This is a genomic window from Pseudomonas sp. Root401 (assembly GCF_001425105.1).
GTDB classification, from domain to species: domain Bacteria; phylum Pseudomonadota; class Gammaproteobacteria; order Pseudomonadales; family Pseudomonadaceae; genus Aquipseudomonas; species Aquipseudomonas brassicacearum.
The window spans coordinates 73,020-177,164 of sequence record NZ_LMDO01000002.1; the positions used below are offsets into that span (position 1 = coordinate 73,020).

85 protein-coding genes and 3 pseudogenes are annotated in these 104,145 nt (G+C 62.1%); 31 read left to right on the forward strand and 57 right to left on the reverse strand.

Going from position 1 to position 104,145, the window contains the following annotated elements; translation table 11 throughout:
• Window positions 1–183: 183 nt before the first annotated feature.
• The 12 genes and pseudogenes from ASC85_RS03450 to ASC85_RS03495 form a co-directional block, all read right to left on the reverse strand.
• The gene (locus tag ASC85_RS03450; protein WP_057448283.1) at window positions 184–1,317 is read right to left on the reverse strand and encodes an AGE family epimerase/isomerase; all 1,134 of its coding nucleotides are present in this window, start codon (window positions 1,315–1,317) and stop codon (window positions 184–186) included.
• A gap of 225 nt (window positions 1,318–1,542) precedes the next feature.
• Window positions 1,543–2,115, reverse strand: a complete 573-nt coding sequence (locus tag ASC85_RS03455) for a HupE/UreJ family protein (protein ID WP_057448284.1) — start codon at window positions 2,113–2,115, stop codon at window positions 1,543–1,545.
• Between the two features lie 31 nt (window positions 2,116–2,146).
• Window positions 2,147–2,761, reverse strand: coding sequence for an urease accessory protein UreG (gene ureG, locus ASC85_RS03460; protein WP_003197309.1), 615 nt, complete (start codon window positions 2,759–2,761; stop codon window positions 2,147–2,149).
• Between the two features lie 9 nt (window positions 2,762–2,770).
• The gene (locus tag ASC85_RS03465; protein ID WP_057448285.1) at window positions 2,771–3,445 is read right to left on the reverse strand and encodes an urease accessory protein UreF; all 675 of its coding nucleotides are present in this window, start codon (window positions 3,443–3,445) and stop codon (window positions 2,771–2,773) included.
• Window positions 3,442–3,942, reverse strand: a complete 501-nt coding sequence (gene ureE / locus ASC85_RS03470) for an urease accessory protein UreE (RefSeq protein WP_057448286.1) — start codon at window positions 3,940–3,942, stop codon at window positions 3,442–3,444. Before ureE ends, ASC85_RS03465 begins: the two co-directional genes overlap by 4 nt.
• 356 nt (window positions 3,943–4,298) lie before the next feature.
• Window positions 4,299–4,495 (reverse strand): DUF6124 family protein (locus tag ASC85_RS32045; protein ID WP_236712319.1); only part of this gene is annotated, 197 nt, incomplete at its 5' end.
• Between the two features lies 1 nt (window position 4,496).
• Window positions 4,497–4,817: pseudogene (locus tag ASC85_RS30790) on the reverse strand (DUF6124 family protein); the annotation flags it as partial.
• Window positions 4,818–5,444: 627 nt separating this feature from the next.
• Window positions 5,445–5,664 (reverse strand): DUF6124 family protein (locus ASC85_RS32905; RefSeq protein ID WP_236712320.1); only part of this gene is annotated, 220 nt, incomplete at its 5' end.
• Between the two features lies 1 nt (window position 5,665).
• Window positions 5,666–5,928 (reverse strand): annotated as a pseudogene (locus ASC85_RS32910) (DUF6124 family protein); the annotation flags it as partial.
• A gap of 622 nt (window positions 5,929–6,550) precedes the next feature.
• Window positions 6,551–7,054, reverse strand: a complete 504-nt coding sequence (locus ASC85_RS03485; RefSeq protein ID WP_057448288.1) for a DUF6124 family protein — start codon at window positions 7,052–7,054, stop codon at window positions 6,551–6,553.
• 472 nt (window positions 7,055–7,526) lie between these two features.
• Window positions 7,527–8,159: a TetR family transcriptional regulator gene (locus ASC85_RS03490; RefSeq protein ID WP_057448289.1), complete on the reverse strand. Its 633-nt coding sequence runs from the start codon at window positions 8,157–8,159 to the stop codon at window positions 7,527–7,529.
• Between the two features lie 157 nt (window positions 8,160–8,316).
• Window positions 8,317–8,850 (reverse strand): hypothetical protein, encoded by a 534-nt coding sequence (locus tag ASC85_RS03495; RefSeq protein WP_057448290.1) that lies wholly within the window; start codon window positions 8,848–8,850, stop codon window positions 8,317–8,319.
• Between the two features lie 377 nt (window positions 8,851–9,227).
• Between ASC85_RS03495 and ASC85_RS03500 the strand changes: the two genes are divergently transcribed.
• Window positions 9,228–11,303, forward strand: coding sequence for an AsmA family protein (locus tag ASC85_RS03500; RefSeq protein ID WP_057448291.1), 2,076 nt, complete (start codon window positions 9,228–9,230; stop codon window positions 11,301–11,303).
• A 119-nt stretch (window positions 11,304–11,422) separates the two neighbouring features.
• On the opposite strand, the gene ASC85_RS03505 is transcribed toward ASC85_RS03500, so the two are convergent.
• On the reverse strand, window positions 11,423–11,953 hold the full coding sequence (locus ASC85_RS03505; protein ID WP_003197320.1) for a ferritin-like domain-containing protein: 531 nt from the start codon (window positions 11,951–11,953) through the stop codon (window positions 11,423–11,425).
• Between the two features lie 57 nt (window positions 11,954–12,010).
• Window positions 12,011–12,952 carry a LysR substrate-binding domain-containing protein gene (locus ASC85_RS03510; RefSeq protein WP_057448292.1) on the reverse strand — a complete coding sequence of 314 codons (942 nt, stop codon included), beginning with the start codon at window positions 12,950–12,952 and terminating at the stop codon, window positions 12,011–12,013.
• Between the two features lie 136 nt (window positions 12,953–13,088).
• Here ASC85_RS03510 and ASC85_RS03515 point away from each other — a divergent pair, with 136 nt between their 5' ends.
• From ASC85_RS03515 to ASC85_RS03530, 4 genes are all read left to right on the forward strand, one after another.
• Window positions 13,089–13,727, forward strand: coding sequence for an FMN-dependent NADH-azoreductase (locus ASC85_RS03515; protein ID WP_057448293.1), 639 nt, complete (start codon window positions 13,089–13,091; stop codon window positions 13,725–13,727).
• A gap of 118 nt (window positions 13,728–13,845) precedes the next feature.
• Window positions 13,846–14,736: an esterase/lipase family protein gene (locus tag ASC85_RS03520; RefSeq protein WP_057448294.1), complete on the forward strand. Its 891-nt coding sequence runs from the start codon at window positions 13,846–13,848 to the stop codon at window positions 14,734–14,736.
• A gap of 199 nt (window positions 14,737–14,935) precedes the next feature.
• Entirely contained in the window at window positions 14,936–15,208 is a 273-nt protein-coding gene (locus ASC85_RS03525) for a PsiF family protein (protein WP_046064363.1), read from the forward strand.
• A 219-nt stretch (window positions 15,209–15,427) separates the two neighbouring features.
• Window positions 15,428–16,441: an AI-2E family transporter gene (locus ASC85_RS03530; protein ID WP_057448295.1), complete on the forward strand. Its 1,014-nt coding sequence runs from the start codon at window positions 15,428–15,430 to the stop codon at window positions 16,439–16,441.
• 146 nt (window positions 16,442–16,587) lie between these two features.
• Here the strand turns inward: ASC85_RS03530 and ASC85_RS03535 are convergent, their stop codons facing one another.
• Window positions 16,588–17,853, reverse strand: coding sequence for an Hsp70 family protein (locus ASC85_RS03535; RefSeq protein WP_057448296.1), 1,266 nt, complete (start codon window positions 17,851–17,853; stop codon window positions 16,588–16,590).
• 295 nt (window positions 17,854–18,148) lie between these two features.
• On the opposite strand from ASC85_RS03535, the gene ASC85_RS03540 reads away from it, so the two are divergent.
• From ASC85_RS03540 to ASC85_RS03550, 3 genes are all read left to right on the forward strand, one after another.
• Window positions 18,149–19,087, forward strand: coding sequence for a DnaJ C-terminal domain-containing protein (locus ASC85_RS03540; RefSeq protein WP_057448297.1), 939 nt, complete (start codon window positions 18,149–18,151; stop codon window positions 19,085–19,087).
• A 210-nt stretch (window positions 19,088–19,297) separates the two neighbouring features.
• The gene (locus ASC85_RS03545; protein WP_057448298.1) at window positions 19,298–19,597 is read left to right on the forward strand and encodes a chaperone modulator CbpM; all 300 of its coding nucleotides are present in this window, start codon (window positions 19,298–19,300) and stop codon (window positions 19,595–19,597) included.
• Between the two features lie 113 nt (window positions 19,598–19,710).
• A complete protein-coding gene (locus tag ASC85_RS03550) occupies window positions 19,711–24,753 on the forward strand; it encodes an NEL-type E3 ubiquitin ligase domain-containing protein (RefSeq protein ID WP_057448299.1) in 5,043 nt (1,680 codons plus the stop codon).
• 209 nt (window positions 24,754–24,962) lie between these two features.
• On the opposite strand, the gene ureC is transcribed toward ASC85_RS03550, so the two are convergent.
• The 11 genes from ureC to urtA form a co-directional block, all read right to left on the reverse strand.
• Window positions 24,963–26,663, reverse strand: coding sequence for an urease subunit alpha (gene ureC, locus ASC85_RS03555; RefSeq protein ID WP_057448300.1), 1,701 nt, complete (start codon window positions 26,661–26,663; stop codon window positions 24,963–24,965).
• Window positions 26,664–26,788: 125 nt separating this feature from the next.
• Entirely contained in the window at window positions 26,789–27,097 is a 309-nt protein-coding gene (locus ASC85_RS03560; protein WP_057448301.1) for an urease subunit beta, read from the reverse strand.
• The gene (locus ASC85_RS03565) at window positions 27,094–27,627 is read right to left on the reverse strand and encodes a GNAT family N-acetyltransferase (RefSeq protein ID WP_003197345.1); all 534 of its coding nucleotides are present in this window, start codon (window positions 27,625–27,627) and stop codon (window positions 27,094–27,096) included. Before ASC85_RS03565 ends, ASC85_RS03560 begins: the two co-directional genes overlap by 4 nt.
• Before the next feature lie 5 nt (window positions 27,628–27,632).
• A complete protein-coding gene (locus tag ASC85_RS03570) occupies window positions 27,633–28,166 on the reverse strand; it encodes a GNAT family N-acetyltransferase (RefSeq protein ID WP_057448302.1) in 534 nt (177 codons plus the stop codon).
• A 9-nt stretch (window positions 28,167–28,175) separates the two neighbouring features.
• Entirely contained in the window at window positions 28,176–28,478 is a 303-nt protein-coding gene (gene ureA, locus ASC85_RS03575) for an urease subunit gamma (protein WP_003197350.1), read from the reverse strand.
• 276 nt (window positions 28,479–28,754) lie between these two features.
• Window positions 28,755–29,597: an urease accessory protein UreD gene (locus tag ASC85_RS03580; protein WP_057448303.1), complete on the reverse strand. Its 843-nt coding sequence runs from the start codon at window positions 29,595–29,597 to the stop codon at window positions 28,755–28,757.
• Between the two features lie 30 nt (window positions 29,598–29,627).
• Window positions 29,628–30,326 carry an urea ABC transporter ATP-binding subunit UrtE gene (gene urtE / locus ASC85_RS03585; RefSeq protein ID WP_057448304.1) on the reverse strand — a complete coding sequence of 233 codons (699 nt, stop codon included), beginning with the start codon at window positions 30,324–30,326 and terminating at the stop codon, window positions 29,628–29,630.
• Between the two features lie 185 nt (window positions 30,327–30,511).
• The gene (gene urtD / locus ASC85_RS03590) at window positions 30,512–31,381 is read right to left on the reverse strand and encodes an urea ABC transporter ATP-binding protein UrtD (protein WP_057448305.1); all 870 of its coding nucleotides are present in this window, start codon (window positions 31,379–31,381) and stop codon (window positions 30,512–30,514) included.
• A complete protein-coding gene (urtC, locus tag ASC85_RS03595) occupies window positions 31,378–32,457 on the reverse strand; it encodes an urea ABC transporter permease subunit UrtC (RefSeq protein ID WP_057448306.1) in 1,080 nt (359 codons plus the stop codon). Before urtC ends, urtD begins: the two co-directional genes overlap by 4 nt.
• A complete protein-coding gene (urtB, locus tag ASC85_RS03600) occupies window positions 32,457–33,953 on the reverse strand; it encodes an urea ABC transporter permease subunit UrtB (protein WP_057448307.1) in 1,497 nt (498 codons plus the stop codon). The genes urtC and urtB overlap by 1 nt, the downstream gene beginning before the upstream one ends.
• A 126-nt stretch (window positions 33,954–34,079) precedes the next feature.
• The gene (urtA, locus tag ASC85_RS03605) at window positions 34,080–35,345 is read right to left on the reverse strand and encodes an urea ABC transporter substrate-binding protein (RefSeq protein ID WP_014336360.1); all 1,266 of its coding nucleotides are present in this window, start codon (window positions 35,343–35,345) and stop codon (window positions 34,080–34,082) included.
• A 272-nt stretch (window positions 35,346–35,617) separates the two neighbouring features.
• Here urtA and ASC85_RS03610 point away from each other — a divergent pair, with 272 nt between their 5' ends.
• Window positions 35,618–37,156, forward strand: a complete 1,539-nt coding sequence (locus tag ASC85_RS03610) for a class I SAM-dependent methyltransferase (protein WP_082534309.1) — start codon at window positions 35,618–35,620, stop codon at window positions 37,154–37,156.
• Here the strand turns inward: ASC85_RS03610 and ASC85_RS03615 are convergent.
• From ASC85_RS03615 to ASC85_RS03665, 11 genes are all read right to left on the reverse strand, one after another.
• Window positions 37,128–38,141: a FecCD family ABC transporter permease gene (locus tag ASC85_RS03615; protein ID WP_057448309.1), complete on the reverse strand. Its 1,014-nt coding sequence runs from the start codon at window positions 38,139–38,141 to the stop codon at window positions 37,128–37,130. The genes ASC85_RS03610 and ASC85_RS03615 overlap by 29 nt on opposite strands.
• Entirely contained in the window at window positions 38,138–39,085 is a 948-nt protein-coding gene (locus ASC85_RS03620; RefSeq protein ID WP_038856202.1) for an ABC transporter substrate-binding protein, read from the reverse strand. The genes ASC85_RS03615 and ASC85_RS03620 overlap by 4 nt, the downstream gene beginning before the upstream one ends.
• Entirely contained in the window at window positions 39,082–39,870 is a 789-nt protein-coding gene (locus tag ASC85_RS03625; protein WP_003197369.1) for an ABC transporter ATP-binding protein, read from the reverse strand. Before ASC85_RS03625 ends, ASC85_RS03620 begins: the two co-directional genes overlap by 4 nt.
• A 188-nt stretch (window positions 39,871–40,058) precedes the next feature.
• On the reverse strand, window positions 40,059–41,438 hold the full coding sequence (locus ASC85_RS03630) for a PepSY-associated TM helix domain-containing protein (RefSeq protein ID WP_057448310.1): 1,380 nt from the start codon (window positions 41,436–41,438) through the stop codon (window positions 40,059–40,061).
• A 166-nt stretch (window positions 41,439–41,604) separates the two neighbouring features.
• Window positions 41,605–43,731, reverse strand: coding sequence for a TonB-dependent copper receptor (locus tag ASC85_RS03635; RefSeq protein WP_057448311.1), 2,127 nt, complete (start codon window positions 43,729–43,731; stop codon window positions 41,605–41,607).
• 83 nt (window positions 43,732–43,814) lie between these two features.
• The gene (locus ASC85_RS03640) at window positions 43,815–44,204 is read right to left on the reverse strand and encodes a DUF2946 domain-containing protein (RefSeq protein WP_057448312.1); all 390 of its coding nucleotides are present in this window, start codon (window positions 44,202–44,204) and stop codon (window positions 43,815–43,817) included.
• Window positions 44,205–44,261: 57 nt separating this feature from the next.
• On the reverse strand, window positions 44,262–44,741 hold the full coding sequence (locus ASC85_RS03645; RefSeq protein WP_057448313.1) for a copper chaperone PCu(A)C: 480 nt from the start codon (window positions 44,739–44,741) through the stop codon (window positions 44,262–44,264).
• 46 nt (window positions 44,742–44,787) lie between these two features.
• Window positions 44,788–45,186 (reverse strand): DUF2946 domain-containing protein, encoded by a 399-nt coding sequence (locus ASC85_RS03650; protein ID WP_057448314.1) that lies wholly within the window; start codon window positions 45,184–45,186, stop codon window positions 44,788–44,790.
• A 946-nt stretch (window positions 45,187–46,132) separates the two neighbouring features.
• Complete coding sequence (locus tag ASC85_RS03655) at window positions 46,133–46,855, reverse strand: cobalt-precorrin-6A reductase (RefSeq protein ID WP_057448315.1); 723 nt, start codon at window positions 46,853–46,855, stop codon at window positions 46,133–46,135.
• Complete coding sequence (locus ASC85_RS03660; protein ID WP_057448316.1) at window positions 46,852–47,949, reverse strand: cobalt-precorrin-5B (C(1))-methyltransferase; 1,098 nt, start codon at window positions 47,947–47,949, stop codon at window positions 46,852–46,854. Before ASC85_RS03660 ends, ASC85_RS03655 begins: the two co-directional genes overlap by 4 nt.
• Entirely contained in the window at window positions 47,942–49,153 is a 1,212-nt protein-coding gene (locus ASC85_RS03665; RefSeq protein ID WP_057448317.1) for a bifunctional cobalt-precorrin-7 (C(5))-methyltransferase/cobalt-precorrin-6B (C(15))-methyltransferase, read from the reverse strand. Before ASC85_RS03665 ends, ASC85_RS03660 begins: the two co-directional genes overlap by 8 nt.
• Before the next feature lie 251 nt (window positions 49,154–49,404).
• Here ASC85_RS03665 and cobG point away from each other — a divergent pair, with 251 nt between their 5' ends.
• From cobG to ASC85_RS03690, 5 genes are all read left to right on the forward strand, one after another.
• Window positions 49,405–50,754, forward strand: coding sequence for a precorrin-3B synthase (cobG, locus tag ASC85_RS03670; protein WP_057448318.1), 1,350 nt, complete (start codon window positions 49,405–49,407; stop codon window positions 50,752–50,754).
• The gene (locus ASC85_RS03675) at window positions 50,747–51,373 is read left to right on the forward strand and encodes a precorrin-8X methylmutase (protein ID WP_057448319.1); all 627 of its coding nucleotides are present in this window, start codon (window positions 50,747–50,749) and stop codon (window positions 51,371–51,373) included. The genes cobG and ASC85_RS03675 overlap by 8 nt, the downstream gene beginning before the upstream one ends.
• Entirely contained in the window at window positions 51,373–52,104 is a 732-nt protein-coding gene (locus ASC85_RS03680; protein WP_057448320.1) for a precorrin-2 C(20)-methyltransferase, read from the forward strand. The genes ASC85_RS03675 and ASC85_RS03680 overlap by 1 nt, the downstream gene beginning before the upstream one ends.
• A complete protein-coding gene (cobJ, locus tag ASC85_RS03685) occupies window positions 52,104–53,804 on the forward strand; it encodes a precorrin-3B C(17)-methyltransferase (RefSeq protein WP_057448321.1) in 1,701 nt (566 codons plus the stop codon). The genes ASC85_RS03680 and cobJ overlap by 1 nt, the downstream gene beginning before the upstream one ends.
• A gap of 470 nt (window positions 53,805–54,274) precedes the next feature.
• Window positions 54,275–61,357, forward strand: coding sequence for a TcdA/TcdB catalytic glycosyltransferase domain-containing protein (locus ASC85_RS03690; RefSeq protein WP_057448322.1), 7,083 nt, complete (start codon window positions 54,275–54,277; stop codon window positions 61,355–61,357).
• On the opposite strand, the gene ASC85_RS03695 is transcribed toward ASC85_RS03690, so the two are convergent.
• Window positions 61,342–61,938, reverse strand: coding sequence for a MarC family protein (locus ASC85_RS03695; protein WP_057448323.1), 597 nt, complete (start codon window positions 61,936–61,938; stop codon window positions 61,342–61,344). The genes ASC85_RS03690 and ASC85_RS03695 overlap by 16 nt on opposite strands.
• Before the next feature lie 246 nt (window positions 61,939–62,184).
• Here ASC85_RS03695 and ASC85_RS03700 point away from each other — a divergent pair, with 246 nt between their 5' ends.
• From ASC85_RS03700 to ASC85_RS03710, 3 genes are all read left to right on the forward strand, one after another.
• Window positions 62,185–62,961: a hypothetical protein gene (locus ASC85_RS03700; protein ID WP_057448324.1), complete on the forward strand. Its 777-nt coding sequence runs from the start codon at window positions 62,185–62,187 to the stop codon at window positions 62,959–62,961.
• 57 nt (window positions 62,962–63,018) lie between these two features.
• Window positions 63,019–63,744, forward strand: coding sequence for a hypothetical protein (locus tag ASC85_RS03705; RefSeq protein WP_057448325.1), 726 nt, complete (start codon window positions 63,019–63,021; stop codon window positions 63,742–63,744).
• Window positions 63,745–63,842: 98 nt separating this feature from the next.
• Window positions 63,843–64,376: a hypothetical protein gene (locus tag ASC85_RS03710; protein ID WP_082534310.1), complete on the forward strand. Its 534-nt coding sequence runs from the start codon at window positions 63,843–63,845 to the stop codon at window positions 64,374–64,376.
• 29 nt (window positions 64,377–64,405) lie between these two features.
• Here the strand turns inward: ASC85_RS03710 and ASC85_RS03715 are convergent, their stop codons facing one another.
• From ASC85_RS03715 to prmA, 7 genes are all read right to left on the reverse strand, one after another.
• Entirely contained in the window at window positions 64,406–67,180 is a 2,775-nt protein-coding gene (locus ASC85_RS03715) for a hybrid sensor histidine kinase/response regulator (protein WP_057448327.1), read from the reverse strand.
• Window positions 67,181–67,279: 99 nt separating this feature from the next.
• Window positions 67,280–68,575 (reverse strand): phosphoribosylamine--glycine ligase, encoded by a 1,296-nt coding sequence (purD, locus tag ASC85_RS03720; protein WP_057448328.1) that lies wholly within the window; start codon window positions 68,573–68,575, stop codon window positions 67,280–67,282.
• Between the two features lie 172 nt (window positions 68,576–68,747).
• A complete protein-coding gene (gene purH / locus ASC85_RS03725) occupies window positions 68,748–70,355 on the reverse strand; it encodes a bifunctional phosphoribosylaminoimidazolecarboxamide formyltransferase/IMP cyclohydrolase (RefSeq protein WP_014336383.1) in 1,608 nt (535 codons plus the stop codon).
• A gap of 83 nt (window positions 70,356–70,438) precedes the next feature.
• Window positions 70,439–70,759, reverse strand: a complete 321-nt coding sequence (gene fis / locus ASC85_RS03730; protein WP_003186237.1) for a DNA-binding transcriptional regulator Fis — start codon at window positions 70,757–70,759, stop codon at window positions 70,439–70,441.
• The gene (dusB, locus tag ASC85_RS03735; RefSeq protein WP_057448329.1) at window positions 70,756–71,763 is read right to left on the reverse strand and encodes a tRNA dihydrouridine synthase DusB; all 1,008 of its coding nucleotides are present in this window, start codon (window positions 71,761–71,763) and stop codon (window positions 70,756–70,758) included. The genes fis and dusB overlap by 4 nt, the downstream gene beginning before the upstream one ends.
• Before the next feature lie 185 nt (window positions 71,764–71,948).
• Window positions 71,949–73,175, reverse strand: coding sequence for a DUF3426 domain-containing protein (locus ASC85_RS03740; RefSeq protein WP_057448330.1), 1,227 nt, complete (start codon window positions 73,173–73,175; stop codon window positions 71,949–71,951).
• 30 nt (window positions 73,176–73,205) lie between these two features.
• The gene (prmA, locus tag ASC85_RS03745; RefSeq protein ID WP_013692161.1) at window positions 73,206–74,084 is read right to left on the reverse strand and encodes a 50S ribosomal protein L11 methyltransferase; all 879 of its coding nucleotides are present in this window, start codon (window positions 74,082–74,084) and stop codon (window positions 73,206–73,208) included.
• Window positions 74,085–74,277: 193 nt separating this feature from the next.
• On the opposite strand from prmA, the gene ASC85_RS03750 reads away from it, so the two are divergent.
• On the forward strand, window positions 74,278–78,249 hold the full coding sequence (locus ASC85_RS03750) for a hypothetical protein (RefSeq protein ID WP_057448331.1): 3,972 nt from the start codon (window positions 74,278–74,280) through the stop codon (window positions 78,247–78,249).
• Window positions 78,250–78,329: 80 nt separating this feature from the next.
• Here ASC85_RS03750 and accC read toward each other — a convergent pair whose 3' ends face one another.
• From accC to ASC85_RS03780, 7 genes and pseudogenes are all read right to left on the reverse strand, one after another.
• Window positions 78,330–79,685: an acetyl-CoA carboxylase biotin carboxylase subunit gene (gene accC, locus ASC85_RS03755; RefSeq protein ID WP_003197421.1), complete on the reverse strand. Its 1,356-nt coding sequence runs from the start codon at window positions 79,683–79,685 to the stop codon at window positions 78,330–78,332.
• A 17-nt stretch (window positions 79,686–79,702) separates the two neighbouring features.
• On the reverse strand, window positions 79,703–80,167 hold the full coding sequence (gene accB / locus ASC85_RS03760; protein ID WP_003197423.1) for an acetyl-CoA carboxylase biotin carboxyl carrier protein: 465 nt from the start codon (window positions 80,165–80,167) through the stop codon (window positions 79,703–79,705).
• A 48-nt stretch (window positions 80,168–80,215) separates the two neighbouring features.
• Entirely contained in the window at window positions 80,216–80,668 is a 453-nt protein-coding gene (aroQ, locus tag ASC85_RS03765; protein ID WP_018605716.1) for a type II 3-dehydroquinate dehydratase, read from the reverse strand.
• Between the two features lie 254 nt (window positions 80,669–80,922).
• The gene (locus ASC85_RS03770) at window positions 80,923–81,375 is read right to left on the reverse strand and encodes a hypothetical protein (RefSeq protein WP_057448332.1); all 453 of its coding nucleotides are present in this window, start codon (window positions 81,373–81,375) and stop codon (window positions 80,923–80,925) included.
• Window positions 81,353–81,736, reverse strand: a complete 384-nt coding sequence (locus ASC85_RS30800; protein WP_430458889.1) for a polymorphic toxin type 44 domain-containing protein — start codon at window positions 81,734–81,736, stop codon at window positions 81,353–81,355. Before ASC85_RS30800 ends, ASC85_RS03770 begins: the two co-directional genes overlap by 23 nt.
• A gap of 245 nt (window positions 81,737–81,981) precedes the next feature.
• Window positions 81,982–82,488: pseudogene (locus ASC85_RS33725) on the reverse strand (methyl-accepting chemotaxis protein); the annotation flags it as partial.
• Between the two features lie 1,492 nt (window positions 82,489–83,980).
• Window positions 83,981–85,651 carry a GGDEF domain-containing response regulator gene (locus ASC85_RS03780; RefSeq protein ID WP_057448334.1) on the reverse strand — a complete coding sequence of 557 codons (1,671 nt, stop codon included), beginning with the start codon at window positions 85,649–85,651 and terminating at the stop codon, window positions 83,981–83,983.
• Between the two features lie 284 nt (window positions 85,652–85,935).
• On the opposite strand from ASC85_RS03780, the gene ASC85_RS03785 reads away from it, so the two are divergent.
• The 6 genes from ASC85_RS03785 to ASC85_RS03810 all read left to right on the forward strand — a co-directional run bounded on the left by ASC85_RS03785 (window position 85,936) and on the right by ASC85_RS03810 (window position 92,743).
• Window positions 85,936–87,003 (forward strand): DUF2333 family protein, encoded by a 1,068-nt coding sequence (locus ASC85_RS03785; RefSeq protein WP_003197431.1) that lies wholly within the window; start codon window positions 85,936–85,938, stop codon window positions 87,001–87,003.
• Window positions 87,004–87,006: 3 nt separating this feature from the next.
• Window positions 87,007–87,564: an NUDIX hydrolase gene (locus ASC85_RS03790; RefSeq protein ID WP_057448335.1), complete on the forward strand. Its 558-nt coding sequence runs from the start codon at window positions 87,007–87,009 to the stop codon at window positions 87,562–87,564.
• Window positions 87,565–87,732: 168 nt separating this feature from the next.
• On the forward strand, window positions 87,733–88,104 hold the full coding sequence (locus tag ASC85_RS03795) for a translation initiation factor Sui1 (RefSeq protein WP_003197435.1): 372 nt from the start codon (window positions 87,733–87,735) through the stop codon (window positions 88,102–88,104).
• A 211-nt stretch (window positions 88,105–88,315) separates the two neighbouring features.
• The gene (gene speA, locus ASC85_RS03800) at window positions 88,316–90,229 is read left to right on the forward strand and encodes an arginine decarboxylase (RefSeq protein ID WP_014336393.1); all 1,914 of its coding nucleotides are present in this window, start codon (window positions 88,316–88,318) and stop codon (window positions 90,227–90,229) included.
• Between the two features lie 412 nt (window positions 90,230–90,641).
• Complete coding sequence (locus ASC85_RS03805; protein ID WP_057448336.1) at window positions 90,642–91,949, forward strand: type VI secretion system Vgr family protein; 1,308 nt, start codon at window positions 90,642–90,644, stop codon at window positions 91,947–91,949.
• Window positions 91,946–92,743, forward strand: a complete 798-nt coding sequence (locus tag ASC85_RS03810; protein ID WP_057448337.1) for a DUF4123 domain-containing protein — start codon at window positions 91,946–91,948, stop codon at window positions 92,741–92,743. Before ASC85_RS03805 ends, ASC85_RS03810 begins: the two co-directional genes overlap by 4 nt.
• A 3-nt stretch (window positions 92,744–92,746) precedes the next feature.
• Here ASC85_RS03810 and ASC85_RS03815 read toward each other — a convergent pair whose 3' ends face one another.
• Together ASC85_RS03815 and ASC85_RS03820 are read right to left on the reverse strand one after the other, a co-directional pair.
• Entirely contained in the window at window positions 92,747–94,096 is a 1,350-nt protein-coding gene (locus ASC85_RS03815) for an MATE family efflux transporter (RefSeq protein WP_057448338.1), read from the reverse strand.
• A 210-nt stretch (window positions 94,097–94,306) separates the two neighbouring features.
• Entirely contained in the window at window positions 94,307–94,600 is a 294-nt protein-coding gene (locus ASC85_RS03820; RefSeq protein WP_003197447.1) for a hypothetical protein, read from the reverse strand.
• 164 nt (window positions 94,601–94,764) lie between these two features.
• On the opposite strand from ASC85_RS03820, the gene ASC85_RS03825 reads away from it, so the two are divergent.
• Genes ASC85_RS03825 through ASC85_RS03840 form a run of 4 tightly spaced genes read left to right on the forward strand, consistent with a single transcriptional unit; the run spans window position 94,765 to window position 97,024 of the window.
• The gene (locus tag ASC85_RS03825; protein WP_003186192.1) at window positions 94,765–95,070 is read left to right on the forward strand and encodes a MazG-like family protein; all 306 of its coding nucleotides are present in this window, start codon (window positions 94,765–94,767) and stop codon (window positions 95,068–95,070) included.
• Window positions 95,067–95,816, forward strand: a complete 750-nt coding sequence (locus ASC85_RS03830) for a methyltransferase (RefSeq protein ID WP_057448339.1) — start codon at window positions 95,067–95,069, stop codon at window positions 95,814–95,816. Before ASC85_RS03825 ends, ASC85_RS03830 begins: the two co-directional genes overlap by 4 nt.
• A 12-nt stretch (window positions 95,817–95,828) precedes the next feature.
• A complete protein-coding gene (locus ASC85_RS03835; protein WP_014336399.1) occupies window positions 95,829–96,446 on the forward strand; it encodes a DUF4136 domain-containing protein in 618 nt (205 codons plus the stop codon).
• 20 nt (window positions 96,447–96,466) lie between these two features.
• Window positions 96,467–97,024 (forward strand): DUF4136 domain-containing protein, encoded by a 558-nt coding sequence (locus tag ASC85_RS03840; RefSeq protein WP_057448340.1) that lies wholly within the window; start codon window positions 96,467–96,469, stop codon window positions 97,022–97,024.
• A gap of 220 nt (window positions 97,025–97,244) precedes the next feature.
• On the opposite strand, the gene ASC85_RS03845 is transcribed toward ASC85_RS03840, so the two are convergent.
• Window positions 97,245–98,099: a MaoC family dehydratase gene (locus tag ASC85_RS03845; protein ID WP_057448341.1), complete on the reverse strand. Its 855-nt coding sequence runs from the start codon at window positions 98,097–98,099 to the stop codon at window positions 97,245–97,247.
• A gap of 2 nt (window positions 98,100–98,101) precedes the next feature.
• Window positions 98,102–99,454, reverse strand: coding sequence for a 3-oxoacyl-ACP reductase (locus ASC85_RS03850; protein ID WP_057448342.1), 1,353 nt, complete (start codon window positions 99,452–99,454; stop codon window positions 98,102–98,104).
• Between the two features lie 258 nt (window positions 99,455–99,712).
• On the opposite strand from ASC85_RS03850, the gene ASC85_RS03855 reads away from it, so the two are divergent.
• Window positions 99,713–100,990, forward strand: a complete 1,278-nt coding sequence (locus ASC85_RS03855) for an acetyl-CoA C-acetyltransferase (RefSeq protein WP_057448343.1) — start codon at window positions 99,713–99,715, stop codon at window positions 100,988–100,990.
• Here ASC85_RS03855 and ASC85_RS03860 read toward each other — a convergent pair.
• The gene (locus ASC85_RS03860; RefSeq protein WP_057448344.1) at window positions 100,977–102,005 is read right to left on the reverse strand and encodes a bile acid:sodium symporter family protein; all 1,029 of its coding nucleotides are present in this window, start codon (window positions 102,003–102,005) and stop codon (window positions 100,977–100,979) included. The two genes, ASC85_RS03855 and ASC85_RS03860, sit on opposite strands and share 14 nt — an antisense overlap.
• 79 nt (window positions 102,006–102,084) lie before the next feature.
• On the opposite strand from ASC85_RS03860, the gene ASC85_RS03865 reads away from it, so the two are divergent.
• Window positions 102,085–102,876, forward strand: a complete 792-nt coding sequence (locus ASC85_RS03865; protein WP_018607635.1) for an AraC family transcriptional regulator — start codon at window positions 102,085–102,087, stop codon at window positions 102,874–102,876.
• A 239-nt stretch (window positions 102,877–103,115) separates the two neighbouring features.
• Entirely contained in the window at window positions 103,116–104,009 is an 894-nt protein-coding gene (locus ASC85_RS03870) for a PA4780 family RIO1-like protein kinase (RefSeq protein WP_046064411.1), read from the forward strand.
• The last annotated feature ends 136 nt before the right edge of the window (window positions 104,010–104,145 follow it).

A 104,145-nucleotide genomic window follows, 5' to 3' on the forward strand; every position in this document is an offset into this window, starting at 1 on the left:
AGTTTGACTCAGCTCTGGAGAGCAGGACTTCCACAAGTTTGACTCAGCTCTGGAGAGCAGGACTTCCACARGTTTGACTCAGCTCTGGAGAGCAGGACTTCCACARGTTTGATTCATGTCTAGGGAGCAGGGCTGCTCAAATCCCTGTGGGAGCAAGGCTTGCCCGCGATAGCGGTTTGCCAATCAGCCTAGATAATCGGCCAGCCCGCGATAGCAGGTCAGCAGGTGATACGGCGTGGTGGAGGGCATGTCCCGGCGGCTGACGATGCCGTCGGCGTCCAGGCATTCGTTCCAGCCCTTGGCATGCAGGAAATGCTGCTGCAGCGCCTGCAATTGACGCAGCAGCACCCCCTGGTTGCCCGGGCGCAAGGTGAGTGCCCGCAAGTATTCCGCCTGGGCCCAGATGCGTTGGGTGGCATCGCGGGGGCCTGCCTGGGATCCCAAGGCCAGCATTGCACACACAGCGCCGGAGTCCGGGGCGACGCCGCGTTGTTCGGTATGGCCGAAGCTGCGCTCCAGGGCCGTGTGCAACTTGCCGTTGCGCAACAGCGGCGATGAAGCCAGCAAGTAATACCATTCGAACTGGTGTCCCGGTTCGAACCAGTTATCCACAGCCTTGAGCGGCTTCTCCATCATCACGCGTTGCTGCGGCTCGATGAACTGCTTGGACATCCCGTCGCAAAGGCTCAGCAACGCCTGGCGGACGTTGACGTCCTCGCGGACCGACAGCGTGGCGAGGAACGCTTCGGCCAGGTGCATCAAGGGGTTTTGCAACGGGCCGGATCCGGTCGTCGACCAATCGCGCTTGAGGCTGGCCTCGTAGAGACCGTCTGCGCTGGCAAAACGCTTGGCAATGACCTCCAGGCTCGCGTTGAGCACCGATTCCACCAGCGGTTCGCGGACCTTGCCCCAGTAATGGGCGCAGGCGAACAGAATAAAGGCGTGGGTGTAGAGATCTTTGCCGGTGTCCAGCGGCGCGCCTTGCGGGTCGATGCTGTAGAACCAACCGCCGTGTTCGGCATCGTGGAAATGACGCTGCAGCGAGCGGAACAGTGCACTGGCTCGCTCCTCGGCCTGGGGCACTTCGCCGATCAGGCTGGCGAACACATACAACTGCCGCGCACAGGCCATGGCGCGGTAGCGCTGGGGTGGCAGCGGCACATGCTCGGCATCCAGGGATTCATAGGGCAACGCCAGTTCGGCATTCCAGCCCGGGCCTTGCCACATCGGCACGATCACGTCGTGAAAATGCTGACGCACCGTTGCGAACAGGGCGGTCAATTCAGGCTGGGGAGCGGGGCGGGAAGCATCAGGCATTGGCGGACGTCGTCACGGCTGGGGGCGATTGCGCGACATGGTAGCAGAGTGACCGACTCCAGAGAGATGGCACCTGCAAGTCCGTCATCGCGAGCAAGCTCCCACAGGGGGCGGTGTACACCGATCAAAGTGTGGAAGCAGACTGGCCCCCACAAGGACTTGTGTACCCGATCAAACTGTGGGAGCGAGCTTGCTCGCGATAGCGGCCTGGCAGGCGCTAAAGAATCAACCGGCCAGCAACCAGACCCCAGCCCCCGCCGAAGCTGCCCCGGCCAATCGAACCAATGGCGCCGCCGCTCGCGGCAACACCCGCACCAGGGCAAACCCGGCGCCATGCAACGCCGCCGTGGCCGCGACGAACCCTGCCGCATAGGTCCACGGGCTCGACATGTCCGGCAGTTCCAAGCCATGGGCTACGCCATGGAACAGCGCGAACAGTGCGGTTGCACCGACCGCCAAGCTCAACGGCGGACGCACCGCCAGTGCCACCGCCAGGCCCAGGGCGAGTACCGAGGCGGCGATCCCGCTTTCCAGTGCCGGCAGGTCCATGCCTTCAAAGCCCAGCAGGCCGCCGAGCAGCATCGTGCCGACGAAGGTGCAGGGCAGCGCCCAACGCGCGGCTCCTTGTTGCTGTGCAGCCCACAAACCGACCGCCAACATCGCCAGCAAGTGGTCGAGCCCGCCGATGGGGTGGCCGAGGCCGGCGATCAGGCCATTGTCGCCATGGCCGGGATGGGCGAAGGCCAGGGCTGGGGTCAGCAGCAGGGCGAGGGCGCCGAGAATGCGTTTGAAGGTCATGGATAAGCTTCCTTGTGGTCAGTCGGAAAGATCAGGCGGCGGTCAGCAAACCCTGGCGCTCGATGAAGGCGATGATGTCGTCCAGGCCCTGGCCGGTCTTCTGGTTGCTGAACACGAAGGGCTTGCCGTTGCGCATCCGCCGGGTGTCGCTGTCCATCATTTCCAGGGATGCACCCACCAGCGGTGCCAGGTCGATTTTATTGATCACCAGCAAGTCGGATTTGCAGATGCCAGGCCCGCCCTTGCGCGGCAGCTTGTCACCGGCCGAGACGTCGATCACATAGATGGTCAGGTCCGACAGCTCCGGGCTGAAGGTCGCCGACAGGTTGTCGCCGCCCGACTCCACCAGAATCAGGTCCAGGCCTGGGAAGCGCCGGTTCAACTGGTCCACCGCCTCAAGGTTGATCGATGCGTCTTCGCGAATCGCCGTGTGCGGGCAGCCGCCGGTTTCCACGCCGATGATCCGCTCCGGCGCCAGGGCCTCGTTGCGCACCAGGAAGTCGGCGTCTTCGCGGGTATAGATGTCGTTGGTGACCACTGCCAGGTTGTAGCGTTCACGTAGAGCCAGGCACAGGGCCAGGGTCAGGGCGGTCTTGCCGGAACCTACCGGGCCGCCGATACCGACGCGCAGAGGTTGTGTATTCATGAGTGTCTCCTAGGAACGGAACAGACGGCTGTACTGGCGCTCATGGGCCATGCACGCCAGGGACAGGCCAAATGCGGCGCTGCCGTAATGATCGGGGTCGATGTTCGAGGCGTCGTGCTGGGCCTGTTGCAGCAGCGGCAGCAGCTCACTGGTCAGGCGTTGGGCGGCTTGCTGGCCCAGGGGCAGGGTTTTCATCAGCACCGCCAGTTGGTTTTCCAGCCAGCTCCACAGCCAGGCGGCGAGGGCGTCCTGGGGAGCGATGTGCCAGGCGCGCGCCGCCAGGGCCCAGCACAAGGCCAGGTGTGGCTCGCTGCGCTGTTGGAGAAAGTCCCGGGCGGCACCGTCGAGCTCCGGAAGGCCGGCGAGCAGTTGCTGCAACGAGTAGCCCATCTGCCGGCTCTCTTGATACAGCTCACGGGTTTCCCGGCTGGCGCGGTGTTCTTCGCAATGCAGCAGCAGGGCGTCCCAATCGTCAGCGGCGGCTGCGCTGCAGTGCGCCAGCAACAAGGGCGCTTCGAAACGCGCCAGGTTCAGCAGCAGTTGATCGCTGATCCAGCGACGGGCGTCGTCGGGGTTCTTCACCTGGCCATTGTCCACCGCCATCTCCAGCCCCTGGGAATAGCTGTAGCCGCCAATCGGCAATTGCGGGCTGGCCAGACGCAGCAGCGCCCAGGCCGGGTTCATGTGCGCACGCCAAACTGATGCAGGCGCGGCGCGTAGTTGAAATCTTCGTCGCCGTGCCGGGAGTGATGGTGACCGCCGCCATAGGCGCCGTGTTCCGGCTGGAACGGGGCTTCGATGGCTTCGGCGCGGGCGCCCAGTTGTTCGAGCATCGCCTTGAGCACGTAATCGTCCAGCAGGCGCAACCAGCCATCGCCCACTTGCAAGGCGACATGGCGATTGCCCAGGTGATAGGCGGCGCGGGTCAGCTCGAAGGCGTTGGCGCAGGTGACATGCAGCAGTTGTTCGGCGCGGGCGCAAACGCGCACGATGCGTCCATCTTCAGCTTGCAGGCATTCGCCGTCGTACAGCGGCGGTTGGCCTCGTTCCAGGAACAACCCCACGTCTTCACCCTCGGCACTGAAACAGCGCAGACGGCTTTTGCTGCGGGCGTCAAAGGTCAGGTGCAGCTCGGCGTCCCAGCGCGGTTGAGTGTCGATTCTGCGATGAATCACCAGCATCGGAGTGCTTCCAGCAATGAACAGTGCTGTGTTTAGAGCAAGGGGCTTGCCAACCGAATGATATGTAGGAAATAGCTGGGATCGCGTTTCAGGATGGGGCGGATTGCGTGCCATGTTGGTGCGAAGTGGAATGTCGCGCACCATTTTGCGACGGGCGCAAAAAGAACCTGTGGGAGCGAGCTTGCTCGCGATGGCGGTTTTTCAGCGGCATTGATGGTGGCTGACCCACCGCTATCGCGAGCAGGCTCGCTCCCACAGTGGAATGGTGTTGAGCTTGATATTCGGTTCGACACAAAACTCTGTGGGAGCGAGCCTGCTCGCGATGGCGCCGGTTCAGCCTGCATCAATGCAAAGCTCTACACCCTGGCGCCAGGCGCCGTCATCTCCTTGGTTTCCAGATGATCCAATGCCCGCTCGACCAACAACTGCACTCCATCGGCCATCCGGCTGATTGCCAGGGCGACGCAGCGGCGTGAATCGTCCACGTCGTCAGCCAGGTCGGCGGCGATGGTGCTGATGGAGAGCAGGTCTTCGGAGGCGTTGGCGAGCAGGGNCAACAACTGCACTCCATCGGCCATCCGGCTGATCGCCAGGGCGACGCAGCGGCGTGAATCGTCCACGTCGTCAGCCAGGTCGGCGGCGATGGTGCTGATGGAGAGCAGGTCTTCGGAGGCGTTGGCGAGCAGGGTTTCGGTGTCGATGTGTGGGGAAACGATGAAGAGTTGGTTTTTGTCAGGTTCGGGCGGTGAGGCGGGCTTGGGCTTGAGGTAGTAGTCGAGGCCGCGGGTGGCGGCGTCTTCGAGCTTTTTTTCTTCCTGCGCTTCGACGCGGGATTTGTGGCCGCTGTGCGGGGGATTCGGAGTTGCTTTGAACATAGTGAAAATTCCTGGAAGTGGAGCCGGCACCCTCCGATTGCACGTCGAAAAATGGGTGGCAGCTGTACGTAGGTGTGCAAGACCGGTCCAGGAACCCGGCAGACCCGAAGGTCTCCCTCGCGCAGCCGCCATAACAGTCGGCGAGCATAGAAAAATGCTCGGCGAATAGCCATAACGAATGCGTTCCTAGATCGGACTTGCACGTCCGTGTCACCGTTTTTGCGATGACGAACAGAGGTTAGCGGCGCTCGAAAGCGCTGCCTAGTTCATGAACAGCCCGGCGTGTTGAAGGAAATGTCCGAGGGTTTGGCGGAGAAAAGCACCAAAAGATCGCAGCCGTCGGCAGCTCCTACAGAAATTGCCTAGCGGCTGCCGAAAGCTGCGATTTTTTGATTTGAATGTTCGATGGAGAGATGCACCTTTTCTTACATCACAGAGCATCTGTCGCGTGGCTTTTCGGGAGGCGGTGTGTCAGGTGGGCAATCAGGGGGCTGAGACTCCGCTATCGCGAGCAGGCTCGCTCCCACAGTGGAATGGTGTTGAGCTTGATATTCGGTTCTACACAAAACCCTGTGGGAGCGAGCCTGCTCGCGATGGCGTCGGCTCAGCTTGCATCAAAACAAAGCGCTATCCCTTGGCGCCAGGCGCCGCCATCTCCTTGGTTTCCAGATGATCCAATGCCCGCTCGACCAACAACTGCACTCCATCGGCCATCCGGCTGATCGCCAGTGCGACGCAGCGGCGTGAATCGTCCACGTCGTCAGCCAGGTCGGCGGCGATGGTGCTGATGGAGAGCAGGTCTTCGGAGGCGTTGGCGAGCAGGGTTTCGGTGTCGATGTGTGGGGACNTCGTCCACGTCGTCAGCCAGGTCGGCGGCGATGGTGCTGATGGAGAGCAGGTCTTCGGAGGCGTTGGCGAGCAGGGTTTCGGTGTCGATGTGTGGGGACACGATGAAGAGTTGGTTTTTGTCAGGTTCGGGCGGTGAGGGGGGCTTGGGCTTGAGGTAGTAGTCGAGGGCGCGGGTGGCGGCGTCTTCGAGCTTTTTTTCTTCCTGCGCTTCGACGCGGGACTTGTGGCCGCTTTTTGGCGGATTTGGAGTGACCTTGAACATATCTATGTACCAGAGTTGGGGTCGACATCCTTTCGCTTGCATTCGAAGAGGTGGCAACTGTGCGTAGGTGTGCAAGACCGGCTGGTACCCCCGGCAGACCCGAAGGTCTCCCACGCACAATCGCCATAACGGACGCGAGCATAAAAAAATGCTCGGTCAATAGCCATGACCAATTGCGTACCAATCCGGACTTGCACGTCCGTGTCACCGTTTTTTGCGATGACGAACAAAGGTTAGCGGCGCTCGAAATTGCTGCCTAGTTCATGAACAGCCCGGCGTGTTGAAGGACATGTCCGAGGGTTTTGCGGGGAAAAGCTCCGAAAGATCACAGCGGTCGGCAGCTCCTACAGAAATTGCCTAGCGGCTGCCGAAAGCTGCGATTTTTTGATTTGAATGTTCGATGGAGAGATGCACCTTTTCTTACATCCCAGAGCATCTGTCGCGTGGCTTTTCGGGAGGCGGTGTGTCAGGTGAGCAATCAGGGGGCTGAGACTCCGCTATCGCGAGCAGGCTCGCTCCCACAGTGGAATGGTGTTGAGCTTGAGATTTGGTTCGACACAAAACCCTGTGGGAGCGAGCCTGCTCGCGATGGCGTCGGTTCAGACTGCATCAATGCAAGGCGCTATCCCTTGGCGCCAGGCGCCGCCATCTCCTTGGTTTCCAGATGATCCAATGCCCGCTCGACCAACAATTGCACTCCATCGGCCATCCGGCTGATTGCCAGGGCGACGCAGCGGCGTGAATCGTCCACGTCGTCAGCCAGGTCGGCGGCGATGGTGCTGATGGAGAGCAGGTCTTCGGAGGCGTTGGCGAGCAGGGGTTCGGTGTCGATGTGTGGGGACACGGCGACGCAGCGGCGTGAATCGTCCACGTCGTCAGCCAGGTCGGCGGCGATGGTGCTGATGGAGAGCAGGTCTTCGGAGGCGTTGGCGAGCAGGGTTTCGGTGTCGATGTGGGGGGAAACGATGAAGAGTTGGTTTTTATCGGGTTCGGGCGGAGAAGAAGGTTGAGGTTTGAGGTAGTAATCGAGGGCGCGGGTGGCGGCGTCATCGAGCTTTTTTTCTTCCTGCGCTTGGACGCGGGATTTGTGGCCGCTTTGCGGCGGATTTGGTGAGGGCTTGAACATAGTTGTACTCCGAAGTTTTTAGGAGCCAACACCGCCTCGCTTGCACAGTCGAGAGAGGTGGCAGCTATGCATAGGTGTGCAAGACCGGTCGGAGTACCCGGCAGACCCGAAGGTCTCCCATACACAGCTGCCATAACGGTCCGCGAGCATAAAAAAATGCTCGATGAATAGCCATCGACAATTGTGTCCTCCGCCGGACTTGCACGTCCGTATCACCGTTTTTGCGATGACGAACCAAGGTTAGCGGCGCAAAACCAGGGTGCCTAGTTCATGAACAGCCCGGCGTGTTGAAGGAAATGTCCGAGGGTTTGGCGGGGAAAAGCACCGAAAGATCACAGCGGTCGGCAGCTCCTGCAGAGATGGCCCTATCTCCCAGGCGGTTCTTCGGGAGGCGGTGTGTCAGGTGAGCAATCAGGGGGGCTGAGACTCCGCTATCGCGAGCAAGCTCGCTCCCACAGTGGGTACATCGGGGTTATTCGGTACTGCCCAACCCTTGCCAATGCTTGAGGCCAATGAAGATGAACCGCAGTTGCTGGGTAATCTTCGCTTGGGGCGTGAGGTGTTCGGGGAGGGCTTGGGCGGGTGGGTCGATGATGTCCGGCAGGGTGGCGAATACGCTCTTGACGATGAGGTCGGCCATCACGCCCAGGGCGGCCAGGTCCAGGTGCTGCAACTTGGGCATCAAGGCCAGGTCGGCGGCCAGGTCCGAGCTGATGTCCTCGCGCAGTTGGGCGATGGCCTGGCGCACCGGCAGGGAGCCGCCGTATTGCTCGCGGGCCAGGAACAGGAACTGCGATCGGTTGGCCTGCACCACATCGAGAAAGATCCGCACCGACGCATCGATAATGCCGCCCATGACGAATTCGTTGTGGCGTACCAGGCGGATGGTTTCGCGGAAGGTCTGGCCGACTTCGCTGACCAGTGCCAGGCCCAGTTGGTCCATGTCGTCGAAGTGGCGGTAGAACCCGGTGGGCACGATGCCGGCTGTCCGGGCGACTTCCCGCAGGCTCAGGCTGCCGAATCCCCGGCCGCACTCCATCAAATGGCGGGCTGCGTCCATCAGGGCATTTCGGGTCTGTTGTTTCTGTTCGGCGCGGGGCAGCATCGCAAGGCTGGCTTCTGATTCACGGGAGCGACGCACTCTAGCAAATCGGCTTTGCCGACGTCGAACGGTAGAGAGGGATCAGGCGGGGAAAACGAAGGGCTTGAAAAGTCAAAAGCCCGATTGCAGGAATCGGGCTTTTTTCAGGGCCACCATGGGCTCAGCTCACTGCGTCGTTGCGTTCAATCACGCGATCACCACCGCCTTCGGCCACGGTTTCGCCCAGTTTGGTGCGGGAAGAACCGTCTTCGGCCAGGGTCTGGCCAGGGGTGCGGTCGGAACCGTCTGCGGCCAGGGTCTGGCCAGGAGTGCGGTCGGAACCGTCTGCGGCGAGGGTCTGGCCAGGGGTGCGGTCGGAACCGTCTGCGGCGAGGGTCTGGCCAGGGGTGCGGTCAGAACCGTCGGCGGCGAGGGTCTGGCCGGGGGTGCGGTCGGAACCGTCTGCGGCAATGGTCTGGCCAGGAGTGCGGTCAGAACCGTCTTCGGCCAGGGCATCACTCTGTTTGGTACGGTCATAACCGTCCTCAACCAGGCCTTTTTCTTCCAGTTTGTCACGGCCACCTTCGGCAACAGTCTGGCTGTAGACAGAATGGCTGTCCTTGACCTGTGGCGTGGCTTGTTCGGAAGCTGGCAATGCAAAGGCGGTCGAGGCCAGCAGTGAAAGGGACAGGCTCATCAGTAATTGGCGTTTCATGATCGTTGCTCCTTGGGAGGGCGATAAAGTGGGTACGAGGGCAATGCTACTCTCGATAAGTCGATATAAAAGTTCATAAACGCAATGGTAATAATCAACGGAATTGATTGTTCGGGGCGAAGGCTCTAGAACGGGCGTTTCCGAGGTGTGGTTTTGCACCGAGGTGGGTATTTTGTACCCATCGCTGCCTCGTAAATGTGCGGGTGCGGTAACAGTTTGTTGGCTGATCGGTCAGGAATATTGCATTTTTTTGTGCCGTTCATCGGCACCAGCGGACCGCTTTACCAGTCCAACCCTTCATAACGAACCGACTGCAGGGTCGTGTTTCCAGCGGCGTCGCGGTTGCGGACGCTGACTCGTCATCAGGAGCCTTGTGCATGACGCGCACCTCGAAAATCCTCGCCTGGAGCTTTGCCAGCCTTGTTGTCCTGCTGGCCGTGCTGGTCCTGGTCATCGCCTTCTTCGACTGGAACCGCATCAAACCCACGCTCAATGCCAAGGTTTCCGAGGAGTTGCATCGCCCCTTTGCCATCAACGGCAACCTGGCGGTGGCCTGGCAGCGTGAGCCGGAGGAAGGGGGCTGGCGAGCCTGGTTGCCGTGGCCCCATGTGGTGGCCGAGGACTTGAGCCTGGGCAATCCGGATTGGTCGAAAACCCCGCAAATGGTCACGCTAAAACGTGTTGAATTACGCGTGTCGCCCTTGGCCTTGCTGGCCCGGCGGGTGGCGATTCCGCGTATCGACCTGACGGAGCCCAACGCCAACCTGCAACGCCTGGCTGATGGGCGCGCCAACTGGACCTTCCAATTCGATCCGAAAGACCCGGACGCCGAGCCGTCCAGCTGGGTTGTGGACATCGGCGCCATCGGCTTCGACAAGGGCCGCGTCACCCTTGACGACCAGACGCTCAAGACCCGGCTCGACCTGTTGATCGACCCATTGGGCAAACCCATCCCGTTCAGCGATATCGTCGGTGACAAGGCCGCCAAAAAAGCCCAGGACCAGGGCGCGACACCGCAGGACTACGCGTTCGCCTTCAAGGTCGACGGGCAGTATCACGGGCAGAACCTGGCTGGCTCCGGCAAGGTCGGTGGTTTGCTGGCCTTGCAGGATGCGTCACGACCCTTTCCGCTCCAGGCCCAGGCGAAGATCGCCGATACCCGCGTCGAACTGGCCGGCACCCTCACTGACCCGATGAACCTCGGTGCCCTGGACTTGCGCCTGAAACTGGCCGGCAACAGCCTTGCCCATCTCTACCCACTGACCGGCGTGACCCTGCCGGATTCGCCGCCTTATGCCACCGATGGCCGCTTGATTGCCAAGCTGCATGAGCCGGGTGGGGCGCTGTTTCGCTATGAGGCGTTCAACGGCAAGATCGGCGACAGCGATATCCATGGCGACCTGGCCTATGTCGCCAGCCAGCCCCGGCCAAAACTCAGTGGCGCGCTGGTCTCCAATCAACTGCTGTTCAGTGACCTGGCGCCGCTGATCGGTGCCGACTCCAATACCGAACAAAAAGCCCGGGGCGGCGCCAGCAAACAGCCGACCGGCAAGGTCTTGCCCGTGGAAGAGTTTCGCACCGAGCGTTGGAGTGTGATGGACGCCGATGTGGAGTTCACCGGCAAGCGCATCGTCCATAGCGAGCAGTTGCCGTTCACCGACCTTTACACCCACCTGGTGCTCAACGATGGGCAGTTGAGCCTCGAGCCCCTGCGCTTCGGCGTGGCCGGTGGCCGCCTCGATGCGCAGATCCGCCTCAACGGCCATACCCAGCCCCTTGAGGGCCAAGCCAAACTGACGGCGCGAGGTTTCAAGCTCAAGCAGCTGTTCCCCGGTTTTGAGCCGATGAAAACCAGCTTCGGCGAATTGAACGGCGATGCCGATATCACCGGGCGCGGCAATTCGGTGGCGGCGTTGCTGGGCACTTCCAATGGCACGTTGAAAATGCTCATCAACGATGGCGCCATCAGTCGTGAGCTGATGGAGCTGGCGGGGCTGAACGTCGGCAACTACGTGGTGGGAAAAATCTTTGGCGACAAGGAAGTGAAGATCAACTGCGCGGCGGCGGACTTCGACATCAAGACGGGCCTGGCGACCACGCGCCTGTTCGTGTTCGACACCGAGAACGCGATCATCTACATCGACGGCACGGCGAACATGGCAAATGAACAACTGGACCTGACCATCACCCCCGAGTCCAAGGGCTGGCGCCTGATTTCCCTGCGCTCGCCGTTGTACGTCCGCGGCCCGTTCGCCAAGCCCGCCGCCGGGGTCAAGGCAGTGCCGCTGATGCTGCGCGGCGCCGGTATGGTGGCATTGGGTGTGATCGCTGCACCTGCCGCCGGCCTGCTCGCGCTGGTAGCGCCCAGCGGCGGTGAGCCGAACCAGTGCGCGCCGCTGCTGGAACAGATGAAGGCGGGCAAGGCGCCGGTGACGGTCAAGCCGACCCGATAAGCCAGGCTTGCGGTGAGGCGACTGGCCTCATCGCGAGCAAGCTCGCTCCCACATTCGACCGAGTTTTTTCAGGAAGAATGCGGTCCCCTGTGGGAGCGAGCCTGCTCGCGATAGCGGTATCAGAGGTCGGCCAGGATATCGGCCATGTCATCGGCATGCTCTTCTTCCTGGGCCAGGATGTCTTCGAAGATGCGCCGGGTGGTCGGGTCTTTTTCGCCGATGTACTGGATGATTTCCCGATAGCTGTCGATGGCGATCCGTTCGGCCACCAAGTCCTCGTACACCATTTCCTTGAGGGTGTTGCCCGCCACGTACTGGGCGTGGGAATTGCGGGTCAACAGGTCGGGGTTGAACTCCGGCTCGCCGCCCAGCTGCACGATGCGTTCGGCGAGTTTGTCGGCGTGTTCGGCTTCCTGGTTCGCGTGCTCGAGGAATTCACTGGCCGCCACGCTGGCCTTGAGGCCGGTGGCCATGAAGTAGTGGCGCTTGTAGCGCAGCACGCAGACCAGTTCGGTGGCCAGCGCTTCGTTGAGCAGGCGGACAACTTCCTGCCGATCGGCGCCGTAGCCTTCGGTCACTGCGCCGTTCTGCACGTTCTGCCGTGCACGTTCGCGCAGGGTGGTTACATCGGATAAGTGCATGTCGCTCATCTCGTTCTCCTGGAGGCTGATCCGGTGGGAGCGTCACGCTCTGATGGCGCGATCACTCTAAGTCTGAGTGACACGGTCCTGGAAAAGTTTTACCGAGTTTTTCAGCGCATAGCCGGACAGCCGTGCTTCCTCCCCTAGCCACTGGAAGAACGCCCGCACCGGCGGATGGCGTTCGCGGCCCGGGACGCACAGGGCGCTGTAGCCGGCGCCATTGACCTGGACGTCCGGGCGATAGCCCACCAGCAAGCCGCTGGCGATGCTTTCAGAGGCCAGGATATTGCTCGCCAGCACCAGGCCCTGCCCGGCAATCGCCGCTTGCAAGGCGTAATGCTCCTCGTCGTACTCGCGCATGCACGGCTGCCGGGTGAGCCAGTTCTCCCCGGCCTGGGCGCACCAGGCATCCCAGCCGTGGGCGTACAGCTTGGAGTTGTGCCAATGCACGCTGATCAGCGTCGGCACCTGCCGGGCCGCCAGGGCCACCTGTTCAGGCGAGCCATAGACCCCGAAGCTTTCATCGAACAGGCACATGCCGTAGAGGTTCGGGTAGGCGTCCAGGCTGTAGCGCACCACCAGGTCGACGCTGGCGTCCTGATGCAGGTCGATCACCTCGCAGTGGGTGTCCAGGCGCACGTTGATGTTCGGGTGACGCGCATAAAAACGCCCCAGGCGAGGCACCAGCCACAGGGCGGCAAACGCTGCGGTGGTGGACAGTGTCAGGTGGCTGGTGCTGCGTTGCGGACGCAGGGTGTCGACGCTTTGCGCCACCTCCAGCAATGCCCCGTGCAGGCTGTGGAACAAGCGTTGCCCGCCGTCGGTGAGGCGTACCTGGCGTGGCAGGCGTTCGAACAGCGCCAGCCCCAGCCAGGTCTCCAGGGATCGAATCTGATGGGAGACTGCCGTAGGCGTCACCGACAGCTCCGCCGCAGCCGCCTTGAAACTGAGCAGCCGCGCGGCTGCCTCGAAGGCGCGCAGGGCGTTGAGCGGCAGGTTGGCGAACATGCTGATTCTCCTGAAATGCGATGGATGAAATTAACTCATCCAGATGAACTAACGCTCATTTGTCCGCCAGCGGCAACGAGCTTCAAGCTGTAAGGCACAAGCAGTGTTGATTGTAGCCGCATAAAAGGAGATTCAGATGAGTAAGATTCTTGTGGTGCATGGCAGTCCCCGTGGCGAGCGCTCTCATTCCCGGCGCTTGGCCGAGGCCTTCGTTTCGGCGTGGCAGGCTGACCATCCGCAATCCCAATTGACCCGCCGCGAAGTCGGGCGGGCGGTGATTGCGCCGGTCAACGAAGCGTTCATCGCCGCGGCGTTCTACCCCGAGCCCCAGGCTCGGCCGTTGATCATGCAAGCGGACCTGGCCCTGAGCGATGCCTTGGTCGAGGAGTTGCAAGCCCATGACCGACTGGTGATCTCCGCGCCCATGCATAACTTCAGCGTGCCCAGCGGTGTGAAGGCCTGGATCGACCAGATCGTGCGCATCGGGCTGACGTTCAACCACAGCCTGGATAACGGCGTGTCGCACTACGAGCCGCTGGTGCTGGGCAAGAAGGCGCTGATCGTGACCAGTCGCGGCGATTTCGGTTTCGGCCCCGGCGGCCAGTTGGAAAGCATGAACCACGCCGACACACTGTTACGCACTGTCCTGGGGTTTATCGGCATTACCGATGTGACGGTGGTGGCGGCCGAAGGCGAAGAATCGGCCGAGCGCAGCTTTGCGTTGTCCTGCGCCGAGGCCGAGGAGCGTTTGCTGGCCTTGGCGCGGTCCTTCTGAGAGGGGCTGCTGCGCAGCCTAACGGGAGTAAGCGCCCTCGCCACGGATTCATCTGGGTGTCATAGACTGGTCATCATCGGTACCGATGCTGACCCCTCTTGATCACAAGGATGTCGCCATGTCGCAGCGCTGCGCCACTCGTTATCCGCTGGTACTGGTCCCGGGCATGCTCGGGTTCATACGCCTGGTGTTGTATCCGTACTGGTATGGGATCGTCTCGGCGTTGCGTCGCGGTGGGGCCGTGGTCGTGGCGGTGAAGGTTTCGCCGCTGCATTCTTCCGAGGTGCGCGGCGAGCAATTGCTGGCGCGGATCGAGGAGGTCCTGCGGCAAACCGGTGCGCAGAAAGTCAACCTGATCGGCCACAGCCAGGGCAGCCTCACCGCCCGCTATGCGGCCGCCAAACGCCCGGACCTGGTGGCGTCGGTCACGTCGGTGGCCGGCACCAACCACGGCTCCGAACTGGCGGATTATCTGCAAGTCCATTACCCCGCCGACAGTGCCAAGGGGCGCGTGCTTAGTGCCGTGCTGCGCTTGATCAACGCCCTGATGAGCCTGCTGGAAAGCGGTTATCGCGGGCCGAAGCTGCCGGTGGACATCCACGCGTCCCACGCCTCGCTGACCACCGCCGGGGTGGGGCTGTTCAACCAACGTTATCCACAGGGCCTGCCGCAAACCTGGGGTGGGAATGGACCGGAAGAGGTTAATGGCGTGCGTTATTACTCGTGGTCCGGCACTTTGCAGCCGGGCAAGACCGACAAGGGGCGCAACCTGTTCGACGGCACCAACCGCAGCTGCCGTTTATTTGCCCGCACGTTTGTAAGGGAAGCGGGGCAGTGCGACGGCATGGTCGGACGCTACAGTTCGCACCTGGGCACGGTGATCCGCGATGACTATCCGCTGGACCACTTCGATATCGTCAACCAATCGCTGGGGCTGGTGGGCAAGGGGGCCGAGCCGGTCCGGTTGTTTGTCGAGCATGCCGAGCGGTTGAGGGCGGCCGGGGTGTAGCCCGTTGGACCGCGTTATCGTTCATCGCGAGCAAGCTCGCTCCCACAATGGACCTAACAACACCAATCTACTGTGGGAGCGAGCCTGCTCGCGATGGCGGTAGCTCAGGCACAGAGGGCCAACCTGGTGAAGGTGTAACAGGCTTTGTCTACACTGCACCTCATCGCCACACCCTCGTGTGGCAGCCAGGAGAAACACCATGAAGATGCTGCGTGTGCCTTTGTTGATGATCGGTTTATTGCTGTGTTCCCAGAGCTTCGCCGAGACGGCGCAGCAGAACAAGATGACCACCTGCAACGCTGACGCCACCGCCAAGGCGCTCAAGGGCGATGAGCGCAAGGCGTTCATGAGCAATTGCCTCAAGGCTACCCCGCAGGAGCGCATGAAGAGCTGCAACGCCACCGCCACGGAACAGGCGCTGAAGGGCGATGCCCGCAAGGCGTTCATGAGTGAGTGCCTGAAGAAGAAATAAGCGTTGAACCCATGGGCCCTATCGCGAGCAGGCTCGCTCCCACAATGGACCGAGCACGACAAATCCACTGTGGGAGTGAGCCTGCTCGCGATGGGGCCGGCACAGCCACTGCAAAAAAACCCTGAACTGCGACCAAGGTCGGCCGATACAATCCCTAGTGCTGCTAGTGGAAGGCTGGCAGACTGCCGATCCTTTCACGCCGTTTTGTCCTGAGGCTGTATGCCAACGTTTTCTCAGCGTCATGTATTGTTGGTGATCAGTTGGGTGATCATTTTTGGTGGGCTGTTGCTGGTGCTGCCGCTGCGCCTGTTGCCGAGCCTGCTGGCCGGGCTGCTGGTGTTCGAACTGGTCAACATGCTCACCCCGCAGTTGCAGCGACTGATCGAAGGCCGCCGCGCTCGTTGGCTGGCGGTGGCGTTGCTGGGCACGCTGGTGGTCAGTGTGTTGACGTTGATCTTCGCCGGCGCCTTCAGTTTCCTGCTGCATGAAGCGGAAAACCCGGGCGCGTCCCTGGACAAGTTCATGACCGTGGTCGACCGTGCCCGTGGGCAATTGCCGCCGTTCATCGATGCTTACCTGCCGGCCAGCGCCGCCGAGTTCCGGGTGGCGATTGGTGACTGGGTGAGCAAGCACGTGAGCGACCTGCAACTGGTGGGCAAGGACGCGGCCCACATGTTCGTGACGTTGCTGATCGGCATGGTGCTGGGGGCCATCGTTGCCCTGCAGCGCATCCCCGACCTGACCAAGCGCAAGCCTCTGGCCGCGGCGCTGTTCGATCGCCTGAACCTGCTGGTCAAGGCGTTTCGCAACATCGTCTTCGCCCAGATCAAGATTTCCCTGCTCAACACTTTCTTCACCGGGATTTTCCTGGCGGTGGTGCTGCCGCTGTTCGGCATCAAGCTACCGCTGACCAAGACCCTGATCGTGATGACCTTCCTGCTGGGGCTGCTGCCGGTCATCGGCAACCTGATGTCCAACACACTGATCACTATTGTCGGCCTGTCGCTGTCGATCTGGGTGGCGGTGGCTGCGCTGGGTTACCTGATCGTGATCCACAAGCTCGAATACTTCCTCAACGCCCGCATCGTCGGCGGGCAGATCAGCGCCAAGTCGTGGGAGTTGCTCATGGCGATGCTGGTGTTCGAAGCCGCATTCGGCCTGCCGGGGGTGGTGGCGGGGCCGATTTATTATGCGTATCTCAAGAGTGAGTTGAAGCAGGTGGGGATGGTGTAGGGGGAGCAGCTTCAAGCTTCAAGCTTCAAGCTTCAAGTAAAAGCTAATCCGTGTCGCTTGGCTAAGCTGCAAGCTTCAAGTGAAGCCAGCCACACCGCCTAACCGCTCTTACTTGAAGCTTGCAGCTCAAAGCTCAAAGCTGCCCCTCACCCATACCGCTTCATCGCCTCGATCGCCAACCCGCTGCCGATACTGCCGAAGATATTGCCTTCCACATGCCGCGCCTGGGGCAGCATCGCCGAGACGCTGTTGCGCAGCGCCGGGATGCCGCTGGAACCGCCGGTGAAGAACACCGTATCCACCTGATCGACCCGCACGTTGGCATCGCTGAGCAACTGCGTGACGCTGCCGCGTACCCGCTCCAGCAAGCCGTCGATGGCCGACTCGAACAGTGCCCGGCTCAGGTCCACGCTCAGGCCCGGCTCGATCCGGTCCAGGAGCAAATGGCGCTGGTCGGCGTGGGTCAGCTCGATCTTGGTTTCTTCCACTTCCATCGCCAGCCAGTGCCCGGCGCGCTGTTCGATCAGTTTGAACAGCCGGTCGATGCCGCCAGTGTCTTCGATGTCGTAGCGCATGCTGCCCAGAGCGAGGGTGGATTTTTGCGAGTACACCGCGTTGATGGTGTGCCAGGTCGCCAGGTTCATGTGGTGACTGGTAGGCATGTAGGCGCCGCTCTTCATGCGGCTGCCGTAGCCGAACAGCGGCATCAGGCCGGCCAGCGAGAGTTGCTTGTCGAAATCGGTCCCGCCGATGTGCACACCGCCGGTGGCGAGGATGTCGTCGTGGCGATTGTCGCGGGTGCGGCGCTCGGGGGACAGGCGCACCAGGGAGAAGTCCGAGGTACCGCCGCCGATGTCGACGATCAGCACCAGCTCTTCTTTCTCGATGGTCGATTCATAGTCGAATGCCGCCGCGATGGGCTCGTACTGGAAGGAAACTTCCTTGAAACCGATGGCGCGGGCGACGTCCACCAAGGTGTTTTCCGCTTCCTGGTCGGCCATTTCATCGTCGTCGACGAAAAACACCGGGCGCCCCAGCACCACTTCTTCGAATTCCCGACCGGCGGTGGCTTCGGCGCGTTTCTTCAGTTGGCCGATGAACAGCCCCAGCAGATCCTTGAAGGGCATCGCAGTGCCCAACACGCTGGTGTCGTGCTTGATCAGCTTGGAGCCCAGCAGGCTCTTGAGCGAGCGCATCAGCCGGCCTTCGTAGCCTTCCAGGTATTCGTGCAGGGCCAGGCGGCCATACACCGGGCGACGTTCCTCGAGATTGAAAAAGACCACCGAAGGCAGGGTGATCTTGTCGTCCTCCAGCGCGATCAACGTTTCCATGCCGGGGCGCAGCCAGCCGACAGTGGAGTTGGACGTGCCAAAGTCGATGCCGCAGGCACGGGCCGGGGATGCGTTTTTCATGTCTTTCGGGTTCCAGTTGAAAAAACGGCCGCGCAGTGTATGTCAGTGTGGCGCGGATTCGAAGGCCGGTTATCTGCTAATTCGCAATCGTTGGCCTTGAAAGACGGCATCACACCCCCAAACTTGCTGGCATGAGCCTGGCAGCACAGGGCGGTACAAGAACCGCCACCGGCTGCCGATAAACTTCTGACGCGCCGTCCGGTCACAAACCTTGAGATTGGTCAAACTCCGGGGCTTGTACCACGAGCATGCTGTGCATGGCGGTGCTATATCGATAACGGATGGTGATCCTTCAATGGACTTCAAAGACTATTACAAGATCCTGGGTGTCGAGCCGACGGCCGACGACGCCACGATCAAGGCCGCCTATCGCAAACTGGCGCGCAAGTACCACCCGGATGTGAGCAAGGAAAAGGACGCCGAGACCAAATTCAAGGACGTCTCCGAAGCCTATGAAGCGCTGAAAAGCGCCGACAAACGCGCCGAATACGACGAACTGCGCCGCTACGGCCAGCACGGCCAGCCGTTCCAGGGCCCGCCGGGTTGGCAGAGCCGTGGTGGTTTTGGCGGCCAGGACACCGGGGACTTCTCGGACTTCTTCAGTTCGATCTTCGGCAATCGCGGGCCGGGCTTCGGTGGTGGGCAGTCAGGTCGCAGCGCCGGCCGTCGAGGGCAAGACGTGGAAATGGAATTACCGATCTTCCTGGAAGAGACCTTGTCGAGCGAGTCGAAAAAGGTCAGTTTCCAGGTGCCGCAGTACAACGCGGCCGGCCAGCACGTGAGCAACACCAGCAAAAGCCTGAATGTGAAGATTCCGCTGGGGGTGACCGACGGCGAACGCATCCGCCTCAAGGGGCAGGGTGCGCCAGGTATCGGTGGCGGCGCCAATGGCGATTTGTACCTGACCATTCGTTTCGCGCCGCACCCCAAGTTCGACGTCGAAGGCCAGGACCTGATCATCACCTTGCCCCTGGCGCCGTGGGAACTGGCGCTGGGCACCGAAGTGGCGGTGCCGACCCTCACCGGCAAGATCAACCTCAAGGTCCCGGCCGGCAGCCAGAACGGCCAGCGCATGCGCGCCAAGGGCCACGGCCTGCGCAACAAGGCCGGCGAGCGCGGCTATCTGTTCGTGCAGCTCAAGGCCGTGATGCCCAAGGCTGGCGACGAGGCGGTCAAGGCGTTGTGGGCGGAACTGGCGAAGAAAGCCGCGTTCGATCCGCGGGAGAACTTCTGAATACGGCCGGTCTTTGAACATCGTCCGTAGGAGCAGGTAGGAGCAGGTAGGAGCATGTAGGAGCTGACGAGTGAAACGAGGCTGCGATCTTTTGATCTTGATTTTTCGCTCTAGACTCAATAGATAGTGGAAAGATCGCAGCCTCGTTCCACTCGTCAGCTCCTACGCTCCTACGCTCCTACACGGATACAGTATTGGGAGAAGCAGACCATGAGCAACCCGATCATTGAACTGAACCTGAGGGAGTTCTGCGAGGCCGCCGCGTTGGCGGACATCCATGTCATCGAAATCGTCGAGCATGGGATCCTCGAGCCCGAAGGCACGGAGCCGACAGACTGGCGTTTCACCGATTACGAACTGCTCCTGGCCAAGCGTGCCGCCAAGCTGCATCACGACCTGGACCTGGAGTGGGAAGGCGTCGCCCTGGCCCTGGATTTGCTGGAAGAGGTCCAACAGTTGCGCACCGAAAATCGCCGGCTGCGGCAGCAGTTGAAACGCTGGGTGGGATAACGGCGGCGGGGCATACCCCGTCGAAAGATCGATCGATAACGATAAATAGTTACCACATCCAGCGCTGTGGCACTGAGTAGGCTCGGGTTTTCCAACAACAAGGATGACCCGATATGCCAGAACCGATTCTTGGCCCTGTGCGCCCGGAAAGCCGCGGCCTGCACTTGGACCTGCTCAAGACCCGCATTCCCGGCTGGTACAGCGGCGCTATCGTGCAGCGCCAGCAGGAACTGAGCGACCACACGCTGGAGCTTCCAGACTGGTACGTGAAGGCTTCCCACGAAACCCGAGCCCGCCTCAAGCACAGCCACGCCCGCTACCGCGAAACCCTGAACCAGATCGACCATGTGCTGGGCAATGTCCAGGACATTCGCGCCTTTGCCGAGCCGCTGCTCAATCAGGCGATCCAGGATGAGTTCAAGCGCACGCTGAACGTCAACCAGGTTTATTTCGTCCGCAAGTATGGGCGCCAGGCGCGCGGTGATTTTTTTGGCGCGTTGGTGCTCGACAGCGAGGGCAGCCATTTCGATCGCTACGAATACCACGGCACTTCGTTGCTGGAGGCCGCGCTGGCCAATTTCGACGCCGACGAAGAACACAAGCCCGGCTGTGACGACTGCAACCTCATCACTACGGTACGTCCGTTTTATGGTGGCGAGGTTGTTCCGGCCATCAACGCCTTTCGCGCCGGGGCGTTGCCGATCACGCCTGAGGCTTTTGCCAGGCTGTGCCGCAAGCTGGACTTGGGGCGCCGCTATCAGGAACACATCAACGCCATCGTACGGCCGATCGACCATGAGGCGCGTGGCCAGTTGGATCGTCAACTGCGCACGCATCAGCAAGAGGGATTGGCGCTCTGTGTCGAGGTCGCCTGGGCCAAGGGCGACATCAGCCTGGCCGCTTATCGAATGTTGCAGCAGGTGGTCAGCGACCCGCGCGAGGTCATGCTCGATGGGCGGGCGGTGACGTTCACCTCATTGAGCATTTTCGGCATCGGCTTGGTTGGCCCGGTACTGATCGGGCCCGACCGGGAGAGCAGTCGGCGGGTGGAACGGGTGGTGGCCTACCTGCCGGGCGACCCTGAGCATCCTCTCAAGGAATATGCGTCCAGCGGCGAATTCATGGTCGATCTGCGTCGGCGTTTGCATCGCGTCGCCTACCGGCGCTTCTTCAGTCGCTTTGTGCCGTTGCGCCAACTGGGCGGATTTTTCCAGCGGTTCAACCGCCTCTATCAGCCTGGCGCGCCAGCGGATGATCAGGCCGATTACCCGCTCAAGTCGAAATTGCCGGCACTGCCCATGGAGACGTCCTCCCTGCCTGATCCCTTGTGGGAATCGCTGCGTCTCAGGCAGATCCAGAAGATCCAGGCCGATGCCCGGGCGGTGGCGGTGCCCACCGGCGATGAAGACAAAAAAGCCCGTCTGGCGCGGCTGGACAGTTACCTGGATGCCGTGATCGATGTCTTCAACCTGGCTGCGTTCGTGGTGCCAGGGCTTGGGCCGCTGATGCTGACGGTGGGCGCTGTGCAGATGTTCAACGAAGCGTTCGAGGGCATCGAAGCGTTCGAGCGCGGCGAGACCAGGGAAATGTGGGCGCATTTCTCCAGCGTGGCCCTCAACACCGCGTTCGTCGCCACCGGTGCGGCGGTGCTGCCGCACATTCAGTGGTCGAGCACGGTGGAGCAGTTGGAACCGGTCCAACTGGCCAATGGCGATTCACGCCTCTGGCGCCCCGACATGGTGCCTTACCGGAGTACGCTGGAGCCGCCGGCGACCTTGGTCCCGGATGCTCAAGGGCTGTACCTTGTCGACGGTCGAGAAGTCGTGCCGCTGGACGGCCAGAATTACCAGGTGCAACAGGACCCGACGACCCGGCGCTATCGCATTCGTCATCCTTCCCGGGGGCCGGACGCCTATCAGCCGGCGCTGACGGACAACGGCAGCGGTGCCTGGAGCCATGAACTGGAACGGCCGCGCAGCTGGGAAGGGGCCACGCTGATGCGCCGGTTCGGCCATTGCGTCAAGGGCTTCAGCGACGCTGAGCTGGAGCAGATCCGTACGGCCAGTGGCACCAGCGATCAGGTGCTGCGGCGGCTGCATGTCGAGGGCGAACCGATGCCGGCCTTGCTGGCCGACACGATCAAGCGCTTCGACCTGTGCCGGCAAGTCGACGATTTCATCGGGCAACTGCAAAGCGAAGATCCGCTGCAGTATGAACACGCCGATCCGATGACCCAGTTGCATCTACTCACGGGCTACGGTCCGTGGCCAAAAGGGCTCAAGCTCAAAGTGGTCGACGGCGGGGGCAAGACGCTTTGGGAATACGTTCGCCCATCGGAAGAGGGGGATCGGGTTCGCGACGTCATCATCCCCGAGAGGAAAGTCCGCACACCCTGGGTGTTGAAGAATCTGATCGAGACGGTGGACGCTGCGGGGGGCGATCTGTTGGCGGGCACGAGCCCGGCGATTGCGAAAACCAATATGGACGCTCGGATCCGGCAGCTGCGCAAAACACTCGCCGCCGTGGTGGTGCGGGAAAAAATGTATGTGTTCAACGATTACTACGCCAAGGAAGACGTGTCGAGCGAGCCGCGTGCAGCACTGATCAAGTCGCGGTTTCCCTCGGTTCCAGCGGCGGCCATCGAACAGGTGGTAGCGTTTGCCAACCCGGCCGAGCAACAGCAAATGGCCGCTTGGAACTTCGCGGATACGACCCAGACCAAACCCATCCCGCTGCGTATCGCCGAAGAGCTGCGGGACTACCAGCGGGCGCTGCGCTTGAACCGGGCCTACGAAGGGCTCTATCGCGAGGCACTGGCCACGGCCGACACCCCCCGACTGGTGTTGGCGACCTTGAAGAGCTTGCCCGGCTGGAACGACGCGGTACGCATCGAGCTGCGCGAGGAGGAATTTTCAGGCGCCTTGATCGACAGCGTTGGTGCCGAGGACGCAATGCAGACCAAGGTCGTGGTCAAGGACGGTGAGCGCTACAAGGCCTTCGACGACAACGGCAATGAACTGAGCCACTGGGATAGCCTTTACGATGCCGTGCAGCATGCGCTCCCGGATGCCGAGCGGAGGGCCATGGGCCGCCCTTCGGTTCATCACGGCGCCCTCCTGCAGAAGGCTGTCGGTGCAACACCATTGAGTCGAGCTTCGCTGGCGAAACACTTGAAGATGCAACCGCGCAAGTCATCCTTCAAATCACCGATGCGCCTGGCCTCGGGCAAGGTTGGCTACCCCATGAGTGGCGTGCGGGAGTGGCTGGGCCTGGGCCGGTCACCCGAGCGTCGGGTGCTGGATTTGTACCCGGACTATACGAACGAGCAAGTCCAGGCCCTGTTGCGGTCCCTGGGGGATCAAGCCGTTCCCGAGCTCAAGCGGCGCAAAGTCGAGCTGGATACGCTGATCCGCGATCTGGACCGCTGGGCCACCACCCCCGTATGGCTCGATGCGGGTAATGATCGTGTCGAGCAACTGCTGCCCGCGATCAAGCGGGGTGTGGCTAATCGAATTCAATGGTGCTGGCGGCGCCAAGGCCCGATCGTCGCGGCGGTGGATGGCAGCAGAGTCGGCTATGAGCTTAATCTGAGCGGAGTGGCGTTAGGGACGCTGCCAGGTCTGTCGGCCGACTTCAGCCATGTGGTCTCGCTGAAGCTGCGTAGCATGCGCTTGGCCGAACCCTCCTGCGACACGTTCCTCAAGAGCTTCTCCGCGCTCCGTTGGTTGGACATGTCGTTCAACCACCTGAACGATCTTCCCCCCTCGGTGGAATTGATGGAGGGGTTGACCCGGCTGCACTTGGCGATGAATGAAATCACCCTGTCCGCGCGTAGCATTCAGATCCTTGAAGGGCGTACCCAGCTGAAAATCCTCGACCTGAAATGGAACCCCCTGGGCCAATTACCGGATTTCAGCCGGTTGCCCGACCTGCGTGGGCTGAATCTGAACGGTACCGATATCGGCACTTGGCCGGCTGGCCTGCGCGACCTGCCGCTGGAAGAGCTCGATTTGCGCAACAACGAGCTGACCGAAGTGCCGACCGAGCTGACGGATCCGCCGGCCGAGCGTGCTCACGCCACGGCACGGGTCAATGGGGTGACCTTCGTGCAGAACAATCCACTGAGCGAGGCGACCCAGCAGCGCTTGCGTGATTATTGGGCGAACCTCTCAACGTCGAATCCCGAATGGGTGACCTTTCGTTCGCCCGGCGCGTTTGAACATGTCCCAGGGGGAAGGCTATCGGATGTGGAGCGATGGCTGCTAGGCCTGCCCAGGGAGCAACTGCAGGACAAAAATACGCTGTGGCGGAGCCTGGAGGCTGAAACGCAATCCAGGGAGTTTTTTCAGCTGTTGAACCGATTGGCCGGCTCCTACCAGGACGTGGAAAATTATCCGGACCTCCAGGCGCGTGTCTGGCAGATGCTTGAAGCGATCAGGGATTCCACCGACTTGCGCCGTGAACTGTTCGATCTGGCTGGCGCGCCGGCGTGTGAGGATCGTGCCGCGTTGTCCTTCAGCTATCTGGAGATCAAATTGATGATCCACAACGCCAAGGCCCTGACGGTGGGAGAACAGGAGGCTGTGGCGCTGATCCGGCTGGCCAAGGGGCTGTTTCGCCTCGATGAGGTGGAGCGCATTGCCCTGCAGGATATTCAGCAGCGGCGTGACACGATCAATGCCCGTGAGGATCTCACCACCGCGCAAAAGAACCGGCTCATCAGGCAGATCGAAGAGGTGGAGGTGCGCCTGGCCTACCGTGTCGGTCTCAAGAATCGACTGGAACTGCCGGGACAGCCCAAGGGTGGGCGCTTTATCCAGCTGGCCGGTGTTACGGCAGAGATGCTCAATGCGGCGGCAGCCGAGATTCTGGCGCTGGATGATTCACCAAAGCAATTGCAGTCGCTGGTTGGCCGGGACTTCTGGATCGATTACGTGAAGCAAAAACGCGCGAGCCTTTTCCAGGCGATGAATGATGCCCTCATCGCCAATCAGCTTGCGCTGGATGAGGCGAAAGCGGCCGGAACCCTGGAGGAGCCTGATTATGTCAGCCAATCCGAGACACTGGGCTTGCAACACAAGGTCAAGGAAGCGGAGCTGATCCAGTTATTGACCGAAGAGGAGCTGGACGCCCTGGTGGAAAGCACGGACCTGTAAGACGACCCTGTGGCGAGGGCGCTTGCCTCTGCGGGGCGTTGTAGGAGCTGGCGAAGCCTGCGATCTTTTGATCTTGATCTTCCACTCCGGGCTCAATGGGCCGTGGAAAGATCGCAGCCTCGCTTCGCTCGACAGCTCCTACAGAGCCCAGCGGGAGCTTGCTCCCTCGCCACGGGGTATGGGGTTGACTGGCTGGCCTTCCTCTCAACTCAAAACAGGAAATAACGCTGCGCCATCGGCAGCACTTCAGCCGGTTCGCACCACAGCAACACGCCGTCGGCCTTGACCTGGTAGGTCTGTGGGTCAACGTCGATGCTCGGCAGGTAGTCGTTGTGGATCAGGTCGGTCTTCTGCACGTCGCGGCAGCCTTTGACCACGGCGATTTTCTTCTTCAGCCCAAGCTGTTCCGGCAACCCTGCCTCGGCGGCGGCCTGGCTGATGAAGGTCAGGCTGGTGGCATGCCGCGATCCGCCAAAGCTTGCGAACATCGGCCGGTAGTGCACCGGTTGTGGCGTCGGGATCGAGGCGTTGGCGTCACCCATCAGGCTGGCGGCAATCGCCCCGCCCTTGAGTATCAACGTCGGCTTGACGCCGAAGAACGCCGGGCGCCACAGCACCAGGTCGGCCCACTTGCCCACTTCGATGGAGCCCACCTCATGGCTGATGCCGTGGGTGATCGCCGGGTTGATGGTGTACTTGGCGATGTAGCGCTTGATGCGGAAGTTGTCGTTGCCTTCGCCGTCGCCGAGCAGGGCGCCGCGTTGCTTCTTCATCTTGTCGGCGGTCTGCCAGGTGCGCGTGATGACTTCGCCGACACGGCCCATGGCCTGGCTGTCGGAGCTGATCATCGAGAACGCGCCGAGGTCGTGGAGAATGTCTTCGGCGGCGATGGTCTCGCGACGGATGCGGCTTTCGGCGAAGGCCACGTCTTCGGCAATGCTCGGGTCCAGGTGATGGCAGACCATCAGCATGTCCAGGTGTTCGTCGATGGTGTTGCGGGTGAACGGCCGGGTCGGGTTGGTGGAACTGGGCAGCACGTTGGCGAAGCCACAGGCCTTGATGATGTCCGGCGCGTGACCACCACCGGCGCCTTCGGTGTGGTAGGTGTGGATGGTGCGGCCCTTGAAGGCGGCGAGGGTGGTTTCGACGAAGCCCGATTCGTTGAGGGTGTCGGTGTGGATCGCCACCTGCACGTCGTACTGGTCGGCCACGCTCAAGCAGTTGTCGATGGCGGCCGGGGTGGTGCCCCAGTCTTCGTGCAGCTTCAGGCCGATGGCGCCGGCCTTGACCTGTTCGATCAACGGCTCCGGCAGGCTGGCGTTGCCCTTGCCGGTGAAACCGATGTTCATCGGGAAGGCATCGGCAGCCTGGAGCATGCGCGCCAGGTGCCATGGGCCGGAGGTGCAGGTGGTGGCGTTGGTCCCGGTGGCGGGACCGGTGCCGCCGCCGATCATGGTGGTGACGCCGCTCATCAGCGCTTCTTCGATCTGCTGCGGGCAGATGAAATGGATGTGGGTGTCGATGCCGCCGGCGGTGAGGATCATGCCTTCGCCAGCGATCACCTCGGTGCTGGCGCCGATGGCGATGGTCACGTCGGGTTGGATGTCCGGGTTGCCGGCCTTGCCGATGGCCGCGATGCGTCCGTTCTTGAGGCCGACATCGGCCTTGACGATGCCCCAGTGGTCGATGATCAGCGCGTTGGTGATCAGGGTGTCGACGACCTCGGCGGCCAGCAGCTGGCTCTGGCCCATGCCGTCGCGAATCACCTTGCCGCCGCCGAATTTCACTTCTTCGCCGTAGGTGGTGAAGTCTTTTTCCACTTCGATCCACAACTCGGTGTCGGCCAGGCGGACCTTGTCACCGACGGTGGGGCCGAACATGTCGGCGTAGGCTTGGCGGGAGATTTTCATGTGCTTGCCTTGGGATTCAATTGAATGTTGGACCGCTCGCATTACTCGCTATCGCAGCCTTCGGCAGCTCCTACAGGGGGCGCGTACATCTGTAGGAGCTGCCGAAGGCTGCGATCTTTTGATCTTCAATCCAGGTTGCCCATGACCCGCCCGGCGAACCCGAACACCCGGCGATGCCCGGCCAGGTCCACCAGTTCCACCTCGCGGCTCTGGCCCGGTTCGAAGCGCACCGCGGTGCCGGCCGGGATGTTCAGGCGCATGCCACGGCTGGCGGCGCGGTCGAAGGTCAGGGCGTCGTTGGTTTCGAAAAAGTGATAGTGCGAACCGACCTGGATCGGCCGGTCGCCGCTGTTGGCGACGTTCAGCGTGAGCGTGCGGCGGCCGACGTTGAGTTCGATGTCGCCAGGCTGGACCTGGTATTGCCCTGGAATCATTGCGGTTGCCCCAAAGTCTTGTAGTAAATGGCGGTCGGTGTGTAGGTCCCGTCCGGGCTCTGGCAGTAGTCGGGCAGTTCGCCGACGCGGGTGTAGCCCATGGCCCGGTAGAACGCCTCGGCCTCGGAGCCGGCCTCGGTGTCGAGGTACAGCAGGCCGCGCTTGTGCTGACGGGCGCCGAGTTCCAGGGCACTCATCAATTGCTGGCCCAGGCCACGACGGCGGGCCTCGCCGCGGACCAGCAGCTTCTGCACTTCGGCGCGATTGAGGCCGTTGGGCTTCTGGCACAGGGCCAGCTGGACGCTGGCCTGCACCTGCTCATCCTTGACCACCACCCACAGCAGCAGGTGGCCCTGGTTGAGACTGGCCTGGACCTCGTCGAAATAAGCGCGGGCCTGCACGGCATCGAGATCGGCCATGAACCCCACGCTGGCGCCGTACCCGACGGCGTCGAGCAACAGATCGATCAGGCCCTGGCGATAATGCGCAAAGCTCTCAGCGTGGACTCGACGTAACTGGGCGGGGTTCATAGGCATCACTCCTTGTCGAAGACGGGCGGTTGCGCCCCGGGATTGAGGACCAACTGCATGAAAGTCAGATCCAGCCAGCGGCCGAACTTGGTACCCACCTGGGGCATCTGCCCGGTGGTGACGAAACCGGCGCGCTCGTGCAAGCGAATCGAGGCGGCATTGCCGCTCTCGATGGCGGCGACCATCACGTGTTTGCCGCAGGCCCTGGCGCGCTCGATCAATGCGCTCATCAACAACGGGCCGAGACCATTGCCGCGCTGGTCGCTACGCACGTAGACCGAATGCTCCACGGTATGCCGGTAACCATCGAAGGGGCGCCAGTCGCCGAACGAGGCATAGCCGAGCACGTTTTCATCGGCATCGACGATCACCAGCACCGGGTAGCCCTGGGATTGCCGGGCGCTGAACCAGGCTTGGCGATTGCCCAGGTCCACGGCCTGTTCGTTCCAGATCGCCGTGGTATTCAGGGCTGCTTCATTGTAGATGTCACGGATCGCTGGCAGGTCCGGGTATTGGGCGTCACGAACGTGATGCGTCATTGCGTGGCCTCAGGCGATGGGCTGGTGGACGGTGACCAGTTTGGTGCCGTCGGGAAACGTCGCCTCGACCTGAATCTCGGGGATCATTTCCGGAATGCCTTCCATCACCTGCTCGCGGCTCAGCAGCGTGGTGCCGTAGTGCATCAGCTCGGCGACGGTCTGGCCGTCACGGGCGCCTTCGAGCAGCGCTGCGGAAATATAGGCCATGGCCTCCGGGTAGTTGAGCTTCAGGCCACGGGCCAACCGTCGTTCGGCGACGAGGCCGGCGGTGAAGATCAGCAGCTTGTCTTTTTCGCGTGGGGTCAGGTCCATGTGCAATCCATAAGGGCAGATAAAAAATTTTCGCTGTAAACCCATTCCACTGTGGGGGCGGGCCTGTGGGAGCAAAACCTGTGAAAGCAAAACCTGTGAAAGCAAAACCTGTGGGAGCAAAGCTTGCTCGCGATAGCAGCGCCTCGGTCGATCAGAAGGACCGCGTCATCGTTCATCGCGAGCAAGCTTTGCTCCCACAGAAATTCATTGCTTGCACTCCATTGCTCCCACAAAAATTCATTGTTTGCATGCCATTGCTCCCACAGAAAAGCAAATTCAGGTACTCCAGATTCTCGGAGGCACGGCCTCTCGTCCAAGCAATGCAGGCCTGAGCAAGCGCCACAATTCAATCAACCACCCCCGCGCCAGCAACGCCTCGCTCGCCAGGCAGCGGGCCACGACCAGGCCGGGCAATTGGGTCAGGTCGCCACGTACGTCATGGCCCAGGGATCGGCACTGCTCCAGCAGCTCGCTGTCGATCTCGCCGGTCACCAATAACGTGGCAAATACTGGATCGCCGCCCAACCCGATGGGTGAGTCGAGCAACCCATCACCGCCCACAATGCGCTGGCGCTCGTGCCACAGCAACTGGCCGTCTCGGCGAATGTCCAGCCGTGACTGGAAATGCCCCAGGTCGAACCGTTCGCCGCTGGCTGGTCGGCCGAGGGCAACCATGTCCCAGTAGAACAGGTGACCGTCGCCCTGCAGGTCGATGCTCGTGCTGAGTTCGGCCTGGGCCGCGCTGAAGACGATGGTTTCCTGGGGCAGCCATTCCAGGGTCGCACCGGGGGCGACGCTCAGGCTCAACTGTTGATACGCCGGGCCTGCCGCGCGATACCACTTGGCTGCGCCGGGGCTGGTCAACTGCGCCCAGGCGTCCGGGCCGACGTGGGCCGAGATGTCCAGGCGGTCACCGCCGGCAATCCCGCCGGGTGGGTGGACGATGATGTGCTGGCACACCTCGGGGCCCTCGGCGTACAAGTGTTTCTGCACCCGCAGCGGGCCTTTATGGCGGCGCTGTACCGGACGTGTGCAGTCGCCGAATCGGGCATAACCCAAGTCCAGCTCGGCGTGCCAGCTGGGGGTGAACAGGGCTGATGGCGATACAGGTAGATTCATGATTTTCTAATTATCGTCGGGACGCTAAGACTAGATCGTAACCAGCCCGCGCACACCCTCGGCTTCCATATTTTCTCCGCGCCCCTGCTGCACGATCTCGCCCCGGGACATCACCAGGTACTGATCGGCCAGCTCGGCGGCGAAGTCGTAGAACTGCTCCACCAGCAAAATCGCCATGTCGCCCCGGGCCGCCAGTTTCTTGATCACCACGCCGATCTCCTTGATCACCGAGGGCTGGATGCCTTCGGTGGGCTCGTCGAGAATCAGCAGGCGTGGACGGCTGGCCAGGGCCCGGCCAATGGCGAGCTGCTGTTGCTGGCCGCCGGACAGGTCACCGCCACGGCGCTGTTTCATTTGCAGCAGCACCGGGAACAATTCGTAGATGAATGCCGGCACTTCCTTGGCTTCGGAGCCGGGAAAGCGCGACAGGCCCATCAGCAGGTTTTCTTCCACCGTCAGCCGCCCGAAAATCTCCCGACCCTGGGGCACGTAGGCGATGCCGGCATGCACCCGTTGGTGTGGCTTGAACGTGGTGATGGCTTTGCCTTCCCAATTCACCGCGCCTTCCCTGGCCGGCAACAGGCCCATCAGGCATTTGAGCAGGGTGGTCTTGCCTACGCCGTTGCGCCCCAGCAGGCAGGTCACCTCGCCGACCTTGGCGTCGAACGACAGGCCGCGCAGGATGTGGCTACCGCCGTAGTACTGGTGCAGTTTGTCGACTTGCAGCATGTCTTGAATTCCCCTCAAGTCCCCTGTGGAAGCAATAGCTTTCTGTAGAGGCAATACCTTTCTGTGGGAGCAAAGCTTGCTCGCGATGAACGATAACGCGGTCCTTGCGATGGACCGAGGCGCTGCTATCGCGAGCAAGCTTTGCTCCCACAGGCTCACTCCCACAGGGGAATGTGTTTGCAGGTCTAGCGACCGAGATACACCTCGATCACCCGCTCATTTTCCTGCACCTGTTCCAGCGACCCTTCGGCCAGCACACTGCCCTGGTGCAGCACGGTGACGTGGTCGGCAATCGCGCCGACGAAGCCCATGTCGTGTTCCACCACCATCAGCGAATGCTTGCCCGCCAAGGACTTGAACAGCTCGGCGGTGAACTCGGTCTCGGCGTCGGTCATGCCCGCCACCGGCTCGTCGAGCAGCAGCAATTGCGGGTCCTGCACCAGCAGCATGCCGATCTCCAGGAACTGCTTCTGCCCGTGGGACAGCAGCCCGGCAGCGCGGTTGACCGAGGTGGTGAGGCGGATGGTCTCGAGTACTTCGTTGATACGGTCGTGCTGCTCGCCAGTGAGTTTCGCCCGCAGGCTGGCCCACACCGATTTGTCAGTCTTGAGCGCCAGCTCCAGGTTTTCGAACACGCTCAACGCTTCGAACACCGTGGGCTTCTGGAACTTGCGACCGATACCGGCCTGGGCGATCGCCACTTCGCTCATGCTGGTCAGGTCCAGGGTTTCGCCGAACCAGGCCTTGCCATGGCTGGGGCGGGTCTTGCCGGTGATCACGTCCATCAGCGTGGTCTTGCCAGCGCCGTTGGGGCCGATGATGCAGCGCAACTCGCCGACGCCGATGTACAGGTTCAAATCGTTCAAGGCCTTGAAGCCGTCGAAACTGACGCTGATGTCTTCCAGGGTCAGGATGGTGCCGTGGCGGGTGTTCAGGCCCACGCCGGCCGCTTGGCCGAGGCCGATGGCGTCGCGGCTGCTGCCGGCGTCCTGGTTGGGTTGCGGCGGAAAGAAAGCGGGTTCGAGCATGAATTCGGCACTCGCTGTGATTCTCATTGTTCACCTCTTTTCTTCAGCAGACCGATCACGCCCTTGGGCAGATACAGGGTCACGACGATGAACAGCGCACCGAGGAAAAACAGCCAGTACTCAGGAAACGCCACGGTGAACCAGCTCTTCATGCCGTTGACCACCCCGGCGCCCAGCAGCGGCCCGATCAGCGTGCCGCGCCCGCCGAGGGCGACCCACACCGCGGCCTCGATGGAGTTGGTCGGCGACATTTCGCTGGGGTTGATGATGCCCACCTGCGGCACGTACAACGCCCCGGCCAGGCCGCACAACACCGCGCTCAGCACCCAGACGAACAGCTTGAAACCACGGGGATCGTAGCCGCAGAACATCAGGCGGTTTTCCGCGTCGCGCAGGGCGGTCAGCACTCGGCCGAACTTGCTGCGGGCCAGGCGCCAGCCGATGAACAGGCTCGCCACCAGCAACAACACCGTGGCGAAAAACAGCACCGCGCGGGTGCCTGGTTCGGTGATGCCAAAGCCCAGGATCGAGCGGAAGTTGGTGAAGCCATTGTTGCCGCCAAACCCGGTTTCGTTGCGGAAAAACAACAGCATCCCGGCGAAGGTCAGGGCCTGGGTCATGATCGAGAAATACACGCCCTTGATCCGCGAACGGAAGGCGAAGAAACCGAACACCAGCGCCAGCAAACCCGGCGCCAGCACCACCAGGCACATGGCCCAGAGGAAACTGTCGGTGCCGGCCCAGTACCAGGGCAACTCGGTCCACGACAAAAAGGTCATGAACGCCGGCAAGCCATCGCCGGCGGCCTGGCGCATCAGGTACATGCCCATGGCGTAGCCGCCCAGGGCGAAGAACAGGCCGTGGCCCAGGGAGAGCAAGCCGGCGTAGCCCCAGACCAGGTCCAGCGCCAGGGCGACGATGGCATAGCAGAGAATCTTGCCCACCAGGGTCAGGGTATACGCCGAGACGTGCAGAGGGTTGTCCGCCGCCAGCAGCGACAGTAGCGGCAGGCTCAACAGCACGACCAGGATCACCGCGCCGACGGCGAGGGTGACTTTGGGACCGGCCTTTTGCGTGGCCGTGAGCATCAGGGGCTGGTTCATCAGTCGATTACCCGTCCTTTGAGCGCGAAGAGGCCTTGCGGACGCTTCTGGATGAACAGAATGATCAGCGCGAGGATCAGGATCTTGCCGAGCACGGCGCCGATCTGCGGTTCGAGGATCTTGTTGGCGATGCCCAGGCCGAACGCAGCGAACACGCTACCGGCCAACTGGCCGACGCCGCCGAGCACCACCACCAGGAACGAGTCGATGATGTAGCTCTGGCCCAGGTCCGGACCGACGTTGCCGATCTGGCTCAGGGCCACGCCACCGAGCCCGGCGATGCCCGAGCCGAGGCCGAAGGCGAGCATGTCCACGCGGCCGGTGGGCACGCCGCAGCAGGCGGCCATGTTGCGGTTCTGGGTCACCGCGCGCACGTTCAAGCCCAGGCGGGTCTTGTTCAGCAACAGCCAGGTCAGCACCACCACGAACAAGGCGAAGGCGATGATCACAATGCGGTTGTACGGCAGCACCAGATTCGGCAACACCTGGATCCCGCCCGAGAGCCAGGCCGGGTTGGCGACTTCGACGTTCTGCGCGCCGAACACCAGGCGCACCAGTTGGATCAGCATCAGGCTGATGCCCCAGGTGGCGAGAAGGGTTTCCAGCGGGCGCCCATAGAGGTGACGGATCACCGTGCGCTCCAGGGCCATGCCGATGGCAGCGGTGATGAAAAATGCCACCGGCAGGGCGATCAGCGGATAGAACTCGATGGCGTTCGGGGCGAAGCGCTGGAACAGCAACTGCACCACGTAGGTGGAATAGGCGCCCAACATGAGCATCTCGCCGTGGGCCATGTTGATCACCCCCAGCAGGCCGAAGGTGATGGCCAGGCCGAGGGCGGCGAGCAGCAGGATCGAACCCAGGGACATGCCGCTGAAGGCTTGGCCCAGCAACTCGCCCACCAGGAGTTTGCGTTTGACCTGGCTGAGGCTGGTTTCAGCAGCGGTGCGTACACTGGCATCGCTTTCGACGCCGGGTTCGAGCAAACCTTCCAGGCGTGTGCGGGCCAGTGGATCGCCGGTTTCCCCCAGCAGCCGGACGGCGGCCAGACGCACGCTCGGGTTGGCATCCACCAGTTGCAGGTTCGCCAGGGCCAGGCTCAGGGCGGCATGCACATCTTCGTCCTGCTCGCCGGCCAGTTGCCGATCGAGAAACGCCAGTTGCGCCGGGCGCGCGCTTTTTTGCAGTTGCTGCGCCGCGCCCAGGCGTACGCGGGCATCGACGGCGAGCAGTTGATGGCTGGCCAGCGCGGTTTCGATCAGCCCGCGCAGGCGGTTGTTCAGGCGCAGGGTCTTGGGTTGACCCTCGACGGTCAACTGGCCCTGTTGCAGGGCGTTGATCAGTTCGACGCGCTCAGGCTCCGGCTGCGCGGCCCAGGTTTCCAGGAGCTTGGCCTGCTGGGTCGGGTTGGCGGCGACGAAGTCTTCGGCGTCGCCGGCGTGGGCGGCCATTGGTAGCAGCAAACATGCGAGGAGGAACAAACGATAAAGGGACATAGCTACGTCCTGTAAGGCGACGACGGACCCTGTGGGAGCAAAGCTTGCTCGCGATGGCGGTGTGTCTGGATGACCGCCATCGCGAGCAAGCTTTGCTCCCACAGAGTTAGGGGCTTGTTCCCAGGCTCAGTTGCTCTTCACCGCATAGTCAGGCTTTTTGTCGTTGCCAGCGATGAACGGGCTCCAAGGCTGGGCGCGGATCGGGCCTTCGGTCTGCCAGACCACGTTGAACTGACCGTCGGCCTGGATCTCGCCGATCATCACTGGCTTGTGCAGGTGATGGTTGGTCTTGTCCATGGTCAGGGTGTAGCCCGACGGTGCGGCGAAGGTCTGGCCGGCCAGGGCTTCGCGGACTTTGTCGACGTCGGTGGACTTGGCTTTTTCCACGGCTTGCGCCCACATGTGGATGCCGACGTAGGTAGCTTCCATCGGGTCGTTGGTCACGGCTTTGTCGGCGCCTGGCAGGTTCTTGGCCTTGGCGTAGGCTTTCCAGGAATCGACGAATTTCTTGTTCGCCGGGTTCTCCACGGATTCGAAGTAGTTCCACGCCGCCAGGTTGCCGACCAGTGGCTTGGTGTCGATGCCGCGCAGTTCCTCTTCGCCCACCGAGAACGCCACGACCGGTACGTCGGTGGCTTTCAGGCCCTGGTTCGCCAGTTCTTTATAGAACGGCACGTTGGAGTCGCCGTTGACCGTGGAGATGACGGCGGTCTTGCCGCCGGCCGAGAACTTTTTGATGTTGGCCACGATGGTCTGGTAATCGCTGTGGCCGAACGGGGTGTAGACCTCTTCGATGTCCTTGTCCGCCACACCTTTGGAGTGCAGGAACGAGCGCAGGATCTTGTTGGTGGTGCGCGGGTAAACGTAGTCGGTGCCCAGCAGGAAGTAGCGCTTGGCACTGCCGCCTTCTTCGCTCATCAGGTATTCCACCGCCGGAATCGCCTGCTGGTTCGGCGCTGCGCCGGTGTAGAACACGTTTGGCGACATCTCTTCACCTTCGTATTGCACCGGATAGAACAGCAGCCCATTGAGTTCTTCGAACACCGGCAACACGGATTTACGCGACACCGACGTCCAGCAGCCGAACACCACGGCGACCTTGTCCTGGGTCAGCAACTGCCGGCCCTTTTCGGCGAACAGCGGCCAATTCGACGCCGGGTCCACGACTACCGCTTCAAGCTTCTTACCGTTCACACCGCCCTTGGCGTTGATCTCATCAATGGTCATCAGCGCCATGTCCTTGAGGGACGTCTCGGAGATCGCCATGGTGCCGGACAGCGAATGCAGGATGCCGACCTTGATGGTCTCGGCGGCCTGGACGGTCCAGGCCATGCCCATCGCGGCAATGCTTGCCGAGAGTGTAAAAGCCTTGATCAAGCTACGACGCTTCATTGTGCGATCTCCATGGACTTATGAGTTTTTTGGGTGGCAGATGCAAACGCTGAAGGCGCTTTTGCAAGGGGTGTGCCCGGTCGGGCAAAGGCTTTGAAATGCGGGGTTGGCGCCGGGAGAGGAAAACGGCAATGCACCATCTGTGACCGTATCGCTGGTGCTGGTGCAATGTCGCGCTCTGCATTGGGGCGTGGATGTGGGTGAATCCAAGGTGAGATTTTCGACCGCCCGACTATGCTGACTCTTCTGCCATTCTGAAGAGGGGAATCCGTTTGAATGACTCCGGTGTTGCAAGCTGTTTTCTTCTCGACGAAACGGCGGTTTTTGACGTGTTGCCTGACGTTAAACTGTCCGAGCATCCGAAATGGATGCATGTGACGCACTTGAGAGAAGGAAGGTATTCGCTGATTCTCACCGCTGGAGAGCACCTTCGAAGTCATGAGCTGAAGGTGTTTCCTGATTCAACGTTACACGTTCGTTTTTCGGCTGCTCTACCCAGCATCAGTTTGGATGGGCTCACATGCTCAGTTGTTTTTTTCGATGATAAAACTCAAGCCGAATTCGAACTTGGAACCTTTCATTTTTGCGGAGGCCATACGCCGTCGGAATGGAGGACGGTGGATTTGGATCTGGCTTGGTTGGCAGGCAAGCGTGGCCGTCTCTTGATAAAGTGCGGGTCTGGTGCGCAGAACGATCCTACGGCCGACTGGCTGGCGATAGCTGACTTGTGCGTCGCCAGGGAAGGAGAGATGAAGGCGCTTCTGGCGAAAACCCATCATCAGATGCGCATGAAAAACGAGATAGAACACTTCAGTAGCGTCTACCGGAATGCATTTTACTCAGAAGTTCAGGAGCGACAGCGTGAAGCTGCAATGGGCGTTGCTCGCAACGTTCGCCAATTAAATGGACTGGCTCAGGCGCAAGGGCATGGTGCGCTGGCTGATATTGTCATTTCGGAACCGTTTGAAGGAGAGGTCGCCTACTCTTATGCGACTCGTCTCCTGAGGGCGAACGTCCCGCAGACTCCGCCTGATTTTCAAGCGAGGCTACGCCAAAAAGTCACGGACCACGGAGCAATAAAGGTCTTGTCAATCTGCAGTGGCGCCGCGCGGATAGAGGCTGGTTTGTCAGCGGCTATTCCCGAAGGCGTCGAATGGTCACTGCTGGATATCAATGAGGCCCTGCTCCAAATCGCGGCAAAGCAGTTTCCGCCAGGGATCAGCCTCGATTTGATCGTGGCGGATGCGAATAACCTCGTGCCTACTGGTGAACAGTGGGATGTCATTATTTGTGTTTCGGCATTGCATCATTTGGTAGCGCTGGAAAAGGTCATGCTCTTTATCTCCCGTAGTTTGAAAAATGATGGGGAGTTCTGGAGCGTGGGGGAGGCTGTGGGACGTAATGGCAATCGTTTGTGGCCCGACGCAATAATTGCTGCTGACGCAGCGTTCTCTGCCTTGCCGGCGCGCTACCGATTAAATGCCGATACTCAGGTTGTCGATCCTGTCATTCCAGACAAGGACCACTCAATTGGGTGTTTTGAGGGAATTCGCAGTGAGGAAATCACCGCGCTCCTTGAACGTTGGCTGCAGCCTGTAGATGTTTACCGTACAAACTGCTTCCTCTGGCGAATGGTGAATCTTGCCTACAGTGGAAACTTTAATCTTGAAGAAGCTGAAGATCGGGCGTTAATCATTGATATGGTTCGAGCGGAGCTTGAGCATTTTCGAAGCGGTGGCCTTGGGACCGAGCTGTTCGGTGTGTATAAAAAGAAGCATGTTTTCAATGGCGACGTCGCATCAGGCCGATGAAGAACAACCCGCCGATAGCGGCTGTAGCGACACCAATCGGCAAGTCTTCCGGCGCGATCAACGTCCGCGCCGCCACATCCACCCACACCAGGAACAGGCTGCCGAGCAGCACGCAGGCCGGAAGCAACCGACGATGCTCGGCGCCCACCAGGCGCCGGGCGATGTGCGGCACCATCAGCCCGACAAAACCAATCGAACCGCTGATGGACACCAGCACGCCGGTCATCAGCGAGGCGATCAGGAAGATCCACAACCGCACCTTCGCCGCGTTCAGGCCCAGGGTCACGGCGGTCTGTTCGCCGGCCATCAGCGCGTTCAGCGGCCGGGCCATGCCCAGCAGCAACACCAGTCCCAGCATCACACTGGCCGCCGGTACGGCCAGCAGTTCCCAGCGGGCCAGGCCCAGGCCGCCGAGCATCCAGAACATCACTGCCGAACTGGCGCGATGGTCGCCGAGGAACAACAACAGATTGGCCGCCGCCATCATCACGAAGGACACCGCCACGCCGCACAACAACAGGCGATCACTTTCCAGACGACCCTGGCGGGCAGCGATGGTCAGCACCAGCAGCATGCTCAGCAGCGCACCGATGAACGCCGCCAGCGGCAGGGTCAGCAGGCCGACAATCTCGCCGACATGCAGCACCACGATGACCGCTCCCAGAGTCGCGCCGGACGTGACGCCCAGCAAGTGCGGGTCAGCCAGCGGGTTGCGCGTCACCGCTTGCAGCACCGCACCGATCAACGCCAACCCGGCGCCGACCAAGGTACCGAGCAGCAGCCGCGGGACGCGGATCAGCCAGACGATATGCTCCTGGCCAGGCGTCCAATGGACCTCGCCCGCACCGAAGGCCTTGTTCAGCAGGATGTCCCAGACCACGGTCACCGGCACCCGCGCCGGCCCGAAGCCCAGGGAGACCACGCACGACACCAGCAGCAGTGCGCCGAGGAGCATCAGCAGGGCGCCATAGCGACGACCGTTCATTGGCCGTGAAAACCCCGCGCCAGGGTTTGCACCGCCAGCACGTTATCGATGCCCGGCGTGGCCTGCACGTAGGGAATCACGATAAAGCGCCGCTGCTGGATCGCTTCCACCGATTGCAGGGCCGGGTTGTTCAACAGGAATTGCTGTTTCTGTTCGGCGCTGACTTCGCCGTAGTCGACGATCACGATGACCTGCGGGTTGCGCTCGACCACGTTCTCCCAGTTCACCCGGGTCCAACTGGTTTCCACGTCATCGAGGATGTTGCGCCCACCAGCCGCGTCGATCAGGGCCTGGGGCATGCCCAGGCGCCCGGAGGTCATGGCGCGGTCTTCGCCGCTGTCGTACAGGAACACCCGTGGTTGCTGGGTGGGCAGGTGCTTGCGCACTTCGGCCACTTGGGCTTGCATCGTAGCGATCAGCGCGTTGGCGCGATCCTGTACGTCGAAGATCTTCCCGAGGTTGCGCAGGTCGTTGTAGGTGTCCTCCAGCGAGGCCGCCGGACGCTTCATCACGAACGCGCAGGATTCGGTCAGTTCGTAGACATTGATGCCCAGCGGTTCCAGGGTCTGCGGGGTCAGGTCGCCGCCTACCCGCATGCCGTAGTCCCAGCCGGCGAAGAAGAAATCGACGTTGGCATTGAGCAGGTTTTCCACCGAGGGGTATTTGGCGGCCAGTTCCGGCAGGCCATCGAGGATCCTGGCCATCTCGGGCGTCACCGATTTCCAGCCGCTGATGCCGCTGTAGCCGACCATGCGCGGTTTGAGGCCCAGGGCGAGCATCATCTGGGTCATGTTGATGTCATGGCTGACAGCGTGCCGAGGTGCCTCGTTGAACACCACCTGGCGATTGCAGCTCTGGATCGTCAACGGGTAGTGGGTGGCTTCGGCCAAGGCGTGGGCACTGCCCAGCAGCAGGGGTAGCAACAGCAGGGAGCGCAAGGTCATGGTTGGGTTATCCAGGTGATTCGTGGGTAGCCGGACAGCGGGTGTTCATCCACCAGGGCTTCGATGCCGAACACCTCGCGCAACAGCTCGACGCTGAGGACGTCCTTGGGCGTGCCGCTGGCGACGATGCGCCCGTGTTCGATCACGTACAGGCGGTCGCAGAAGGCGGCGGCCAGATTCAGGTCGTGGAGGCTGGCGAGGGTGCCGATGCCCAGGCCCTTGATCAGTTGCAGCAATTGCAGTTGATAGTGGGGGTCGAGGTGATTGGTCGGTTCGTCGAGGATCAGCAACTGCGGTTGCTGGGCCAGGGCCCGGGCGAGGATCACCCGTTGCTTTTCACCGCCCGAGAGGGTGGCGAATGCATGGTCGCCAAAACCTGCGAGCCCGGCCGATTCCAGTGCCTGGCGCACTAGCCGACGGTCGTCGTGATTGTCGCCGTCGAACAGACCTTTGTGGGGCGTGCGGCCCATGGCGACCACTTCCTCGACCGTCAGGCCGAAGGCGTCGGGAAACTCTTGCAGGACCACGGCAATGCGTTGGGCGCACCAGCGCGAGGACTGTTTCCAGACGTTGTGATGCTCGAGTTTCACCTCGCCATGTTCCGGCCGGCTGAAGCGATAGGCGCAGCGCAACAGGCTGGTCTTGCCACTGCCGTTGGGCCCGATCAACCCGACAAACTCCCCGGCCGCCACCTGCAACGTCACGTCACGCAGCTGGAACTGGTGATGACAATGGCCATGGCCCAGGGGCGTCCAGGCGAGGTGGGAGAGGGTCAGGGAGGTCATGCAGCTACTCGGCATTTGGTGTGAAACATAGTCTCATTGTGGGAGCGGGCTGTGTGGGAGCAAGGCTTGCCCGCGATGAAAACGCCGCGGTCTCTTGAGGACCGCAGCGCCTGGATCGCGAGCAAGCTTTGCTCCAAAGCGGGCGTGATTGTAGAGGTTTCGCACCGCCTTCCGTTAACGCACTGTCTTCAGCTTGAAGATGAAGCAATCTCAGGCTGGCGATTGAAGCGGGTGACGAGGCGATCCAGCAACCACACTACCACCAGCGACGCCCCCACCAAGGGAAACACCACCGCCAGGGCCAGCATGATGAACACCCCGGCCTTCCAGGTCGGCAGGTCGTGACGCAGCGGCGGTACGCCGAACTTGCCCGCTGGCCGGCGCTTCCACCAGATCACCAGGCCACTCACGGCGCTGAGCAGGATCATCAGGCAAATCAGCAGCACGATGATCTGGTTCAGCGGGCCGAACATCTTGCCTTCGTGCAGCATTACCCCGGTTTCGGTGGCGCGGGCTACGACGCCGTAGTGCTCCCAGCGCACATCGGCCAGGACCTTGCCGGTGTATTGGTCCACGTGCAGGGTGGCGTCGTTGCGCGGGTCGTCGGCAAATACGGCGACGGTGAACACGCCGGTGGACGTGGTCGGCAGGGTGATGCTGTAGCCGGGCGTGACCTGGCGTTCAGTGGCGATGTCCTGCACCGCTTGCAGGCTGACGGTCGGGGCGGCAGGGCCTTCGTGCATACCGCCGTGGCCCATGTGCTCGGCATGGTCGCCGGACATCGGCATCGGGGTGTTTTCCACGGCCCACGGCACGGTCTGGCGATGGGCGTTGTTGAGGCTGCCGGCCTCGGCATCGGACTTGGGCACGTCATTCCACATCGCTGTCGGGAAGCGGTTCCAGAGGCTGGCGTATTGCTTGCCCCAGAAGCCGGTCCAGGTCATGCCGCTGAGCAGCATCACCAGCAGCAATGCCGCGCCCCAGAAACCGACGACCACGTGCAGGTCACGCCAGAACAGCCGACCGCGCGCGCTCCAGCGCGGCCACAGCACTCCGGCTGATGATTGCCCGCGCGGCCACCACAGGTACAGCCCGGAGACCACCAGCACCACGCCCCAACCGGCGGCCATTTCCACCAACCGGTCACCAACGGTGCCGATCAGCAGCTCGCCGTGGATGGCCCGGGCCATGGCTTGCAGGTTGTTCTTCGCATCCTGCTCGCCGAGGACATCACCGTGGTACGGGTCGATGAACACATTCAGTTCCCGGCCCTGGTCGATCACCACGAATTGCGCACTGCGTTCGGCATTGACCGGTGGCAGGTACTGTTTGACCTGGCCTTGGGGGTAGGCCTGGCGGACTTGCTTGAGCAGGTCGTCCGCCGTCAGGGTGTGATGCCCGGCCGGCACGTTCAACAGGCTGCCGTACATCAGTGGATCGAGTTGCGGCTTGAACAGGTAAATGATGCCGGTCAGGGCCAGCATCACCATGAACGGCGCCACGAACAGCCCGGCATAAAAATGCCAGCGCCAGGCCAGGTTGTAGAAATTGGGTTTCGGTTGGCTCATCAGAAAGCGCTCCGCAGGGCAAATTGGGTTGTTATGTTTTTGGCGGTTGCTGCGCAACCGATCGCGGGCAAGCCTTGCTCCCACAGGTATTCCCATTGCTGAGGGAGCACAATTTGTCCCTTAGCCATGACAAATACTGTGGGAGCAAGGCTTGCCCGCGATGCTTTTAGAAACTCATATCCACCTTGGTCCAGAGCGTGCGCCCCGGTTCGTTGATGGCCTGCGGGTCGCTCGCCGGGTAGCCGAACCCGGCGTTGCCGGCCAGGTTCAAGTGCTCGGCGTAGGCTTTGCCGAACAGGTTGTCGACGCCGCTGCTGACCTTCCAGTGCTGGTTGATGCGGTAGGCACCGTTGAGCGAGAACACGCCGAAGCCGGAGCTTTTGCCATAGTCCTTGCCGACCACGTTGCCCTTGTTCTCGTCGACCCGATTCTGCGCCGCCACCACCCGCCACAGGGCGCCGGCGCTCCAGCGGTCTTCGCTGTAGGTCAGGCCCAGGCGTGCGTCCAGCGGCGGCATTTGCGCCAGGGCGCTGCCGTCGCTGCTGTTCTTGCCCCAGGCATAGGCCAGGGTGGCGTCGGCTTTCCAGCGCTCGCTCAGCTTGTAGGCCGCACCCAATTCACCACCCATGATCCGTGCATCGATGTTCTCGGCCCGGGAGGTGGTGCCCATCATCCCGGGGGTGTAATCGAACAGAATGTAGTCGCGCACCTGGCCGACATAACCCGATGCCCAGGCTTCGAGGGTTTCGGTCTTGTATTGCAGGCCGAAGTCGAGCTGGGTGGTTTTCTCCGGCTTGATCGCGTCGAAGGCATTCAGTGAACCGCTGGGGCCGACCTTCGCCGAGAACAGCTCCCAGTAGTCCGGGAAGCGTTGTGCGTGACCCACGCCTGCATAGAGGGTCGTGGGGCTGTCGTCCAGGTCGTGTTCGTAGCGGACGAAACCGCTGGGCAGCGTGTCGGCACGGGTGTCATCGGCGGTGGGGTTGGGGCGAGCCGACATGCCGGAACCGATGCTCTGGCGGTAGTCCTTGGCCGAGGCACGGTCGAGCCGGGCGCCGGTGATCACCCTGTCGCGGTCGGCGGCGTACCAGGTCAGTTCGCCGAACACGCCGTAATTGTGGAAGTCGGCGTCCTTGCTGTACGGCAGGTCCTTATAGGTATCCACGCCCATGCTGCTGCGTTGGCGATGCTCGTTGGTCTGCGCGTCGAGGCCGCTGATCAACTGCACATCGGCCCAGCGCCAGGTGGCCTTGATGCGGGCGCCGAGGGTGCGGCGGTCGACGTTGGAGGCCATGGGCCCGGCCATCATCCCGGTGCCGGACGGCGTGCGCAGCGTGTAGTTGTCCATCACGTGGTCGGCGTAGTTGTAGTAGACCTGGGCCTCGACCTTGTCCAGCACCTCGCCGATGTTCGAGCGCTCGAAACGCAGCCCGAGGCTTTCACGCTTGAACTGCGAGCCGTCCATGCCACGTCCGGCGTAGCGCGCTTCACCGTCGCCCTTGCCGGCGGTCAATTCCAGCAGGGTATCGGCGTCCGGCGTCCAGCCGAGGGTGACGTCGCCATTCCACTTGTCATAGCGCGACGGCACCGTGTCGTTATTGCCGTCGCGGTAATCGTCCGAATGCGCGGTGTTGCCGATCACCCGTACATACCCCAGCGGTCCACCGGCGGCGGCATCCACCACTTTGTCGAAACGGCCGTTGGAGCCGGCCAGTACACTGGCGTTGACCCGGGTGCCCAGCTCGCCGAACTGTTCCGGCTCGCGCTCGAACAGCACGGTCCCGGCCGATGCACCGGGGCCCCAGAGCACGGTTTGCGGACCTTTGATGACGGTGAGCTTGTCGTAGGTTTCCGGCGATATGTAGGACGTCGGTGCGTCCATCCGGCCTGGGCAAGCACCCAACAGCATGCTGCCGTTGGTGAGGATGTTCAGCCGCGAGCCGAACATGCCGCGCAACACCGGGTCGCCATTGGTGCCGCCGTTGCGCACCAGGGCGAAGCCCGGAATGGTCTTGAGGTAGTCGCCGCCGTCGCTGGCCGGCACCGGTTGGCGCGGGTCCTTGGGGTTGGTGACGACGGTCAGGGGTGAACTGGGGGCGATGGCGGTGATGACCGTCGGGCTCAGTTCTTCGACCTGATGGTCATGCTGCTCGTGCTCGTCGGCCAGCGCGAGTGGGGTGAGCAGCAGGCCGCACAGGGCGGCGATGGTTTGGCGTAAACGAACCCGTGGCTCGTTCAGGGAGCAGCGAACCTGGGCAGCGCCCAAAGCGATGTCAGCAGAAAACCTGGACATGATGATTCCATCGAACAGACGTAGACGACACGGTCGGGCAGCATGACGCTGTCTTGTATGACCGGGGTGAGTAAGTGTCGGGCTTACGCGTCGAGGGGCGGTGCGCGGGTGCGGGCACCGGGGAAGAATGCGGGCCGGGCATGGCCCAGGCGTGGGGAAAGGCTGGTGTAGGTGTTGGTGTGGAGTGTGTCGAAGACCGCGAAGGTGTGACCGCCAGGCAGTGCGGGGCAATTGAACAGCAGGCTGCAATAGCCGCATTTTTCCCACAACGCATGGTGCTCGCTCTGGGGCGGGCAGTGTTCGGCTGCCGGCGCTTCGTGCGCCGACATGTCCATGCTCATCTCCATGTTCATGTCCATGGACACAGGCATGGACATGCGCTGACCCATCGGCATCGACTGGGAAATCAGCGGACCGATAAAGATCATCAGCATGGCGAACAGGCTGATCCAACTGCCGCGTGTCAGACTCATGGGCTGACGGCGGGGCATGGACGGCCTGGCGCGAAGCGGTTGCACGGGCGTCTACGTCTACTGGGCGTGCATGTGTGTCATGGTGCCGTCGGGGGCTTTTTTCTGCACCGCAACGTCAACCGTGACATCCCCGGCTTTTTCGAAATGCAGGGTCATGGCAAAGCGTTTGCCATCGCTGAGCAGGCTGCGGTCCTTCAGGTCCAGCAGCATCACGTGATACGCCATCGGCGCGAAGGTGACGGTCGCACCGGGGGCGATATCCACGACGGGCACCGGTTGCATCTTCATCAGGTCGTTTTGCATCACATGCTCATGGAGCTCGGCTTTGCCGGCAATCGGCGAGTCGACGCTGAGCAGCTTGTCGGCGGTGGTGCCGCCGTTGTGAATCACGAAATACGCGGCCACGGTCGGTGCGTTGGGCGGCAACTCCTGGGACCACGGATGGGCGATCTCAAGCTCGCCCACCTTGTATTGGTGAGCCTGGGCGAAGCCGACGGGAAGCAATAGGGCAGCCAGCAGGATAAGTCTGTTCAACATGGCAATTCTCCGGAACGATTCAGGGCGCAGTTTTATGCGGGAAGAATCAGGCCAGAGGCGAAGCGCGGGGATTGAGGCTGGGCCACTGCTGGCGTGGCGTGGGGCTGTCGAGCTTCGAATGGACGGCGCTGCGATGGGCCAGTTGTGCATCCAGATACAACTGCGGAACATGCCCGGCGAGCGCCACCAACGGCGCTGAGCCTGAGCAGCACCAGCAATGTTGCATCGTTGAGTGATTGTCTTGCTGTGGCGTGCTTTGTTCGAGTTTGCCCAGGGAAATCGCCAGCATCTTCGTGCCGCTGGAGGAGCAGAAACTGCCCCACAGCAGTTGCTCGGCTGGCGAATTGGCGGTTGCACCGCCACTGTTGGAAAGTGGCATGGCAAGCATGTTGAACAGCACTGCGAAGCAGGCGATCCAGGCAAATGCAAGCCGTTGTCGGGACATGGGGCAATCCGCTCGATGGGCGATCAGGTGGCGGTATTTAGCCTGATCGGGGTTGAGAAGTAAAAAAGCCACGTGCGGTGTAGGGTCGCAGGGCTGGTGTTAACAGTAGCAACAGATCTTCGAGTGAGTGCTTTTGTGGCGAGGGATTTTGCTCCCGTTGGGGCGCGTAGGAGCTGTCGAGCGAAGCGAGGCTGCGATCTTTCCACAGGCGCTTGAGTCCCAAGTGGAAAGATCAAAAGATCGCAGGCTTCGCCAGCTCCTACAGAGCCCAGCGCGAGCAAGCTCCCTCGCCACAGGGCTCAGATGGCATTGAAGAGATTGCGAAGGATCATTCTCGCCATCTCCTGCTCTCCTGCTCTCCGTTCAAAAGCAGAGTGACGGCTTCATCCAGCAGGATTTTGGCGAATTCAGGATCACACCTGACGCGTTCGATGATCGTGTGCTTATAGCTTCGTGTGAGAGGCATAGCATTACCTTTGAAAATCTAATGGCGTGAGCATTCATTGTGGCGAGGGGATTTATCCCCGCTGGGCTGCGTAGCAGCCCAAGAGCAGTGAATGCAGTCAGCCAGACAAAACTGTGAGCTTCTGTTTTGGGACTGCTTCGCAGCCCAGCGGGGATAAATCCCCTCGCCACAGGGCGGCGGCTGTGCGCAGGTTAGTCTACCGGGGAGTCCAGCATTACCGGCGCGCCCGAAGGCGCCCTGCGCACAACCACCATCAAGTGCAGGGATGAAATACCTGACTGACGAAGCTTGTGAACCCGCTGAAAACCTCGGGCGACTAAACCCGATCACTGAAGGGCAGTGACGGGAATCAAGTTACCGAGGGCCTCCAAGGCGCACAAGCCGGTGGATTCTGGCGTAGTTGTAGGCAGCGACGTAAGGTGATGTAGCCTGCTGACGTAGTTCTGACAGGACAGGCTTGTAGGACGGTGCAGTTTTCTGTCAGATCAACTGCCGCAGCCCCTGCAACACCTCATCCACCGTTCCAAACTCCCGATCCACCCCCGCCAACACCGGCCGCTTCAATACCAACACCGGCACCCCCCGCTCCCGCGCCACCTCCAGTTTCGGCTCGGTGGCCGTGCTGCCGCTGTTCTTGCTCACCAGCACATCGATCTGTCGCCGTTCGAACAGTTCACGTTCGCCGTCAATGTGAAACGGCCCACGGGCCCCAATCACTTCGCAGCGCTCATTGCCGGGGTAAACGTCCAGGGCGCGCAGGGTCCAGAATTGCTCTGCTGGGATTTCATGCAGATGTTGCAGGGGTTCGCGACCGAGGGTGAAGAGGGGGCGGTGGAAGGGTTGCAGCGCCTGGATCAGGTCGGCCCAGTCGGCCACTTCGCGCCAGTCATCGCCGGCCTGGGGTTGCCAGGCCGGGCGGCGCAGGGCCCAGCAGGGGATGGCGCAGGCGCGGGCGGCGTGGGCGGCGTTGTGGCTGATCTGGGTGGCGTAGGGGTGGGTGGCGTCCAGCAGCAGGTCGATGCCCTTGGCGCGGATGAAGTGCGCCAACCCTTCGGCGCCGCCGTAGCCGCCGACGCGGACCTGGCAGGTCAGGTCGGTGGGGATGCGACCGATGCCGGCCAGGCTGTAGATGTGCTGGGGCCCGAGGGTGCGGGCGATGGCCAGGGCTTCGGTGACGCCACCTAGCAGCAGGATACGTTTCATTTCAAAACTCCCGCGTGGCCGACAATCCCGCCTTGGCGGTCGATGGCGAAGACTTCGACCTGGACCTGGGCCGGCACCACGCTGCGGGCGAAGGCCAACGCGTGCGCGCACACCGCGTCGCCGAGGGCGATGCCGGCGGCGCTGGCCATTGCCAGGGCTTGCTGGCTGGTGTTGGCCGCGCGGATGCCTTGCTGCAACGCCTCATCGGCACCGATGGCAGCGGCCCACTCGGCCAGTTGTGGCAGGTCGATGCTCGAGTGACGGCTGTGCAGGTCCATGTAGCCGGCGGCGAGTTTGCTGATTTTGCCAAAGCCGCCGCAAAGGCTGAGCTTTTCCACGGGGACCTTGCGCACATGTTTGAGCACGGCGCCGACGAAATCACCCATTTCGATCAGGGCGATTTCCGGCAGGTTGTAGACCCGGCGCATGGTGTCTTCACTGGCGTTGCCGGTGCAGGCGGCGATGTGCAGGTAACCGTTGGTTTTTGCCACGTCGATACCCTGGTGGATCGAGGCAATGTAGGCCGCGCAGGAGAACGGCCGGACGATACCGCTGGTGCCGAGGATCGACAGGCCGCCAAGAATTCCCAGGCGTGGATTCATGGTTTTCAGCGCCAGGGCTTCGCCGCCCTCGACGTTGACCGTGACTTCGAAACCACCGGCGTAACTGCTTTCCTCGGCCAGCCGACCCAGGTGGTCGTTGATCATTTTGCGCGGCACCGGGTTGATCGCCGGTTCACCGACGTTCAGCACCAACCCCGGTCGCGTCACCGTGCCGACGCCGCGACCCGCGACGAAACGTACACCGGGCTCGGCGATCAAGCGCACCTGGGAAAACAACAGGGCACCGTGGGTTACGTCCGGGTCATCGCCCGCGTCCTTGATTGTCCCGGCTTCGGCGCCTTGTTCGGTCAGCCGGCAGAACTCCAGGCGCATCTGCACTTGCTTGCCCTTGGGCAGTACGATTTCCACGGCATCGGCTTCGGTGCCGCGCAGCAGCAATCGAGCGGCCGCCAGGCTGGTGGCCGTGGCGCAACTGCCGGTGGTCAGGCCGCTGCGCAGGGGGGCGGGTTGTTCGGCGGTTTCGTCACGCATCGAGAGGCTTGACCAGGTCGAGCAAGGTAATTGGCAAGGCCTGGCGCCAGGTGTCGAACTCGCCCAAGGGCTGGGCCTGGGCGATGTGGATGCGGGTCAGTTCACCGCCGTGACGTTCGCGCCAGTGCATCAGGGTCGTTTCGCTTTGCAGGGTCACGGCGTTGGCGACCAGCCGACCGCCGGGTTTGAGTTGGGCCCAGCAGGCCTCGAGCACGCCTTCGCGGGTGACGCCGCCGCCGATGAACACGGCGTCCGGCCGCTCCAGGTTCTCCAGCGCCTGGGGGGCTTTGCCGCGAATCAGTTGCAAACCGGGCACGCCGAGGGTGTCGCGGTTGAGTTCGATCAGGCCTTGGCGGCCTTCGTCGGCTTCGATGGCCAGGGCCCGGCAACTGGGGTGGGCGCGCATCCATTCGATGCCGATGGAGCCGCTGCCGGCGCCGACATCCCAGAGCAGTTCGCCGGGTGTGGGGGCGAGGCGGGCGAGGGTGATGGCGCGCACGTCGCGTTTGGTCAACTGGCCGTCATGTTCGAAGGCGGTGTCCGGTAAACCGGCCAGGCGGGACAGGCGCGGTGTCGACGGTTCGGCCCGGCATTCGATGGCGATCAGGTTCAGGTCGGCGACGGTGTCATCGGACCATTGCGCGGCGCAACCGTCGATCCGACGTTCTGCCGCACCGCCCAAATGCTCCAGCACGGTCATGGTGCTCGGGCCGAAGCCGCGCTCGCGTAGTAGCGTTGCCACGGCGGCGGGGCTGTGGCGATCGTTGCTCAGCAGCAACAGCCTGACACCTGTGGACAAATGCCCATTGAGCGCCGCCAGGGGCCTCGCCACCAACGACAGCGTGACCACATCTTGCAACGGCCAACCCATGCGTGCCGCCGCCAGCGAACAGGAGGAAGGCGCGGGGATGACCAGCATCTGATCACTCGGCACCTGTTTCGCCAGGCTGGCGCCCACGCCGTAGAACATCGGATCGCCGCTGGCCAGCACGCACACCGGCTCACCCTGCCGAGCAAGCAGCGGTTCCAGGGAGAACGGGCTGGGCCACAGCTCCCGTTGGCCGCGGATGCACAGCGGCAGCAGCGCCAGTTGCCGGTCGCTGCCGATAATGCGTGACGCCCGCAGCAAGGCATGGCGAGCCGTTCGGCCCAGGCCCTTGAAGCCGTCTTCACCGATGCCCACTACGGTCAGCCAGGGGGTCATCTCTGTTCCTCGAATAATTGGGTTGATCGACAGGCGTGTTGCCGCCGCGAACCGGGCCGCCATCATACCGCGCCCCGGCGGATCAGGCGCCTGGCGCAACACCATCTTCACCGCCAGACTGCTATCGCGAGCAAGCTCGCTCCCACAGTTTGGAATGGGGGCGTTCGGGAATTGTGTGTCCGCCGTCAGCAATCCGACCGGCAAGCTTTTCATGACCCCCGGCAAAGCAGGCATAATGGCGGCCTTCGCCGATGTGGCGTTTCTTATTTGTCGGTTTTCCCTTGAACGAACGTCCATCCTCCAACGTCGTACGCCCCTCCGGTTGCCCGGGGTTGCTGCGTGTCGTCCAGGCGCTGGACGGTGGGATCTGTCGGATCAAGCTCGATGGCGGTGCCATCCAGGCGGATCAGGCCGACGTCGTGGCGTCGGTGGCCGAGCGGTTCGCCGGGGGCGTGATCGAGGCGACCAACCGGGCCAACCTGCAAATCCGTGGGATCGGTCCCGGGCACGACGCGCTGATCCAGCCATTGCTGGCCGTCGGGCTTGGCCCGCGCAAGGCGGCCGGCGATGACGTGCGCAACCTGATGCTCAGCCCTTCGGCCGGGATCGACCGACAGATGCTGTTCGACACCCGGCCGTTGGCGGCGCAGATCCTCTTCACCCTGCAAACCCACGAACGCTTCCCTGAGTTGTCGGCCAAGTTCGCCGTGCAACTGGACGGTGGCGAAGCGTTGGCGATGCTCGAACATCACCACGACCTGTGGCTGTCGGCCCTGGTCCGTGACGGCGAGCCTTGGCTGGCCTTCGGCTTGGCCGGTTCCCCATTGGATAAACCGGCGGGCAGGGTGCCCCTGGCCCAGGGGCATGCCTTGGTGGTGGCGGTACTGGAGTTGTTTCTCGACCTGGCCCGCCCGGACCAGATCCGTATGCGCCACTTGCTGGCTGAAATCCCCAGCGATGAATTCATGAGTCGATTGGCCCGCCGCGTGCCGCTGCAAGCTTGCCTGGATTGGCAGCGGGACGGCTCCATCGACGGACTGCACATCGGCGTTCATCCCCAGCACGACGACCGCGTCTACGTCGGCGCGGCGGCGCCTCTTGGTCGACTCGACGCCGGCATGCTGCGGGGAGTGGCGCAATTGGCGCGGGAGAAGGGCGACGCAAGCCTTCGTTTCACCCCTTGGCAAAGCCTGCTGCTGCCCAACGTGCGCCGCGAGGACGCCGACGAAGTACTGGCGCGGCTTGAGGGGTTGGGCCTGTTGTGCTCGGTCGATCAGCCCCTGGCACAGCTTATCGCCTGCACCGGCTCCAGTGGCTGCGGTAAAGCCCTGGCCGACACCAAGGCCGACGCCCACCAACTGGCCGAGCTGCTGCAACGCCAGGGCCAGACCCTGAAAGTCCATCTGTCGGGCTGCCCGCGTTCCTGCGCGGCAGCCCATATCGCGCCCGCCACCCTGCTGGCGGTCGCCCCCGGTCGCTATGACCTGTATTTTCGCGATGCCACGCTGCCGGGTTTCGGCGCGTTGCAGGCACACAATCTGACTATTGAAGCGCTCGGCCAATGGCTCGACGCTCGCCCCCGGAGCCCCCTTGATGCTTGATTACATCCGCGACGGTCAGGAGATCTATCGCAACTCCTTCGCGATCATCCGCGCCGAAGCCAACCTGGCGCGCATTCCGGCCGACCTGGAAAAACTCGCGGTGCGGGTGATCCACGCCTGCGGCATGGTCGAGGCCATCGATGGCCTGCAGTTTTCCGAGGGTGCGGGCACGGCCGGGCGCCAGGCGCTGGCCGCCGGGGCGCCGATCCTGTGCGATGCGCGGATGGTCTCCGAAGGCGTGACCCGGGCTCGCCTGCCGGCCAACAATCAGGTTATCTGCACCTTGCGCGACGAGGGCGTGCCGGCATTGGCCCTGGAGCTGGGCAACACCCGTTCGGCGGCAGCGCTGGAGTTGTGGCGCCCGCATCTGGAAGGCAGCGTCGTGGTTATCGGCAACGCGCCGACCGCGCTGTTCTACCTGCTGGAGATGCTCGATGCCGGCGCGCCGAAACCGGCACTGATCCTCGGTTTCCCGGTGGGCTTCGTCGGTGCCGCCGAGTCCAAGGCGATGCTGGCGGCCAACAGCCGCGGCGTGCCGTTCGTGATCATGCAAGGCCGCCTGGGCGGCAGTGCCATGGCCGCCGCCGCCGTCAACGCCCTCGCTACGGAGATTGAATGATGCAGCAGCCTGGACGTCTGATCGGCCTCGGCGTGGGCCCCGGTGACCCGGAACTGATTACGGTCAAGGCCCTGCGCCTGCTGCGCGAATCGCCCGTGGTGGCGTACTTCGTCGCCAAGGGCAAGAAGGGCAATGCCTTCGGCATCATCGAGGCCCATTTGCAGGACGCGCAGACGTTGCTGCCGCTGGTCTACCCGGTCACCACCGAAGCGTTGCCGGCGCCGCTGTCCTATGAACAGGTGATCGCCGACTTCTACGACACCGCCGCCGAGCAGTTGGCCGTGCACCTGGATGCCGGTCGTGATGTGGCGGTGATCTGTGAGGGCGATCCGTTCTTCTACGGCTCCTACATGTACCTGCACGATCGCCTGGCGGTGCGCTATGAGGCCCAAGTCATTCCCGGGGTGTGCTCGATGCTGGGCGGGGCCTCGGTGCTCGGTGCGCCGCTGGTCTATCGCAACCAGAGCCTGTCGGTGCTCTCCGGCGTGCTGCCCCACGACGATCTCAAGCGTCGCCTGGCCGACGCCGATGCGGCGGTGATCATGAAGCTGGGGCGCAATTTCCCCAAGGTTCGCCAAGTGCTTCAGGAACTGGGCATGGACGCACGGGCGCTATACGTTGAGCGGGCGACCATGGCCAACCAGAAAATCGTGCCGTTGGATGAAGTCGAGCCGATGTCTTCGCCGTACTTCTCGCTGATCATTGTCCCGGGCGAACGGTGGCAGGGTTGATGACTTCTACCGCGCCGGCCATCGTCATCCTCGGCCCGGGCAGCCTCGCCACGGCCCGGCGGATCCAGCAACGCTATCCCGAGGCCTTGATCCACGGCCTGGCCGGGCGAGTCGAGGGCGCGGATCGCCAATACCTCGAGTTCGGCGCGACGTTGCGCGAGCTCTACCAACAGAACACACCGATCATCGCCCTGTGCGCGGCCGGCATCGTCATCCGCACCCTGGCGCCGCTGTTGCTGGAAAAAGGCGCCGAGCCGCCGGTACTGGCGGTGGCCGAGGATGGCAGCGCCGTGGTACCGCTGCTGGGCGGTCTGGGCGGGGTCAACGTCATGGCCCGTGAGATCGCGGCAACGCTGCAAGTGGCGCCGGCGATCACCACCAGCGGCGAATTGCGTTTCGGCACCTGCCTGCTCAATCCGCCAAGCGGCTACAGCCTCGGCGACCTGGAGCAGGGCAAGCGCTTCGTCTCCGACTTGTTGGCCGGTGAGCCGGTGCGCATCGAAGGCGCGGCGCCATGGCTGGATCAGGCGCAGTTGCCGCAAGACCCGCAGGCGCGGCGCACGATCCACGTCGGCCATGCAGAGCGTGAGGCGAGCACTCACGAACTGCTGATTTATCCGCGCAGCGTCGCGGTGATGGTGAGCGCCGAGGTGGCTGATCTGCCGGGCGCCGTTCGTGCCGCTTTGCAGCAAGCGAAAGTGGCGCTTCAGAGCCTGGCGTGCCTGGTGGCGGCGGATACGCTGATGGCCAGTGTAGCCTTGCGTGAAGCGGCGCTGGAACTCGGGGTGGCGCTGCGCTTTGTGGCGATGACCGGCGATGCCGTCACCTTGGCGCGCAGTTCGGTGCCGGCGGCGAACATCCTTTCGGCGACGGACAACCTGGCCATCGCCGTTGCCGCGCAACCCTTGGAGGTGGCCCAAATCGGTCGCCCGCGCGGACGCCTGGCGGTGATCGGCCTGGGGCCGGGCGCGGCCGAACTGATGGTACCGGCGGTGAAAGCCGAACTGGCGCGGGCCACCGATGTGCTCGGCTACGAAACCTATGTGCGCATGGCCGGCCCGTTTCGTGACGATCAAGTGCTGCACTGCACCGACAACCGCGAAGAAATGCAGCGCGCCCGACACGCCTTTGAATTGGCCGCGCAAGGCCGTTCGGTGATCGTGGTGTCGTCCGGCGACCCGGGTGTATTCGCCATGGCGGCGGCGGTGCTCGAAGCGTTGCACGAGTCCAGCGATCCGGCCTGGCATCGGGTTGACCTGGAGATCCTGCCCGGTGTGTCCGCCTCCCTCGCCACCGCCGCCCAGGCCGGTGCGCCGTTGGGGCATGACTTCTGCGTGATGTCGCTGTCGGACAATCTCAAGCCCTGGTCGATCATCGAAAAACGCCTGGACCTGGCGGCCGAAGCCGACCTGGCATTGGCTTTCTACAATCCGATTTCCCGTGCGCGGCCATGGCAATTGGGGCGTGCGCTGGAGATCGTCGGCCAGCACCGCACGCCGGAGACGCCGGTGGTGTTGGGGCGTGACATCGGTCGTCCGGGCCAGACCCTGCGTGTCACCACGTTGGGGCAACTCACGGCCGAGCAGGTGGATATGCGCACCATGGTCCTGATCGGCTCCTCCACGACCTGTGTATTCCCGCGCGCGTCGGGTGGAAACTGGGTGTATACGCCACGTTGGTATGGGATCAAGCCTGCCTGAGCCGCAACACGGTTCCATTGTGGCGAGGGAGCTTGCTCCCGCTGGGCGTAGGAGCTGCCGAAGGCTGCGATCTTTTGATCTTTCGCTTGAGACTCAAGTGGCTGGGGAAAGATCGCAGCCTCGTTGCACTCGACAGCTCCTACACAGCTCCTACGTCCGGCGAGAGCAATCTCTGGCCCGTTTTCGTTTCTTTTGCCTTATTTGTCGCCAGTTAGATGAAAGAGCAAGTTGTTGTCTTGAGCCTTCTTTGAAATGCATTGAAAGCCTTCCCGTTTGAACTGTCTGGTGTTAAGCGTTAGTTTGCGTGCCTGATAAGTTTCCGGTGTGCGCTTGTCAGTATTTGGCATAGGTTTTAGTTGTCGCCAAGTTGAAAAATATCAATGGAATGAACGTTCGCCAGAGGACCTTCTGGCGACAATGCTTTTATATGCCTGTTTTTTTCTAGCGGACAGGCCAGGAGTGTCTTTTTTATGCAGGAAGCAAACATCCAGACGCGTGACGGTGCGCTCGGTTTCATCAGCCTTTTCAAACTGGCCGACCTCGAAAGGGCACTGCTGCCCTTCAAGAACACTGAACAATATGACGCGGTCATCCGTTATTACTTTGCCTGTATCGGTATGCCGGATTCCCACAGGCTGCTCGAGCCGCTGGGGCTCTTGAAACAGACGCTCGCCAAGGTCCTGGGTAGCCGCAGGGTGAAGCGCAGCCTGGAAGGGGGGACGTCCGGCCCCGGCGAGACAGCGATGGATTTGCCGCGAATCTATGACAAAGTCGAACGTCATGAAGCACGCCTTCGGTTCAGCACCGAACAGATGAAGCGAGTGCCAACGGAGGTGCCCAAGACGTTGCACTTTGTCTGGCTCGGCGGCGGACTTGGCAACATTCAGCGTGACTATCTAAATGTGTGGAAAGAAGTGTTGGCCAGGCAGGGTTATAGCCTGAATCTCTGGTATGACAGCGATGCACTACTGGCCTGGCAAACCAACAGGTTGATTGTCGAAGCCGCCAAGGCCGATGTTTTTCTACAAGGGGTCGATGAGCGTATCTCCGAAGTTGAATTGGGCGGTTTATACAACGAGCGGACCATTGCTCTGAAACAACAGATGCATGCACATATCAGTGCGGCAGTGGCGGGCGGAGGGTCAGCCGACGAGGCCCGAATGGATTTATTGTCCCGTGCCTACGGCCAGGATGTGCAAGTACTGCGCAAACAGTTGGAAGACAATCGTCGCAGTGTCTTGGATATGGACGGTTTCAAGTTGCGTGACATCGCGGCAGGGGACGTTTCGTTGCAGTTGCAGGATGTCTATGAGCGGGAGATGTGTTTGCGCGGCAATATGGCGGCGGCCTCTGACGTTGTGCGCGCCGAGGTCCTGTATGCCGAAGGCGGTAGCTATACCGATGTCGACCACCTTCCGCCGTTGTCGCAAACCCTCGGCGCTGTCGATATCAGCGGTTTTGACCGTAATGCCCGCCTTGGAGCCCTGCAACTGCTGCTGAACAACAACCCCGAATGGATGCCGGGTCGCCAGGCCTCTTCCAGCCATTACACGCACATTGGCGCCGAGCATTTTCCAGCGCTGCAAGCCTTCGCGCAAAGCCGGCCAAGCCTGAGCGAGGTCTTCGCGCAACCGGCGGATCGGCTTGCGCGTCCCTTCGCGCTGCGGGCCTTGGCCATGCAGCAATCGTTATCCAATGCGTTTCTGATGGCCCATCCGGGCTGTGCGGTCCTCAACAGTGTGATCGAGCGTTTGCGCGCCAACTACGCGTTGATCGATGCTTCGACCCGATTGGCCGCTCAGCGCGATATTGCGTTGAGTGATGTTGCTGGCATGTTGAGGCTGGTGGAGGAGGTGTTCGAAAAAACCAATGGGCCGCTGACTGGACTGTCGATGGAAGACGTGCCGAGAGCGATAGCGCTGATTGCGGCCATCGCGACCCACTTTGGCGATGGTGTTCGGTTCGAAAGCGAGGGCACCATCTACCTGACGGGGCCCGGCGCCATGCGCGATGGCATGGTCGACTATGCGAAAGCGCACTTGAGCGCCGCCATTGCCGAGAGCCTGAGCAAAGAGGCGGCCATTGCGCCCGATGGGACGGTGAACGGTGCCACCGAAGAGGAGCAGGATCACTCCTGGAAAGAAAATGAAACCGACCACGAGAAATGGGTCAGCAACGAGCAGACGAGTTGGCGTGAGGGGCAGTACCCCACGCGCTACAGCGGTGATATGGCGCAGTTGCTCAAGCACTCGACCATCGAGTTCCAACAGGGCTGGCCGCTGATCGAAGGGCGAGCGGTGCTACTGACCGATGTGCTGGAGCAGTTGGTCGAGGGGCTCGGCGAGCCGTTCATCGAGGCGATGAGCCAGGGGCATGACGGTGAAATCCGCTTCGAGAAACCACTGCCGCTGAGTTTCGATGATCGTCAGCGTATCCGGCATCAGGCTGCCGATGCGCTGGTTCCGGTGTTCCTGAGCGATGCAAAGATGCAAAGCCTGGGGATCGATGAAGTGCTGAGCGATATCGCCAGTGGCGCCCGCCGTCTCATCGAAGCCAGCCCTTTGCAAAGGGTGTCGCTGGGCCTGTTGCTAGGCTTGGATGCGCTGGATAACCAGCGTTTCAACGCGGCCACCAGTGAGCTGGAGAACCTGGCCAACAGCGTTGCCGAGCAGGGCGTGTCCGGCCGTTATGCAGTCATCGAGCGGCAATTGTTCAAGCGCAAGGCGGCCGGATTCATGAACGGTTTGTTGAGCGATCCGGCGTATGCGCCGATGCCGTCCGACAGCACGCTGGACCTGAAGAAAGCAGCCTTGAAAGAGGCGCGGACGCTGTTCCAGTGGGGCCGTCATGTGGCACGGATCCAGAAAGCGGCGACCCTTGAACATCGTGTCCAGATCGTTGAACGCTCCGCGCAGGTGCTGGACGGCTTCGGTCACAACGGCGTCCAGATGGTCCCCCAGGATTTGCTGCTCAGCAGCGATGGCGAGACGATTGGTGGGCGTTGCTATCCCTTGGCGTTGGCGATGAGCGCGGCGCTGGCCCAGGGCGATGTAGCCTCCGGGCAGTTGCGCGAGCGTTTCTTCCTGACGGTGCTCGAACCCGGGCAAGCCGACTCCCAGGCCTTTCTGCAAACCCTGGAAGCCCTGCGGGACGTGTCGCTGGGTGACGTTGGCACGCGGCTTGGCCAGGCCGACCTGGATCAGGTCACGGCCGCACTCGAAAGACACGCCGCCCCCCGTACGCTGATGCTCAACTCGGACAACCATTCGATGCTGGTGGCCAAGACCGTCAGCGGGGAGCGCGCCACCTATCATTTTTTCGACCCGAACTTTGGCCTGTGCAGATTCGACCATTCGAACGGGCTGCAAGGTGCGCTGGAGCACTTTTTCCAGAGCGAGGGCATGGCCCGCTATTACGCAGCCTACGGTTCTGAAGCGCGACCGCAATTCGACCTGATTGACCTGCACAGCGCCAAGATCTCGGCCTTGGCGCTTTCTGACGGATTCACGGTGGGGCACCTGCTCAAGCCCGATCCTTTGCCAGGAAAACCGGCGCTTGCGATTCGCCAGCGCCTGAACCGTGCCTACGGAAGATCCCTGGTCGACAATTCGCACCTGGGCAGTAGCTTGCTGGCATTGGACAGCCATTGGTGGGGACAGCAGATCGCCCAGGCAACGGTCGACTTGCAGGCGCTGCATGACTCGCCGACGCCGCTGGTGCCCTTGTTCGATACGTTGGAGATCACGCCCGAAGGCCAATACCGAGTGAGCCTGATCGATCCCGCGCAACCGCAACAGCAGGTCCGCGTGCTCAGTGACGATCATCGCCTGTTACGGATCAAGAACTGGCTGTCGGAACAGTTTTCGACCCTGGCGCGCCAACCTGTGCAGAGCGGTGGTGTCGTGGATCCGACCGAGGCCGGCAGTGTCCATACCCTCAACGCTGGCTTCACCATCCAGGCCTTGATGAACGCCTTGCGCGGGCGCGAAGGGGATGACCGAACGTTGACCACCGCCGTGCGCCTGCATGCCTACGTCAACTATGCGCAGTTGGTGCACGGCAATGTCATGGACGTGACGGGGCTGGTGCAGTTGGCCCGTACCGCCCTGGCGGAAGAACGGCTCATTGCCCGCACGTGTGCACCGGTCGTTGGCCAGGCGCTGGGGCATGCGGCCAACGAGGGTGTCGGTGCGGTGTTGGGGCTGGCCAATGTCGGCTTTGATATCTATCAGTTGAAGACCGCGCAAACCGGCATCGAGAAAGCGCAATTCGGTACCCAGCTGACATTCGACTCTGCCAGCCTGGCCTTGACGGCGGGCGGCGTTGGCGCGGGGTTGGCCGGGGCGTCGACTGCCGCGGCGGTGCTCGGCGGTGCGGGGGTGATTCTTGGTGGGGTGGCGGTCGGGGTGGCGGCCCTGGCCCAGGGGTTCGCCAGCATCGCGCAGCAGGCGCGGGACGTCGGTCAGTTTTTCGATGAGCTGGAGCAGGCCTATCGTGGTGACGGCTACCACTACGATCACACGCTGGCCGCATGGGTGGCACGGCCGTCACTGATCGTCAGAAGCATTGACCTGGAGGAGGGGACGTTGCAGCTCGACAGTCCAAAGCTGTATCCCCTGCATGATCATTTCGGTGTGCCGGGCTTCGATCCCGATGAGGCGCGGGCGATCGACATCCGTCGAGAGCTGGGGCTGCCCGGACGGATCGGATTTGTCCCGCCGGCCGGACAACCCATCGTGCTGCCCTGCACGCCGCAAACCACTTACGGCTATGAATACAAGGCGCTGCCCTTCGCCCGCTGGCGCCATGATCCTGGCTTCGACACGGCTCGGCGGCTGGAGAAAAGGCAAGCGGACGGGACCTGGCTGTTTTTGTTCTCGTTCTATTCGTTTCCGTCCGACTACATTCTCAATCGCCTGAGTCCGGTGTACGGCGAAACGGTCATCCGGGTGTACCTGGATGCGGTGGAGCGGACACTGGTGGTTCCCGTGATGCCGGAAGCCTGGCAAGGCAAGTTGTCCTATTGGCTCCGAGGGGCCGACTCGCGTTGCACCGTGACGCTCAATCCCGGGGTCGATATCAGCCTTGTTTCACCGAACCTCATGTATTGCCGCTGGGTGTTGCAGGCCACCTGGGCCAATGACCAGGATATCCGGATCGAGCCTTCCGGCGAGCTGTACATCGGCACCGTTCATGTGAGCCGTGTCGGCCAGCAGGAGGTGCTGATTCGCACGGCCGACCAGTTGTTCAGAGTCCCCCAGGGTAAACGCCAGCTGGACATCCTCGAACAGACGGCGCCGGAAGGGCTCGATGAACAGGCGCTGCTTGATCACCACAAGAGCCTGGCGCGCGAGCATCGATTGGCGCTGCCGTATACGCCGGTCCATCACTATCTGATCCCGTTCGAGGATCCCCGGCAACCGCGTTACACCACGGCCTGGTATGACGCGGGCGAAGACCGCTTCCTCTACATTCGTGACGACCTGGCCGTGCTCGGTGAGCCGCAGTTGTCGCTCGTCCTGGGGGCGTCCGCCTATTTCTACGATCCCGACGGGTTCCAGATCTGGCAGACGGATTGCGCCACGGGTTTGCTCAAGTGTCGCTACCTGTTACTGCTTCAAGAGGGGCAAAGCACGATTCGCAGCCTGGAAGCGGATGCGCAAGGGGTGATTCATGTCGTGCAGGAATACGTCCTCGACAACCAAGCCGTCCGGCAATACCGCTATCTGATTCATGACGGGCGATTGCTGTTGAGTTCCGTCACCTACGACACGGCGCCGCAACTGCAGGCGCTGCTGTTGACCAGCGATACCCTGGCCGGGTGGTCGTCCGTACTGGGCGACTTTCTGCGGCTGCCCCTCGGGCCTTCGCATAACGGGGCGACGACCGTCGATTGGCAGCCGGCTTCGTACGTTTCGATCTGCTGGACGATCGCTCCCGACTCCCGAGACCTGGCATGGGTACGCCGCAGCGATCGACGTCTGATCCTGGCGCCACCCGCCAGGCATCATTTCCGTGGCTGGGATGACTCGATCAAGAACCTGGACGGGCTGATGCTATTGCCCATGGTCGACGACAGCGAGGTGTTCTTCGTTTACCAGCGAGTCACCGCCAACCAGACGCTCTGCCGACTGCAACGCAGCGTGAACGACGGCAAGGCGCAATGGACCCGGCGATGGGTGCAGCCGGAGGGGCTCAAGCAGATCCTGGCCGTCGACGGGGGTTATGTGGCGCTCGATGAAAACGGGCTGTTTTTCAACCTGGGCGCGCAAGAAACATTGCAGTTTGCTGGCGTGAGCGAACAGTGGCTCAAGGGGCGTGGTCGGTGGTGGCAGGCGCTTGAGCCGTTGGCCAAGCGCTACCCGGGCAAGGATTTTGCCATTGCCGGTCTGCGCAATGTCGCCGGTGACGGCAACCTGAGTGCCTGGTACGTGAATAACCGCTTGCTGTTGTGCGATCCGGGATTCGACAAGGAAGTCCGCTTGCTCGGCGTGACGCCCGATAATCAGTCGGTCTGGCTGTTTGATCGGTCGAGCGGTGAAGTATTGAGCCAGGCATTCTTCGACCCGCAGCGGCTTGACCAGGCCTTCGGCGCCGGCTCGCAATTGCTGGCGGGCGACAGCCTGCCGGCGTATCAGCGGGAGTGGGCGAGCTGGCGCTTTGCCGATGTCACGCTCGAAGGCAGCGGCTTGCGCGGGATAAGCGTGGACGGTCTGTCGCTGGCGCTGCGTCATCAGGAAGCAGGGACCATCACCGGGGTCAATCACGACTGGGTGAGCGCCCAGGGCGAACATCTGATCGAAGCCCTCCAGCGGTTGCTGGAGCAAGCGCAGCATGCCGAGTTCGTGTCGGTGGAATCCGAGCCTGGGAGCCTGCAATGGTATGACGTGCAAAGTGCCCGGCTGCTGCGGGTGACCGGCAAGAACCTGCCCAGGAACTTTACCCTGCTCGGCACTCAGGCTCAGGTCAACGTGCTGCTGCACAAGCATCAGGATGGGCGGGTGCTCATCTATCCCGACAAGCGCAGCATCGGGCCGTTCGATTATGTCCAGCGCAACGCCCAGGTGCTGGTCGTCGAAGGAGCGAAGGTCGGCCGAGATCTCCTGCCGCTGATTCCCGATGAGGTCAATACGTTGATTCTGCGCTTGGGCCAGGGCGCGGTGACGTGTCATTTGACGAAGAAGGAGTGGCTGAAACTGGACTCGGTCATTGTCGACTGTCGACATGCCCTGGATGAACCACCCGCCATGGCAAGCACATTGATCTGGGCATTCGATGAGCCTGGAAAACTCGTGTTCGAGATCGTCCAGGCGCATCTGGTCATTGTCGATCCGGACAGTGAACACTGCCTGATCCTGCGTGATGTGTGTTCCGCCGACCCGGTCTTGCGCGGCGAAATATGCCTGGGCTTCAACGCTGCGCAAGCCCGCCCGGTGTCGACGTTCGTGGCACGGTTACGGGACCTGGGTGGGGTCGGCAGTGCAACCCTGAAAGAGCTGCTGGCGCCGGCGCCGGTCGAAGGCCAGGTGGTCCCCCTTCAGGGCACCAGGTAGCCCTTCACCCCGGTAAAAATGATCTGCGCCGCCAAGGCGCAGACAAACAGCCCCATCAGGCGGCTGACGATCTGCAAGCCTTGGTCGCCCAGGATCCGTTCGATACGGCTGGACAGGTAGAGCACGACGCCGACGGTGAAGCTCGCCAGGGCGATGCTGATGATGGCCATGAGTTTGTCGTCCCAGTGCGGCTGGCTCACGCCCATCACCAGCAGGGCACCGATGGTGCCGGGGCCGACGGTCAATGGAATGGTCAGCGGGACGATGGTCACGTCCTGCTGCACGTTGTCGGTCTGTACGGCCGACTTGCCCTGGGCCATGCCCAGTGCCGAAATGAACAGCACACTGCCGGCGCCGATACGGAAGGCGTCCACGGTGATGCCGAACACGCTGAAAATCACTCGCCCGAACAAATACAGCAACACGCTGGAGACCAGCGTCGCGATCGCGACCTTCCAGGCCAGGCGGCGTTGTTCCTTGCGCGAATAGCCGCGAGTCAGCCCGATAAAGCACGACAGCACGAAGAAGGGGCTATAGAGCACCAGCATCTTGAGGTACACGCTGAATAGCACGTGGAGCATGGTTCAGACTCATTGCGAAAGACATCGCCGGAGTCTATCAGCCTCTGAATCGACTGTCGGCATTTGATTGGTTGAAGTGGCGAAAGGGTGGTGTTTTATTCGAATGTTCTTAACTTTATTTGCTGGCTGTTAAATGGGCGGTTTTATTTTGAAGTTACAAGTCAATAGTTGTTGAGTCTGGTTCGGTTGATTAATGTGGGGTTGCAAGTCATGGAGTGGTTTGCTTAATAATTTAAGGAGTAAGTGATGAGTTTTGAAATGTGTGATAGCACTGTAGCCGCCTGTGTGGCGCGCCTGGAAAGTTATGATATTTACCCTGATGTCAGTCCTCGTTCGTTGTATGTGGGCGATGTTGAGCCACCGGCGAAGGGATCGGTTGTCGGTGAAGGCATCCTGGCGTTCGCCGGTGGTCTTTCTCCCCAGCATCAAGAGGATGCGCAGCATGCTTTTCTCTTTGCTTCCCTGGTCGCCAACAGGCAATACCCTCTCGAATCCCAAGGACGAGAGTGGTACTACAAGTTTGTTGAAGTCATGACGAACGCCGGTTGGGTCGCTACGCAGCGCTTCTATGATGACCTTAGCGTCGGCGGTAACACCGTGCGGATGGATAAACTGGTGTTGGACATCCTCGCTTCCGTAGTGTCGGGTATTGCCCTCGGAAGCGCGACTTCGGCGTTGCTGTTGAGGGTCGTCGACAGTGCAATCACTGCCTTGCAGAAGAAGGAAGAGACCCTGACCCTTTTTGAGCGAAACCTGCTGGAACATGGGGTGGGCGGAATGGCCGCCGGCACCTGTGTCGAAATTGATGGTGAAGTCAGCATGATGCTTGGCACCGTGCGCTTTATCCGGCGCAACAGCGCGACCCAGGTCTTGTTTGCGGATTGGAATAGCCGCGAAGTGAAGTTGTATAAAGGCGAGTCGGTTTTTCGAAAAGTTCCAAGTATTGTCGAACGAACCCGAGGCGTCATTATTGAGCGGCTGGGTAATCATGCCGTAAGCAAGATCGAAGAGTACGAAATCTAAGTTCTGTTTCAATGAGGCAATCGACTATCGGTTGCCTTTTTTTAAAGGGAATCAGGTATGGATAAGGAATATTCGGTTTTTGTTAACGCTGCGGCGATCGTTTTAGCGCCCTGCGCACTACGGCGCACGGAAGTTGACGATCTGATGAATTCGGTCTTGCTCGCACAACTGGTTGCTAACAAGAGTCTGCAGCGTGCACCTGCGGCTGATTGGCACGCCACTTATTTGGAGGTCTTGAGTGTCGCCTGGATATCGGCTGCAAAAAGGCGAAAGGATCTGCAGCCGCAAAGAGAAAATACCCACTCGCCATTGGAGTGGGTGGCGGCCATCCCCTTGGATGATCAGGTGGATCAGCAACAGCGGATCATGGCGGTGATGGAGCGTATCGCAGCGTTACCCGGTTCGCTGTCTGCGATGGGGATTGTGCGCAAGCATGTGCAAAAACAATACGAGCTTGACGCGGTGCAGAGCCCGTCATCCAGCCCCGTGCGCTTGCTGGTGATCGTGGCTCAAAGCCCTGTTTCGATGGCAGGTGTCTATGTGCAATTCAACACAGCGAAAGTGATCGAGGCCAATCCTTGGGGGCAGTGCTTTGATGGCAAAGACATCGACGGTTGTGTGACAGCACGTTATTTCCGCACGCAACTGAGCGAAACATTGTTCGCGCCTGCCCGTGAGGTTATCGCCCGTAAGGTCGCGTCTGCCGTGGGTGACAACATTGTCGATATCACCAAGGCTATCGATGATTCGGTGGTTCTTCCTGCCGAAGAGGTCTGCAGATGAGGGGGCCGATTCCATCTGCCGCAGTCGTTGGCGGCAGTGTCGTTTCATTCGCTGCCGGTCTACCTGCGTCCCATCGGGAAGATGTGTACTTGAGCACGATGTATGCGCAACGGGCCACCTGGTCGGCCTATCGCGACGGGTTGTCAGGTCACTGGTTCGACTATTACTGCAGCCAACTCAGGTTCCTGGGCTGGGACGTACCGCACCCACAGACGCTGCCGGCCATTGAAAGTCCGATGGGGATGGGCGCGACACAACATATCGAGGCTCGTCTTGGCGAAGCTTTTCACGCCCCGGCCAGTGGTGCGTTGGTGGCATTGGAGAGCAATCCCAAAGCGCTAGAGCTGTTCGAATCAACCAGCCTGTCGCGCGACACAGGCATTTTCCAGATGATGCCCTGTGTGCCAAGCGGCACCCATCGAATTGAAATGGGCGTTTATCACTGCCAGTTCCAGTTGCGTCGACAGGCGTCTCGATTCTTGTTCATCGAGCGAGGCGACTGGGTGCGCAACAGCGTCGAGCAAATGACCGTCATCAACTTCAATACGCTGTACTACGCCACCTTCAGGGAAAAGGTAAAACGTTCAGTGCTGTCCCAAGCATCCACCTACCTCAGCGCCCTGGAACTCTGAAGCGTGTTCGCTCGCAGGCTTGGACCGGTTCAATAAGTCGATGCAGTCGGTTTCTGCTGATCGCGCTGGGCCACCCAGTGTTCGATCAGCTCACGCAGCTGCGACAGCTCCACCGGCTTGGCCATGTGACCGTCCATCCCGGCCTGGCGGGCGCGTTCCTTGTGCTCGGCCAGGATGTGCGCGGTGAGCGCCACCACGGGGGTGCGGGTGCGCTGGTTACCCATTTCCCAGGCACGCAATTGCTGGGTGGCGGAAAACCCGTCGAGGATCGGCATTTCGCAGTCCATCAGGACCAGGTCGTAACGCTGCTCCTTCATGGCCTTGAGGGCTTCTTCGCCGTTGCTGGCGGTGTCGGGTTGCAGGTTGAGCTTGCCGAGCATGCCGCGGATGACCTTGGTAGAGATGCTGTTGTCCTCGGCCACCAGGATGCGAAAATCGCTCGGCACCTTCACCGGGATGGGAGGACCGGCGTTCACCTGCACATTTGTTGCCTGGCCCCGGTTGCGCTGGTTCAGCTCGTCCGCCAGGGTGGTCTTGAGGGTATAGCCGGCCACCGGTTTGGCGAGGATGCGCTTGACGCCGCTGTTGCGCGCCACGATTTTGCTCGGCGCGTTGCTGATACCGGTGAGCATGATCAACAGGATGTCGTGGTTCAGGCTCGGGTCTTCCTTGATCTTGGCCGCCAGTTGCATGCCGGTCATGCCCGGCATGTTCTGGTCCAACAGCACCACGTCGAAATAATCGCGCAGGTGCGCCTTGGTGCGCAGCAGCGCAAGGGCTTCCTTGCCCGATGGCACCGCACTGACGTTCAGGCCCCAGGCGCTGCACTGTTGCACCAGTACTTTGCGGCAGGTGTCGTTGTCGTCGACGATCAATACCCGCGCCCCTTGCAGCGGGCCATCGAGGTCGGAAGTCGGATGTTCGAGGCGATCCGGGTCCAGCGGCAAGGTCAGCCACAAGGTACTGCCCTGGTTGCTGCCGCTTTTGATACCGAATTCTCCGTGCATCAGGATGATCAACTGACGGGCGATGACCAGGCCCAGGTTGCCCCCCAGGCGGGTGGCCGACAGGAAATTCTTGCTGTGCAGTTCGGCGTGCATCAGCGTGTCGCGCTCTTCGGCGTCCATTGGCGTCCCGCTGTCCTGCACGGCGATGCGCAGGCGCGGCTGATTGCTACGCTCATCGAGGGCGACGACGATCAGCACTTCGCCCTCGTCGGTTTTCTTCAGGGCGTTTTCCAGCAGGCTCAGCAGCGCTTGGCGCAGCCGCGTCGGGTCACCGCTGATCACGCGCGGCACCTGGGGCTGGATGAAGCTGATCAGCTCGACATTCTGCTGTTCGGCCTTGGCACGGAAGATACTCAGGCAATCCTCGATCAGGGCATTGAGGTCGAACTGCACGTCGTCCAGTTCGATCTGCCCGGATTCGAGCCGGGAGATGTCGAGGATCTCGTTGATCAGGGTCAGCAGCTCATTGCCGGCGCTGTGGATCGTCTGCACGTAGTCGCGTTGCTTGACCGACAACGGCGTACCCAGCAGCAGCTCGGTCATGCCCAGCACGCCATTCATCGGGGTGCGGATCTCGTGGCTGATCTTGGCCAGGAACTCGGCCTTGGCATTGATCTCGGCATTGCTCGCCGCCAGGTCGCGGCTGATGCTGAACCGGCTTTCGTTGATCGAGCGCTGGCGCTCGCCCAGGGCGACACTCATCAACAGGCCGCTGATGCAGATGAAGATCAGCAGGGTGATGATCAAACCCTGAGGAGGCACCTCCGTGAGCCCTTGCAGTGCCGGGAGGATGATCAACGTGCCCAGGTTGAAGACCACCATGGCCGCGACGAACAGCCGGGCCGGGCGGTAGCCCTTTTGCCAGTGCCAGGCGCTGACGAGCAGCATGCTCAGGCCGGCCAGGGCCACGAGGGCGTAGGTCATGATATTGAGCGGCAGCGTGTTGACGAACAACAGCAACAGGCTGCACAGCGTGACGAGCACGATGTCCCCCAGCAGCAGCCGATTCAACGGGTGCGGCCCCAGGGGCGCGAAGAAACGGTAGGCGAACATCAGGCCGCAGGGCGCCGTCAGCAGCAAGGCCAGGTAGGCCCCGGGCGTCTGGACGGCGGGCCAGTCGGGCAGCCAGGGCCCCGCCAGGTTCAGCAACAGTGCGAGGCTGAGCATCAGCAGCCCTTCACAGGCTGCCAGCCACAGGCAACTGCGTGAGCGGGTGTAGGCATAGCGGGTGAGGTTGTGCAGGATCAGCATGGCGATGCAGCCGAACAGCAGCCCATAGATCAGCGTCTGGTTCTGATCGGCCGCGGCCACGACGGCCGATTGCAAGGTGACGTAGGGGCGCAGTTCATGGCGCGAGGCCAGTCGCAGGTAGACGTCCAGCGATTTGTCGCTGCGTGGCAGGGGCAGCATGAAATCGCTGCTCGGTACCACAGGTTCGGTGTGCGGCGTGGCATTGCCGCTGACTTGCTGGTCAACCAGCGCATCGCCGTCCAGCACGTAGAGGTTCAGGCGTGACAGGTCGGGCGCGAAGATGCGCAGGATCTGTTCATGCCGGTCGGGGGCCAGGCGGAAACGCAACCACAATGCCCCGCCGGGCTCGGCGGCCTTGAGGCGGTCCAGGTCGATGGGGCTGAATTGATTGGTGTAGCGGGCAGAACGGATGTCACTCAGCGTCAGGTCGCCCTGTTCGTCGAGCAATACCGCCCAGCCACTGCCTGGCGCGGCCTGGGCCGGGAGCATGCAGAGCAGCGTCAGCAGGGTGACGGTAAGGCCTATGGCAATCCTGAGCCAGCGCACGGCGAAATCCCTTCGTAGGTTGATGCCAGATTATAACTATGCGCGGCGCCGGAACAGTCAGGCAAGGGCCGTAGACCCTTGCCTGGCTGAATGGCTGGGTTATTCCAGATTTTCGCCACGCTCGCGGGCAATGGCGCGATAGCCAATGTCCTTGCGGTAGAAGCAACCTTCCCAGTCGATCTCGGCGGCAAGCTTGTAGGCCTGCTGCTGAGCTTCGTCGACACTGGCGCCCATGGCGGTGGCGCAAAGCACACGACCGCCGGCGGTGACCACTTGCCCATCCTTCAACGCCGTGCCTGCATGGAATACCTTGCCTTCCAGGCGGGCCGCAGCGTCCAGGCCCTGGATCGCGCTACCCTTGGCGTAGTCGCCAGGGTAACCGCCAGCCGCCAATACGACACCGACGCTTGGGCGCGGATCCCATTGGGCTTCGACCTTGTCCAGTGCCTGGGCCAGTGCAGCCTCGACCAGCAAGACCAGGCTCGATTGCAGGCGCAGCATTACCGGCTGGGTCTCAGGATCGCCGAAACGGCAGTTGAATTCGATGACTTTTGGGTTACCAGCCTTGTCGATCATCAGGCCGGCATAGAGGAAACCGGTGTAGACATTGCCTTCTTCGGCCATGCCGCGCACGGTCGGCCAGATCACCTGGTCCATGACGCGCTGGTGCACCTGGGCGGTCACCACCGGGGCCGGGGAGTAGGCACCCATGCCGCCGGTGTTCGGGCCGCTGTCGCCATCGCCGACACGCTTGTGGTCCTGGCTGGTGGCCATTGGCAGGACGTTCTTGCCATCGACCATGACGATGAAGCTGGCTTCCTCGCCGTCGAGGAACTCTTCGATCACCACGCGGGAACCGGCATCACCGAAGGCATTGCCGGCGAGCATGTCGCGCACGGCGTCTTCGGCTTCGGCCAGGGTCATGGCAACGATCACGCCTTTACCGGCCGCGAGGCCGTCGGCCTTGATCACGATCGGTGCGCCTTTCTCGCGCAGGTATGCCAGGGCCGGTTCGATTTCGGTGAAGTTCTGGTAGTCGGCGGTCGGGATCTTGTGACGCGCCAGGAAATCCTTGGTGAACGCTTTCGAGCCTTCCAACTGCGCGGCTCCGGCGGTCGGGCCGAAGCAGTCCAGGCCACGGGAGCGGAACAGATCGACCACACCGGCGACCAGCGGCACTTCCGGGCCGACGATGGTCAGCGAGACGTTCTTCTCGGCGAAGTCGGCCAGTTGCTCCAGGGCCAGCACGTCGATGGCGACGTTTTTGCATTTGGCTTCGATGGCGGTGCCGGCATTGCCCGGTGCCACGAAAACCTTCTGCACACGGGGATCCTGAGCCACTTTCCAGGCCAGGGCGTGTTCGCGGCCACCGCTGCCAATGATCAAAATGTTCAAAGAAAGACTCCTTCGGAGAAGCTGCAAGCTACAAGCTGCAAGTAAAAGCGAGTATATGCGGCTCTTATTTGCAGCTTATGGCTTTGAATTAGTAAAGGCTGAGCTGCAAGAGGGCGCGACATCGGTCTGCCCTTTCTTGCAGCTTGCAGCTTGAGGCCTGTAGCTGCTCAACTCAGTGACGGAAGTGGCGCATGCCAGTAAAGACCATTGCGATGCCGGCCTCGTCGGCGGCGGCAATCACTTCAGCGTCACGCATCGAACCTCCCGGCTGGATCACGGCGGTGATGCCGACCTTGGCCGCGTTGTCGATGCCGTCGCGGAACGGGAAGAACGCATCGGAGGCCATGACCGCGCCTTGTACCTGCAAACCGGCGTGCTCAGCCTTGATGGCGGCGATGCGGGCCGAGTTCACGCGGCTCATCTGGCCGGCGCCGACACCGATGGTCTGACGGTTCTTGGCGTAGACGATGGCGTTGGACTTGACGTACTTGGCGACTTTCCAGGCGAAGATCAGGTCGTTGATTTCCTGCTCGCTCGGGGCGCGCTTGGTCACCACTTTCAGGTCTTCGCTGCCGATCATGCCGATGTCGCGGCTCTGGACCAGCAGGCCGCCATTGACGCGCTTGTAATCCCAGGCCGGCGCACGGTCGGCCGACCATTGGCCGCAGGCCAGCAGGCGCACGTTGGCCTTGGCGGCAACGATGGCGCGGGCTTCTTCAGTGACCGAAGGGGCGATGATTACTTCGACGAACTGGCGCTCGACGATGGCCTTGGCGGTCTCGGCGTCCAGTTCACGGTTGAAGGCGATGATGCCGCCGAAAGCCGATTCGGTGTCGGTGGCGTAGGCCAGTTCGTAGGCCTGGCGGATGCCGCCCTCGGCGTCCGGGCTCACCGCCACGCCGCACGGGTTGGCGTGCTTGACGATCACGCAGGCAGGCTTGACGAAGCTCTTCACGCATTCCAGCGCGGCGTCGGTGTCGGCCACGTTGTTGAACGACAGTTCCTTGCCTTGCAGCTGGGTGGCGGTGGCAATGCCGACTTCGGCAGGCTTGGCTTCCACGTAGAACGCCGCGCTCTGGTGCGGGTTCTCGCCGTAGCGCATTTCCTGGGCCTTGACGAACTGGGTGTTGAAGGTGCGCGGGAATTCGCTGCGGCCTTCGGTCGACAGGGTTTCAGCGGCCTGGTTCACGGTGCCCATGTAGTTGGCGATCATGCCGTCGTAGGCGGCGGTATGTTCGAAGGCCTTGAGCATCAGGTCGAAACGCTGGGCGTAGGTCAGGCCACCGGCCTTGAGGTTGTCCAGGACGCTGGCGTAGTCGCTGGCGTTGACCACGATGGCCACGTCCTTGTGGTTCTTGGCCGCCGAGCGGACCATGGTCGGGCCGCCGATGTCGATGTTCTCGATGGCGGTCGGCAGGTCGCAGCCGGGCTTGTTGATGGTGGCTTCGAACGGGTAGAGGTTGACCGCTACCAGGTCGATCGGCTTGATGCCGTGTTCGTTCATGATGGCGTCGTCGATGCCGCGACGGCCCAGGATCCCGCCGTGGATTTTCGGGTGCAGGGTCTTGACCCGACCGTCCATCATTTCTGCAAAACCGGTGTAGTCCGCGACTTCCACTGCGGCGACGCCGTTGTCCTGCAGCAGCTTGAAGGTCCCGCCGGTGGAGAGAATCTCGACGCCCAGCTGTTGCAGCTCGCGGGCGAATTCGAGGATCCCGGTCTTGTCGGAGACGCTGATCAAGGCGCGGCGGATCGGCAGGCGGGTGGTCTGGTCGGTCATTTCAATTTCCATCAAAAGCAAGGGAAGTCAGCAAAAAAGGCGACCGTTTTTTACGCGGGCGCCTTTCTGGTTTGATTGAATGCTTACAGCAGATCGTACTGCTTGAGTTTCTTGCGCAGGGTGCCGCGGTTCAGGCCCAGCAGCTCACTGGCTTTGGTCTGGTTGCCCTTGACGTAGTTCATCACGCTTTCGAGCAGCGGCGCCTCGACTTCGGAAAGCACCAGGTTGTACACATCCGTGACGGCAGCGCCCTCAAGGTGGGCGAAATAATTGTGCAGCGCCTTCTCGACACTCCCGCGAAGGGTCTGGCCTTCTTCGCTGGGCGTATTGAGGTGCTGTTTCAAATTCACGTTGTCGCTCACGGGTGTTGTTCCACTCACTAAAGTCTCGGTCATCATCGTCATGCGGCCACCCCTTCGTCCCCTGTCAGGCTCTTGTAACGCTCAGCGAAGAACGCCTGAACGTCGGCGCATTGTGCTTGTGTACCATCCAAACGATTGAAACGGGCGCGAAACTCCCTGGCGCCCGGCAGGGTTGCGAGATACCAGCCCACATGCTTGCGAGCAATGCGTACACCCATGACTTCTCCGTAGAAGGCATGTAGCGCGGCCAGATGCTCTAGCAGAATACGTTCCACCTCGGACAACTGCGGCGCCGCGAGCTTTTCGCCCGTGCGCAGGAAGTGTTCGATCTCACGAAAAATCCATGGCCGCCCCTGGGCGGCCCGGCCGATCAACAGGCCATCGGCACCGGTCGCGTCCAGCACGTACCGGGCCTTCTCGGGCGAATCGACGTCGCCATTGGCAAACACCGGAATCGACACCGCCTGCTTGATCGCGGCGATGGTGTCGTACTCGGCTTCGCCGGTGTACAGGTCGGCACGGGTGCGGCCATGGACCGCCAGCGCCGTGATGCCCGCCTGTTCGGCGATCTTCGCCACCACCAGGCCATTCTTGTTCTCCCGGTCCCAGCCGGTGCGTATCTTCAGGGTCACCGGCACATCCACTGCGGCGACGACCGCCTGCAGGATCTCGGTGACCAGCGCTTCATCTTTCAACAGCGCCGAGCCTGCGGCCTTGTTGCAGACCTTCTTCGCCGGGCAGCCCATGTTGATGTCGATGATCTGCGCCCCCAGCTCGACGTTCGCCCGGGCCGCCTCCGCCAGCATCTGTGCGTCGCCACCGGCGATCTGTACCGAGCGGGGCTCGGGATCACCTTCGTGGATCATGCGCAGACGCGATTTGCGGGTGTTCCACAAACTCATGTCGCTGGTGACCATTTCCGAAACCACCAATCCTGCACCCAGTCGCTTGCACAACTGACGAAAGGGCTGGTCGGTGACCCCCGCCATAGGGGCGAGAATCAGGCCGTTCTGCAATGTATATGGGCCGATGCGTACCGCCGACATAGGACTTCCCTGAAGTGGGGCCGGATCATGAGACTTCGAAAAAGGGTTGGCATGATACCCGCTCTCGATGACTGGATAAAGATCGAATTGGATAAAATCTGAACAGCTATTTTGTTATCGCCAGCGGTTTGGTCTGGGTAGGGTCAGTCAGAAAGCTGCCGTCAATTGGCCGACCCTGGCCGGCTTCATTCGGGGGAATGGAAGCTCAGACTGTAGTTCACCGCTTTGGGGCCAGGGTCCAGGATATCCAGCGCGATGTGAATGGGCGTCTGGGGCGGCATTTCGCCGCGGTCCTCGAGGTCGCCACCCAGGTACTCGCCGGGCTTGAAGCGACGGCTGGCGATCAGGTGCCCGTTGAGGTCGGCAAAGCGCAGTTCCAGCAGCGGAAAAGGTTGGGAGAAGGGCGCACGGTTGTAGATGATCGCGTCCACCACCAGGGCACCGCTGAAGTCCGGATGGCTGCGCACCACCAGGTTGCTGCTCTTGATCTTGGCGATGTCGACCTTGGACGGTACGTCGCAGCCGATGGTCGGGCAGATTTGCAGGAACCATGGCCGGTACTGGTCCTGACGGGCCAGTTCCTCGAAATGGTAGGCGATGTACTGGCCGCCCAAGGCCGCGGCGGCGAGCAATATCAGCAGGCCCCATAACATGCGTCGCCCCCAGGGCGAGCGGCGTTTGCGCCAGTCCAGTTGCAGCGGGTCGTCGTCCAGGTCGTGGAGGGCTTCGGCGCGTATCCCCGGCTCCTGGCGTTCCCGTGACTTGCGCAATGGCGCCAGTTGCTCGGGTTCGTCGTCGTGGTCGTCGGTGGCAGACAGGCGCTCGAGGTGTTCGTCGGGCTCGTCGTCCGGCGCCAGGTGGAGCGGTGCGACCGGTTCGTCGTCCGGTTCCAGGGGTTCAAGGGCCAGGGACAGGGACGGTTCGGTACGCGGTGGCCGGGCCGGTTCGTGGGGTTCGAACGGTTCGATGGGGTCCTGGAGGACGGCTTCGGCGCGCTCGCTGGAAGATTCGCTGTACAGGCTGTCGGGCCAGGCTTGCTGTTCGCTGGAGAGCGAGTCGCGTTGCGCGCTCAGGTTGTCTTCCCGGCGCCGGCCGGTATTGCCTGGCGCACGATTGTCGCGTCGCTCCAGGCGCGCCAGTTCCTTGTCCAGGTCATCCAGATCCAGCTCGGCGGCGCTCCATTGTTTCTGGCTGATCGCCCGGGGCGGGGCTTCGACCGCAGGTTTGGAGGTCGGCGCGACGGCCGGCGCCGGTTGCTTGGCAGTGCGTTGTTCCAGCAACTGTCGCGCGGCATTGAACACTTGCAGGCACGAGCCGCAACGAACCACCCCGCGGGCCACGCTCAATTGAGCATGGCTGACGCGAAAACGGGTATGGCAATGCGGGCACTGGGTGACGAAGCTGTCAGTCATGCGGCAATCCGGTGGATACAGGCGCTCATTCTAGCGCCGACGTCCGGTGATGCGCACCCAGCCATCGCGATTGGCGATCGGGTCCAGGTCAAAGTCCGCGGCATAAGCGGCGGCGACTTCTTCACCCTGTTCGGCCAAGATGCCCGACAGCGCCAGGCGTCCGCCCGGCTTGACCAGGCTCGACAGTTGCGGCGCCAGGGACACCAGCGGCCCGGCGAGGATATTGGCCACCAGCACGTCGGCCTGGACCTGTGGCAGATCCTGCGGCAAGTACAGCGGGAACAGGGCTTCGGCGATGTTGTTGCGCCCGGCGTTGTCGCGGGAAGCTTCCAGGGCCTGGACGTCGATGTCGGTGCCGACGGCTTCCCGGGCGCCCAGCAGGAGCGCGGCAATCGCCAGGATCCCCGAGCCGCAGCCGAAGTCGAGTACGTTGCAGCCCTTCAGGTCCTGGCCGTCGAGCCATTCCAGGCACAATGCGGTGGTCGGGTGGGTGCCGGTGCCGAACGCCAGGCCCGGGTCCAGCAGCAGGTTGACCGCGTCCGGCTCTGGCGCGGCGTGCCAACTCGGGACAATCCACAGGCGCTGGCCGAAACGCATCGGCTGGAAATTGTCCATCCAGCTGCGTTCCCAGTCCTGGTCCTCGATCACTTCGCTGTGATGCTCGGGCAGCGGGCTGCCGGTCAGCAGCTCGAGATGGGCCAGTACGCTGGCCGCCTCGGTGCCGCCTTCGAACAGGGCCAGCAGGTGGGTGTGGGACCACAGCGGGGTGGTGTTGAGCTCCGGCTCGAAGATCGGCTGGTCTTCGGCGTCCATGAAAGTTACCGATACAGCGCCTACTTCAAGAAAAGCGTCTTCGTAGGTTTCGGCTTGTTCCGGGCTGATGGCCAGACGTACTTGCAGCCAAGGCATGGCGGGCACCTTTGGAAAAAATCTACAGGGGGCAGCGCAGGGCTGCAAAGGCGCGCAGTGTACGCCAGGTCGCGGGCAAAGTGGATAAGCGAGTCTCACGCCGTCCGGGTGGGTGTTTCGATATATATATGTATGCCATGGGCGTATCGCCGGGCGGATAAGGTGCCGGTCCACACAGCAGGGAGGAATGTGAATGGACATCACTGCCGAACGGCAAAGCAATATGGCGCGCACGGGGCCGGTCTCTTCCCCGCAGGCGGCGACTGCACAAATGACCCTGGAGAAGTTGACGCGTTGGCAGGCGGCTATCGACGCGCGACTGCAAACCCAGATGAGCTTGCTGGAGGTGCTGGAAGAGTACCTGCTGGTCGAGCTGCGCACCCATTATCACCAAGGCAACATCGATCCACACTTCATCGACACCCTGCTCGACACGGTGTTGCAGCGCATGATCGACCAGGCGCCTGTGGTTTATGACGAAGAGCAGGACTTGCCCTACCGTTGGCCCGAGGGGGTAGACCTGGGATTCGCCCCCGAGCGCCGGGAGTGCGTTGCCCAGGCGGTGGAAAGCGCGGCGTCGAGGTTTGTCAGTCACTACAAGGATTATCTGCGGCGGCATTGGCGAATGGTGTCGCAGGATGTCTCGCTCGAGGCACTGGTCAGGCAAAAGCTTGACGAGCATCGGGTCGCGGTCGACGGGCTTTTCCAGCCTGACCATCTGGCCGGCATGGACGTAGATCAATTGCGAGAACAGATCGAAGAATTCCAGGACGCCTGGCGCCAGACGAGTCGCTTGACGGCGTTGGCAACAACCCGTGAGCGGCGGGATCTTGGAGCGGTCGCGCGATTGCAATTGCCGCATTGGCTGCGGGGCTTGAACAATCCTGATCGTGAACGGCTGCGGGCGTTTGAAAACCAGACGGCGCTGGCGCAGGCACACGTCGATGAACTGGTCGATGGCCTGGGTTCGCTGCGGGCCTTCGCTCTGCAATTGACAAGGGACTATGTCAGGGATGAATTGGACATGGTGGTCGAGCCTGACAGCATTCGCGTGCAGTTACAGTGGCGAACGGTGATGGGCCAGCCGGTGCACACCTACAGCCTGAGTGAGCTGGTGGCGGTAGGCCCGGTACGACCGGACGCGGTGTCGGTGTTCCTGGTGGAAAATGGCGGCATGCTGCGTAACCAGTCCCTTTCGCCAGCCTTCATTGGCCGATTGTTGGCGAACGTCGATGCGCCTGCCGGGTACCTGCAAGCACTGGCCGACCGATATGAGCGGGCGGACCTGAAAGAAGCCATGTTCGATTGGTTTTTGGCGCGCCTGCAGCACAGTGCGTTTATCGCGCGTTGCGCGGGCCAGTTGTCGGCGACCGGCCATGACTCGCTCAGTGCTCTATGGGAGAGCGACGTTGCGACGCCAACCGCCAGCGTGTGGCGTGTCGCCGACCTTGTGCTTCCCAATGGCCTGAAGTGTGCCGATCTTCTTCTGTTCTACCGCGAAGACATGGGCGACGACGTCAGCGGCCTGCTGCTGTATGCCCCGGGCAAACCCGATGGCCAGGAGTGGGTCGAATTGACCTCGCTTCGGGCGCTGAGCGGGGAGGTCGGTGCCTGGACCCAACATGAAGCCGGTCGCGAGTATCTGCTGCAGCAGCTCTCTGCGACCGATCATGGGCGGGCCCGGGAATACTTTGCCGGCGTGGCGCAGAAACCTGCCTCGTGGGACCTGGGCAAAGACCTCCGGGGGGCGGTCAGCGGTTTCAGGGCCGGTCTTCGCAACGCGGTCTTGACCGGCCTGGCCAACAACCTGACGCAAGTGGAACTGAGCGAGTCGCCTCGCTGGTACTCGGCGTTGCCGCTTGAGTCCCGGCGCAACATCAGCGGCTTGAACCAGGAGTTTCTGGTTCAGCGGCAGGTGTTCGATGAGCAGATGGTCGACTATGAAGTCTTCATCGACTTCGCCAAGCGCACCTTCGCCCATTTGATTGCGCCGTACCTGCGCAGCAAGGGGGTGCTTGAAGCGGTCGATCCGGCCACTGTGCTCATTGACTACAGCACGGGGTTGGCAACCGAGAAAAAAACGGCAAGCCTGTTGGACCTGGCCATTTTTGGATACGAGCACAGCTCGGATATCGACGACCCCGCAAGAGGCGTGCGTTCTTCTGTCGGGCAGGACTTGAAGCAGGTTCGCAGCGCCGAATTGGCGTCATACATTCGCGTGGCTTACCTGGGGGAACGATATGCCAAGCACATCCGTGCCACCTTTCTCGATGCCAAGGACCCTGAGTATTCGAAACGCCGCGAGGCATACCGCTACATGTTGTTGGCCCGGATGGATCGCGACCTGCGTGTGGCTCATGGCAAGTCGATGTTGAACACCGACGAATTCCATTGGCTCACCCGGCAAGTCACGCTGCTGAGCGATGGGAGGCCTGTGAGCAGCGCCACGCACCCCGGCGCCGCCGTGACGCGCGAAGGCGTGATCAAGTTGACCGTCGGCGGTCATGTCGTGCAAGGAGTCTACGTTTTCACCTACTTCGACCCTAAGGTTTTTTACTGGTTGTACACACCCGACGCTCCGGACGGGATCCTGTTTCGCAAGTACCTGGACTTCTCCGGGAGCATCGCCGCGCAACTGCATCATTACGTACTGGAGCGGGTCGCACTGAGCGCGCGTGCCGCTGTAGGACGTTCGCTGGTGGCTTTGGCGAGCGGGAGCACGCGCGTCGATACAGTGCGCGAATTCAATCGGGTCATGGACATCGGCGCTGAATTCGATGCCTGCATCGAGCGCGCTGTCACCGATGTGGAGGACATCACCACAAGTCGTGCCGAAATGATCAGGGATCAGGTGTTCAAGGGCCTGATCTTCGCGGCGGCTCCTGTGTGCATGGTCTACCCCCCGTTTGCCTTGTTGCTGGACATTGGCTTGGTGGCTGTCAGCGCCGGGCAGGCAGTCGAGGCGCATGGGCAGGGCGACACGGAAGGCGCGCTTGACCACTGGCTGGCCGCGACCTGGGGGACGCTGTTCGCCACGCTCGGTGCCGCAAGCATGGCCAGGCTGCTAGGGCGCGCGGCCAGGAACCTGAAGCTCGCGGTGAAACCGTTGTCATTGTCCGCTCAACGCTTGAGGCGCGCGACGTCGGGCATCGCCAAAGAGGCTGGGCTGGTGATCCCGCCCTTACGCCTGAAGCCGCAGCAGGCGGTCAGCAGAGTGCCGGAGCACTTGCAGCCGGTGACCGAGGAGGGGATTTTTTTTGGCACCTATCGCAGCCCACCCAGCGCAACGCAACCGCGAAGCGCTCACTACATACGGAGCAGGGGGCGGTACTACCAGGTGATGGAGGATCCCTACTTCGGCGGGTTGTGCCTGGTGGATGCCAGGCGTCCCGGCGCGTTGTACAAGCTGCCCATCCGCAGGCTGGCGAATGGCAAATGGACCCATAACAAAGTCGGCTTGAGAGGCGGCAACGACCATGTGCGCAACCTTGGGCGAGTGGGGGAGTTGCGCGAAGCGTTTCCCGGGCATGTCTTTCCGGACGCAACGAGGGGGGCGTTGCAGGGCGAGGCTGTGGTGGCAAGGTTCAGCGAGACGGCGGACAACTATCTGTTCTCGCTGAATGCGCAAACGTGCGTGATCGCTTCGTTGTACAACCCTGCCACCAAGATGGGGGCGGTCATTCATTTCGATCACAACATCCGTGCGCTGATCGAGCGCAGCGTCCGGGACGTGACGCGGCGCCTGGGGGGATCGCCCAAGGATATTCGTGCCACGCTGGTGGGTGGGGATTGGCTGACGGGGGCTGACATTGGTGAGCCGGTCCGGTTGGTGATGAGGCGCCAGGGTCTGCAACCCACCTGGGATCACTGGTCGTATTCTTCCTGCTTTGGGAATAACTATGGTGTTGCGCTGGATCTGCGCAGTGGTATCACCTCAGTATTCAAGACCTCACAGAGTCAGGTCGAACGCTACTACGTACCCGTGCTGGCGAGGGCGAAGCAGGGTTCTGATCCGGTATCGGTACGTGCGCGCGGGTTCATGGCGCGCTTGCGCAGCGAACCGTTGGTGGCCAATGCCGACGGTGCCGTTCGCACCCACCAGGGCCGGCCGGCGACTGCGGCGCAACTTGCCTTGCAGGAATTTTCTACGGTGATGCTGGGCTGATGCCGCTGCCTGCATCGTGAGCGACAGGCAAAAAAAAGACCCCGGCCAATGACCGGGGTCTTTTTACATTACTTGAAGCATCAATGCTGGTTGCCCAGCTTGTGTTCCAGGTAATGGATGTTGACGCCACCTTTGCAGAAGCCTTCGTCGCGTACGAGGTCGCGGTGCAGCGGGATGTTGGTCTTGATCCCGTCTACCACGATTTCGTCCAGCGCATTGCGCATGCGCGCCATGGCTTCGTCACGGGTCGCCCCGTAGGTGATCAGCTTGCCGATCAACGAATCGTAGTTCGGCGGAACGGCATAACCGCTGTACAGGTGCGAATCGACGCGAACGCCATTGCCGCCCGGAGCATGGAAATGCTTGACCGTGCCTGGGCTTGGCATGAAGGTTTTCGGGTCTTCGGCGTTGATCCGGCACTCCAGCGCGTGACCGCGGATGACCACGTCATCCTGGGTGAACGACAGCTTGTTGCCGGCGGCGATGCTGAGCATCTCCTTGACGATGTCGATACCGGTGACCATTTCCGAAACCGGGTGCTCCACCTGAACACGGGTGTTCATTTCGATGAAGTAGAAACGACCGTTCTCGTACAGGAACTCGAAGGTACCGGCGCCGCGATAGCCGATGTCGATGCAGGCCTTGACGCAACGCGCCAGGACTTCTTCGCGAGCCTGCTCGTCGATGCCCGGTGCCGGCGCTTCTTCGAGGACCTTCTGGTGACGACGTTGCAGCGAGCAATCGCGGTCGCCCAGATGGATCGCATGGCCCTGGCCGTCGGACAGCACCTGGACTTCGACGTGACGTGGGTTGGTCAGGAATTTTTCCAGGTAGACCATCGGGTTGCCGAACGCCGCGCCAGCTTCGGAGCGGGTCAGTTTCGCCGAGGAAATCAGGTCTTCTTCCTTGTGTACCACGCGCATGCCGCGACCACCGCCGCCGCCAGCGGCCTTGATGATCACCGGATAACCGACTTCGCGACCGATGCGCAAAGCGGTTTCTTCGTCTTCAGGCAGCGGGCCGTCGGAACCCGGAACGGTCGGCACACCCGCCGCGATCATGGCGTGCTTGGCCGAGACCTTGTCGCCCATCAGGCGGATGGTGTCGGCTTTCGGGCCAATGAAGGCAAAACCGGAATTTTCGACCTGTTCGGCGAAGTCGGCGTTTTCCGCCAGGAAGCCGTAGCCAGGGTGAATGGCGGTAGCGCCGGTCACTTCGGCAGCGGCGATGATCGCCGGGATGTGCAGGTAGGAGTGCGCAGCCGACGCCGGACCGATGCAGACGGATTCGTCCGCCAGGCCCAGGTGCATCAGTTCTTTGTCGGCCTTGGAGTAAACGGCGACGGTCTTGATGCCCATCTCTTTGCAGGCACGCAGAATCCGCAGGGCGATCTCACCGCGGTTAGCGATCAGAACTTTTTCCAACTTCGCAGTCATCAAAGGCTCTCCGCGGTTCAAACGATGGTGAACAGCGGTTGGTCGTACTCAACCGGCTGGCCGTCTTCGACGAGGATGGACTCGATCACACCGCTGGTTTCAGCTTCGATGTGGTTCATCATCTTCATGGCTTCGACGATGCACAGGGTGTCGCCTTTCTTCACGGTCTGGCCGACTTCAACGAAGGACGGCGAGGATGGCGAAGACTTGCGATAGAACGTGCCCACCATTGGCGAACGGGCGACAGTGCCGTTGAGCGCTGGCGCAGCCGGTGCGGCTGGCGCTGCTGCGGCAACCGGCGCTGCTGCTGGAGCAGGCGCGGCGGCTGGAGCATGCATCGGTGCCGGTGCATAGAACTGCTGGGCCGGGGTCTTGCTGTGGCGGCTGATGCGTACGGACTCTTCGCCTTCCTTGATTTCAAGCTCGTCGATGCCGGACTCTTCCAGCAATTCGATCAATTTCTTAACTTTACGGATATCCATGAATCATCAACTCCCAAGGGTCGGTCAGGGGCGTTTAACGCTTGTTGTTCAAGCTGTTGCCTGTTTTTCAAGCTGCTCTAGGGCGGCCTCCAGGGCCAGCCGGTAACCGCTGGCGCCAAGGCCGCAGATCACTCCCACTGCTACATCCGAGAAGTAGGAGTGATGGCGGAAAGGTTCGCGTTTGTGCACGTTGGACAAATGCACTTCGATGAATGGGATGCTCACCGCCAGCAGCGCGTCACGTAATGCGACGCTTGTGTGTGTAAAAGCTGCTGGATTGATCAAAATGAAATCCACGCCTTCGCCACGTGCGGCATGGATACGGTCGATCAATTCATATTCGGCGTTGCTTTGCAGATAGAGCAAATGGTGGCCGGCGTTGCGGGCCCGCTGCTCCAGGTCCTGGTTGATCTGCGCCAGCGTCACGGCGCCGTAGACGCCCGGCTCGCGGGTGCCCAGCAGGTTCAGGTTGGGTCCGTGCAGGACCAATAGGGTCGCCATCTGCTGTTCCTTGTTATCTGTGAGCAGGTATCAGAACCTGGCGACTATGCCGCAAAGCCTTTGTGACTGTCCAGTTCTCTGCAATAGCCAGCACGATGACCGATGTTTGCGCGAAATTTGTGACCCAGGTTCCTGATCCAGTCATACGGTTGGAGCTGGCCCTCTGTGGGAGCGAGCCTGCTCGCGAAGAGGGCGGCCCATTCAACCTCGATGCACGCTGATCCAGCGCTTTCGCGAGCAGGCTGCTCCTTCATTTAATCTGTAGGACTTGAACGTAAATAGATATTCACGGGTGTGTAGTCGACACCATCGACATGTCGATAGAGGGTGTTGCTATGGTAGGCATAGACTTCCTTATCAACTGATACCGTAATCGTCGACTCCTGAATGTCGACAGTTATTGAGCCATCACGGGTGACAAGAAACGGCGTCGCGGTTTTCAGTTCGGAAAGGATGTCACTGTCGGCTGCCAGAGTCCGATAGACGTAGTAGCGATAACTGAAAGGAACCGTTGCTCCACCACGCTCATCCTTTACGCCATAGATAAATGCATCGTGGGACAAAGGTTTTCGCAAGACGATCTCTGTCAGTTGGGGCATATTCTGAGGGAAGAAGCATAGCCAACTGATGTAAGCCAGCGCGAGGGCAAGCAAAGCACACAAGACAGCGAGATAGGCGGGCTTTTTAGTAGTTTCTGAATTTGGCATATTTTATCCCCTCCTTGATCCATCGTTGATCTGCCGGATCGTCGCCGAAGGGGGCTTGTCCCCACCATGTACCGAACTCCGTCGCGGTTGTTCCTGCTCGACTTTGGGCCAGGCCTGCAGCCCGTAAAAGAACGTCTTCACTGAAGCCTGCTGCGGTTCCGGTGGCACCGTAGTTGAAATTTCCGAAGGCTTCATATTCGGCGGATAGTTTCTTGTAGTCCCAAGGGCCACGATTTCTGACTTGGGTATAAAACCAAGAGTAGGTAAAAGCCGATCCAGCTTTCAGAACATTTTTCTTGTGAAATGCCACTGCCATATTTTCTTCGACAGAAACATCGGGTGGCGACGCAGGTACCCTCATTGCATGCTCCTTTTGCAATTTCTTGAGGGGGCGGGAGCCTAGCATGAAGATGACCGTTGAAAAATTCCGTAACCTGCTTCATGCGACAAACCCCAGCGGGGCTGCCCAGCAGCGCCAAGGTCATTCAACACGGCGTATCGGAAAAAACACCAGCTTGCTCGCGATGACGACGGGACATTCAGCATCGATGCAGGCTGATCCATCCCTTTCGCGAGCAAGCTCGCTCCCACATTGGATCTGTGGTGCTAAACCCGGAAGGCTTGCACGGCGGTGTGCAACCGCCCACCCAGTACCAACAGGTTGTCGCCTTGTTCGCGCCCCTGGCCGATGCGCAGCAGGTTGTCGCCGCCCAGTTGGTGAATCCGCTCGCTGTGATCGCGGATTTCGCTGACGGCGCCGCTTTGTTGGGCGGTGACGTCGGCGATGCGTACCGCCGTGTCGGAGATGGTCTGGATGGCGCCGACGATCTCATCCAGCGCGCCGTCAGCCGCTTGCGCCTGGTTGGCGGTGGCTTCGGCGTGTTCGACCTGGGCGCGCATGCCGTCCACCGATTGGCGCGCGGCTTGTTGCAAGCGGGCGATCAGCGTCTGGATTTCGGCGGTGGCGCCGGCCGTGCGTTGGGCCAGGGAACGGACTTCCTCGGCCACCACCGCGAAGCCCCGACCCATTTCCCCGGCGCGGGCGGCTTCGATGGCGGCGTTGAGGGCCAGCAGGTTGGTCTGGTCGGCAATCGAGCGAATCACCGTCAACACGCCGCCGATGGTCGCCGACTCCTCGGCCAGTTGTTCGATCATCTGCGCGTTGCCTTGCACTTCTCCCACCAGCGCATGCAAGCCTGTAAGGCTCAGGCCGATGACTTTCTGCCCTTGCTCCACCGCCTGCCCGGCGCTGCGGCTGGCGTCTGCGGCCTGGCTGGCATCGCCGGCCACTTGCTGGATCGTCGCTTCCAGTTCGCTGAGGGAATCGCGGATCAGCGCCGTGTCGCCAGCCTGATGCTCGGCCCCACTGTGCAGCTCGCCGCTCAGTTCGGCCAGGGTTCGGCTACTACCCGCGACCTGTTCGGCGTTTACTCGAATGGTGCCCACCAGGTCCACCAGGTAAGCGCGCAGACGATTGAGCGAAGCCTCGATGTCTTGCAATTCGCGGTTGCTGGCACCTACGTGGATGTCGCGACTGAAGTCGCCCTCGGCCCAGGTCGACAGGGCTGGCGCCAGGTGCGTCAAGGTGCGTGCCAGGCGTCGCTGCAAGGTGTCGATGAGCAGCGCGATCAGCAGGATCAGGCCAATCATCACCCCCTGGATCAAGCGAACCTCTCTCTGGATCTGCCCATGCTGGGCCCGTACCGCTGGCTCCATGGCATCGATTGCCTGTTGCACATCGGCGATTTTCAGGTGCGTGGCGCTGCTCAGTTCGGTGCGTTTCTGGATCAGTTCACGGGTGCGGGCCAATTCTGCCGGGTAACGACCGAGCAGGCTGTTGAGTTCGCGCTTGAGGGCGATGCCAGCATCTTCGGCGGCGGTTTTTTCCTGGGTTTCCAGGCCCATCAGCGCGGCGAAATCATCGCTGCCTGATTCGCTGCTGGCGGTGACGCCCAGCAGGGGCAGGCTGTCGAGGCGTTCGGCCTCGACGCGGATGCTCGCCAGTTCCCGCTCGACGTCGGCGGCCAATTCGCTACGGCCACTGCTGACCAGTTTGTCCCGCGTGAGGGATAGGCGGCCCAGGTGCTGCGAAGCGGCAAACAGCGCGGGCAAGTAGGCCGGGGCGCCATTGGCGTATTGGGCCAGTTGGTCGAGGCTGGCACTCAGTTCACGCTCGGCCTGCAGCAGCAAGGCCTGCGGATCGCCGGCCAGTTTGCCGGCGGCCAGCAGATCGGTCTTGCTGAAGCCGTCGAGGTTCGACAGGCTCGGGCGCAGGGGAGTGGCCAGTGCCGGGGGAAACTGATCGAGGTCTTTTTGCAGGGTCTCCAGGGCCTGGGTGGCCGCACTCAGGCGCAGGGCGTCGCCGCTGGCCAGGTAGTCCTCGATATTGCGCGCTACTTCGCCCTGGAACTGCCGCGACAATCCCAGGTAGCGCTCCATCAGCAGATAGGGTCGCTCCAGGGCGATCTGCGACCACCACAGCGTGGCTCCAAGGCCCAGGCACACGGAAACTAAAAGAAGGGTGTTGAGATTGGTCAGCAGCTTCAGGCGCATTAAAGGTCTACCAGGGGCAGAATCGTAAGTGCCTGAAGTTATTGCGTTTGCGTTACAGGTTTATGACCGAATCGGTCGATTCCGATGAAAAGGTGGCACTTTGCTTTGATTGGCGGGCGCTCTGTACCCGGTTGCGCCCGGCATGCTTGGCGCGGTACAGCGCTTCGTCCGCCTGGCTGGCCATCATCAGGCTGTCGGAGTCATCGCTCATCTCCACCACGCCGGCGCTGAAGGTGCACCACAAATCATGGGGCTGGGCCGGGTAGTGGATTTCGGCAAAGCGCTGGCGAATTTCATCCAGCACTTTGCAGGCAGCGTCGATGTCGGTGTCGGGCATGACGATGGCGAACTCTTCGCCGCCGTAACGGCCGATGAAGTCGGTCTTGCGCAGGCGCTGCTTGAGAAACAGCGCCAGGCTCTTGATCACCCGGTCACCCATGGGGTGGCCGTGGCTGTCATTGACCCGTTTGAAATGGTCGATGTCGAGCATGGCAAAGCTCAGGGGCTTGCCTTCGCGACGGGCGCGGAAGCTGCAATCCTCGAGCAATTGCAGGATATGGGTGTGGTTGTACAGGCCGGTGAGGCTGTCGCGCACCATCCGTGCCTTGAGGTTGCGCGCCCGGGCGGCACGGTTGCGCACCGTGGTGATCAGGTGCCGGGGCTTGATCGGTTTGGTCAGGAAGTCGTCGCCGCCTTCACTCATGGCGTCCAGTTGTTTGTCCAGGTCGTCTTCGGCGGACAGGTAGATGATCGGCACGCTGACGTAGCGGTCGTTGTGGCGGATCACTTTGGCCAGTTCCGTGCCGGTGCAAGCCGGCATGTACATGTCGAGGATGATCAGGTCGGGCTGGAAGTCCGCCAGCTCGGCCATGGCCTGGATCGGCTCGATCAGCGTGCGGGTGATGATGCCGGCGCTGTTGAGCAGGCGTTCGGTGTGCATGGCCTGGGCGCGGGAGTCATCGATGATCAGCACTTTGTACGGATCGTACTGGGCGACGCAGGTCAGCACTTCGATCTTTTCCAGCAGGCTCGAGGCTTCGAGGGTGCCGGTGAGAAATTCCTGCCCACCGGCGCGCACCGCGGCCAGGCGTGTCGGCGTGTCGGTTTCCATCAAACTGAAGAACAACAGTGGCAGCGGTTGCTCCAGGCCTTCCTGGGCTTCGGCGGCCAGTTTCAGGCCGGCGCCGGGTGCGCTGAAATCCACATCCATGACAATCGCCGCCGGCAGGCGCTCGACCATCGAGGCGCGGAACGCCATGACACTGTTCAGCGCCTGGGCGCTGAGGCCGAAGAACTCCAACTGCTTGGCCAGGCGCTCGGCGCGGTCATGGTCCTGCAGCAACACGTAGATGGGTTTGCGCAGCGGCGGCAGGAAGGTTTGTTCGAGCTGGTCGCCATGGCGCAGGCCAGTACGAGACAAGCGCTGCATCAGGCGGTTGATTTCGGTGATCAGGTGGCTGCTCAAGCGCCCGCGATTGGCGTCCACCGCTTGCAGCGACTGGCTGATGCCTTGGGCCAGTTGGGAGTGCTCGGGCTGTTCGAAGCGCTCGGCAAAGCGCAGCAGGCGCAGATTGGCTTCGCTGAGCTCCGACAGGTCGGTGCTTGTCCACTCACTGCGTTGCAGGCGCTGCCAAATCTCCAGGATCTGACGAGCCTGATGAATTACCCGCTGGGCAAAGTGGTGCTTGAGGCGCTCACGGCTGGGGTCTTCTGGCTCGGTCATATCCTGACTACTAGTTAGGGTGCATGCTGAGATCGACTGGTGGCTCTATGCTAGCACCTCTTTTCCTTCGCATGAGTGTCATACGTCAATATTCTGTCCAGTCGCGAAATTCAGTTTGTGACTGACCAGTCTCATAGGCCGATGGCAACGCTTCCTTTATAGTGCTGTTCGATTGCCCTGTCGCGCCCGGCATGATTGGCGCCGCATTATCGCGTTTCAAATCAGGCACGATGGCGTAGGGTTGTGGTCGAACCGAGAACTCAAGTGATTGAAGGGATATCACCATGCTGGACTGGAAAAACCGCGCGGGCAGCGCGCCTGAACGTGCCGCCGAGCCGAAATCGGACACCCGCAGCTACCTGGGTGGGCTTTTTTTCAGCCGCGCGCTGGCGACGCTGATCGGCCTTTACCTGCTGGTGACCATTGCAGTCGGCTGGTATTGGAGCCAGGAGCCCGCGCTGTTCCCTGTGCAGCAGAACGCCCAGGCCGCAGCGGAGAAGGATGGCCGGCAGATGGTGGTGGGCTACACCACGGTCGAGACGCTCAAGACGGTGGCCGGAACCCTGCTGAGCAAGCCGGGTGGCTACATCTCCAACGACCGCTTCCCGCCTGGCCTGTGGATGGACAACATGCCGAGCTGGGAATACGGCGTGCTGGTGCAGGTCCGCGACCTGAGCCGCGCCCTGCGCAAGGACTTCGCCCGTTCCCAGTCGCAGTCCGCCGAGGACGCCGACCTGGCCAAGGCCGAGCCGCGCTTCAACTTCGACAACCGCAGTTGGGTGCTGCCCTCCAGCGAGTCTGAGTACCAGGAAGGCATCAATTCCCTGAGCCGCTACCAGGCGCGCCTGTCCGACCCAAGCCAGAAAAGCGCACTGTTCTACGCCCGCGCCGACAACCTGAACAACTGGCTGGGGGATGTCGGCACTCGCCTGGGTTCGTTGTCCCAGCGTCTGTCGGCCAGCGTTGGCCGGGTCAAGCTCAACACCTCTCTGAAAACCGAAGTCCCGGCCCCGGGCCAGGTGCCGCAGGTGGACGAAGAGGTGGTCGAGACCCCGTGGCTGCAAATCGATAACGTGTTCTATGAGGCCCGTGGCCAGGCATGGGCGTTGTCGCACCTGCTGCGCGCCATCGAAGTGGACTTCGCCGATGTCCTGGCGAAAAAGAACGCCACGGTCAGCGTGCGGCAGATCATTCGTGAACTGGAAGCGTCCCAGGAACCGGTCTGGAGCCCGATGATCCTCAACGGCAGCGGCTTCGGTGTATTGGCGAACCACTCGCTGGTCATGGCCAACTACATTTCCCGAGCCAACGCAGCGGTCATCGACTTGCGACAACTGCTGAACCAGGGTTGATTCATGAGCGAAAGCCCCCGGGAGGTCGCTCATCGAGTGGCCTCGGATGCCGAGCTGATTGCGTGGGTCGACGAGCACGACAACCTGCTCGGCAGCCTGGTTCGTTCAGAGCTGCGTGAGCGTGGCCTGATCGGACGCGGCACCTACATCATGCTGTTCAATTCGTCTGGTGAGCTGTGTGTTCATCGGCGCACCCTGAGCAAGGCCATTTACCCCGGTTTCTGGGACGTGGCGGCGGGCGGCATGGTGCAGGCCGATGAGACCTACGCCGAATCGGCTGCCCGTGAGTTGGCGGAAGAGCTGGGCGTGAGCGGCGTGGAGCTCACCGCCCACGACCATTTCTATTTCGAAGACCCTGGCAGTCGCCTCTGGTGCTCGGCGTTCTCGGCGGTGTGGGACGGCCCGTTGGTCCTGCAGCCCGAAGAAGTCCTCGAAGCGCGTTTCCTGCCCCTCGAGCAGGTGCTCGATGAAATCCAGCGCAAGCCTTACTGCCCGGACTCCCTGGCGGCGCTTGAACGCTATTTGCGGGTCCATGGCGGTGGCGTCGCAAAGAAGCTATAAATTGGCGCTGATTGGCCCTTAGCAAGTGGGCTTTTTGCCGTTACACTGCGCGACTTTTCAAGCTGAACCGTGTCTGCGGTCCAGTAGCGCTGCCCCTGCCTGAGTGGGGTTTCGCGGTCGAGGCATGTTCCCCCTCGACCAGTCTTTGTCCTCCCAAGAGGATTGCCGGTGGCCAAAAAAGCCGCATCCTTCGCCGCCCTGGGCGGCCTGGTATTTTCTACCGACGCCGGTCGTCATTGTCCTGATTGCCGTCAGCCGGTGGATGCCTGTATCTGCAAGCAGACCGCCATCCCTGCCGGTGACGGCATTGCGCGCGTGCGCCGTGAAAGCAAAGGTCGCGGCGGCAAGACGGTGACCACGATCACCGGCGTGCCGTTGGCCGAAGACGCGCTCAAGGAGCTGGCCACCACGTTGAAGAAACGCTGTGGCACCGGTGGTGCGTTGAAAGACGGCATCATCGAGATCCAGGGCGATCACGTCGAGCTGCTGTTGGCGGAACTGGTCAAGCACGGCTTCAAGGCAAAGAAATCCGGCGGCTAGCAGCCTCTGTGAAAACCACCCTCGGCTTGACCCGGACCCGACGTTCGAGGTCGCCCGCATGGTTTTCACAGAGCCTGTTCTGAACGGGTTTCTAAACTCATCGCTGGGAGCAGGGTCTACCTTGCTAACAGGCAATTCGTCATTTTCACTCTCTAGACTGCCCCAGCCTCCGACCGGATGGTGCATTTTGACTTCTTTATAGGGGACTTCGATGTCCGTACGACGCACACGCAAAGACGATGGCAGCCAATGGACAGTTGCGGACAGCCGCAGTGTTTACGGGATTCGCCATTGGGGGGCCGGGTATTTCGCGATCAATGAAGCCGGTCGCGTCGAAGTCCGTCCGAACGGTCCCGACAGCTCGCCCATCGACCTGTTCGAGCAAGTCGACCAGTTGCGCCAGAGCGGCCTTTCGCTGCCCTTGCTGGTGCGCTTCCCCGATATCCTGCAAGACCGTGTGCGCCAGCTCACCGGCGCGTTCGACAGCAACATCGCGCGCCTGGAATACCAGAGCAAGTACACCGCGCTCTATCCGATCAAGGTCAACCAGCAGGAAGCGGTGATCGAGAACATCATCGCCACCCAGAACGTCTCCATCGGCCTGGAGGCCGGTTCCAAGCCGGAGCTGCTGGCGGTCCTGGCCCTGGCGCCGAAGGGCGGCACCATCGTCTGCAACGGCTACAAGGACCGCGAATTCATCCGTCTGGCGCTGATGGGCCAGAAGCTCGGTCACAACGTCTTCATCGTCATCGAGAAAGAGTCCGAAGTCGGCCTGGTGATCGAAGAGGCCGCAACGCTCAAGGTCAAGCCACAGGTCGGCTTGCGCGTGCGCCTGTCGTCCCTGGCGTCGAGCAAGTGGGCCGATACCGGCGGCGAGAAGTCCAAGTTCGGCTTGTCGGCCGCGCAACTGCTGTCGGTGGTCGAGCGCTTCCGCGCTGCCGGCCTGGACCAGGGCATTCGCCTGCTGCACTTCCACATGGGCTCGCAGATCGCCAACCTGGCGGACTACCAGCATGGCTTCAAGGAAGCGATCCGGTACTACGGTGAGTTGCGCAACCTCGGCCTGCCGGTGGATCACATCGACGTCGGCGGTGGCCTGGGCGTGGACTACGACGGCACGCACTCGCGCAATGCCAGTTCGATCAACTACGACATGGACGACTACGCCGGTGTCGTGGTCGGCATGCTCAAGGAGTTCTGCGATGCCCAGAGCCTGCCGCATCCGAACATCTTCTCCGAAAGCGGCCGCTCGCTGACCGCTCACCACGCGATGCTGGTGGTTCAGGTGACCGACGTCGAGAAACACAACGACGACGTGCCGGTGATCGACAACAAGCAGGAACTGCCGGAAACCGTGCAATGGCTGGTTGACCTGCTGGGCCCGACCGATATCGAGATGGTCACCGAGACTTACTGGCGCGCCACCCACTACATGAGCGACGTGGCGACCCAATATGCCGACGGCAAGCTGACCCTGGCGGAAAAGGCCTTGGCCGAGCAATGCTACTTCGCGGTCTGCCGTCGCCTGCACAACTCGTTGAAGGCGCGCCAGCGCTCGCACCGCCAGGTGCTGGATGAACTCAACGACAAGTTGGCCGACAAATACATCTGCAACTTCTCGGTGTTCCAGAGCCTGCCGGACACCTGGGCCATCGGCCAGGTGTTGCCGATCCTGCCGCTGCATCGCCTGGACGAAGAGCCGCTGCGCCGCGCCGTGCTGCAAGACCTGACCTGTGACTCCGACGGCAAGATCAAGCAGTACGTCGACGAGCAGAGCATCGAGACCAGCCTGCCGGTTCACGCACTCAAGCCGGATGAAGACTATCTGCTGGGCATCTTCCTGGTGGGCGCCTACCAGGAAATCCTCGGTGACATGCACAACCTGTTCGGTGACACCGACTCGGTGAACATCTATCAGAACGCCGATGGCAGCGTGTACCACGCCGGTATCGAAACCCACGACACCATCGAGGACATGCTGCGCTACGTGCACCTGTCGCCGGAGGAGTTGATGACTCACTACCGCGACAAGTGCGCCAGCGCCCGCATCAGCGCCGCCGAACGTACCCAGTTCCTCGATGCCTTGCGCTTGGGGCTGACGCGTTCGTCTTATCTGTCTTCTTGATGGGGGGGGAGGGAAGCTTGCTCCTGCTCGGCTGTGCCCTGTAGGAGCTGCCGAAGGCTGCGATCTTTTGATCTTTCGCTTGGGACTCAAGCGTCTGGGGAAAGATCGCAGCCTCGTTGCACTCGACAGCTCCTACACAGCCCAGCTCGCCACAGGATTACATCAGCTCTACCTCTTGGCTGATCGGCAATGTCCTCCGGGGCTGTCAGAAAATGCACCGCACGCTGCGGGTTTTTTCGGACAGTCCCGGAGGGCGTTTTTATTTGTGCCGTCGTTATTTCTGAACGTCGGTGCATTTAACCGGCGATGTCCTTATTTCGTGTAGTCCCTTTCCTAACTTGTACTTGGCCCCTCTACTCGGCCATGGCTCTCGGCGAGAATCCCCGACCGTCCCTCCTGTAGAGAAACGCCGATGTCCGATCCAGCCAGCGAGCCAGCCTTTCGTCTGGAGATAGCCGGTCTGCCCGAGCCTGTTGACGTCGTGGCCTTCACGGGTAGCGAAGCCATCAGCGAACCCTTCGTCTATGAAGCACAGCTGTTGTTGCGCGACGCGAACCTGGACCTGGCGGGCCTGTTGTACCGCAGCGTCTGGTTGAGTTTCGGGGCCCCAGGCCGAGGCATTCATGGGCAGCTTCATGAGTTGGTCCAACACCGTCATGGCGCCGGCTGCCGGGTGCGCATCGGGCCGAAGCTGGCCTGTCTGGCGCAGCGTTTCAGCCAGCGGGTCTTCAGCGCCCGTTCGGTGCCGCAGATCATTCGCCAGGTGCTCAAGGCCCATGGCATCAGTGGCCGCAGCCTGTGCCTGGACTTGAGTGGTGATTATCCCCTGCAGGATTTCTGTACCCAGTATCGAGAGTCGGACCTGCAGTTCCTGCAGCGCGTATGCGCCCAGGCGGGCATTCATTTTCATTTCGAACACGCCCGGGACGGGCATTGCCTGGTGTTCGCTGATAATCCGCACAGTTTTCCCCCCGCCGGTAAGGCGGTTTATGCGGACGACGATCCGATTGCCGCGGTACGGTCCTTCAGTGTGCAAACCGATGTGTCGGGGGAGCAGGTCGCCCAGGGCCGTAGCGATTTGATGAACCTGCGCGGTGGTCAGGTGCTGACGCTGACGGCCCATCCGTTTGCCGACTGGAACCGGCGCTGGTTGCTGACGAAGGTCGAGCACCGCGCACAGGCGGGGGTGTACGGCAATCATTTCAAGGCCATTCCCCGGGGCGTGCTGTTCGTGCCGGACGAGGTCCCTGCAAAACCACGCATGGTGAGCCGGCAACGTGGCTGGGTCGTGGCGGTGGACGAACCGCCGGAGCTGGGAGCGGGGCGCGTGGCAGTGCAGTTTGACTGGGTCTACCAGGGCGAAGGTTCCAGCCCCAGTCATTGCTGGCTGCCTTTGGCACCCGAACTGGCCACGGGCGTGGTGGGTGCCTTGAGTGATGGCACCGAGGTGCTGGTGAGCTTTATCGAAGGCGATCCGGATCGGCCATTGATCAGTGCATTTCTGGATGCGCCTGCCTCAGTAGAGGTTGTGGATGAATCATCCACAGGCGAAACATATGGGCCGTCGGTTGCCGATCCGCGCCTGTTGTCCGCAATCCGGGATGCCGAGCCGCTGGTCTTGTTGTGCTTGTTGCCCGAAGGCGGGCCTTTCAGCCCCTGCGCCCAGCCACTGTGCACCTGCCGTATGCTCATGCGGCGCGGTGCGGGCATTGCTCGATGAACGCCGCGGCCCTGTCTGGATCAACGCCGCAATGGCTGCTGCTCGACGTACCGAGTGCGCCTGGCGCTGGGCGGCTTGTGCGCGCGCAGTTCGCCAAGGCCCGGTGCTTTGCCTTGTTTGAAGACACTGAGCTGCATGGGCTGCGAGAGCACGGTCCGCTGTTGGTGGATCTGCGCCATTCGCCTGCGCTGGCCAGCCTTTGTCACCTGGACCCACGCTCCTGGCCGGGGCTGTTGTTGGTCAGCCCATCGCCCGCTGCGCAATTGCTGGCGCATCTGCGGCGCATGCTGACGGTGACCCTGGGCCTGCATCACAAAGCGTTGTTGAGCTATTACAACCCGCACATCGCCAGCTATTTCTTCGACGGTTGCGACCCTCAAGAACTCAGTTGCTGGCTGGGCCCGATCAGTTTGTTGCGCTGGTTTGGTGGCACCTGGGCCGATCGGGCGATCGGCAGCCAGGGTTGGCAGCAATTGTCCAACCCGAGGTTGTCGGTGGCGGCGCTGGAGAAGGAGCACGGCCTCAGCGACCGACAACAGGGCCAGTTGCAACGATGCCTGCTGGAGCGTCACGCCTGGCAATGGTCCCGTGCTACCGGGTGTGATTACCAGCGGCTCTGGGGGGATTTGCAGCAGGGCCTGGCGCTGGGGTTTACCGAGCGGGCGGTGCTCGATGACTGGCTGTGGCTGCGCCTGCAATACCCCGATGCGCAGCCAGTACCTGGCCTGGTGGGCGGTTCGCAGCGCGAGCGGTTCGAGCAACTGCGTCGGCGCTGGCAGGGCAGCCAGGATTGAGCGTTAGTGGACGGATGCGCCGAGCCAGCGATCGTGTCGCTGCAAGTGCCAGGCGAAAGCACCGAGGGTCAGGCTGCGCAGGGCCATGAACAGCAGGAAGGTGATCCACAGCCCATGGTTGCCCAACCCTTGCAGTGCCCAGGCGATGGGCAGCACCAGCAGCAGGGTCAGCAGCATGCCGTTGCGCATTTCCCGGGCACGGGTGGCGCCGATGAACAGCCCGTCGAGCAAGTAACTCCAGACCGCAATCAGTGGCAGGGCCGCCAGGTACGGCAGGTAGTGATAAGCGGTGGCGCGCACGTCGGGAATGTCGGTCTGCATGTCGATGAACAGGTGGCCGGCGAGCAGGAACAGCAGTGCAAAGCCCAGGCTGGCAAGCAACGACCAGCCGCACGCCACCACCAGCGAGCGACGCAGGGCCAGGCGGTCGCGGGCGCCAATGGCATGGCCGCACAGCGCTTCTACGGCATGGGCCAGGCCGTCCAGGGCATGGGCTGTCAGCAACAGGCCGTTGAGCAGCAGGGCATTGGCCGCCACGGTCGCATCCCCCAGGCGTGCGCCTTGCACGGTGATCAGGAAAAACACCGCTTGCAGCGCCAGGCTGCGGATGAAAATATCCCGATTCACCGCCAGCAACGGGCGCCAGCTGTGCCACAGCCCCAGGGCGGCCCAGGCGATATGCCCGGGCCAGGCGCGCAGTGTGTTGCGGGCCAGGGCCAGGCCGACCAGCGCGCCGGTCCACTCGGCGATTACCGAGGCCCGGGCCGAGCCGGTCACGCCCCAGTCCAGGCCGATCACGAACCACAGGTTCAGGGCGATGTTGACCAGGTTGGTCACCAGCAGGATCGCCAGCGGGGCCCGGGCATTCTGGGCGCCGAGGAACCAACCTACCAGCGCATAGCTGGCTAGCGCCGCCGGCAAGCCGAAGAGCCGGGTGTGGAAGAAGTCACGGGTCAACTGGTTGAGCTCGGCGGACGGCTGCATGAAGTGCAACGCCACGTCGCTCAAGGGCACGCCGACGGCACCGAGCAGCACCGCCAACCCCATCGCCAACAGCAGTCCTTGCAACAACACTTGTCGCAACGCCGCCCCATCACCGCGCCCGGCAGCCTGGGCGGCGAACCCGGTGGTACCCATGCGCAGAAAACCCATGGCCCACGCCAGTACCGTATACAAACTTGCCCCAACCGCCACGGCACCCAACTGATGAGCATGGGGCAAATGGCCGATGACGGTGCTGTCCACCAAGGCCACCAGCGGTACGGAAATGTTCGAGAGAATCATCGGCGCAGCCAGCGCCCAGACCCGGCGATGGGTAAGGCGGTCGCGCCAGTCGGTGGTCAGGTTGGACATGCGGGCTCCTTGATGGAGCGCGATTGTAGCGGGTTCTCGCATTGATCGTTCCCACGCTCCGCGTGGGAATGCCTCTAGGGACGCTCTGCGTTCGATCTCAAGAAAATCTGTGGGAGCAAGGCTTGCCCGCGATGAAGATGACGCGGTCTTTCAGGGAACCGAGGCGCCTGTATCGCGAGCAAGCTTTGCTCCCACAAAGTGCTCTGGAACCTAGTGAATGATCCAACTCAACAACCACAACCCCAGCACCAGCCAGATGATGCCCATGACGATCGAGGCCCGCATGAACGCGCGGATCGCCGAGTAGAGCAGCATCAGCCCGAGGATCAGCGCGATGATGCTGATGATCGAGGTGTCCATGCCCAGGGTGCGTGACAGCCCATCGACAAAATTGCCGCCGGCATTGGCCAGGGTGTTGAAGAGACCGCTGAGCAGGTCGACGATGAAACGGATCACCGAACCGAGCGCCTGGCCGAGCCATTCGAAAAAGCTTTCTACCTGCATAAGTGCATCCTGATGGGAGGGAATCTGCGCTGAGCCGTTGGCTCCTGATTGTAGGAGCTGTGGCGGCCGAGTTGGTTCGATTATGGGGCAAACCGTCGCTGCGTACCGAGACTCTTGCCTTCCCTGGTCATCCCCCTGAAGCTATGCGCATTCAGGAGAACCCGATGAACCTTGTTGAACTGACCGAACGCCTGCATGCCATTCGTGACCGTAACGACTGGCGGCAATTCCACAGCCCGAAAAACCTCGCCATGGCCGCCAGTGTGGAAATGGCCGAACTGGTGGAGATTTTCCAGTGGCTGACCGAGGACCAGTCGCGCCAGTTGCCGGCGGACAAACTGGCCCACGCCGGGCAGGAGGTCGGTGACATTGTGTTGTACCTGTTGCTGCTTTGCAGCGAACTGGGCCTGGACATGGACGCCGTGGTGCGCAGCAAGCTGGCCGACAGCGAACGGCGGTTCGGCCAATGAGCGACCGTCATTTCGATCAGCTCGCCACGCGCTTCGCGGAAAAAATCTACGGCGGGGCCAAGGGCGCGATCCGCCTGGCGGTGCTTCAGGCCGATCTGCTGGAAAGCTTGCCACAGCGTCCGTTGCGCGTGCTGGACATCGGCGCCGGGCTGGGCCACATGTCGTTGTGGCTGGCCGAGCGCGGCCACCAGGTAACCCTGGCCGAGCCGGCCGAACCCATGCTCGACGGCGCCCGCCAGCGCTTTGCCGAGGCGGGCCAGAGCGCCACGTTCATCCAGGCGCCGTGGCAGGACCTGCTCGGCCAGCTCTCCGAGCCTTACGACCTGGTGTTGTGTCACGCGGTGCTGGAATGGCTGGCCGAGCCCCATGCGATCCTGCCGGTGCTGCATCAACTCACGGTCCCTGGCGGCTGGCTGTCCCTGGCGTTCTACAACCGCGACGCGCTGGTCTATCGCAACCTGCTCAAGGGGCATTTTCGCAAGTTGCGCAAAAATGACATGGCTGGCGAAAAACAGAGCCTGACGCCGCAACAACCCCTTGATCCGCGAGAATTGGCGGCGCAACTTGAAGGCCTGTGGCAGGTCGAAAGCCAGAGTGGCGTGCGGGTTTTCCATGACTACATGCCGGTGGAGTTCCAGGGCCGCGTGGAGCTTGCGCAGTTGCTGGAAATGGAACTGGCCCACCGTCGCCATCCGGCGTTTGCCGGGTTGGGACGTTATCTGCACTGGATCTGCCGTCCAGTGTGACCGGAGAGCGAAATGAAAGGTCGTTCAGGGTTGTTGATGCTGTGCCTGGGACTGGCGGCCTGCCAGGGCAGCAACCCCTATGTCGCCACGTCCAATCCGCTGCCGCCGGCGCCGCCCGAGGCCGCTACGGTGTTCGACCGCAGCGCTTACCCTGCGCCGCCCCGTGACTACGGGCGCTACCGCAGTTGGGCCTGGCGCGACGGGCGCCTGCCGTCGGGTACCGCCTGGGCGGATTCGGCCCAGGTGGCCGAAGCGGTGAGCAATGCCCTGGACCAGCGTGGCCTGCGCCCGCTGCATGACAACCGGCCCGCCGACCTGTTCGTCAGCGCCGACCTGCGCCTGGAAACCCGCGTGCGCCAGGTCCGGGACGACTATGATGCCGGCTACTACGGTGGCTATAACCGTTATGACCGCTATGGTCCGGGTTATGGCATGTACCATCCGGTGCCGATGGTGCGCACGTATCAGGAGCAGGTCGTGGTGGTGCGGGTGGATCTGTTCGATGCCCGCACGGGGCAACCGGTGTGGAGCGCCAGCGCCGAGACCGGCCAGCGGGGCAGTCAGAGCGAGCGCACCGATGCCATTCGTGCAGCGGTGGAAAAAGCCATGTCGGCGTATCCTCCAAGTTGATTACGCAACGGAGAAAAACCATGTTTCGCCGTCTTGCTCTATTGGCCTTCACCCTGTTGTTGGGCGCTTGTGTCTCTAACCAGGTCAACCATGATTTCGACACCAGCCGCGATTTCGCGGCGTATCGCAGTTGGAGCTGGAAAGACCCGGCGCTGCAATATCGCCCTGATGACCCTCGCATCAAGAGCGACCTGACCGAACAGCGGATCCGCCAGGCGGTGGCCGATCAACTCGACCAACGCGGCCTGCGCCAGGCCCCGGCTGGCGGGCGCGGCGATGTACTGGTCCAGGCCTATTTGATCGTCGAGGACCGCCAGCAGCAGGTCACCACCAACTATGGCGGCGGTTGGGGTAGCCCTTGGAATGGCTATTGGGGCGGGCCGATGTACAACGAAACCCGCAACATCAGCTACAAGGTCGCCACCGTGCAGATCGATCTGCTCGATGGCAAGGACGGCAAGCTGGTGTGGCGTGGCAGTGATGAACGAATGCTCAGCAACTCGCCCAACCCGACTGATCGCAACACGGCCGTGCGCGAGACGGTGGGGCGGATCCTGTCCAACTACCCGCCGCACTGACCACGGCGCATTCAAGATGGATGCAATCTGACCCACCGCCATCGCGAGCAAGCTCGCTCCCACAGGGATTTTGTGGCGGACACCTGTTCTGTGAACACCCCGGAACAAACTGTGAGCGAGCTTGCTCGCGATGACGGCGGCACATCCAACTTGGATGCAAGCTGATCCACCGCTATCGCGAGCAGGCTCGCTCCCACAGGGGATGGGGGTGGAGTTCTGCTCAGGCCACCGGCCGCCACTCTCCTACCATATGCTCCAAACCCCCAGCCCCCACCAGTTGCAGTTGCCCACTGGATCCCGCCGCGCTCGACAGCAGTATCACCTCACTGGGCAGGCGCACCGGTTTCTTGAAGGTCACATCGATCTCGATGTTGGCCTCGGGCAGGTGGTCATCCAGCGCCGCCAGGGTCCGGGCCTTGTTCCACAGGCCATGGGCGATGGCGGTGGGGAAGCCGAACAACCGGGCGCTGATGCCGCTCAGGTGAATGGGGTTGTAGTCGCCGGACACTTTGGCGTATTGCCGACCGATGTCTGCCGGTGCGGTCCAGCGTGCGACGTCAATCAAGGGCAGGCTGGTTTGCGGCGAGTCCTCCACGAGTGCCCCGTCGAGCTGGACGCCTTTGCACAGCATCTGGCTCCGGGCCTCCCATAGCGGCCCCAACTGATCATCTAGGCGGGTCACCAGGTCGAACACCGCGCCCTTGGGGTGGGCTTGCAGATTCTCGACATTGACGCTGGCCCGCACCTGGCCAACCCCGCCCATGGGCCGCAATACACGAATGCGGTTGCTCAAGTGGATCAGCCCCAGCAGTGGGAACGGAAAATTCCGCGCGGTGAGCAATTGCATTTGCAGGGCAAACGCCAAGACGTGGGGATAGGTCGGCGGCAGCAGTCCGTTATCGACGAAACCGCAGACTTTGCGATAGGCCGCCAGGCGTTGCGGGTCGACCTGAAGCACTTGACGCAGTCCTTCCTCGGGCAGGGTCGTACCGATGACCTTGCGCCGTATCGCCGCTTTCGAATAAAGCCCGGACATGGAGGGCGGGCTGCTGACTTCCTGCCATTGGATCGTCATGGTCACGCTCCCAGAAGGCTTTGCCCGCATACCCGCAGCGCCTGCCCGGTCACGGCCCCCGTGCCCGGTTGCGCGAGCCAGGCCACGGCTTCGGCGACATCCTGGGGCAGGCCGCCCTGGCCCAGGGAGCTCATGCGCCGCCCGGCTTCGCGCAAAGCGAAGGGGATGTCGGCGGTCATGCGGGTTTCAATGAAGCCCGGCGCCACGGCGTTGATGCTGATGCCGCGTGGCTGCAGCACCGGCGCCCAGGCCTGGGCCAGGCCGATCAGCCCGGCCTTGCTCGCCGCATAGTTGGTCTGCCCACGGTTGCCGGCAATGCCGCTGATGGACGCCAGCAGAATCACCCGGCCATTGTCGCGCAGGGTGCCGCTGTCGAGCAGGGCCTTGGTCAGCACTTGCGGGGCGTTGAGGTTGACGGCCAGTACCGCGTCCCAGAACTCCGGGGTCATGTTGGCGAGGGTCTTGTCCCGAGTGATGCCGGCGTTGTGCACCACGATGTCGACGCCGTCGGGAAGGTGCTCGATCAACTGGGTGGCGGCGCCTTCGGCGCAGATATCCAGCGTAACGCTGCGCCCGCTCAGGCGTGCCGCCAGGGCGTCGAGGTCGGTCTTGGCTTGCGGGACGTCCAGCAGGATCACGTCGGCGCCATCGCGGGCCAGGGTTTCGGCGATGGAGGCGCCGATCCCGCGGGCTGCGCCAGTGACCAGCGCCTTGAGCCCCGTGAGCGGTCGGGTCCAGTCCTGGACCTGGGTGTCACAGGCGTTGAGGCGAATGACCTGCCCGGAGATGAAGGCGCTCTTGGGCGACAGGAAAAACCGCAGCGCACCCTCCAGCTGGGCTTCGGCGCCGGCGCCGACGTACAACAGTTGCAGCGTCCCACCGTGGCGCAGCTCTTTGGCCAGGGAACGGCTGAAACCCTCCAGCGCTCGCTGGGCACTGGCGGCGAACGGGTCGGCAAGACTTTCCGGCGCGCGACCGAGAATGACGACATGGGCGCTGTGGTCGAGGTTTTTCATCAGCGGCTGGAAAAATTCCCGCAGCTGCTTGAGCTGGTCGGCCTGCGCCAAATGGCTGGCGTCGTACACCACCGCCTTGATTTTCGGGCCGTGGCCAGGGATCCATTCGGTGGCCAGGGTCGGCTCGCCGCCATAGATGAAGATGGTGTCGGTCAGGCGCTTGGCAAACGTGCCGATCTGTTCGGTCAACGGCCCGCCGCCCAGCAGCAGTGCGCCTTCGATCGGCCGCAGGCGCCCGGCCTGCCAGCGTTCCAGGCGCACCGGCGAGGGCAGGCCGAGGGACCCGACCATGCGCCGGCCAATGGGCGAATTGGCGAAGTCGATATAACGGTCAGACATGGAACACACTCCGGCTGATGAGGTTCCAAGTGTGGACCATGATTGGCAATCAGTCGTTCGATCGGCGAGATAAAGCCTAAGCTTGAGCGGGAGCGCTTTTTCCAGGGCACCGAATCCCTGTGGGAGCAAAGCTTGCTCGCGATGCAGACACCGCGTTTTTCAGGTAGGTCGCGTCATCGTTCATCGCGAGCAAGCTTTGCTCCCACAGGGATCGGTTGAGTCTTCATAGGGCACTAGACCTACACAGGGGAGTTCTTCATGACACAACTACGCCGCGTCGCGATCATCGGTGGTAACCGCATTCCGTTCGCCCGCTCCAACGGGGCCTATGCCACCGCCAGCAACCAGGCGATGTTGACGGCTGCCCTCGAGGGGCTGATCGAACGCTACAACCTGCATGGCCTGCACATTGGCGAGGTGGCGGCCGGTGCGGTGCTCAAGCACTCCCGGGATATGAACATGACCCGCGAATGCGTGCTCGGCTCACGGCTGTCACCGATGACGCCGGCCTATGACGTACAACAGGCCTGTGGCACCGGGTTGGAGACAGTGCTGCTGGTGGCCAACAAGATTGCCCTGGGCCAGATCGACAGCGGCATTGCCGGCGGCGTCGACACCACCTCGGACGCACCGATCGCGGTCAATGAAGGGCTGCGCAGGATCCTGCTGCAAGCCAATCGCGCCAAGACCACCGCCGACAAGATCAAGACCTTCCTGCAACTGCGTCCCCAGCACCTCGTCCCCGACCTGCCGCGCATCAACGAACCGCGCACCGGCCTGAACATGGGTGAGCATTGCGAGTTGATGGCCCAGACCTGGCAGATCCCCCGGGAGGCGCAAGACCAGTTGGCCCTGGAAAGCCATCAGAAAATGGCCGCGTCCTATGCCGAAGGTTGGCAGAACGACTTGATGACACCGTTTCTTGGCCTGACCCGGGACAACAACCTGCGCCCGGACCTGACCCCGGAAAAACTCGCCGCCCTCAAGCCTGCCTTCGAAAAAAGCGCCAAGGGCACGATGACCGCGGGTAACTCCACGCCACTGACCGATGGGGCTTCGTTGGTGCTGCTGGGCAGCGAAGAGTGGGCCAAGGCCCGAGGGCTGCCGATCCTGGCGTACCTGCGCGACGGCGAAACGGCGGCGGTGGATTTCGTCAATGGCGCCGAAGGGCTGTTGATGGCCCCGGTATACGCCGTGCCGCGATTGCTGGCGCGCAACGGCTTGACCTTGCAGGACTTTGATTACTACGAGATCCACGAAGCGTTCGCCGCCCAGGTGTTGTGCACACTGAAGGCCTGGGAAGACCCGGACTACTGCAAGACCCGCCTGGGGCTCGACGCGCCGCTAGGGTCCATCGACCGCAGCCGGTTGAACGTCAAGGGCAGTTCCCTGGCCGCCGGGCATCCGTTTGCCGCCACGGGCGGACGCATTGTCGCCAACCTCGCCAAGTTGCTCGATGCCGCCGGGCGAGGTCGCGGCTTGATCTCCATCTGCGCCGCAGCGGGCCAGGGCGTGACGGCGATTATCGAGCGCTGAGGACGGCGCCGTTCTGGCGGGACGCCAGTTCCCGGTGACGGCTGGCGTAGCGCTCGGCGAGGATCGAGCAGACGATCAACTGCAGCGGGTGATAGATCATGATTGGCAGCAGGATCAGCCCCAGGCCGGGATGGTTGCCAAAAATCAACGCCGCCATGGGCACGCCGGCGGCGAGGGATTTCTTGCTGGCACAGAACACCGCGGCAACTTCATCGGCGCGGCTGAATTGCAGGGCGCGGGCGGTACGGGTGGTCGCCCACAAGATGATTGCCAGCAGCACGGCACTACCAAGCACTGCGCTCAATAGCACGCCGTGGCCTTGCTGTTGCCAGATGCCGGACACCATCGAGTTGCAGAACGCCGCATAGACCAGCAGCAGGATCACCAGCTTGTCGATGATGCTGGTGTAGCGCTTGTACCTGCCGAAAAAACCGGCCAGCCAACGCCGCAGGAACTGCCCCAGCACCAGCGGCAGCAGCAACATCATGCACAGGTCGAGCAAGGTGGACCCCAGGTCGATGCCACCTGCGCCGCTGCCGACCACGAAACTGACCAGCAGCGGTGTCAGGAAAATCCCCAGTACGCTGGACAGGCTCGCGTTGAGAATCGCCGCCGGCACGTTACCTTTTGCACTGCCGGTCAGCGCCACCGAAGAAGAAATGGTCGAGGGCAGGGCGCACAGGTAGAAGAACCCCAGCATCAGCAGCGCTGGCACGTGGCTGCCGACGAGCCAGTGGCTGAGCAGCCAGATCAACGGAAACACGCCAAAGGTGAAACCCTGCACCATCACGTGCAGGCGGATGTTCTTCAAACCGTGGCGGATCTGTTCGCCGGACAGGTTGACCCCGTGCAGGAAGAACACCACGAAGATGCCGATGTTGACCACCCATTCGGCATGCATGGCACCGCCCGTGGCACCGAAGGTTGGAAAGAAGTACGCCAACAGCGTGGCGAGCAACATGCCGCAGAGGAACCAGTCGGTCACCATGCGTTTGAGGTGTCTGAGGATATGCATAGGGCACCGCAAGTTGTAAGAAAAGTCGACTTAGCCTAACGTCGTCCTTACCAGTCGTCTTGCGACATAAGGCCAATCAATGCCGCCTAACGGACACCAACAGCTCGAACGCCGCATCCCCGACCTGGCGCAATTGCCGAGGCCGCTGTACGCCCGTGTCGAAAGTTTGAGCGCCGGTTCCTGGACGCAAGCCCATCGTCATGATTGGGTGCAGTTTTCCTACGCCATCAGCGGCGTTCTCGGCGTACACACTGCAGCGGGTAGTTTTTTTGCCCCGCCACAAAGGGGCATCTGGATCCCGGCCGACCTGGAACACCATGTGGTGACCTCCACCCGAGCGGAAATGCGCAGCCTGTATGTGCATCGCCACGCCTGCCCCTGGGCCGATGAACGCTGTCGGGTGCTGGAAGTCACGCCACTGGCCCGTGAGTTGATCAAGGTGTTCTGTCAGCTTCCTGTCGATTACCCGCAGGGCGATACCCAGGAACAACGGTTGGTGCAGGTGTTGCTGGACCAGTTGGCGACTTTGCCAGAGGTGGGATTCTCCCTGCCGCTGCCGCGACATGCCCGTCTGCTGGGGCTATGTAACGAGTTGATCGAGCAGCCCGAGCAGAACGTCACCTTGCACGCCTGGGCTGAGCGCCTGGGTACGTCGGAAAAAACCCTGATGCGCCTGTTCCAGCGCGAGACCGGCCTGAGCTTTCGCGCCTGGCGCCAGCGCATGCGCTTGTTGTCGTCCCTGGGCTCGCTGGAGCAGGGCGACAGCGTCACCAGTGCCGCGTTGTCCTGTGGGTATGATTCAACGTCTGCGTTCATTGCGGCGTTCAAGGGGATGTTCGGGTTTACGCCGGGGGAACTGTTCAAGCATTGAGTCGTCGCACTTCCTACAGCCGACGATAGACATGGCTGTCAGCTCTTGTCGCAAATGCCTGGGCATTCAGTTAGCAATGCCAGGTTCGGTCTCGGCTATGATTCGGCTCGGTCGATTGATCCGGCACATTGTGTGCATCACAGGTTCATAGGTCGGCAACCCCTCCCCGTGGAGGAAGGATTGCCGTATAACGACTGTCATTCGCGTGTTTGGTAATAAAGGACCCACAATAAAAGCTGATGAAGACTCCAAAACGCATTGAACCCCTGATCGAGGACGGTCTGGTCGACGAGGTGCTGCGCCCACTCATGAGTGGTAAAGAAGCAGCTGTTTATGTGGTGCGCTGCGGCAACGAGCTACGTTGCGCGAAGGTCTACAAGGAGGCGAACAAGCGAAGTTTTCGTCAGGCGGCCGAATATCAGGAAGGCCGCAAGGTCCGCAACAGCCGTCAGGCCCGGGCCATGGCCAAGGGCTCGAAGTTCGGGCGCAAGGAAACCGAGGACGCCTGGCAGAATGCTGAAGTGGCGGCGCTGTTCCGCTTGGCTAGCGCGGGTGTGCGCGTGCCCAAGCCGTACGACTTCCTTGAAGGCGTGCTGCTGATGGAACTGGTGGCCGACGAGTATGGCGATGCAGCGCCGCGTCTGAACGATGTGGTGCTGGAGCCGGACCAGGCCCGTGAATATCACGCTTATCTGATTTCCCAGATCGTGCTGATGTTGTGTACCGGTCTGGTGCACGGCGACCTGTCGGAGTTCAACGTCCTGCTCACGCCAACCGGGCCGGTGATCATCGACCTGCCACAGGCCGTGGATGCCGCGGGTAACAACCACGCCTTCAGCATGCTGGAGCGGGACGTGGGCAACATGGCGTCCTACTTCGGTCGGTTTGCCCCGGAGCTCAAGCGCACCAAGTACGCGAAGGAAATGTGGGCGCTGTACGAAGCCGGCACCCTGCACCCGGCCAGCATGCTGACCGGCGAGTTCGACGAGCCGGAAGAACTGGCGGATGTCGGCGGGATCATGCGCGAGATCGAGGCCGCGCGCCTGGACGAGGAACGCCGCCAGGCCGTACGCGCCGCCGACGATGCCCCGCCCGGCAAGGCCGAAGAACCGCCGCCGCCATGGATGCAATGATCGGTTGAACAGAAACCCGGCCATGGCCGGGTTTTTTGTGGGTGCGCCAGGCATGGCGCGTTGCGCGTTAGCGCAACCAGTTTGGCTGTGGTGGCCATGCTGGTGACTTGGAGGTGAAAGTCCTTTACACACCCGG

Bases quoted from the DNA above. Each gene is read 5' to 3' on its own strand.
- ASC85_RS03450 (WP_057448283.1), bottom strand. From the start codon at position 1,317: ATGCCTGATGCTTCCCGCCCCGCTCCCCAGCCTGAATTGACCGCCCTG.
- ASC85_RS03455 (WP_057448284.1), bottom strand. From the start codon at position 2,115: ATGACCTTCAAACGCATTCTCGGCGCCCTCGCCCTGCTGCTGACCCCA.
- ureG (WP_003197309.1), bottom strand. From the start codon at position 2,761: ATGAATACACAACCTCTGCGCGTCGGTATCGGCGGCCCGGTAGGTTCC.
- ASC85_RS03465 (WP_057448285.1), bottom strand. From the start codon at position 3,445: ATGAACCCGGCCTGGGCGCTGCTGCGTCTGGCCAGCCCGCAATTGCCG.
- ureE (WP_057448286.1), bottom strand. From the start codon at position 3,942: ATGCTGGTGATTCATCGCAGAATCGACACTCAACCGCGCTGGGACGCC.
- ASC85_RS03485 (WP_057448288.1), bottom strand. From the start codon at position 7,054: ATGTTCAAGCCCTCACCAAATCCGCCGCAAAGCGGCCACAAATCCCGC.
- ASC85_RS03490 (WP_057448289.1), bottom strand. From the start codon at position 8,159: ATGCTGCCCCGCGCCGAACAGAAACAACAGACCCGAAATGCCCTGATG.
- ASC85_RS03495 (WP_057448290.1), bottom strand. From the start codon at position 8,850: ATGAAACGCCAATTACTGATGAGCCTGTCCCTTTCACTGCTGGCCTCG.
- ASC85_RS03500 (WP_057448291.1), top strand. From the start codon at position 9,228: ATGACGCGCACCTCGAAAATCCTCGCCTGGAGCTTTGCCAGCCTTGTT.
- ASC85_RS03505 (WP_003197320.1), bottom strand. From the start codon at position 11,953: ATGAGCGACATGCACTTATCCGATGTAACCACCCTGCGCGAACGTGCA.
- ASC85_RS03510 (WP_057448292.1), bottom strand. From the start codon at position 12,952: ATGTTCGCCAACCTGCCGCTCAACGCCCTGCGCGCCTTCGAGGCAGCC.
- ASC85_RS03515 (WP_057448293.1), top strand. From the start codon at position 13,089: ATGAGTAAGATTCTTGTGGTGCATGGCAGTCCCCGTGGCGAGCGCTCT.
- ASC85_RS03520 (WP_057448294.1), top strand. From the start codon at position 13,846: ATGTCGCAGCGCTGCGCCACTCGTTATCCGCTGGTACTGGTCCCGGGC.
- ASC85_RS03525 (WP_046064363.1), top strand. From the start codon at position 14,936: ATGAAGATGCTGCGTGTGCCTTTGTTGATGATCGGTTTATTGCTGTGT.
- ASC85_RS03530 (WP_057448295.1), top strand. From the start codon at position 15,428: ATGCCAACGTTTTCTCAGCGTCATGTATTGTTGGTGATCAGTTGGGTG.
- ASC85_RS03535 (WP_057448296.1), bottom strand. From the start codon at position 17,853: ATGAAAAACGCATCCCCGGCCCGTGCCTGCGGCATCGACTTTGGCACG.
- ASC85_RS03540 (WP_057448297.1), top strand. From the start codon at position 18,149: ATGGACTTCAAAGACTATTACAAGATCCTGGGTGTCGAGCCGACGGCC.
- ASC85_RS03545 (WP_057448298.1), top strand. From the start codon at position 19,298: ATGAGCAACCCGATCATTGAACTGAACCTGAGGGAGTTCTGCGAGGCC.
- ASC85_RS03550 (WP_057448299.1), top strand. From the start codon at position 19,711: ATGCCAGAACCGATTCTTGGCCCTGTGCGCCCGGAAAGCCGCGGCCTG.
- ureC (WP_057448300.1), bottom strand. From the start codon at position 26,663: ATGAAAATCTCCCGCCAAGCCTACGCCGACATGTTCGGCCCCACCGTC.
- ASC85_RS03560 (WP_057448301.1), bottom strand. From the start codon at position 27,097: ATGATTCCAGGGCAATACCAGGTCCAGCCTGGCGACATCGAACTCAAC.
- ASC85_RS03565 (WP_003197345.1), bottom strand. From the start codon at position 27,627: ATGAACCCCGCCCAGTTACGTCGAGTCCACGCTGAGAGCTTTGCGCAT.
- ASC85_RS03570 (WP_057448302.1), bottom strand. From the start codon at position 28,166: ATGACGCATCACGTTCGTGACGCCCAATACCCGGACCTGCCAGCGATC.
- ureA (WP_003197350.1), bottom strand. From the start codon at position 28,478: ATGGACCTGACCCCACGCGAAAAAGACAAGCTGCTGATCTTCACCGCC.
- ASC85_RS03580 (WP_057448303.1), bottom strand. From the start codon at position 29,597: ATGAATCTACCTGTATCGCCATCAGCCCTGTTCACCCCCAGCTGGCAC.
- urtE (WP_057448304.1), bottom strand. From the start codon at position 30,326: ATGCTGCAAGTCGACAAACTGCACCAGTACTACGGCGGTAGCCACATC.
- urtD (WP_057448305.1), bottom strand. From the start codon at position 31,381: ATGAGAATCACAGCGAGTGCCGAATTCATGCTCGAACCCGCTTTCTTT.
- urtC (WP_057448306.1), bottom strand. From the start codon at position 32,457: ATGAACCAGCCCCTGATGCTCACGGCCACGCAAAAGGCCGGTCCCAAA.
- urtB (WP_057448307.1), bottom strand. From the start codon at position 33,953: ATGTCCCTTTATCGTTTGTTCCTCCTCGCATGTTTGCTGCTACCAATG.
- urtA (WP_014336360.1), bottom strand. From the start codon at position 35,345: ATGAAGCGTCGTAGCTTGATCAAGGCTTTTACACTCTCGGCAAGCATT.
- ASC85_RS03615 (WP_057448309.1), bottom strand. From the start codon at position 38,141: ATGAACGGTCGTCGCTATGGCGCCCTGCTGATGCTCCTCGGCGCACTG.
- ASC85_RS03620 (WP_038856202.1), bottom strand. From the start codon at position 39,085: ATGACCTTGCGCTCCCTGCTGTTGCTACCCCTGCTGCTGGGCAGTGCC.
- ASC85_RS03625 (WP_003197369.1), bottom strand. From the start codon at position 39,870: ATGACCTCCCTGACCCTCTCCCACCTCGCCTGGACGCCCCTGGGCCAT.
- ASC85_RS03630 (WP_057448310.1), bottom strand. From the start codon at position 41,438: ATGAGCCAACCGAAACCCAATTTCTACAACCTGGCCTGGCGCTGGCAT.
- ASC85_RS03635 (WP_057448311.1), bottom strand. From the start codon at position 43,731: ATGTCCAGGTTTTCTGCTGACATCGCTTTGGGCGCTGCCCAGGTTCGC.
- ASC85_RS03640 (WP_057448312.1), bottom strand. From the start codon at position 44,204: ATGAGTCTGACACGCGGCAGTTGGATCAGCCTGTTCGCCATGCTGATG.
- ASC85_RS03645 (WP_057448313.1), bottom strand. From the start codon at position 44,741: ATGTTGAACAGACTTATCCTGCTGGCTGCCCTATTGCTTCCCGTCGGC.
- ASC85_RS03650 (WP_057448314.1), bottom strand. From the start codon at position 45,186: ATGTCCCGACAACGGCTTGCATTTGCCTGGATCGCCTGCTTCGCAGTG.
- ASC85_RS03655 (WP_057448315.1), bottom strand. From the start codon at position 46,855: ATGAAACGTATCCTGCTGCTAGGTGGCGTCACCGAAGCCCTGGCCATC.
- ASC85_RS03660 (WP_057448316.1), bottom strand. From the start codon at position 47,949: ATGCGTGACGAAACCGCCGAACAACCCGCCCCCCTGCGCAGCGGCCTG.
- ASC85_RS03665 (WP_057448317.1), bottom strand. From the start codon at position 49,153: ATGACCCCCTGGCTGACCGTAGTGGGCATCGGTGAAGACGGCTTCAAG.
- cobG (WP_057448318.1), top strand. From the start codon at position 49,405: ATGTGGCGTTTCTTATTTGTCGGTTTTCCCTTGAACGAACGTCCATCC.
- ASC85_RS03675 (WP_057448319.1), top strand. From the start codon at position 50,747: ATGCTTGATTACATCCGCGACGGTCAGGAGATCTATCGCAACTCCTTC.
- ASC85_RS03680 (WP_057448320.1), top strand. From the start codon at position 51,373: ATGCAGCAGCCTGGACGTCTGATCGGCCTCGGCGTGGGCCCCGGTGAC.
- cobJ (WP_057448321.1), top strand. From the start codon at position 52,104: ATGACTTCTACCGCGCCGGCCATCGTCATCCTCGGCCCGGGCAGCCTC.
- ASC85_RS03690 (WP_057448322.1), top strand. From the start codon at position 54,275: ATGCAGGAAGCAAACATCCAGACGCGTGACGGTGCGCTCGGTTTCATC.
- ASC85_RS03695 (WP_057448323.1), bottom strand. From the start codon at position 61,938: ATGCTCCACGTGCTATTCAGCGTGTACCTCAAGATGCTGGTGCTCTAT.
- ASC85_RS03700 (WP_057448324.1), top strand. From the start codon at position 62,185: ATGAGTTTTGAAATGTGTGATAGCACTGTAGCCGCCTGTGTGGCGCGC.
- ASC85_RS03705 (WP_057448325.1), top strand. From the start codon at position 63,019: ATGGATAAGGAATATTCGGTTTTTGTTAACGCTGCGGCGATCGTTTTA.
- ASC85_RS03710 (WP_082534310.1), top strand. From the start codon at position 63,843: ATGTATGCGCAACGGGCCACCTGGTCGGCCTATCGCGACGGGTTGTCA.
- purH (WP_014336383.1), bottom strand. From the start codon at position 70,355: ATGACCGACCAGACCACCCGCCTGCCGATCCGCCGCGCCTTGATCAGC.
- fis (WP_003186237.1), bottom strand. From the start codon at position 70,759: ATGACGATGATGACCGAGACTTTAGTGAGTGGAACAACACCCGTGAGC.
- dusB (WP_057448329.1), bottom strand. From the start codon at position 71,763: ATGTCGGCGGTACGCATCGGCCCATATACATTGCAGAACGGCCTGATT.
- ASC85_RS03740 (WP_057448330.1), bottom strand. From the start codon at position 73,175: ATGACTGACAGCTTCGTCACCCAGTGCCCGCATTGCCATACCCGTTTT.
- prmA (WP_013692161.1), bottom strand. From the start codon at position 74,084: ATGCCTTGGCTGCAAGTACGTCTGGCCATCAGCCCGGAACAAGCCGAA.
- ASC85_RS03750 (WP_057448331.1), top strand. From the start codon at position 74,278: ATGGACATCACTGCCGAACGGCAAAGCAATATGGCGCGCACGGGGCCG.
- accC (WP_003197421.1), bottom strand. From the start codon at position 79,685: ATGACTGCGAAGTTGGAAAAAGTTCTGATCGCTAACCGCGGTGAGATC.
- accB (WP_003197423.1), bottom strand. From the start codon at position 80,167: ATGGATATCCGTAAAGTTAAGAAATTGATCGAATTGCTGGAAGAGTCC.
- aroQ (WP_018605716.1), bottom strand. From the start codon at position 80,668: ATGGCGACCCTATTGGTCCTGCACGGACCCAACCTGAACCTGCTGGGC.
- ASC85_RS03770 (WP_057448332.1), bottom strand. From the start codon at position 81,375: ATGCCAAATTCAGAAACTACTAAAAAGCCCGCCTATCTCGCTGTCTTG.
- ASC85_RS30800 (WP_430458889.1), bottom strand. From the start codon at position 81,736: ATGAGGGTACCTGCGTCGCCACCCGATGTTTCTGTCGAAGAAAATATG.
- ASC85_RS03780 (WP_057448334.1), bottom strand. From the start codon at position 85,651: ATGACCGAGCCAGAAGACCCCAGCCGTGAGCGCCTCAAGCACCACTTT.
- ASC85_RS03785 (WP_003197431.1), top strand. From the start codon at position 85,936: ATGCTGGACTGGAAAAACCGCGCGGGCAGCGCGCCTGAACGTGCCGCC.
- ASC85_RS03790 (WP_057448335.1), top strand. From the start codon at position 87,007: ATGAGCGAAAGCCCCCGGGAGGTCGCTCATCGAGTGGCCTCGGATGCC.
- speA (WP_014336393.1), top strand. From the start codon at position 88,316: ATGTCCGTACGACGCACACGCAAAGACGATGGCAGCCAATGGACAGTT.
- ASC85_RS03805 (WP_057448336.1), top strand. From the start codon at position 90,642: ATGTCCGATCCAGCCAGCGAGCCAGCCTTTCGTCTGGAGATAGCCGGT.
- ASC85_RS03810 (WP_057448337.1), top strand. From the start codon at position 91,946: ATGAACGCCGCGGCCCTGTCTGGATCAACGCCGCAATGGCTGCTGCTC.
- ASC85_RS03815 (WP_057448338.1), bottom strand. From the start codon at position 94,096: ATGTCCAACCTGACCACCGACTGGCGCGACCGCCTTACCCATCGCCGG.
- ASC85_RS03820 (WP_003197447.1), bottom strand. From the start codon at position 94,600: ATGCAGGTAGAAAGCTTTTTCGAATGGCTCGGCCAGGCGCTCGGTTCG.
- ASC85_RS03825 (WP_003186192.1), top strand. From the start codon at position 94,765: ATGAACCTTGTTGAACTGACCGAACGCCTGCATGCCATTCGTGACCGT.
- ASC85_RS03830 (WP_057448339.1), top strand. From the start codon at position 95,067: ATGAGCGACCGTCATTTCGATCAGCTCGCCACGCGCTTCGCGGAAAAA.
- ASC85_RS03835 (WP_014336399.1), top strand. From the start codon at position 95,829: ATGAAAGGTCGTTCAGGGTTGTTGATGCTGTGCCTGGGACTGGCGGCC.
- ASC85_RS03840 (WP_057448340.1), top strand. From the start codon at position 96,467: ATGTTTCGCCGTCTTGCTCTATTGGCCTTCACCCTGTTGTTGGGCGCT.
- ASC85_RS03845 (WP_057448341.1), bottom strand. From the start codon at position 98,099: ATGACGATCCAATGGCAGGAAGTCAGCAGCCCGCCCTCCATGTCCGGG.
- ASC85_RS03850 (WP_057448342.1), bottom strand. From the start codon at position 99,454: ATGTCTGACCGTTATATCGACTTCGCCAATTCGCCCATTGGCCGGCGC.
- ASC85_RS03855 (WP_057448343.1), top strand. From the start codon at position 99,713: ATGACACAACTACGCCGCGTCGCGATCATCGGTGGTAACCGCATTCCG.
- ASC85_RS03860 (WP_057448344.1), bottom strand. From the start codon at position 102,005: ATGCATATCCTCAGACACCTCAAACGCATGGTGACCGACTGGTTCCTC.
- ASC85_RS03865 (WP_018607635.1), top strand. From the start codon at position 102,085: ATGCCGCCTAACGGACACCAACAGCTCGAACGCCGCATCCCCGACCTG.
- ASC85_RS03870 (WP_046064411.1), top strand. From the start codon at position 103,116: ATGAAGACTCCAAAACGCATTGAACCCCTGATCGAGGACGGTCTGGTC.